This window comes from Pseudomonas sp. BS-2016, from assembly GCF_001806145.1.
Taxonomy (GTDB): Bacteria; Pseudomonadota; Gammaproteobacteria; order Pseudomonadales; family Pseudomonadaceae; genus Aquipseudomonas; species Aquipseudomonas lundensis.
In genome coordinates, this window is sequence record NZ_MLCT01000038.1 from 1 (window position 1) to 114661 (window position 114661).

The window sequence follows — 114661 nt, forward strand, 5'->3', positions numbered from 1 at the left end:
CCTCGCCTGGGAAAGCAGCCCCGCGCAGGCCGACGGCGCCAGTGGCAAAACCGTCCACTACCTCTACGAACCCGGCACTTTCGTCCCCGTAGCCCAAGCATTGCGCCACCAACCGAGTTACGAAGGTGGTTATGACATTGATGAAGACCCGCTGTGGACCCACACCCCGCAAGCGCTGCCGATTGACGTACTGGCGTACTGGCGTGGTACCAGTGCGACCAACTCGGCACGCCACAAGAACTGACCGACCACACCGGCCAAATCGCCTGGAGCGCGCAGTATAAAGCGTGGGGGAAAGTCAAAGAGCAACGCTCCGAATGGGCAAGGCCTGACCAACCCGATCAAGTGTTTCATGGTTGTAAGCGGTACTGGTATGGTTGTCACGGAGATTTTAACGTGTGCTTGTAAATACCAAAAATTAACAGTAGCAGGGAATATTAAAAGATTAAAGTTGCGAACGTTGCAGATAAAAATAAGTACAGTGCAAGCTTGGCTCGGACGGTGAGTAAACGGTATCTCGATAACCTGATGTGTGCCACATTCAATATGAATGATCTGGAATGGGTTCAGAAAAAATGTCGGTAGTTGATTGGTGTAAGCATGAGTTCCATTGCCAAGGGGGGGATTACATGCCTAGGGCATGTTGCGCGAATGCATGGAGTTATTGATAAAGAGATTATATTGGCAGTGCTGCATGATGTACTGAAAGAGGGAAGGCAGGCCGAACTAGCATGTCCGATGAGATTGAACAGTTTGTGAGAGGCTAATTTTTCACTGCGTACTGATGGTAATTCCTCCGTTCAACGTTCAATATGAAAGTTGAATGGTAAAACATGCGGTATGTGTGAGATCAAGTCGAGACTTCAATAATTTATGACGATACTTCTTCGAACCCCGGCAAACCATTGGCTGCACGCCATTCTTTAACCGTTTGGGTGATGCCTTCAGGTGAGTGATCAGCTCCTTCTTCAGGATAATAAATGAGATCAGAACCCGCTGGATGCTCTGTTAGCTGCTCAAGCGTGTCAAGCATAGGATCGAGCACCTCATCCGGAGCATTTTTGTTAGCAGTGAATATTTCCTGCAAGAAACTGATAAATTCGGCTTCCGTATATTCAGAAATACGCTTTTCCATGGCCTGACTCCTATGAATTTGTTGGCTTGTTAGGCGGACGAAACTTGACTAAGTTAAAAATCTCTCCCTGCCTAAATCAAGTCCACATGATAAATCGTCAAAGTAGTTTTTTCCTGGTTCGCACGGTAACTGAATCATAGTTTGCGAAGCACTGCCCGTTTTTTGATAGATCCCCAGGTCAAGAGATTCGTTATTCGTGAGCCGGTAGTGCTGGCTCGCCAGGTCGTGCCACATTCCGTATGACTGATCGTTCCACTTCTTTGTGTTCCAGCTTGATCCCGAATCGGCCAGACAGCTCCTTTTGCCCCTTGGGCGTTAACGCGAGTGCCCGACTATCAAGGTCTTGGGTCACCCATTTGCGGTTTAAGAGCGTCTGAAGAAACGCTGCTCCGAGGGCCCCGGCAAGGTGAGGACGCCGCATGCTCCAGTCCAGGCATGCGCACGCGAAACGACGTCGTTGGGCCTTTACTTTTTCGAGCTCGATACCGAGGCCGATCATTGCTTTTTCGCCGCTGTTCGTAAGCTGATAGAGGCTCTGCCCAGAGACCGGTGCGGTTAACCACCCGGCCGCCATGAAATGGTCGTGCAGATGGACCGCCAGTGTTCCTGCCATGTGGTCATAACAGGTACGCGCGAACTGCAATCGGGTTGGGGTCGTGGAAACATAGTGTGTGTCTGCGTTCTGGCCGATGACCATGAGGGCCTCGATAGCGTGGGCCACGTGGATGTCCGCCAAACTGTAGTAACGATGCCTGCCCTGCGTGTGCAACCTGACCAGCCCGTCCTCTTTCAATCTTGCCAAATGCGCGCTCGCAGTGGATGCACTCACGTCCGCGATGACGGCCATTTCGGTACTGGTGCGGGCGTGGCCGTCCATCAGCGAACACAGCATTTTCGTGCGCGCAGGTTCGGCAATAGCGCCAGCAACTCGGGATAACGCGCTGTCAGTGTGATGAGCATCCATATTTCGTTCCTGAGCGAATCATCGGCATGAAGGGTGTTCGATAGTAGCCGTTCTTAATCAACAGGACGCGCGCAATGACACCTTTTGAAGCCGTCACCCATGCCGACCCTTACCCTTACTACGCAGGCCTCAGGCGGCAAAGCGGGCTGTTTTTTGATGCAGATCTTCGTTTATGGATTGCAAGTGATGCCCAGTTTGTCGAAGCCACTTTGGGGCATCCTGACTGTCGGGTACGTCCGATAAGTGAGCCGGTGCCTGCCGCGATTGCGCAAGGGGCGGCAGGTATGATGTTCGGGCGTTTGATGCGTATGAACGAGGGCGCTGGGCACCTGTGCCCCAGAAGGGCTATCGAGCCTGCCTTGGCCGCTATCGAGACAAAAAACATCGCAGAGGTCGTGGCGCGCGTGGTCGGGACCCTCGATTACCCGGTCGACAACCTTGATGAGTTGATGTTCACGCTACCGGTTTGCGTTATGGCTGCCGTGACAGGCGTTCCATTTAGTCAGCTTAAGGAGGTCGCGAAGCGGACTCGGGATTTTGTTGGCTGTCTGTCGCCGCTAAGTGACGAAGTTCAACTCGGTGCAGCCCATCGCGGGGCGATCCGGCTAAGCGAAATATTCACCACGCTGTTTGGCAGTGGCGAGCTAAAAAGCCGCTTCTTGAGCGATATCTTGAGCCGGTGCGAAGCCGCTGCCTGGGGAGATCATGATGCGTTGATCGCCAACCTTATTGGCCTGTTGTCACAGACCTGCGAGGCCACCGCTGGCTTGATCGGCAATACCCTCATAGCGCTTCAGCGTGAACCTCACCTGATTGAAGGCGTGCAGCCTACGCCGATGATTGTTGCGGACTTGGTGGCCGAGGTAGCGCGCTACGACCCGCCCGTGCAAAACACTCGGCGATTCGTGGCTAAGCGTTGCACTGTCGGCGGCAGGGTGCTGGAAGAGGGGGATACCGTGCTGGTGCTGCTCGCTTCAGCCAACAGGGATCCTGACGTCAATCCGGACCCCGATAGCTTCTTGCTCAGACGGACGCAGCGACGCACCTTCAGCTTTGGGGCAGCAAGGCATGAATGTCCGGGTCGGGCACTTGCATTGACGATCGCCTGCGAGGCGATTTTGGTCTGGCTGCATAGTCATCCTGTCCCGTTTGCCCGTCAGCTGCGGTGGGACTATTTGCTCTCCCACAATGGCCGCATTCCCACGTTTTATCCTGATGAGGAAACCCGTTAATGATCGCTGTTATTTTTGAAGCATGGCCTCATGAGGTGCAATACCAGCGGTATCTTGACCTTGCCGCTGAACTCAAACCCGTGCTGGCAGAGCTGGATGGCTTTATCTCGGTAGAGCGTTTTCAAAGCCTGAGTGAGCCCGGCAAGGTGCTCTCACTGTCCTTTTGGCGTGACGAGGACGCTATCACACGGTGGCGCGGTCTTGAGCTGCACCGGGCGGCACAATTGGCGGGGCGCAGGCAGGTTTTCGATGACTATCACCTGCGCATTGCCCACGTGGTTCGCGACTATAGTCTTGAGGATCGCCTCCAGGCACCGAGCGATAGCAAACACGCTCATGAGTGAACGGTCGGCGGCAACTGAACGTCAGGCGCGTTCGACCGAAGAGAGTCGACGCGGCGTGGGTGAACGAGAAACGCTTCGGCGTATGAGCCAGGAACCAGCTACTTTCAACAATACCCAGAGGTGCTCCCTTATTTGAGAGGACGGTCATGTTCACATTACGTGTGTTGGCGGCTACGGCCATGTGTTGCTCCCTGGCCTTGACTTCGTTGCCTGTATCCAGCGATCCCGGTAACGGCAAAGGGCCTGATAAAGGTCATGCACAAGGAGGCAAAGGGCAGGGTAATAAGGCGGATCAGGGCCACAAAAATCAGGACTCTAAAGGGAATCAGGGTAATAAAGGCAAGGGCCACCAGGAGGGGGAGTGGGGCCGTTCGCCTCATATCGACAGGGACAGTGTTTTAGGGATTCTGGCAGGCCATCGCAATGACTGGCAGCCTGGCCCGTCACTTCCGCCCGGGATCCAAAAAAACCTCGCGCGGGGAAAACCGCTGCCTCCGGGGATTGCGAAAAAGCTGGACGGCAGGTTGCTAACTCAATTGCCCCACTACGAGGGGTATGAATGGCAACAAGCCGGAGCTGACTTGATCTTGGTTTCGATCGCCAGTGGTCTGATTTATGAAGTGCTTAATGGGGCATTCGATTGAGGTTTCAAGCGGTTTCGAAAATGGGCCACCGCGCGAGGGCTTGCCTGCGCAGCCGTCAGCTCACCTGACCCCCTGAGTCGAGGACGTCTACCCAGGTGTCAAGCGCTGTGATGATTGCCACACGCAACCCCTGGACCTGTGTTTCAAGGCTCATGGAAGCCACTGGCTGAGGCGCCAGCGCTACCTGCTGCGGGAGATACGGCACGTGGATGAATCCGCTGCGTATGCCAGTACCTGCCAGGGCGTGTTGCAGGCAATAGAACACCTGATTGCAGACGAAGGTTCCGGCCGTCTGGGACACTGACGCCGGAATGCCCTCAGCCCTTAACGCCCTCACCATGGCCTTGATCGGCAATGTACTGAAGTAGGCTGCCGGGCCTTCCATGACCACTGGGGTGTCGATGGGCTGGTCGCCCAGGTTGTCGGGAATGCGCGCATCGTTGAGATTGATTGCCACGCGCTCGATGGCAATATCGGTGCGTCCTGGCCCTAGTCCTACGGCAATGACCATGTCTGGCCGCACGGTCTCCAACAGCTCGCGCAAACGGGCCGGGGCTTGGGAAAACACGCACGGCAACTGCCGCGAGACAATCCGGGTGTCTTCCTTTATCAGGCGTTGATCGAGCGCTTTCACGGCTTCCCATGAGGGGTTGAGCGTGTCTTGATCGAACGGTTCGAAACCTGTCAGCAACACAGTACGCATGGGCACCTCACATCAGCAGATAAAGTAGGACAATATTGACCAGCAGCATCATCAGTGCCGTTGGCATTTGCGCTTTGATCACCGCGTATTTGTCCGGAATCTCCAACAGGGCCACCGGCACGATATTGAAGTTGGCCGCCATCGGCGTCATGAGTGTTCCGCAGTACCCCGAGAACATGCCAATGGCGGCCATGACGGCCGGGTTGGCATCGTAAATACCCACCAGCACTGGAACACCCACGCCACCGGTCATCACCGGGAACGCCGCAAACCCGTTGCCCATGATCACGGTAAATAACGCCATGCCCAGCACATACACCATCACCGCGATCAGGCGGTAGTCCATGTTGATGTAGGACGTTGCGACGTGCGCCACGGCTGTACCCACTCCCGCATCGTTAAACAGCAGGCCGAGCATGGCCAGCATTTGCGGCAGCACCATGGTCCAGCCCAGTGCCTCGGTCAGACGGCGTGATTCGCGCAGGCTTTGCAGGGGCGTATCGCGAGTCAGCAGGCAGGCCAGAATCAAGGCCACAATACAGCCCAGTCCCAAGGACACGAACGTGGTGTTTTTGGGGTCCAGCAGCGGCACGCCAGCAATTTGCGTGTGTTTGAGCAGCATAGAGCCGATAACCGTGACCAGAGGAATAGACAGGGCAGGGATGAACAGCTTGTGTCCCAGTCGCCCGGCGCTGGCGCGTGCTGCCTTGACGTGTAATTCGGCATGCGTTCCGCGGCCTACGCCGCCCAAACCTGCGATCACTGCCATGACCAGTACGCCTACGCCTACAGCGAACGGCGGCAAGCGGTCGCCTACCAGAAAAACGATGGCAAACAGTGCCCAGAACAGGCTGCTGCTCCAGCGTTTTGGATGGGTCTTGTCGCCGGCGATCATAGCGGCGGTGACCATTAACAACACGCCTGCCAGCCAGTAGAAGTACTCAATGGAGATGATCATTGTGCAGCCTCCCGCGAGCCAGGCGTGATGGACGATTGCGGCGAGGTCAGTTGGCGCGTCAGCTGCAAGTCGAAGCGATACAGGCGCAGGGCATGCACGATAAAGGCGCAGATAGCCGTGGGAATTCCCCAGAATGCGATGTGTAAAGGTTCTACATCGAGACCCGAGCCCAGTAAAAAGGTATGCATCAAGGCGATTGCGCCAAAGGCCACGAACACATCTTCGCCAAAGAACAAACCGACATTGTCGGTGGCCGCGCACATGGCCAGCACCTTATGACGCAGTGCTTCGGGCAACTTGCCGAACTTGTTTTCAGCCGCGCCCTCGGCCATGGGGGCCAACAAAGGGCGCACCATCTGCGGGTGGCCACCCAGGCTGGTCAAGCCCACCGCCGCGGTGGTCTCCCGCACGAACAGGTACATGATCAGCAGGCGACCGACCGTGGCCCGTTGAAACTTGGCGATCCAGTTCTGCGCGTGCAAACGCAAGCCATGGCGCTCCAGCAAACCGATCACTGCGAGCGGCAGCAGCAGGATCAGTTGCAAGGCGCGGGTTTGCAGAAACCCTTCGCCCATCAACGTGATGATGTGCTCCAGGGAGAAGCTGGCTGCAAGGCCGGTCACGATCGCGGCCAAACTCACGACCAGTAGAGGATTGAAGCGCAGCACGAAGCCCACGACGATGACGAATACGCCCAATAAGGGCCATAGGTTGACGACGGTTTGCATGGGGAGTGAATCCCTTGGCTGGATGCCGCAACGCCAGGGCAGGCTGGGGTGCGCGCAAGGCGAAAGCGGTCGGGCTCACTTTCGCAACATTGATTCGCTGCCGGACTCAGCGTGTTTTTTTATTGTTGGCGCCCGATGATAGAGCGTCATTGAGCGATATCTTTGGGCGCTTTATTCACTGCGTCCAGTCAAAAAAAGTTGTCACGGCCGAACAAAAAAGTTTGGTCAACGGCTTGCCTGGTCGGGGTGGCTTGGGATTGTTGCAAGGGTTTACAGTGGCAGCCTTGTTTGGTGTGGACGGGCAACCCTGCATGAATATGCGATTCCTTTTGACCTTTGTGTGGGTGGCACGGCTCGGCAGCTTTCGACTGACTGCCGAAAAGCTATCCAGTACACAAGCGGCCATCTCCAGCCGTATCTCGGTGCTGGAAGCTGAGCTCGGCGTGCAGTTGTTTCAACGTGACTCGCGGGGTGTCAGCCTGACCCGTGAGGGGCACAACGTGCTGAGCTATGCGCAAGAGATGCTGGCGACCCAGCAGCGCTTGCTCCAATCACTGGGCCAGGCCGACACGTTTTCAGGCCGCTTGCGCATTGGGGTCATGGACACAGTGATTCACAGCTGGTTAAGCGAGCTGATTAATGCCCTGAGCCGGGAATACCCGCAGGTTGAAGTCGAGCTGACTGCCGATACGGCCCTCAACCTGAATGAGCAGTTACTCAAGGGGCAGTTGGACCTGATTTTCCAGACAGACTTATTACGGGCCGACGGTGTGCGTAACAGACACCTGGCGTGCTATCCGTTGCGGTGGGTGGTGGCCAGTGGAACCCCGCTTGATCGCCCGTATGAAGGGCTTGCAGCGCTTTGCCAAGAGCGGATCCTGACCTTTTCGCGGCTGTCCCGGCCGCATCAGGACGTGCTCAATTACCTGCATCAGCAAGGCGTGAGCGCGCCACGCATCAGTTGCATCAATTCGGTGGCGGCCATTATCAAACTGGTGGCTGACGGGTTTGGCATTGGCGTCCTGCCGCCAGTGCTGGTCAGCCGCGAATTGAGTAATGGCAGTCTGGTTGAATTGCCGATGTGTGCTGGGCCCGGCTTTTCGGTCTATGCCAGTTGGCGCGTCGGGGCTGGCCTTGAACTCAATGAAGCGGTTGTCAGCCTTGCGCAAGAGGTGGTGGCCGACTACCAACGTGCCGTTGCTCCGGGCCATCTGGTATTGCCCAAGGCCCTCGATTAGTACAGCTCATCATCTGATCCGTATTTTTATGAATCAACTGCGCCTGTATTGCAGCTCACAATCGGCAGAAAATTGCAGCCAGTCAGATCGCTCAAGCAGGCATCGAACCTTAAACGGTGCAGGGATGCCGTCCGTTGATGCTCACGTTCTGGTTTTCGACATACTTACGGTAGGAACTGATATGGCTAAGATGGGTTGGTTTTTGGGCGGATTTCTGCTGTTGACCATTGGGATCGGTATCCTTGCCACCATTCCGCCGGGTTGATCCCTTTTACATTTAAAGGCCGCTGCGAAATCAGCGGCCTTTTCTGTTTGCGCAAAGGTATTCAGGCGTTGTACGTGAGGGCTTGTTCAACATCAGCCAGCAGATCTTCCACGTCTTCCAGGCCAATCGCCAAACGCACCAGCCCCTCACTAATGTCGTGTCGAGCACGCTCCTCCCGCGTGTAAGCCGAATGGGTCATGCTTGCAGGGTGTTGCGCCAAAGATTCTGCACCGCCCAGGCTGACAGCGCGGCTGATCAGTTGCAGAGCGTTCATGAAATGCCGACCGGCTTCCAGACCTCCCTTAAGCTCGAAAGCAATCATCCCGCCAGGTTGGCGCATTTGGGATTTAGCCAACTCATAGTGTGCGAAAGAGGGTAGTCCTGGATAAGACACTGACTTCACGGCCGGGTGATTCTCCAAATACTGGGCAATCACCTGAGCACTGCTGCAATGGCGATCCATGCGTAAAGCCAGGGTCTTGAGCCCGCGCATGAGCAGGTACGCATCGTGGGGCGACAGCACGGCCCCCGTGAGGTCCTTCAAGCCCTGCAAGCGAATGCGCGAGGCCAGCGCTTGTGAGGTGACAACAATGCCCGCCGTGATATCGCTGTGCCCACTCAGGTATTTAGTGGCCGAGTGCACGACCACATCGGCGCCTGACTCCAACGGTCGCTGCAAGTAAGGGGTGCAGTAGGTGTTGTCGATCACCACCGTGATGTCAGGATGGGCGTGGGCAACGCGCGCAACAGCTGCAATATCGACGAGTTGCATGTTGGGGTTGGCCGGGGTTTCAAAGTAGATCATGCGCGTGGCGGGGGAGATGGCGGCTTCAAGTGCTTGCATGTCGGTCATGTCGACATGTTTGACCTTGATGCCGAACTCCCCGATGCCGTGATGCAGCAGGGCAAAGGTGCAGCCATACAAGGTGCGGCTTACGATCAGTTCATCCCCCGGGCGCAGTAGCGTCCAGAAGGTCGTGGCAATAGCGCCCATGCCAGAACTGAAGGCAATACCGGCTTCGCCGTTTTCCAGTGTCGCCATGCGTGCTTCGAGCAGCGCGAGGGTGGGATTGGAAATGCGTGTATAAAAATGCCCGTCTTCTTCTCCGGCGAAACACGCTGCGCCGTATTCAGCAGTCGGAAAAGCAAACGTGGACGTCAAGTAAATGGGAGGAATCAGGGCACCCTGATTCTCTAGGGCGTTGTAGCCGTGATGGATCGCGCGGGTAGAAAAGCCGAACTCATTTTTTTTGTCGTTCATGCTGGACGCTCCGATATTTCCTACAATGCTATGCTCAAATTCGAAGCGATAAATACCAATTCCAAGGGTTAAATCGAGTGCTATTGGAATAAATACCCTCCACATCGAGATCAAGAGGCACAGTATGCTCAACGCTCTGGATAGAACCGATAAAGCCCTGCTGGCTGCATTGCAAAACAATGCGCGATTAACGGTGGCTGAACTCGCGGAGCAGGTGTCGTTGACCACCTCGCCTTGTTGGCGGCGGGTCAAAATCCTTGAGCAACAGGGCTTGATTACGGGCTATCAAGCGATCATCTCGCCCAAGCAACTGGGGTACGGCGTCACGGCCTTTGTCAGTGTCATGATGGCTTCGCATTCTCAGGAAACAGCCAGAAAGTTCGAGCAGTGCTTACTGGATATTCCTGAGATCGTGGCCTGTCATAACATTTCGGGTCGTTATGATTTCTTGCTTGAAGTGGTGGCTAAAGACCTTGAATCTTTTGGTGAGTTTGCGCGTGAAGTTCTGCAAGCTTTACCTGCGGTCAAGGAGATCTATTCAAGTTTTTCATTCAAGTCGGTAAAACCGCTTCGCAAGATGCCCCTGGGACTTTAACGACCGTTACCCGATAAAAAAGTCGACCGTGTAGCTGTAGGGCCTGGAGGGGTTATGGTGGGTGAGTTGTGAGCGGCAGGGGAAGTCCGGATACTCGGCACATGCACAGTGGTGTGTCCAATAGAATGTCACCTTGGGCGCGCGATGATTAAGTCTTTTCTCATAGGCATATAAGAAACTACTTTCAAAAGTAATGATCGTCTTGTCGAGCGTGTAAGCAGCGCGAGATTCAAAGATGGATTTTTTAACATCATAGTCAATCAGAATGTCACCCCGTAGTTTGGGTGTGGTCACGAACTGAATTTGGTCGACGCGCACGTCAAGATTGTTGTCCGATAGCTCCGGAGGGAAAGCGCCCTGTCTCGCCGTGTGGTGTGCAGAAAGCAAATCCAGTCGGTAGCCCGTTTTATTGATAAATCGCATATTGATATACATGTTGTCGCCAGGATGGCTGGTCATTCAATGAGTTCCTGTAAGGATGGTTCGGTCGTTAATCTGTGTGGTTAAGCCTAAGTATGGTGTGTGTTTTATAAGTAATGCGCAGGATTTACAGAAGGAAATACTTACATTGTTGTACGCCGTTACGGGTGGGGAGCCGCAGTGGGTTAAAAGGGTTGAAGCCGGGTGAATAATGTCGGTTAAAGTTAAATTGTAAGTAGGAAGTGTCTTTTTGCTTCTTGAACGGGTGCGCGCATACACAGAGAGTGCTTAGCTTTTATTTTTATTAATGGTAAGAGCACACGATGTTGACACGAGAGTTGATGATGGGGTTGTTCCCCAAAAGTTCACAGTTTATGAACGATTACTTGCCTTCCTTACAGCATGTGGCGCAGCAGCGGCAGATCACCATCCCGCGCCGGATAGCGGCGTTTTTGTCCCAAGTGGGGCATGAGTGTGGCGGCTTTACAGTGTTGGTCGAGAACCTTAATTACAGTGCGGGTGGTTTGGCCGCGACGTGGGGTTCACGGTTTGCCGAAAAAAATGCGGCTGGCGCCTACATAACCGTCATGGAGGGGGGGCGTTCACGACGAGTGCCCAACAGTGATGCGCAGAAGTTGCATCGCCAACCCGAGGCCATTGCCAATCGGGTGTACAGCAATCGTCTGGGTAACGGTGATGAAGCGTCAGGAGACGGTTGGCGTTACCGTGGCAGGGGGCTGATTCAGATGACGGGCAAGAGTAACTATCAACAATGCAGCCTGGGCCTGTTCGGGGATGAGCGTTTATTGACCACGCCTCAATTGCTTGAACAGTGGCGCTGGGCAGTCGAGTCGGCAGGCTGGTATTGGAGTACCCGTAACCTCAATGCGTTGGCAGATGGCGATGATTTTGAGCGTGTGACACGGGCTATCAATGGAGGACTTAACGGCCATGCCCAGCGCGTAGCGCTATATGAACAAGCCCTCAACCTGATGAGCCAGACATCTGCTGGTTGACTGGCGTTATTAATGGGAGTGAAACCTCAGCTCACTCGGTTTAGATGCCATAATGCGCGCCTGTTTTTTCCAGCCACGCAGGGGTATCTAAACCGTGATGTTTGAACTGAAGTCGATGAGTCCCGAGGCTTATCGTCAACAAACCCGGCGCAGCACGCTTTACATCGCCTTGCTGTTTGCCTTGCTGGCGCTGGTGATTTCTGGCTTGGCAGTGATGCTGGCAGGCGTGCCGGGCGGTGATAACTTCCGGTTGAATCTGGCCGGAGTGATCGTGGCACTGATCGTCACGGTCGGTCTGGTGCGCTACGTGTTCTGGTCCCAGCCCTGGATGGCGGCTGCGGTGTATGGGTGGCAACTCAAGCGCAGCCTGATGCGGGTCACAAATGTCATGCATCACGTGACGGCGGGTGTCATGGCCGGGGATGTCAGCGCGCTCAAGCTGTTGCGTTTTTATCACCTGGGCATCACCCAGATGTATCAGCTGGATGCTAACTCCAGCGCGTTGAGCCAGATGGTGCGCGAGATCGACCTGCACAAGGCGCGGCTTGAAGCGTTGGGCATCGACACTGAGCAAACGCGATTGGACCCTACGTGGATCGAGAAGGTTAAAACGTTCACACCGTTGAAATAAAACGTTAAGGCCAGCCAAGCCATGGGGGCGCCCAGTGCGCACCTGTAGCCCGGCCAGCCATGACGCTGCGTGGTTAGCTCACCACGCGATAGCAGGGCACATACGCTGCACCACCGGGGAGTTTCATGCGGTGTTGCTCGACGAAGGCCTGCAGCAATTTGTCCAACGGCTTCATCACAGCCGCATCGCCATGGATCTCGTAAGGACCATGTTGCTCAATCAGATGAATGCCTTTTTCTTTCACGTTACCGGCCACAATGCCAGAAAAAGCCTGTCGCAAATTGATAGCCAATTCATGGGGTGGCACGTCCTTGCGCAATTGCAGGCTGGCCATGTTGGCATGGGTCGGATCGAACGGGCGCTGAAAACCCTCATCAATCTTTAAAAGCCAGTTGAAGTGGAACGCGTCATTGCGTTCGCGACGGAACTGTTTGACCTCTTTAAGCCCGGCTGTCATCTGGCGCGCCACTTCGGCCGGGTTATCGATGATGATCTGGTAGTGCTTTTGCGCCGCGTCGCCCAGGGTCGCGCCCACGAACTCGTGGAGCTGTTGCAGGTAGGGTTCAGCTTCTTTAGGGCCGGTCAGAATGACCGGAAACGGCACATCGCTGTTGTCGGGATGCATCAAAATCCCGAGCAAATACAGGAACTCTTCTGCCGTGCCTGCACCGCCCGGGAAGATGATGATGCCGTGGCCTACGCGTACAAAAGCTTCAAGGCGCTTTTCGATGTCAGGCAAGATCACCAGTTCATTGACGATCGGGTTGGGCGCTTCGGCCGCAATGATCCCTGGTTCGGTCAGCCCCAGATAGCGTCCGCCCGACAAGCGTTGCTTGGCGTGGGAAATCGTGGCCCCTTTCATTGGGCCTTTCATGACGCCGGGACCACAGCCAGTGCAGATGTCCAGTAGCCGCAGGCCCAATTCATGGCCGACTTTCTTGGTGTATTTGTACTCTTCGGTGTTGATCGAATGACCGCCCCAGCACACCACGATTTTGGGTTCAACACCTGGGCGTAAAGTGCGCGCGTTGCGCAGCAGGTGGAACACGTAGTCGGTAATCCCGGCCGAGGTGCTCAGGTCCATGCGCGGGCTGTCGAGTCCGCTTTGGGTGTACACGATGTCGCGCAGGGCGCTGAACAGCATTTCACGCGTGCTGGCGATCATTTCGCCATCCACAAAGGCATCAGCAGGAGCGTTCAGCAGCTCAAGGCGAACCCCCCGGTCTTGCTGATGAATACGCACTTCGAAGTCTTTGTACGCTTCAAGGATGGTTTTGGCATTGTCGACATGGGCGCCGGTGTTGAGGATGGCCAGCACACATTGGCGGAACAGGGTGTAACTGGTGCCTGAGCCGACTTCACTCAGTTGCTGCACTTCACGTTGCGATAACGTCTCCAGGCTGCCTTTGGGGCTGACTGAAGCATTGATGACGTGTCTTTGGACCATTGAGAACTTCCTTGAGCGGGTCAAAAAATTGCCTGACGCAGTTTTACATGCATACCTGCCGAGTGTATCTACGCCACAAGAAGTCCCGATTGTCGTGGCGCTGGATGTCTGTTCATTGTTGATGCCGGCTGTTTCGCGGCTGGCCTCTACAGTAACACCGCCTGCTCATAAGACCAGCGCACCGCAGACGTTGATGATCAAGTCGGTCGAGCCTGCTTTGTCTGAGGTAACCTGTGCCTGAATAAGGGAAGGTGCAAGACCTCACCTCGCATAAGGAAGGGTTAATGATCATCACCACAACCAACAGCATCGAAGGGCGCCAGATCACGGAGTACCTGGGGGTCGTCAGTGCAGAGTCGGTACACGGTATCAACGTCGTGCGGGATTTCTTCACCGGCATGCGGGATTTTTTCGGTGGGCGTTCTCAGACGCTGGAGCGCGCGTTGAAAGAAGCGCGGGCAGAAGTTACGGATGAAATCCGAGAGCGTGCGGGCGTGCTGCGCGCCGATGCAATTGTGGGGCTGAATTTTGAAATCAGCATGCCGTCAGGTCGCGGTGGCATGCTGGTGGTATTCGCCACCGGCACGGCCGTGCGCTTGAGCTGAAACTGCGCTAAACCTGTGGCAGTTGTCAGACCGTCAGTTTTGGGAAATAGAAGGAGCGTTTCGATGACAGGATTTTTAAAGCGTGCGTTGATGGGGTGGGTCGTGGCGGGTGTCGCAACGGGAGTGGCTGCCGAAAGTCGGCTACCTGAGCTGACCACTCAAGCACCCTATAAACAAGCGTATGCGGCCATGCTGGCTTACCCGGATTGGGTGAAAACCGGTCAGGGCACTGCGGCTCCTGTTGAAAAAGTGGTCATGGACGGTAAAACCTGGACCGTCGGCCAGATGTGCAAACCCCACGATTGTGCAGCCAATCAGTTGAATGTGGTGTTTAGCCCCGATGGCAAACAGGCGTGGGGGCTACTGTCCGTTCGCGCCGAGAATGCCGAAACATTTGATCAGCAATTTTTGGGCATGCCGGATGACACCATTAAACAGCTGCTCAACAAATCGTTTGCGGACAATAACCCTACCGATTGAGATTGCCCTACACGTTCGACCGCCTTTGAGGCGGTCGAACGAGCGGCAACGGGTGGCTTTTACGCTTTCGTCAGGCTGGTTTGAGAGAGTGCCGCCTGAAGTTTTTCTTCTTGCTCGGGGGAAAGCGAGGTGCGCAACACTTTGCCCTTGAAGTTTGAATCTTCAAGTTCCTTCAACACTTTCTCGGGCTGGAACTTACGCAACAGCACGAACAGGGCCGAAGAGTTGTTGGGAATGGTTTCGCTCAGCGACTTGATGAAATCGTCATCGATGCCGTAATCGCTCAACGACCCCGAGAGCGCACCAGTGCCCGCACCGAGCGCGCCGCCGATGGCAAAACCTGCCAGCGGGTTGAGAAACAACAGCCCGACCAGAGCGCCCCACAGGCCGCCAGTGACCAAGCCGGAGGTCGCGCCAAGGGCGGTGAGGTTCACGCTCTGTTTGATGTGCACCTTGCCTTCATTGTTACGAACAACAATGACCGCATCTTCCAGCTCCACCAGATGCTCTTTGCTCAACGACACCATTTTGGTCAAGGCGCGGTCAGCTTTTTCAGTATCGTCAAATCCCACTACGATCAAATCAGACATGTCTTTCATTCCTTGACTGTGCAGTTCCAGCCCGCAACGGGCTGAATGAAGAAGTAGGCCTCAAAGTGTGATGACACCTTTAACACCTTGTTGCGCAGCACAGCAGCGGTTGAGAAGCGGCTGCGAGCAATGAGCGTGGTCGCAGACCTTGAAACCGTCAAGTCGATACCCGGTTCGGGTTGTCGCACCAGGGAGCAGAAGGGAAAACAGCACAGAGGGGAATAGAAAGGAAGAGGAGGGCTGGCTGAGCAGCCCTGACACTTACTCCAAGGGCTGATACCTCGGAGATTTATTGCTGATCGTTTTTGTCCGAAGCAGTCAGGCCAGCCTGGATGCGCTGGTAAATTTCTTCACGGTGTACGGCTACATCTTTGGGCGCGTTGATGCCAATTCTGACCTGTTGGCCGCTGACACCTAAAATAGTGATCGTAATATCGTCACCGATGTTTATGCTTTCACCAACTTTGCGGGTGAGTATCAGCATTTTTTTCTCCTTGATGGCTTTGTATGGCACGTCTCTGAGACGGTGCGGCTTCGGTCATGGCTACAGAATACTGCTAACTGCATATAAATGCGCCGCTCATTACAGACGTCATAGCCAGAGTGGCAATTCCCTGTACGAGGAAAGCTCTCGCCTATGTGTCTTAGATAAGGGCGTATCGGATTTGTTCAAGGAGAGCAAAGGCCGCTGCCCCAGTGATAAAATCGACCCACTCAAAAAGATAGGGGAAACGCAGTGCGTAAAGTCATCGTGATGACAGCAATATTGGCCCTGACGGCTTGCGGTCAGGAGTCTAACGATAAAATTCAACGGGCTAAAGCAGCTTCTGACACATCGACTGTTCAAACGCCGGTGGCTCGCTGGGCGGTAGAGGTCAAACTGGGCGAGACTCAAGCGCTCAGTGATTTGACGGCAAGGCTGCTGGAACATGGTTATAGCTCTTATATTTCGGAAATTGACGGTGTTCATCGCGTGCTGCTCGGCCCCTTCACTAGCCGCGACGAAGCGCAGGCGATGTTGACCCGCTTGATAACCCAACTCGACAACCTGCAAGCCCGGATCCTTGAGTTGCCTGTCGACAAGCCCGCCCACTAAGCAGTCACGGTGCCGTTTTGCTTCCTAAGCGTAGCGGCAACCGGCGCAGGCGCAGGCTTTGAGCCATAATTTTTTTGCACCCTGAGCGTGCCCCGGTGGCGTTGGTCACTGAGCACGCCAGCCACCACCCAATGACGTCAACAACGCCACACTCGCCTGCAACTGGCGGGTGCGCAGGGCCTGCACCTGACGTTGCGCCTGCAACGCGGCGGTTTGCGCAGTGACCACTTCCAGATAACTCACCGCTCCCGCTTCATAACTGCGGGTGGCCAGCGTCTGGGTGTTGTGCGCCGCATTGGCGGCGGCCTGTTCGTCCAGCCGCTGCTGGCGCAGGTCGCGCAACTGCGCAAGGTTGTCTTCAACTTCCCGCACAGCGTGCAGAACCGTGCTGCGGTACGACGCGCTGGCCTCTTCAAATTCGGCCTTGGCCTGACGCGCCTGCGCATTCAGTCGGCCGCCGTCAAAAATGGGCAAGTTGACCAGCGGCCCCAGTGCCCAGAATCGGTTGCCCGCCGCCAACAGGTTGCCTGCCCCCCCGGTTTGCCCGCCGATTAATCCGCTCAGGCTAAAGTCGGGATACCAGGCCGCTTTCGCCACCCCGATCTGTGCATTGGCAGCAAACACCCTGCGCTCCGCCGCTGCGATGTCGGGGCGGCGTTGCAACAGGGCGCCGGGCAGCGTGTCGGGTTGCTCCGGCGGGGACAGCGTTTGTTCGCGGGCGGCCAGTTCAAACGTGCTGGCGGGTTCGCCCACCAGTTCGCCAATGGCATGCTCAGTCAAGTTGCGCTGCCCGCGCACCTCATCCAGTTGCGCCTGGGCTTGGGCCAGTTGGGTCTGGGCGCGGGTGAGGTCGACTTCAGAGGCAATCTGGCCCAGATAACGGGCGCGGGTCAGTTGCAGGGCCTGGCTGTAATCCTGCAGCGAGCGGGACACAATGCGCTGCTGCGCATCCAGACCGTCGAGCTGCACGTACAAGCAGGTCAATTGCCGTTGCAAACTCAAGCGAGCGACCGCCAGATCATCGGCTGACGCCTGCGCCTGTGCATCACCGGCTGCCACCTGATTGCGAATTTTGCCCCACAGGTCGAGGTCGAGATTCAGCGCGAAGCCTGCTGTATTGCTGTTGTACACCGACGGTTGTGTCGTACCCCGTAACGGGCGGCTATCTGATTGACGTTCGCGCAGCGGCTGGGCGCTGGCTGTCAATTGCGGGAACAGACCGGCATGCAACTGGCTGGCATACGCTTGGGCTGCATCAACATGCGCCAGCGCCGCCGCCAGATCGGGGTTGGCGTCCAGTAATTGTTGTTGCAGAGCGTTGAGGCGTGCGTCCTGATACACCCACCACCAATGCGGCGAGTGTTGATCCGCGGGGTGCGCAGGATGCCAGGCACCAGCATCGGCCTGTTCACGATAATGCGTGGGCAATGCGAGCTGTGGCACGGTGTAGGCGGGGGCCAATGAACAGCCCTGCAACGCCAGGACCCACAGCCATAGCGCAGACTTAAGCCTTGGCAGCATGGGGCGCTCCCTGGTTCGCGAGCCGTACGGCATCACCGTCGCGCAAAGCGTCGGGCGGGTTGTCGATGACGGTATCAGCAGGCTTTAGCCCTTGATCGACCACCAGCCGATCACCCAGGTCCAGCCCGATATGGATGGTCTGCAAATGCACATGCTGCGATGCATCCAGCAGCGCCACTTGGGTACCTTGGGCGCGAAAAATCAGCGCGCTGGCGGGAATGCTGACCCCATGGGTGTCAGGCGCCACCGCCAACACGGCTTCGGCATAGTCGCCGGGCATTAGCGCATCGTTGGGATTGGGGACCACAAATTGGGCCATCAGCGTGCCCGAGCGCGGGTCAACCGAGGTTGAGTTGCCCATTAGGCGAGCGCTGAAGGTTTGCCCCGGATGCTCCGGCACCGAGAGTTGAGCTTGCATACCGGGGCGCACCACGCTGGCGTAGTTTTGGGGCACCGGCACATACAGGCGCAGCTGGTGGGTATCCGCGATGTCAAACAGCTCGGTGTCGCTGTCCGTATCGGCCTTGATCAACTGGCCAATGTCCGTATGGCGCGCAGTGATGGTCCCGGCGAAAGGCGCGCGAATGGTTTTGTAGGCTTCCAGTGAGCAAAGTCGTGCGAAATCAGCCTCGGCCGCCTGCGCATTGGCATGGGCGGCGGCCGCATTCGATTGCTTCTCGTCGGCTTCCTGACGTGACACCGAATGCGACGCCAGCAGGTGTTGCCAGCGCGAGGCCGTGGTCGCCGCCAGCTTTGCATTGGCCTGCGCTTGCAGCATCCGGGCGCGGGTTTGTGCCAGTTGCTGGTCCAGATCGGGACTGTCGATCAACGCCAGCACCTGACCCGCTTGCACCTTGCTGCCGATATCGCTTTGCCAGCTCTTGAGGTAGCCGTTCACCCGCGCCTGTATGGGCGCTTTGCTCCAGGCCTCAAGGTGGGCTGGCAAGCGCAAGGTGTCGGCCCCGGCGTTTTGCCGGGGCTGGAACACGCTCACCACCGGCAAGGCAGCCGCTTGCGTCCACTGGCTGACCGCCTGCTCATGCCGGCTGCGGCTCGCCAGTCCGTTGGCCACCAGCAGGGCGGCCAGCGTCAGGCCGCCGATGCCCAGGTACATCAAGCGCGTGTGCGAAGGTGTTTGATCAGACGACATGGGGCGTTTCTCCAGCAGCGCGAGTGTCTTTACGCCCGTGTACCAGGCTGAATACCACGGGCACGAATAACAGGGTGGCAACGGTGGCCAGCATCAGGCCGCCAATCACGGCGCGGCCCAGCGGGGCGTTTTGTTCTTGCGAGAGCGCCAGCGGCAGCATCCCGAACATCATGGCCAGCGCCGTCATGCAGACCGGTCTGAATCGGCTGTAGCCCGCTTCCAGCGCAGCCTTTAGCGCGTCGCCATGCTCAGCCAGGCGTTCGCGGCAAAAACTCACCACCAGAATCGAGTTGGCGGTCGCCACGCCCATGCACAAGATGGCGCCGGTCAGGGCTGGCACCGACAACGAGGTGCCGCTGAGGAACAGCATCCACACGATCCCGGCCAGGGCTGCGGGCAGGGCGGTGATGATGACGAACGGGTCCAGCCAGGACTGGAAGTTGACGACGATCAGCAGGTAAATCAGGACCACGGCCCCCAGCAAGCCCACGCCGAGGCCGCTAAAGGCTTCGTGCAAGGCGTCGATTTGCCCGTGCAGGCTGACGATCGCGCCGTTGGGCCGCAGGTCGGCGGCGCCATCAATCACCTGTTGCACGTCGGCGGCCACGGCGCCCAAATCGCGCCCCTGAATGTTGGCGTACAGGTCGAGGGTCGGCTGGATGTTGTAGTGCGTGACCACGGCCGGGCTGTGTACGCGGCGCAGGGTGGCGAGCCCGCCGAGGATGTGTGACTGGCCGTTACTGCCCGTCACCGGCAAGGCTTCCAGGGCGGGCAGGCTGTCCAGCCGGTATTGCGGTGTGGCAGCGACCACCCCGTACGACACGCCATTTTGCGGGTTGAGCCAGAAGGTCGGCGCCACCTGCGAACTGCCCGCCAGGGACGCCACCATGCTGTTGGTCACATCACGCTCGGTAATGCCCAGCCCGCTGGCACGCTGCCGGTCGACATCCACCTGCAATGACGGGTAACCCACCGACTGCTGAATGCGCAGGTCAGCAATGCCCGGCACCTGCTGTAAACGGCGCTGCAATTGCAGGGCATAGGCGCGATTGGCAGCGTCATCACGTCCGGAAATCTTCACGTCCAGCGGCGCGGGCGCACCGAAGTTGAGGATCTGGCTACTGATGTCGGCGGGCATGAACGCAAATTGGCTGCCGGGGAAGCTGTCGGGCAGTACTTCACGCAACTTTTTCACGTACGCGGCCGTCGGCCCATGATCGGCCGTGAGCGTGACCTGAATATCGCCGTCCTGGGGCCCGATAGTGCCGCTGCTGCTGTAGGCCATGTCGATCCCGCTTAATGGAATACCAATGTTGTCGACGATGCTGTCCACTTGATCGGCCGGGATCACCTCGCGGATGCGCGACTCAATACGGTCGAACGCTGCGGCACTTTCCTCAATGCGCGTGCCCAACGGCAGGCGCACGTGCAACGCCAGGGCGCCAGCATCGGTAGCCGGGAAGAAGTCTTGCCCAAGGCTGGGCAACAACGCGAACGAGGCCAGTACACACCCCATAAACACCAGCAGGAACCGCTTGCGCCACGCCAGCGCCAGTGTCAGCAATCCGTAGTAGCCGTCGCGCACGGTAGAAAAACGACGCTCAAACCCTTGCTGAAAGCGCAGCAGCGCCCGCACCGGCACCGAGTGTGGCTGTTTGGGCTGTACGCCTTCGTGGTGATTGAGGTCGCTGTTTTCCGGGTGATGGCCGACGCCTTGCTCAGGCACATGGGGCTTGAGCAAAAACATCGCCAGCGTCGGCACCAGCGTGCGCGACAGCAGAAAGGAACTGCCCATGGCGAACATCACGGCCAGCGCCATCGGGCGGAACAGGTAGCCGGCAATGCCTTGCAACATAAACATCGGCACGAACACGATGCAAATGCACAACAGCGAGACAAACGCCGGGCCGACGATCTGTCTGGCGCCATCCAGGATGGCCTCACGCACCGATTTGCCCTGTTCAAGGTGCCAGTTGATGTTCTCGATGGTCACCGTGGCGTCGTCCACCAGAATCCCCACCGCCAGGGCCAGTCCGCCGAGTGTCATCACATTCAGGGTTTGCCCCCTCAGCGCCAGCAACGCAATGGCCGCCAGCACCGCCAGCGGGATCGACACTGCAATGATCAGTGTCGAACGCCAACTGCCGAGAAACAGCAGAATCATGGCGCTGGTCAGCAAGGCGGCAATCACCCCTTCCTGCGCCACGCTGCCCACCGACTGTTTGACGAACACCGAGGCGTCGCCCAGCAACGAGGTTTTCAGTGACGGCGGCAGGGTTTCATTGATGCGCGGCAGCATCGCGCGAATGCCGTCGACGATGGAAAGGGTCGAAATGTTGCCGTTTTTCAACGCTGGCATCAGCACCGCGCGGTGGCCGTCCACCCGCACGATGTTGGTTTGCGGCGGCGATCCGTCACGCACGTGGGCCACTTGGCCAATGGTAATCAACGCGCCGTTCACGGTTTTGATCGGCAAGTCGTTGAGTTCGTCGATGGCCTTGGGGCTGTTATTAAGCATCACCGTGTACTCATAGGTGCCGAGCTTGGCCGTGCCCACGGGGATGATCTGGTTTTGGGCCGCCAGTGCAGTGCCCACGTCCTGCGCCGACAACCCCTTGGCGGCCAGCGCTTGCGGGTCGAGGTCCAGGGTAATCTGGCGCTGTTTGCCGCCCATGGGGGTGGGCATGGCCAGCCCGGGCAGGGCGCTGAGGGGCAAGCGAATGTTGTTCTGCACCAGGTCGCGGATGTGCGCTTCTGACAGCGTAGGGCTGGAGAACGCCAGTTGCAGAATCGGCACGGTGGAGGCGCTGTAGTTGAGGATCAGGGGCGGGGTAATGCCGGGCGGCATTTGTTTGAGCACGGTTTGCGACACCGCGGTGACTTGGGCGTTGGCCGTACGAATGTCGACGCCGGGCTGGAAGAAAATTTTCACGATGCCCATGCCCGGCAACGATTGTGACTCGATGTGTTCGATGTCATTCACGGTGGTGCTGAGCGAGCGCTCATAGGTGTAAATCACCCGTCCCGCCATGTCGGCGGGCGCCAGCCCGGTGTATTGCCATACCACGGCAACCACCGGAATGCCGATGTCCGGGAACACGTCCGTGGGCGTACGCACGGCGGCCAGGGGGCCAATGATGCAGATGAAAATCGCCAACACCATAAAGGTGTAGGGCTTGTGCAGTGCGGTCTTTACCAGCCCGAGCATGCCTGAACCTCCGGGGAGTGGAATTGCAAACCCCGGCAGTCTTGCCGCTGGAACCTAACGCGGCGCTTTCAGGCAGGTGAAGGATCCTTTAAGAAAGGGCTGAAAATCCCTTCATTTACCTTCATTTGGCGCTGTGCCCGAAGGCGGCCAAGCTGATGGCCTGTGTGACGGAGGCAGGTCAGCCCCGTCGTGTCCATGGTCTGTTTTCGAGGCGCGTTGCGATGATTGTCAAACCGTTGCTGTTGATTCCGGGCCTGAGCCTTGCACTTTTACTGTCGGCCTGCGCCGGTCCCATGCCCGCGCAGGACCCGAGCGAGGCCTGGATTGGCCTCAAGGAAGAGGGCACCGGCGACCTGATGGCCGAGCGTGTGGATGGCCAAAACACCCGTGACGGGCGTTTTTTTGAGGTGACACCGGGCGCCCACCGACTGGACGTCACGTTGTACGAAGGGGCCAGCGGTGATCAAAATCAGGTCGATTGCCAGGGTAACGTCAGCTACCAGGGCTTCAAGCCCGGCGGCCATTATCAACTGATCGAATCGAGCCTGGGCGCGCAGATCAGTGCCCGGCTGGTCGACGGGCAGGGCAAGGAAGTGGCCCACACGGCGGACTTTACCTGTCTGCCCGGTTAGCCTGAGGCCCCGGTGCCGGGCGCGCTAAAACGAGCGCACGATTTTGCCGAGGGTTTCCATGGCTTTTTCACAGGCTTCATCCCACGGGCTGCCGTAGTTGAGGCGGATGCAATTGCGAAATCGCTGGGTTGCCGAGAAGATCGGCCCCGGCGCGATGCTGATGCCTTGGGCCAGCGCCATCTGAAACAGCTTGAGCGAGTCCATCTGTTCGGGCAGCTCCAGCCACAGGAAGTACCCCCCCGTGGGCTGGCTGACACGGGTTTGCGCCGGGAAGTAACGGCCGATCGCGGCCAGCATGGCGCTTTGCTGTTCTTCCAGCGCGTACCGCAATTTACGCAGGTGACGGTCGTAACCGCCGTGTTGCAGGTAGTCAGCGATGGCCGCCTGCGCGGGCATTGACGCGCACAGCGAGGTCATCAGTTTCAGGCGTTCGACTTTTTGTGCGTAGCGACCCGCCGCCACCCAGCCGATCCGGTAGCCCGGCGCCAGGCTTTTGGCAAACGAGCCGCAATGCATCACCAGGCCTTCGGTATCGAAGGCTTTGGCCGGTTTAGGGGCGTGTTGGCCGTAATACAGTTCGGCGTACACGTCATCTTCGATCAACGGCACCTGATGGGTACGCAACAGGTCGACCAGTGCCTGCTTCTTGGCGTCGGGCATGCTCGCGCCAATCGGGTTCTGGAAGGTGGTCATGCACCACACCGCCTTGATCGGGTGACGCTCCAGGGTGTGTGCCAGCACCCCAAGGTCAATGCCGTCGCGCGGGTGCACGGGGATTTCCACGGCCTTGAGCTTGAGTCGCTCCAGCACTTGCAGGCAGGCGTAAAACGCTGGCGCTTCAATGGCCACCAGATCACCGGGTTCGGTCACCGCTTGCAGGCACAGGTTCAAGGCTTCCAGCGCCCCGTTGGTGATCAGCAACTCCTCCATGGGCAGCATCAGCCCGCCCACCATGTAACGCAGGGCAATCTGGCGCCTGAGTTGCGGGTTGCCGGGGGACATGTCGGTGACCACCATGCGCGGGTCCATTTCGCGGCTGGCGGTGGCCATGGAACGGGCCAGGCGCTGCAACGGAAATAATGTCGGGCTCGGGAAGGCCGAGCCAAAGGGCACGGTGTGCGGGTCCTTGATTGAATCCAGCACTGAAAACACCAGCCCGCTGACGTCCACTTCCGTGGATTCGGTGACGTGGCTGCTGAACGCCGGTTCACAAAACGGGCTGGGTGTATGGGCATTGACGAAATACCCGGAGCGCGGCTTGGCCCGGATCAAACCGCGGCGCTCCAGCAGGTAATAGGCCTGAAACACCGTGGACGGGCTGACGCCGTAAGTCTGGCTGGCATAGCGCACGGAAGGCACCCGTTGGCCAGGGCCGAGCACCCCGGAGCGGATCAGTTCGGCAATGTCGTCGGCAAATTTTTCGTAACGTTTCATGTGGGCAAGGCTCGGTCCGGCGTTATTCAAAAAGTTTCAGCACCGACACTCTACCTGTCGCCGCCGCGCATCGCAGCGGCAACCGGGCCGGTGTGTGCTCGGCGGGTACGCCTCAGCGGTTGAGCGGCGCTACGAAACGGCTGTCAGCCACACCGCGCACGCTGGGCTGATCGGTGTCCGTGACCACGAACGTGATGGTCTGCGAGCTGCTGGTCGGGCGATCGGCCAGCAGGGCAACCGAGACCGGCAGGTCGGTGATTTCGCCGGGTGCCAGGGTCAACTCGGTTTTACCTTGCAACTGGTAACCCTCGCCGTCCTTGAGCGACACACGATAGTGCTGGGTATCCTGGGTTTTGTTGATGATTTTCAGGCTGTAGATGTTTTCGATCTGGCCCTGGCTGTTCTCACGGAACAAGCCGCGGTCTTTGATCACATCCAGTGACACCATGCTGCGTTGGTTCAACGCCACCACCAGAGCACCGATCATGACCACCAGCACCACCGCATAGCCAATCAGGCGCGGGCGCAGCAGGTGGGTCTTGCCACCCTGCAATTCGTGTTCGGAGGTGTAGCGCACCAGCCCGCGGGCATAGCCCATTTTGTCCATCACCGAATCACAGGCATCGATACAGGCCGCACAGCCGATGCATTCCATCTGCAAGCCGTCGCGAATGTCGATACCGGTCGGACACACCTGCACACACATGTGGCAATCGATGCAATCGCCCAGCCCGGCCTGTTTAGGGTCGGTCCCGCGTTTGCGCGGTCCACGGGATTCGCCACGGGCCACGTCATAAGAAATGGCCAGCGTGTCCTTGTCGAACATCACACTCTGGAACCGCGCATACGGGCACATGTGCATGCACACGGCTTCACGCAGCCATCCCGCGTTGATGTACGTGGCGCCGGTGAAGAACAGCACCCAGAACAGACTGACGCCAGCCATTTCCAGGGTCAGCAGTTCTGTGGCCAGCGGCCGAATGGGTGTGAAATAGCCGACAAACGTCAATGCCGTCATCACGCTGATCGCCAGCCACAACGCATGCTTGGCGGTACGGCGCGCGATTTTCGGGAGGCTCCAGGGCGCGGCCTTGAGTTTGATGCGTTGGTTGCGGTCGCCTTCGGTGACCTTTTCGCACCACATGAACAACCAGGTCCAGGTGCTTTGCGGGCAGGTGTAGCCACACCACACGCGTCCAGCAAACACCGTAATAGTGAACAAACCGAACGCGGCTATGATCAATAGCCCGGACAGCAAGATGAAGTCCTGAGGCCAGAAGGTGGCGCCAAAGATGTGGAACTTGCTTTCGGACAGGTCCCACAGGACGGCTTGACGCCCGTCCCAACTGAGCCAGACAGTGCCGAAGAACAGCAGAAACAGAAACCCTGCACCGATTAATCGAAGGGTACGGAACAGACCAGAAAAACTGCGGGTATGAATCGCGTTATCGCTGGATGCGTTTTTGGGTTTTGCGGCTCTGGGTCGAGAAGCCTCAAATGATTCAATAATCTGGACGGGAATATGTTCGCTCATGGTCTTCGCTCATCAGCCTCCATCAGGCCGGAGCACTATGCCGAGCGGACTGTTTGCATAACAGACTCAGCTATCTGTTTTAAAAGCGGATCAGATGGTTTTTTCGAGGTGCCTGCGACAACCGGCTGCACCCCGCTGAAGAGCAGTATTTATGGGGTGTCAGCTTGTAACCGAATGCGTCTTGGATGATGCTGATCGAGATCAAGGAAAATGCGACTCACCTGACAACAGAGCTCCAGAATTGAGTAGGGTGAGCCAGCGCTTATGTGTGTGTTGAGGAGTAAATGAATGTCAGCCGGGGCGTGGTTTGAACCAGGTTCAGAGTCAGATGGAATAAAAAGCGGCCTGGAGCTGCCGCAGATCGTGATCGAAAACACCGAGCCGGTTGTTGATTTCGGCCAGCAACCGGCCAAGGCCGTGGTCGGCCAGTTATTAAAAATCACCAGTCATGCGTATTGCCTGACGTCCGGACCGCTGGCAGTGATTGTGCGCTGGCGGCATGTCGACAGCAGTGACGGCGACAGCCTGCACCTGCATACCTTGGGCAATCGCGTGTGGTACGGCCAGATCCTGATCGATCAACCGGGGCCCCATGTGTTTTGCATCGACGCGTGGATCGACAGATATGGCGGGTTTTGTCTGGCGCTGGAAAAAGCGGTGCAGTCAGGCGAGCCGCCGCAATCACTGATCGATACCGGGCTAGCGCATATCGTGCAGGCGCTCGAGCGGTGTGATGAGCAGCGACAACACCCGTTACAGGCGCTGCACCACCATGTGAGGCGTTTGTCGCCGCCTGAGCAAATTGCCTGTTTGATGAATGAACGCACCAAAGCCTTGATGCGTGATGCCCAGCCGCGTACCTGCTTGACCCTCAGCCCTGAATACCCGCTGTACGTGGTGCGTTGACCGTAGCGGTGAGCACCGGGGTAACGGTGCTCGCCGTGGGGGCAAAAGGACGGTTCAGATCGGTGAATCCGGGCTGGTGGCGTGCCGCATGTTCCGTTGATCCACCGCGCCTGCGCCGACCAGGGTTTCTGCCTCTTGCTCGGTAATGTTGATGAGTACGTGGCCAACCCGTGCTTCTGATAGGCCTGAAGGGTTGTTGTTCATGACGATGATCTTGGGTAACGGCACCTGTAACTCACCTTCACTGCGTGAAAAGACGCAGATGCCGCGATTTCGATCGATGACAAAACTCATGGTGGCTCTCCTTAATCTGCCTCTTAAGCGGCGGGGTTGCCCTTGATGGGCGGCATCTCGCTGGGTGGGTCGCCCACCGGCTTTGGATCGGCCAGCGGTGGGTCCTGTTCAGGAGCCGGTGGCGGGTCAGAGGGCGGGATCACCGGATCGTCAATGTTCGGGTCCGGCGTGTGCGCAGGAATCGGAATACTCATCAGTAGGCCTCATGGCTGTTTTCAGCGGCGGATAAACGTCAGGTCTTCCTAGGGGTTGACCGGTGACCTGCACAAAACACTCCCGCCACACGACCAACGGAGCCTTTTAAAACAGTCTGAACTTTTAAAGCGGATGCTCCCTCCCAAGCTAGGGTCTGTTCCCGTTTCAGGGCAAGCCGCGTCGTTGGCTACCCGTGACATGCGACCCGAAGGGACGAACGCCCACGTAACGCAGGGCGGCGTTGCTCCAAGCGGATTGGGAACAGACCCCTAGATGCCCGGTGTCAATGCCGGAAAGTGCTTTGAAACGACACACGTTAGCGTCCATGGGCGTGAGGAGTGATGCTCGATGACTGCTGATTTCCAGGATTCAGATTCAACCGCTGTATTGCCTCTGTCCCATGCGCTGCTGCTGCCGCGCATTGCCATCGAAAGCACCTCCCCGGTGCTGGAAAACGGCCAGTTTGCCGTCAAGGCAACCCAAGGGCGGACGGTGGACGTCACCACCAAGGTCTTCACCGATGGCCATGATCAACTGGCCGTGATGCTGCATTGGCGCCGTGCCGAGCATCAAGAATGGTCCACCGCGGCCATGACGTTCGTGGGCAATGATGGCTGGGCGGGGCAGTTCGAGGTGCCGTTGCAGGGACGCTATGAGTTCTGCATCGAAGCCTGGATCGATCGCTTTGCCAGTTTTTGCCATGAGCTGGAGAAAAAACACCAGGCCGGGGTGCCGGTGAGCCTTGAGCTGCAAGAAGGCCGCGTGCTGGTGCAACACGCCATTGAGCGCACCCAGGGTGAGCTTCAGGCGCAGTTGCAGACGCTGTTGATTCAACTGGCCGGTTTGCTCGAAACCGAACAGGTGGCGCTGTTTCTCCATGAAAGCAGTGCTCACCTCATGGCACAGGCGCAATATCACGCCTACGTCAGCCTCAGTCCTCACTACCCGGTCGAGGTGGAGCGCCCGCTCGCGGAGTTCGCCAGTTGGTACGAGCTGTTCCCGCGTTCGATGACCCACGATCCCGCAAGGCACGGCACCTTTAATGACGTGATTGAGCGGCTGCCGATGATTCACGACATGGGCTTTGACGTGCTGTATTTTCCGCCGATTCACCCCATCGGCCGCCGTCATCGCAAGGGGCCCAATAACACCCTGCAAGCCGGGCCGGACGATCCCGGCAGCCCGTATGCCATCGGCAGCGAAGAAGGCGGGCACGAGGCGATTCACCCGCAGTTGGGCACCCGCGACGATTTTCGCCGTCTGGTGCAGGCCGCCGCTTCCCACGGGCTGGAGATCGCGCTGGATTTCGCCATCCAGTGCTCCCAGGACCACCCCTGGCTGACCCAGCATCCCGGCTGGTTCAACTGGCGCCCGGACGGCACGATCCGCTATGCGGAAAACCCGCCGAAAAAATACCAGGACATCGTCAACGTCGATTTCTACGCGCCGGATGCGATTCCTTCGCTGTGGCTGGCCCTGCGCGACATCGTGCTGGGCTGGGTGCAAGAAGGGGTCAAGCTGTTCCGCGTGGACAACCCTCACACCAAACCACTGCCGTTCTGGCAATGGCTGATTGCCGAGGTGCGTAGCGCGCACCCCGAGGTGATCTTTCTGGCCGAAGCCTTCACCACCCCGGCGATGATGGCGCGACTGGGCAAAGTGGGGTACTCCCAGAGCTACACCTATTTCACCTGGCGCAACACCAAGGCCGAGCTGACCCAGTACTTCACCGAGCTCAACCAAAGCCCGTTGCGCGAGTGCTTTCGGCCCAACTTCTTCGTCAACACCCCGGACATCAACCCGCGCTTTCTTCAGGAGTCGGGGCGTGCGGGGTTCTTGATCCGCGCCGCGCTCGCCACCATGGGCTCGGGGTTATGGGGCATGTATTCGGGGTTTGAGCTGTGCGAGTCCGCCGCCTTGCCGGGACGGGAGGAATACCTGGATTCCGAGAAGTACCAGATCCGCCCCCGTGACTTCACCGCGCCCGACAACATCGTGGCCGAGATTGCCCAGCTCAATCGCATCCGCCGACAAAACCCGGCCTTGCACACGCATCTGGGCGTGACGTTCTACAACGCCTGGAACGACAACATTCTGTATTTCGGCAAGCGCAGCGCCGATGGCAGCAACTGGGTGCTGGTGGCCATCAATCTGGACCCGCATCACGTGCAAGAGGCCCATTTTGAATTGCCCTTGTGGGAAATGGGCTTGCCCGACGATGCCGCCACCCGCGGCGAAGACTTGATGAGCGGCCATCGCTGGACCTGGTATGGCAAAACCCAATGGACGCGGCTTGATCCAGCGGTCCAGCCCTTCGGCATCTGGCGCATCAAACCTCTTTAACCGAGCCTTGAGCCGCTGCCCGGGCGGCCTCGCGCGTGCGAATCAGCAGGTATTACCCATGGCAAAGAACGTCGCAACCGCAAGTTTTATCAACGACCCGCTCTGGTACAAGGACGCGGTGATTTATCAAGTGCACGTGAAATCGTTTTTCGACTCCAACAATGACGGAATCGGCGATTTTCCGGGCCTGATCAGCAAACTCGATTACATTGCGGAGCTGGGGGTCAACACCCTGTGGCTGCTGCCGTTCTACCCATCGCCACGGCGTGACGATGGCTACGACATCGCCGATTATCGCGGCGTCCACCCGGATTACGGCACCCTGGCCGATGTGAAGCGTTTCATCGCTGAAGCCCACAAGCGTGGGCTGCGGGTCATTACCGAGCTGGTGATCAACCACACCTCTGACCAACACCCCTGGTTTCAAAAGGCGCGGCACGCCAAACCCGGCTCCAAGGCCCGGGATTATTACGTGTGGTCCGACACCGACGAAAAGTACGACGGCACGCGCATCATCTTTCTCGACACCGAAAGCTCAAACTGGACGTGGGACCCGGTCGCGGGCCAATACTATTGGCACCGTTTCTACTCCCACCAACCCGACCTTAACTTCGACAACCCGCAGGTCATGAAAGAAGTGCTGGCGGTGATGCGCTACTGGCTGGACATGGGCATCGATGGCCTGCGCCTGGATGCCATTCCGTACTTGATCGAACGCGACGGCACCAACAATGAAAACCTGCCCGAAACCCATCAGATTCTGAAACAGATCCGCGCCGAAATTGATGCGCACTACCCGGATCGCATGCTGCTGGCCGAGGCCAACCAATGGCCCGAGGACACCCAGCAGTACTTCGGTGACACCGACGGCATCAATGGCGACGAATGCCACATGGCGTTCCATTTCCCCTTGATGCCGCGCATGTACATGGCGCTGGCGCAGGAAGACCGCTTTCCGATCACCGACATCCTGCGCCAGACCCCGGAAATCCCCGCCAATTGCCAGTGGGCGATCTTTTTGCGCAACCACGATGAGCTGACGCTCGAAATGGTCACCGACAAAGAACGCGATTACCTGTGGAATTACTACGCTGCGGACCGTCGTGCGCGGATCAACCTGGGCATCAGGCGGCGCCTGGCACCCTTGATGGAACGCGACCGTCGGCGCATTGAGCTGCTCAACAGCCTGTTGCTGTCCATGCCCGGCACGCCCACCTTGTATTACGGCGATGAAATCGGTATGGGCGACAACATCTATCTGGGCGACCGCGACGGCGTGCGCACCCCCATGCAGTGGTCGATTGACCGCAATGGCGGGTTTTCGCGCGCCAACCCGGCCAGCCTGGTGCTGCCGCCGATCATGGACCCGTTGTACGGCTATCAATCCGTCAACGTCGAGGCCCAGTCCGGCGACCCGCACTCGTTGCTCAACTGGACTCGCCGGTTGCTGGCCGTGCGCAAGCAACAGCAAGCCTTCGGCCGCGGCAGCCTGAAAATGCTGTCACCGAGCAACCGCAGGGTGCTGGCCTACATTCGCGAATACACCGACAGCCAGGGTAAGAACGAAACCATCCTCTGCGTGGCCAACGTGTCACGCAGCGCCCAGGCGGTTGAGCTGGACCTCAGCGAGTACGGCGGCCGGGTGCCGGTGGAAATGCTCGGTGGTAATGCGTTCCCGCCGATTGGCCAGTTGCACTTCATGCTGACGCTGGCGCCATATGGCTTCTATTGGTTCCTGCTGGCGCCGGAAAGCCAAATGCCGGGCTGGCACGCCGAGCCGGTACAAAGCCTGCCGGAGCTGGTCACGCTGGTGATCAAAAAACGCATTGAAGAAGTGCTCGAAGCGCCGACCCGCACCACCCTGGAGCGCGTCACCCTGCCTGCCTGGCTGCCCAAGCAGCGCTGGTACGGGCAAAAAGGCGCGCCTATCGAGCACGTGGAATGGGTGTACGGCACACGCCTGGGGCAGGCCGACACGCCGATGTTGCTGACCGAAGTGCGGGTGACCGCGGGCGGTCAGCCGCGTCGCTACCAACTGCCGCTCGGGGTCGTGGGTGAAGATCAGCCCGTCAGCGCCCTGGCTCAGCAATTGGTCCTGTGCCGCGCCCGACGGGTGCGTCAGGTCGGGTTCATTACCGATGCGTTCAGCCTTGAACCGTTTGTGCGCACGGTGTTGAGCCACCTACACGCCGGTACGGTGCTGGACAGTGACGCAGGTCAGATCCGGTTCACCCCGACCGCGCAGTGGGCTGAACAGGATCTGGATGAAAACAGCGAGATTCGTTACCTGTCGGCCGAGCAGTCCAACAGCTCGGTGGTGGTCGGCGGCACCCTGGTGCTCAAACTCATTCGTCAGCTCAGCACCGGCGTGCACCCGGAGCTGGAAATGGGCGCTTACCTCACGGCGGCGGGCTACCCGAATATTTCTCCGTTGCTCGGTGCCGTGGAGCGCCATGACGCCGACGGCGAAAGCACCTTGCTGATGATCGCCCAAGGCTATCTGAGCAATCAGGGCGATGCGTGGACCTGGACCCAAAACAATCTGGAGCGCGCCATACGTGACGAACTGGCGGATGCCATGTCCGAACACGATCAGCACTACAACGCCCTCGGCGAGCTGGCCGACTTTGCGGCCGTGCTGGGCCGCCGGCTGGGCGAAATGCATCAGGTGCTGGCCAGCGCGACCGACAACCCGGATTTCACGCCGCAGACCACCGGCGCGAAAGAGGCACGCCATTGGGCCACGGCCATCAGTCGGCAGGTCCACGCGGCGTTGCAGCAACTCGACGCTCACCTGTCGCAGTTGTCCGCCGAGGATCAGACGCAGGTCAAGCACTGGCTCAAACATGAGCGCGAGATCGGCGCTTACATCACCTCCTTGGCCGATCACACCCTCGGCGGTCCCCTGATTCGCGTGCATGGCGACTTGCACTTGGGGCAGGTGCTGGTGGTGCAGGGCGATGCGTATTTCATCGACTTTGAAGGTGAACCGGCGCGGCCCTTGCAAGAAAGACGCAGCCGTCACAGCCCGTACAAAGACCTCAGCGGGCTGCTGCGTTCGTTCGACTACGCCGCCGCCATGGCGGTGGCACAGGTGCAACAGGCGGACCATTCGCCCGAAGCCGACCTGGCCCGCCAGCGCGTGGTCGAGCGTTACCTTGAGCAAGCGCGCGGTGCCTTGACGCAGGCGTATTCCCACGCAACAGCTAATCTGGCTTCAGGCTGGAAGGTGGAGGGTGGCCCGCAGGCTGCACTGACCCTCTTCAGCCTGGAAAAGGCGGCCTATGAAGTGATCTATGAAGCGGCCAACCGGCCTGCCTGGCTACAGGTTCCACTGCGCGGGCTGAGCGCCTTGCTCAGTCAGGTGCCAGGCATGTCCAAGCCTTTGAACGGAGAGAAACAATGAGTGCTGGCAAGGATCTGGGTAAGGCACGTGGTGGTTTATTGCCCACTCGGCAAGACATTGAGGCGTTGATTAACGCCGAGCACCGCGATCCTTTTTCGGTGTTGGGCCCCCATGCGGACGGGCTAGGCGGGTATTACATTCGGGCGTTTTTACCGCAGGCGTTGAGCGTCAATGTGGTCGACCGCGAGACAGGCGACGTGCTGGGGCCGTTGTCGTGCCCTGACGTGCCGGGGTTGTTCGTCGGCCAGTTCGCCGAGCCGCGTGCGTACGCATTGCGTATCCAGTGGGCCGGGGGCGAGCAAACCAGCGAAGACCCCTACAGCTTCGGCCCGCTGTTGGGCGAGATGGACCTGTACCTGTTTGCCGAAGGCAATCACCGCGACCTCAGTCATTGCCTGGGCGCTCAGGTGATGAGCGTCGACGGCGTCCCCGGCGTGCGCTTTGCCGTGTGGGCGCCCAATGCCCGGCGCGTGTCGGTGGTGGGCGATTTCAATATCTGGGATGGCCGCCGCCACCCGATGCGCCTGCGCCATCCGAGCGGGGTGTGGGAAATTTTTATCCCGCGTTTACAGGCGGGTGAAGCCTACAAATACGAAATTCTGGGTGAACACGGGATTTTGCCGCTCAAGGCCGACCCCATGGCCCTTGCCACGCAACGGCCGCCGCAGACCGCGTCCAAAGTCGCCTCGCCGCTGGCGGTGGACTGGCAGGACCAGGACTGGATGCAGGCCCGTGGCCAGTTGCAACGCCCCGACGCGCCGTTGTCGATCTACGAACTGCACGTCGGGTCGTGGCAGTGCGAAGTGGACGAGGTGGGCGAAGTGGCCCGCCAATACACCTGGCACGAATTGGCGCAGCGGCTTATCCCTTACGTGCGTGAGATGGGCTTCACCCACATCGAGCTGATGCCGATCATGGAACACCCGTTCGGCGGCTCGTGGGGCTATCAGCCGCTGTCGCAATTCGCTCCGAGTGCGCGGTATGGCTCGCCGGATGACTTCGGCGCGTTTGTGAATGCCTGTCACGTGGCGGGTATCGGCGTGATTCTGGACTGGGTGCCGGCGCATTTCCCCAATGACGAGCACGGTCTGGCCCAGTTTGATGGCACGGCGCTGTACGAATACGCCAACCCGCTCGAAGGCTTCCACAAAGACTGGAACACCCTGATCTACAACCTGGGGCGCACCGAAGTTCACGGTTTTATGCTGGCGTCCGCGCTGCACTGGCTCAAAGACTTCCACATCGACGGGCTGCGGGTGGATGCAGTGGCCTCCATGCTGTACCGCGATTATTCGCGTCAACCCGGTGAGTGGATCCCGAACCGGCATGGCGGGCGGGAGAACCTGGAAGCCATCGACTTTTTGCGCCACCTCAACGACGTGGTGGCACTTGAAGCCCCCGGCGCGCTGATGATCGCTGAAGAGTCCACGGCCTGGCCGGGCGTCAGTCAGCGCACCGATGAAGGCGGGTTGGGGTTTTCCTACAAATGGAACATGGGCTGGATGCATGATTCGCTGCACTACATTCAGCAAGACCCGGTTTACCGCGCGCACCACCACAACGAGCTGAGCTTCGGGCTGGTGTATGCCTGGACCGAGCGCTTTATCCTGCCGATCTCCCACGACGAAGTGGTGCACGGCAAACACTCGTTGATCGACAAAATGCCCGGCGATCGCTGGCAGAAGTTTGCCAACTTACGGGCGTACCTGAGTTTCATGTGGACCCATCCGGGCAAAAAGCTGCTGTTCATGGGCTGTGAGTTTGGCCAGTGGCGCGAGTGGAACCACGATCAGCAACTGGACTGGTACTTGCTGCAATACCCCGAACACCAAGGCGTGCAGAAGCTGGTGGGTGACTTGAACCGCCTGTACCGCGATTGCCCGGCCCTGCACGATCAGGACGACGTGGCGCAGGGCTTTCAATGGCTGATCGGCGATGACGCCACCAACAGCGTGTATGCGTGGTTGCGCTGGAGCAAAGATGGCCAGCCGCTGTTGGTGGTGGCCAACTTCACCCCCGTGCCGCGTCAGGGATACCGGATTGGCGTGCCGTTCGCGGGCACTTGGCAAGAAGTGCTCAACAGCGACGCCGATACTTACGCGGGCTCCAACTATGGCAATGGCGGAGGCGTGGGCACTGAGGCGCTGCCCAGCCATGGGCAAACCCATTCACTGGCCCTGAACCTGCCACCGCTGGGGGTGTTGATCCTTAAACCGCACTGACCGGTCACTGCCGGGGCACGCCCCGGCAGTGACTAGCGGCAGTGACTACAAATGCACATCGACCGACAACGGCAAATGGTCCGATAGGTGAGTCCAGGGTTTGCCGTCGAGGATTTGCGGGTTGCGGCTGCGGGCGTTGCGCAGGTAAATGCGGTCCAGCCTCAGCAGGGGCCAGCGCGCCGGGTAGGTTTTCGCCAGTTTGCCGTGGTGGCGCTCGAAGGCCTCATGCAGGTCGTCTCGCTGCCTGAGGGCGGCGTTGCCTTGCTGTTTCCAGTCGTTGAAGTCCCCGGCGATGATGACCGGGTCTTCGGGCGGCAAGGATTTGAGCAGTTGGTTGAGCAACACAATCTGTAACTGGCGATGACTTTCCAGCAAGCTCAAGTGCACGCAAATCGCGTGCACTTGGTCATGGCCGGGTACATCCAGTACGCAGTGCAGCAGGCCGCGGCGTTCCGGGCCGGTGATGGAGACGTCCAGATTGCGCCACGATTTGATCGGGTATTTGGACAGCACGGCATTGCCGTGGTGGCCGTCCGGGTAAACCGCATTGCGACCGTAGGCAAAATCGTTCCACATGCTGTCGGCCAAAAACTCGTACTGCGACATGGCAGGCCATTGGTCGTAGCGCGAGGCGTGTTTCTCATGCTCGCCGAGCACTTCCTGCAAAAACACCAGATCGGCCCCGGTGCTGCGCACGGCGTCGCGCAGTTCCGGCAGGATGAAACGTCGATTGAAGGCGGTAAACCCTTTGTGGGTGTTGACGGTCAGCACCTTCATGCGGTGCACGGCAGGCGCTGTCAGCGGAGCAGGGGGTTCAAGGTTGTTACCGGCTATATCGAGGGTCATGGTCTCTCCTGTGCGTGGGGTCACCTGGGTTCGACGCAGGCCGAGACAGACCGTTCAGGTGCGGCACTGCCTTTTTATAGCGCGTCGGGTCGCGACCCCGCTTGATGTTGGTCATGTTCGGCCACGCTAAGCAGCGACCTTAAGTAATCACCAAAGCCGCCTGCGGCGCGGCAGTCGAGCCGGGCGCTGGTGATGACTTGCGGGCGGTGGCTCCAGGCGATGGACGCGCCGCACGCCTCCAGCTGCTTGACCAGGTGCACGTCTTCGTGACACGCCAGCGGCTGGAATCCCCCGGCGCGCCGGTAGGCGTTGGCACTGAAGCCCAGGTTGGCGCCATGGATATGCCGATGGCCGTCCCGTGCTTCATAGGCCGCCTGGTAGCGGGCGCGGGCGGCCTCATCGATGGCGCTGCCCCAGTCTTCGACGGTCACCGTGCCGCACACCGCGTCTTTGCCCAACGCCAACTGCGCCACCAGCCAATCTTCTGCCACGCGGCTGTCGGCATCGGTACACGAGATCCAGCGTGCGCCGCGTTCCAACAGCCATTGCGCACCGGCGCCACGGGCGGCGCCCACGTTACGGGCATTAATCGCCAGCACGTCGACGTCGTATTGCGCCGCAATGTCGGCCGACAGGTCGTCGCAACTGTCGAGCACCACCAGCACGCGCACCGGTTCTGCCTTGAGCTGCGGATGACGGCTGGCGCTGAGCACGGCATGCAGGCAATGGGCAATCAGTGCCTGTTCGTTATGCGCGGGAATCAGCACGCCGATCATCGCAATCCCTCCAGGCTGGCTACAGACATAGGGTCGCGGCCCCACACTTCAAGGATGAAATCGTCTTCAACGTGCTGCGCCAGTCGCGGCCAGCCCAACGCGTTGTGGAGCAGGGCGTGCACCTCGTCACCGGTCAGCGCGCAGCCTTCGATGGCCGGTCGCCAATGACAGGCCAGCAGTTGGCCGTCGGGGGCCAGGCTGAGCAGCGCCAGTTCGATCAACTCTTCCAGCGCTTTAGGGTCCAGGTAATACGCCACTTCGCTGATGACGATCAGGTCGAAGCGGCGCTCGGGCCACTGTTCAGGCACGCGGCTTTTGCGCACTTCAACGTTGGGGCAGTCGCTCAGACGCTGGCGCGCCAGTTCCACGGCCTTGGTCGAGGTGTCGCACGCCAGCAGCCAGTCGGTACGCTGCGCCAGCCCGGCGCTTAACTCGCCATTGGCGCAGCCCACCTCAAAAATCGCCGGGTAATGCTGGCGCGGCAGGCTGGCCAGGGTGATGGCGCGTTTGCGTTGTTCATACCAACGCTCGCGAAAGGCCCACGGGTCATTGTTGTGGGCGTAGAGCTGATCAAAAAAAGCAGTCGAGACACTCATGGTTCATCCCTGTACAAAAACAACTTCATAGGGTTGCAGCAACCGTTCCAGCGCCAGTGCGCCGAGTACCGGCCCGGCACCGGTGCTCGGGTCTTCGTGGATCTGGCTGGTGAAGGCCTGTGCGGCATAGCGTTTGCGCGCCACCGCGTGGGCGCTGAGGTCGAGGCGTCGAGCCCGTTCCCACGGCACGCGCGGGTCGTCGTCATGCGCCCAGTGCCAGGTCCAGATCGGCAGTTCATGCACGCAGGCGCCCACGTTGGCCGCCGCTTGGCGGCTGGCGCGGCCGACGGCGTCGTGATCGCAGTGGCCATCGCGGCACCACGTGCTGAACACCACATCGTCGGGTTTAAGGTGCTGTTCGATAAAGGCGGTGAGCAACGCTTCATCGGCCGCCACCTGGCTGTCAGCAAAACCGCCCCGGACCCAGTGCAGTTCAGTCACCGGCAGGCCCAGGCGGGTCAAGGCTTCTTCCGATTCGAGGGCGCGTTGGTACGCCAAATCGCACGCGGGCCATAAGCTGGAGCCGGGATGGCTGGCGGTGCCATCCGTGACCGAGATCAGCAACAGCGGGAGGTTGAGGGTGTTGATCAGTTGCAGCAGGCCGCCGGTGCCCAACACTTCGTCGTCCGGGTGCGGGGCGACGATGACCGCCCGCGAGCCTTGCGGCACCAGTTCGGTCACCTCCACCGACGGCAAATTGGCCAGCCGTTGAGAGTCGCGCCAGTGTTGCAGCGGTGTGCCGCTGCCCACAATCAGGTTTTCTTTCATAGGGGCCAGTGCCTCCGAGGCGTTTGCGCGGCCCATTCGCCCAAGGCTTCCAGGTCGCGTTCAGCATGACTTTGGCGCAGGTAAACCGGCAGGTCAGCGCTCAGGCGGGCAAAGTGCGGGTCTTTGCAAAACGGCCCGGCCCCCAGTGCGCGGCCGACGTGGCGAAGCACCTGTTCGGCAACGTCTTCGACCTGCGCCCGGGTTTGGCGGGCCAGTGCCTGACAGTCGGCGGTGGGCGCTTCGTCCAGCTGCCCTGCGCACACGATAAGGGTGTTGCGTGCCCCGAACAGCGCCGCCTGCACCGCGCCCAAATGCGCCAGTGCATGGGGTTCGGCGCGTTGGGCAGCGTGTTGTTGCAGGGACTCGCCCAGCCGGTACGCCGCGCCATACCAGCACGCGGCAATGCCGATGGCGCCCTGCCAAAAGCCGGGGCGACGCAAATAGTCGCCGGGTTGGCCCACGCGGGTGCAGGGCACCTGCTCAAACAGAATGTCGACACTGGCCGTCGCCGCCATGCCCACGGCTTCCCAGCCTTCACTGGAAACGCTGACCCCCGGCTGTTGCATGTCGACCGCCACCAGTTGCTGGCCGCCTTGTTCATCCCAGACCGTGAGCAACCCGTGGCTGACCACGCCCGCCCCCGAGCACCAGGCTTTACGCCCGCTGATCCGCCAGTGGCCGTTGACCTCGCGCAGGTGCACGCGGGCGTTGGGCGGCTCGGCGGCCCACAGGCCCCACGTGCTGCCGGGAGGCACCGGCCGGGCGCCCAGTTCACGCAGCGTGGCCAGTGCATCGGTGTGGCCTTCGTACACTTTGCACAGCCCCAGGTCATGCCCGGCCACCAGCGCCAGTTGCTGCCAGCGTTGCAGGGTCAATCCGCTGCCGGGCAGGGGCAATTGATCCAGCCCGGCCTCGACCATGTGCCGCAAGCACTGCCCCAGTGCCTGCGGGGTGTTCAGGGGCGAGGCACAATCTTCGAGAAAATCATGCAGATTCATGGTCAGCCCGCGTCCTTGAGATGCTCCAGTTCGAACAGCGCCACCGAACGGCCGTTAACGCCGTACGTGCTGCCGAACGCCAGGGTGTGCGGGCTCTTGAAGTCCGGGTCGAAGGTGTCGAACTTGCAGATCCAGCCTGTGCCTTCGGGCACGTGGGGCAAGATGAAGTCCACGCCGTCGTGCTGGGCGTTGAACGCGATCAGCAACGTGGCGTCGGCGCCTGAGCGCTGGACCCCGGACACCTGCGCCCGGCCGTCGAGCAGCATGCCGAAACTGCGGCTTTGCGGGTCTTCCCACTGTTCGATGGACATTTCATTGCCATCCGGGGCCAGCCACGTGACGTCCTTGACCCCCAGCTCCTCGTTGTAATGCCCCACCAGAAAGCGGCCACGGCGCAGGATCGGGTAGCTGTTGCGCAATTTGATCAGGCGCTTGACGAACTTGAGCAGCGACTTGCCGTCCTCGTCCAGGTCCCAGTTGATCCAGCCGATTTCGCTGTCCTGACAGTAGGCGTTGTTATTGCCGTGCTGGGTCCGGGCGAATTCATCCCCGGCGACGATCATCGGTGTGCCTTGGGCCAGCAGCAGGGTGGCAAAGAAGTTGCGCATCTGGCGCAGGCGCAGGGCATTGATTTCGGGGTCGTCGGTAGGCCCTTCGACGCCGTGGTTCCATGACAGGTTGTTGTTGCTGCCGTCCTGGTTGTTTTCGTCGTTGGCTTCATTGTGCTTGTCGTTGTAGGACACCAGGTCGTGCAACGTGAAGCCATCGTGGGCGGTGATGAAGTTGACCGAGGAATAAGGCCGCCGTCCGCGCTGGTTGTACAGCTCGCCGGAGGCGGTCATGCGTGCCGCGAAGTCGGCCAGTTGCCCGTCGTCGCCTTTCCAGAAGGCCCGCACAGTGTCGCGAAAGCGGTCGTTCCACTCGGCCCAGCCCGGCGGGAAGCCCCCGACCTGGTAGCCGCCGGGGCCGCAGTCCCAGGGTTCTGCGATCATTTTCACTTGCCGCAGCAATGGGTCCTGACGGCAGGCCACGAGGAAACTGTGCCGCTCGTTAAAACCGTCGTGGTAGCGGCCCAGAATCGTGGCCAGGTCAAAGCGGAACCCGTCGACATGCATCTCATGGGCCCAATAGCGCAGCGAGTCGGTGACCATTTGCAGCACGCACGGGTGGCTCAGGTCCAGCGTGTTGCCGGTGCCGGAATCGTTGATGTAGTAGCGCTTGTCGTCTGGCATCAGGCGGTAGTACGACGCGTTGTCGATGCCGCGCATGGACAGGGTCGGGCCTTGCTCGTTGCCCTCGGCGGTGTGGTTGTAGACCACGTCCAGAATCACCTCGAGCCCGGCCTCGTGCAGGTGCGCGACCATTTCCTTGAATTCGGCAATCTTGCCGCTGGCCAGGTAGCGCGGGTCGGGGGCGAAGAACGCCAGGCTGTTGTAGCCCCAGTAGTTGGTCATGCCCTTTTGCAGCAGGTGCTGGTCGTTGACGAACGCATGCACCGGCAGCAGCTCGACGCTGGTGACCCCGAGTTTGCGAATGTGCTCGATCACCTCGTCTACCATCAACCCGGCAAAGGTGCCGCGCACGGCGTCCGGCACGTCGGGGTGGCGCATGCTGATGCCGCGCACGTGGGTTTCATAAAAGATGGTTTTGTCCCACGGCACGATCAGGCGGTGGTCGTGGCCCCAGGTATGGGCCGGGTCGATGACCTTGCATTTGGGCACGAACGGCGCGCTGTCGCGTTCATCGAAGCTCAAATCGCCGTCCGGGTGGCCGATGGTGTAGCCGAACAGGGCTTCGGACCACTTGAGTTCGCCCACCAGTTGTTTGGCGTAGGGGTCGATCAGCAATTTGTTGTGGTTGAAGCGATGGCCGTTTTGCGGGTCATACGGGCCGTAGACCCGGTAGCCGTAGATTTGGCCGGGGTGCGCATCGGGCAAATACCCGTGGTAGGTCTCGTCGGTGTACTCCGGCAGTTCGATGCGTTCGAGTTCCACTTCACCGGTTTCATCAAACAGGCACAGCTCGACCTTGGTGGCGTTGGCCGAAAAAATCGCGAAGTTAACACCTAGCCCGTCCCATGTGGCGCCGAGCGGGAAGGGCAGGCCCTCCCTGAGGCGTGAGGGTTCAACGTCCGGTGTAACGGGTGGGGCTGACTTGCGCTTGGTCATAGTGACTCCTGGCTGTATCGAGGGCTTCACAAACGGCAGGCAAAGCGCGGCCGTCAGGCATTACGGTCCTGTTAAAAACGGGGTGCGGTGCGGTGCGTCAGGGCGTGACGCACCGGGCAGTCAAGACGCGGGCTTGCGCGGTGCGCGCGGTTTTTTCGCCGCGGGCTCTTTAGCGGCCGGTTTCACGCTGGCGGCCGGGGCTGCCTTGGGTTTGGCTTTGCTGGAGGCGGCTTTTTTAGGGGCCAGCGCTTCGGCCTGGGCCAGCGTGTGGGCCATTTCCCAGTGACGTGCTTCCTGACCTTCGGGTTTGCCTTCGGATTCCCAGATCTGGTAGGCAAATTCACGAATGCGTTTGTCGTCGTTATTCATCGCAAAGCTCCTGGAATCAAGTGGTGATCATGAGGTTGACGGGGAACGAACCGAGAGCGTCGCTGACCCTTATCGCCTTATTGTTAGTGACTACGGGGTGCGCAAAAAATCCATTTAATTTGTGCTCAGTTCCGTCGAACGGTAATTCGAGGCGGGTATCTGCCCATTCACGTGGATTAATCAACGGCAAAGGGTTGTTTTGCAGCAGTGGGGCACTCAAACGGGGGACCACCACCACGGCCCATTGACCTTGCCACTCACGCGCAAACGCCAGCACCCGATCGGCATGGGGGCCGGTCACGTGCAACGGCTGATAACGCCCGCGTGCGAACAACATCGGGTGTTCAGCGCGCATGGCCAGGGTGCGGGCGATTACGGCCTGTTTGATCGCACCGCTGCGCCAGTCATCGAGCAGCGCAGGCGCAGGCGCGTGGATGTCCAGCTGTTGCTGGCGCAGGGCGAAGTCCACGGGGCGGCGGTTGTCGGGGTCGACCAGGCTGAAGTCCCAGAACTCGGTGCCTTGATAGAGGTCCGGCACGCCCGGCGTGGTCAGTTTGAGCACGCATTGCGCCAGGCTGTTCAGGGCGCCAGCCGGAGCCAACTGTTCACTGAAGGCATGAATCTCGGCGCGCAGGGCGGCGCCTTGGGGATGTAATAGCAGCTGTTCAATGAAGGCCTGAACCGCTTGCTCGTAAGCCTCGTTGGGCGCGGCCCATTGGGTGTCGAGTTTGGCCTCGCGCAGGGCCTTGAGCTGCCATTGCCACACCCGTTCGTTGTAGTGCGCCAAGCCGTGCGGGTCATCGGGTGATAGCGTCAGTGGCCAGGTCGACAGCAGAATCTGGTAGAGCAGCAACTCATCGCCCGCCGATGGCCCTTCGCGGTGGCTGCGCAGGGCGCGGGCCATCGGGCGCCAGCGTGCAATGCACCGCGCGTAGTCGGCGCTCTTTTCGCTGATCACCGCCAGCCGTGCGCGGCAGTCTTCGCCGCGCTTGTGGTCGTGGGTGGCCGTGGCCAACAGAGTGTCGGGAAAATGCAACAGGCGCTCGGCACAGGTCTGGTGAAAGACCTGCGCCGGGGCGCTGAAGCGTTCGGCATCAAAGCCCACATCGTTACGCGAGAGCAGCGCCCCATAGCGGTAGAACGCGGTGTCTTCCACCGCCTTGGCAGCGGTGGGTGAGGTGAGTTGTTGAAAACGCACGCAGGCGCGCTTGAGCAATTTGCGCGAGCGCCCGTAAGGCCGGGTGCGCCAGTTATCGCCCCCCAACCAGCGTTGCAAGGACTCCAGCACCGGCCAGTCGGCTTCGCTCAGGTCATTGCGGGCGCCCTCCATGGCGCGGCGAAACACCTCGTCATCGGCCGCACTGCGCCCGGCGGCGTTGATGTAGGTGCGGTACACGCTGAAATGCACCACCAGCGCTTGCAACGCACGGGTAATGGCGCCCAGCGTCAGGTCGCGGGTCATCAGGTCGTCACGGGCCACATCACGCAGGGCCAGGGCGACGCGGTCGCAATCGCCCGCCAGCGAACCGTTGAGGATCTGTTGTCGGGCCAGCAGCGCCTGCTCGCGGAAGTCGCCGGGGCGTTCGCTGTGCTCGGCCCAAAGGCTGGCCAGCGGCGCGGCGCCTGCGGGGTCGTGTTGTAACAGCGAGACCTGGTCCATGAACTCGTAGCCGGTGGTGCCGTCAACCTGCCAGTCATCGGGCAGGGATTCTTCGGCCCCCAGGATTTTTTCGACATAGATCGGCACGTGGCGGTCGGGTGCGAGGGCATCCACGCGGCGTCTTAACTTGCGGCAGTAGCCACGGGGATCGGCCAGACCGTCCACGTGGTCGATGCGCAAACCGTCCACCAGCCCGTCGCGGATCAGGTCGAAGATCTTCTGATGGGTGGCTTCAAACACGCGGGGCCGCTCGACCCGCAGCCCGGCCAGTTCGTTGACATCGAAAAACCGCCGCCAGTTGATGTCGTCGGCAGCCGTGCGCCAACTGGCCAGCCGATAAGACTGACGTTCGAGCAGGGCATGCAGGCGTTCCAGGCCGCTGGGGTGGCGCGCATCGAAACACGTCAGTTGCTGTTCAATGGCGGCCAGCACCTCAGGTCGGGCACTGAGCGCGGCCAGCTCCGCATGCAGCGGCGCCGAGTGCTCCCGTGGGTGGGGCAGCGGATGCAGCGCGGTAAATCGTTCGCCAAGAAATTGCAGGTCGGGCTGGCCGCTGATGTGCAGCAAGAAGCCATAATCCAGCGGGCAAATCGGGAAGTGGTGATGACCGTGCTCGGTGTAGAAGCGGCCCAACTGCGCGTCGTAACGCAAGGGCAGTTCCCCGGCATTTAACGTGGCGCCGTAGTCGTTACCCAAAAAGGGCAGCAGCAATTGCCCTTCGAGCAAGGGGTCGGGGGAATGCCACTGGATGTCGAAAAACTCCGCGTAGGGGCTGGCGCGGCCCCAGGCCAGCAGGTCCAGCCACCACGGGTTGTCAGCACCGCCCACCGCCATGTGGTTGGACACCACATCGAGGATCAGCCCCATGTCATGGGCGCGCAGCTCGGCCACCAGGCGCCGCAGCGCAGCTTCACCACCGAGCGCGGGGCTTACGCGGGTCGGATCGACCACGTCGTAGCCGTGCATCGACCCGTCCCGCGCCGTCAGCAACGGCGAAGCGTAGAGGTGGCTGATGCCCATGCGCGCAAAGTACGGCACCTGCAGGCGCGCATCGTCCAGGGTGAAACCTGTGTGAAATTGCAGACGCTGGGTGGCGCGCAGAATCGGTGTGCTCAGTGTGTGCATTCATCACGCTCCTGCGCCTGCAGGCGCGCACAGGCCAGCAGCTCAAGGCGGCGGGCGACCTGGGGAAGGTCGAGCAAGGCAGCACACTCGACCGGCAGGCGTCGTCGCCAGTTGGGGTGAGTGCCCACGGTGCCCGGCAGGTTGGCTTGCTCCAGCACGCCCAGCGCATCCTCGACAGGCAGCAACACCAGAGGCGCATGGGTGTGGCCCAAAAAGCGCGCGCTGGCGTTGAGCACCTGATCGGCGCCGGTGGCTTCTTCCTGAAAATTCTGCGGATCGAGGCTCAGCGCGTGATGCAGACCGTTGCGCTCGTGGGCACGGTTGTCGCGCCAATGGTCTTCGGTGTCGGCGTCCACCAGCCCCAGTTGTGCGTTCCAGTCGATGTCCCGTTCATGCCACCAGCCATTGAGGGTCGGCAGATCATGGGTGCTGGTGGTGGCCAGTGCCGTGTCCGGCCATTCCAGCACTGGCCTGAAGCGGGCGCCGTAATCTTGTTCAAACAACAGGATGCGCATGCCGAGGATGGCGCGTTCGCTGAGCTTGTCGCGCAAGCCTTCAGGCACCGTGCCCAAGTCTTCACCGAGGACAATCGCGCGATGGCGCAATGACTCCAGGGCCAGCAGGCGCAGCAGGTCTTCAACCGGGTAATACAAATAGGCACCGTCAGCCGGGGTTGCTCCCAGGGGAATCACCCACAGCCGTTGCAAGCCCATGACGTGGTCGATGCGCAGGCCACCCGCGTGGGCAAAGTTGGCCCGCAGCATTTCGATGAACGCACGAAAGCCGTTGCGCTTGAGGCCGTCCGGTGAGAATGCCGAAATGCCCCAGCCCTGACCTTGGCGGTTAAGCAGGTCGGGCGGTGCGCCCACGGTGAGTTGCGACAGCAGTTCGTCCTGTCGGCACCAGGCCTGACTGCCGGCGCCATCTGCCCCGACGGCCAGGTCAGCGATCAGGCCCACGGCCATGCCGCTGTCGCGCGCCGCTTTGTGGGCCTTGGCCAGGCAGCGTGCGACCAGCCATTGGCAAAACGCGTAAAAGCCGATGTCATGGCGGTGTTCTTCAGCAAACAGCAACAGGGCAGGGCTGTTGGGGTCGCGCCACTGTTCGGGCCACTCGCGCCAGTCCTGGCTCAGTTGCTCGCTGCGCCGCTGAACCTGCAAGGCTTCGAAGCGGCAGTGGTTTTCCAGTGATTCGCCGCCGCTGTCGCAAAAGGCGTTGAAATCCTCTCGCAGCGGCTGCTCGCCCACCACGAAGTCTTCGTAGAGTGCGCGCAGCAAGGTTTGCCGGGCACGGGTGGCGGCGGGCCAGTCGATCAGCGGCAGGTGTTCCAGGCGCTGCCATTCTTCGCGCAGGCCGCTGTCATCAATGGCCTGCTGTACCACGCTGTCGCCCAGCACGCTGGCCGGGGCGGCATAGAGATAGTTGAGGAACAAACGGCTGGAGGGTGAATACGGGCTGTAGCGGTCGGGGTCGCAACTGAACATGGCGTGCATCGGGCTGATGGCCAGTGCATCGGCCCCCCGTTCTCCGGCGGCCTTGGCGAAGGTTTCCAGCGCCTGGGTGTCGCCCAGTCCACCGTCGCCCGGTCTTACAAGGCTGTATAGCTGCGTGCTTAAGCCCCAAGTGCGCGGCGTATCGCTGTCCGTCGCATCTGCGATGCTGTAACAGCGTGCGGGGGCGACGGCCAGCGTGAAGTGTTGTTCCCCGATTTGCGCCCGGTGATAGCCCACCGGGATCATGCCCGGCAGGTAGGCGTCGGCGTCCAGCTCAATGTCCAGCGAGCCGCCGGTTTCGAGGTGAACCACGCATTGGCTGTGCGGGTGAAAGTAGCGGGTCAGGTCCAGGCTGCGGCCCACGTCGGCGGTCAGCAGGGGCGGCAGGCGCTTGTTTTGCTGTTCCAGTTGCAGGTTGAGCAGGCTTGTTTCGATGGCTTCGTCGCTGTCGGCGGGCAAGCCCAACCCGGCGAGCACCGCCCGCAGCACAGGGGGTGAAACCCGCTGCGGGGTGCCGTTGGCATCTACCCAGTCCACGGCCAGTCCGGCACGGCTCGCCAGTATTTCCAGTTGCGCGTCACTCATGGGCGCTCTCCATCAAGGGCGAAAGGGTCGGTGGCGGCACCAGGCTGACTAGCGCGCTGTAAGGCACCAGCCGCTGATGCTGTTGCACGTCGAGGGTCATATCGGGTGGGGTCTGGAACAGGACCGGTTGGGCAAGTGGCGCCACAAAAGGCACGCTCTGCCCGCTCAGGTTCACGGTGATGTGCAGCACACTGGCATCGCCCAGACGCCAACTGGCGGTGACGGCGCCTTCGGCCAGCACTTTGCTGCCCAAGGCCTGCGAACCTTCAAGGCGCGGCACGATCTGTTGCTGGCGCAGTGCTAGCAGGTGCTGGTACAGCGTGAGCATCTCGCGGCGCGGACCACGCTCCGGCACCCGAAAATCCGGGCGCGAGCGGGCAAAGGTTTCAGGGGCGTTCGGGTCGGCCACGGTCGAATGCGCGTCAGGCGAGGCGAAGGTGCTGAACTCGGCAAATTCCTTGCGTCGGCCTTCACGCACAGCGTCGGCCAGTTCGCCGGTGTAATCGGTGAAAAACAGAAACGGTTCGGGCGCCGCGCTTTCATCCCCCATAAAGAACAAGGGGATCATCGGCGACAACAGCAGCAAGGCGGTGGCAGCCCGCAAGGCCTGGGGTGCACACAAATGGTGCAAACGCTCGCCCGCTGCACGATTACCGATCTGATCGTGGTTCTGCAAGAACAGCACAAACGCGCTGGGCGGCAGATGACCGCTGGGTTCACCGCGCGCCACCCCGTGTCGGTTGTCTTCGCCCTGGAACACAAAACCCTGGCTCAGGCAGCGCGCCAGTTTTTGCGTGGGGTTGTCGGCGAACTCCGCGTAATAGGCGTCTGTTTCGCCGGTCAGCAACACATGCAAGGTGTTATGGCCGTCATCATTCCATTGCGCGTCAAAGGATTTTTCCAGCAGGCCCGCCTGATTGAACTCGTTTTCCAGGGTCAGCCACACATGGCGGTCCGGCGCGGTGTGGCGCCGTACCTGATGGGCTAACTGATGCAAGAACGCCGGGTCGTCAATGGCGTGTACGGCATCCAGGCGCAAACCGTCGAAGCGGTACTCCAACAACCACATCAAGGCATTGTCGATGAAGAAGTCGCGCACCGGCGGGCGTTGGTAATCGATCGCGGCGCCCCACGGGGTGTGGCTGTCTTTACGAAAAAAGGGGCTGGCATAGCGCGACAGGTAATTACCTTCCGGCCCGAAGTGGTTGTAGACCACGTCCAGCATCACCATCAACCCCAGGCCATGGGCGTCGTCAATCAATTGCTTGAGGGCTTGCGGCGAGCCGTGGCTGTCGTGGGGCGCATACAGCAGGGCACCGTCATAGCCCCAGTTGCGTTGGCCCTGACATTGGGCCAGCGGCATCAACTCGATGGCGGTCACCCCCATCTCAGCCAGCCGGGGCAGGTGCCGGGCCACATTGGCATAGCCGCCCATGGCGCCGACGTGAACCTCATAAATCACCGCTTCCTGCCATGGGCGGCCTTTCCAGTGAGGATGGCGCCAGTGATAGTCCCGGGGGTCGACCACCACGCTCCAGCCTGCCAGCCCGCCGTCCTGCGCCCGTGACGCCGGATCGGGCACCTCGAGTTCGCCATCAATATTGAAGCGATAACGGGCGCCGGCCGGGCACGGGATTTCCAGTGCAAACCAGCCATCGGCTTGCGGAATGAGGGGCAGGGAGCGTCCGTCGCGCAGCTCCAGGCTCACGTAAAAGGCATCGGGCGCCCACAAAGTGAAGCGCGTGTGATGCGCGTCCAGTCGCTGAGCACCATGGGAGCCGTGTTCCACGGTTTTTAAAGGCATCGGTACACGCCTCGGGTCAGGGTTTGCCGGCTCTGCTCAGGGATTTGACCACCAGTTGTTCATAAAGATGGGCGTAGGGTTCCACGGCCTGACACCAGTTGAAGGGGGCCGACATGGCGCGGCAGCGCATGGCGTTCAGCAGGTCGGGGAAGGCGAAAACCTTGAAAGCGCGGCTCAATGCCTGCTCGTAGCTGTCTACGGTGGATTCGTTAAACAGAAAGCCGGTGATGCCATCTTCAATGGTGTCGGCCAGCCCGCCGGTGTTGCGCGCCACGGGCAATGAGCCATAGCGTTGCGCGTACATTTGACTCAGGCCGCAGGGTTCATAGCGCGAAGGCATCAACAGGAAGTCACTGCCAGCGAACATGCGTCGGGCGTCGGTTTCATTGAAGCCGATGCGCACGCCGATCTGGCCGGGGAAGCGCAAGGCCAGCTCGCGCATGGCTTGCTCTTCTTCAGGCTCGCCACGGCCAATGATTGCGATTTGCCCACCGTTGGCCACGATGTAGGCGGCCACGCCTTGCGTGAGGTCCAGGCCTTTTTGGTACACCAGTCGCGAGACCACGGCAAACAGCGGGCCTTTGGACGGGGCCAGGCCAAACAGGCTGCGCACGTGATCGGCGTTGGTGGCCTTGCCTTGCCATTCACCGAGGGAGAACGGTGCTATCAGGTGCGGGTCGCTGGACGCTTCCCAGCTTTCATCGATGCCATTCGGGATGCCACTGAGCAGGCCTTGCTGGGTCTTGCTGTGCAAAAAGCCGTCCAGCCCGCAGCCAAAGGCCGGTGTGGTGATCTCTTGCGCGTAGGTGGCGCTGACGGTGGTGATGTGGCTTGAATAGGCCATACCCGCCTTGAGAAACGACAACTTGCCGTAGAACTCCATGCCTTCCTGTTGCAGGGCGTGGGACGGGATGCCCAGTTCCGGGCAGCAAGCAAGGCTGACCACGCCCTGATAGGCGAGGTTGTGAATGGTGAACAGCGTCGGCGTGCGCTGGCCGCGCCAGTGCATGTACGCCGGGGCCAGACCTGCGGGCCAGTCGTGGGCGTGCACCAGGTCGGGCTGCCAGTGAATTTGCGCCAGGTTGGCGGCGATATCGGCCGCCGCCAGCCCTAACCGGGCAAAGCGGATGTGGTTGTCGGGCCAGTCGCGGCCATTGTTGGCGCCATAGGGCGTGCCTTCGCGCTCATACAGCTCGGGGCAGATCAATACGTAGATCACCAGCCCGTCCTTGAGGTCCATGCGCCCGATCTTGCACGGTGGCAGCGCGGCATGGCCGCCCAGTTCGCCAATCACGTGGATCGGGTTGTCGCTGTTCATCACCTGCGGATAGCCCGGAATCAACACACGGACATCGTGCAAGTGGCGCATGGCGCGTGGCAACGCCGCTGAAACATCCCCCAAGCCGCCGGTTTTTACCAGATCAGCCAGCTCGGAGGTCACAAACAGGACTTTCTTTTTATTCGGGTTGATCGGGAGCGCTTCTGCGATCGGTACGGCTACTTTGCCAGCCGGTGTCCGGGTGGCACCGGCTATCACCTCATTGACCAGCGTATTCAGGCAATTCTGTGGGTTTGTCGCAGCAGCACTGATCATGGTGTTCTCCCGTTATCTTTATTGATCTGCCCCGACCCCTGGTCGGGTTCTTACTCACTTCCTGTGGGCAGGCACAACACTGCTTGGTGTATCGCGTGGTAATGCGCAAAGGGTGAGGAGGGCGTTGCAAGGATTGAACCAAGAATCGACGACCCTACTGTTAAGCTGACCCGGTGCAATTGCAGAAGGTTCGTTTTTTTTAGCGTTAAACATCCGAAGGATTTACGAAGCCATGAGTGTAGGAGAGAAGCCGGATTACGGACGTCTAAGTCATGGATAATGCGTAGGAAATTTATCTCCAATTGCGTCAGATCAATCTTCATTGATGGCGCGCGTGCCATCGGGCAAACCGGTAGGCGCCAGGCAGCCGGATTAGAAGCAGTGTGCTCGTGGTTTTTTCACGTAGATGGCAATAGATCGATGCAGAACTCAATCGTATCGTGCGATATGGGCTTATCGACTGCCGATAGGTGTAGTTCTACCAAGGAACGCGGGGGAGGGCCAACCGGGGGTTAGAACGATTTGGAATGAGCCAGAACCGGGTGTTTTAACGCCGACGGTTCGCCAGCCCGCCGTGACTGGCTTGATGCCTTGAAGCGCACGCGGGCTGGCTTTTCGGGGTCAGTTACCGGGGTACTCGGCAACGACCACATCTCGACCTTCTTGGGTCAGGCCGATCACCTGGTAGGCGTCTTTGCGATCGCCCATCTCCATACCGGGAGAGCCGATCGGCATGCCGGGAACGGCAATCCCTTTCAAGTCGTCGCGCCGGGTCAAGGCAACCACCTGGTCGGCGGGCACGTGGCCTTCGACGAATTTGCCGTTAATCACGCCGGTGTGGCACGAGGCCAGTCGGGGCTGAACGCCGAGGCGCTGCTTGACGCTGCTCATGTCGGCTTCGACATGGTCATTGACCTTGAAGCCGTTCGCCTGCAGATGTGAAATCCAGGTTTTGCAGCAGCCACAATTGGCATCGCGGTGAACATCAATGGTCAGGGGTTCGGCGGCGTGGGCCATGCCGCTCAGTAACAGGGCCGAGAGTGCGGCAACGCGCAGTGGGGTTTTCATTGAGGTCCTCTTCAGCTTAAAAGGCGCAGATGCAGCCTTGAGAAAATGTCAGCCTGACCGACACCTGCTGTCAGTCAACTGATGGCTGGATGACAGTTTTGTCAGGTTGGGGAGGGTTGCCAGGGATTCAAGGTGCCAGGCGCCGTTTATTGACTGAACCGCAGGCTGCCGCGAATCCCTTGCACTTGTGGTTCGGTGGCTTTATAGCCGTCGGCGGGGCCTGCGTAAGACAACGCGTAGGCGTGCGCCTCGCGGGTCGCGGCCACCAGCGTCTGAGTGATGACGTGGTTGCCGTTCTGGGTGATTTTGCAGGTGGTTTCGAGTGCCTTGAGGCCGCCCAGCGTGCTCGGGTGGATCTTGTTGCAGGCGCTTTGATAGCCGCCCTTGGCGAAGTTTTGCTGCAGGGTTTTACGCATTTGCAGCAAAACGGCCTCCATGTTGACCTGGTGCTCGGGCGCCAAGGTGGTCTGGGTCAGTTCCATCACCATCAGCGGGTCGCCGTTGGCGTCGTTCTTCACGGCGCGCTGGCGCTGGCCGTTGTCGTCCGGGGCGGGCGGCACGTCTTGAACCTCCCAGCCGGCGGGCCAGGTGATGAGCGTTGCGTCGGCCAGGGCGGCAGGCACAGTGAGGGCGCAGATGAGTCCGATCAGTGCTGTGCAGCGGTGCGAGACAGTCATGGGAGGACAGGCCTTATGGGCGTAGGTTGAGTCAGCGGAGTGTATCAATAGGTGTCTGTAGATGGCTTTGGCCTAGCAAATGTTTTTTACCTTTGCTCAGCTAAACCTTTGCTTCTTATGTCTAATCCCGGACAATCGCGCCCTTCTTATGGCTGGGGCGTTGTCTGTAAGGTGTGTTTTGTCCGCCCCGGCCGCGTGGTAACGACCGGCTAGCGGAGATTCGACCGGATGAATGACCAGGCTAATAGCGTCGACGATTGTTTCGACGAGACACCCGCGACGCTCACTCGCTGGAACCGCCAAGACACCACCTGGATGCTGGGCCTGTTCGGCACAGCGATTGGCGCAGGCACACTGTTTTTACCGATCAACGCCGGGCTGGGCGGTTTCTGGCCGTTGTTGATTCTGGCGTTGCTCGCGTTCCCGATGACCTTTTACGCCCACCGGGGCCTGACCCGTTTTGTCCTCTCCGGGCGCGAAGGTTCTGACATCACGGACGTGGTCGAGGAACACTTCGGTCTCAAGGCCGGTGCAGTGATTACGCTGCTGTACTTCCTGGCCATCTTCCCGATTTTGCTCATCTACAGCGTGGCGCTGACCAACACGGTCGGCAGTTTCATGCTCAACCAACTGTCGATCACGCCGCCTCCCCGGGCGATTCTGTCGCTGGTGCTGATCCTCGGGCTGCTGGTGGTGGTACGTTGCGGCGAGCAAGTGATCGTCAAGGCCATGAGCATGATGGTTTACCCGTTCATCGTGGCGCTGCTGTTTTTGGCGGTGTTCCTGATCCCGCACTGGAACGGCGGCATTCTCACCACGGCCAGCACACTGCCGCAGCCTTCGGCGTTTCTGCATACGCTGTGGCTGGCGATTCCGGTGATGGTGTTTTCGTTTAACCATTCCCCGATCATCTCGGCCTTTGCCGTCGACCAGAAGCGCCGCTACGGCGACAACGCCGATGAGCGCAGCTCGCAGATCCTGTCCCGTGCGCACCTGCTGATGGTGGTCATGGTGCTGTTCTTTGTCTTTAGCTGCGTGCTGACCCTGACCCCGGCGCAACTGGCCGAAGCCAAGGCGCAAAACCTGTCGATCCTGTCGTACCTGGCCAACCACTTCAGCAACCCGACCATCGCGTTCGCTGCGCCGCTGATTGCCTTCGTGGCCATTGCCAAGTCGTTCCTCGGGCACTACATCGGGGCCAGCGAAGGCTTGAAAGGCCTGGTGCTGAAAACCGGCAAGCGCCCGGCAGCCAAAACCCTGGACCGCATGACCGCCGCCTTCATGCTGATCGTGTGCTGGGCCGTGGCGACCCTTAACCCGAGCATCCTGGGCATGATCGAAACCATGGGCGGCCCGGTGATCGCGGCCATCCTGTTCCTGATGCCGATGTATGCCATCCGCCGCGTGCCAGCCATGCGTCAATACTCGGGCACGATCTCCAACGTGTTCGTCACCGTGATCGGGCTGGTGGCCATCTCCTCGCTGGTCTATTCCCTGGCGCAAACCTTTCTCGCCTGAGTGGCGCTGTTGTCACTGCGTACGCGCGCAGTGACACCCCTTGAGCACCGCGACGGCGCCTTCAGTGCGCCGTCGATCCCTTTGGGTCTGCGCGCTTGAAAAAGCCTTGACCCGCCTCAATGTCGGACCTGCAAACACGCCTAGGCTGAAACCTTTCATGCATCGGCAGGAGGTCCTGGATGAGCATCATCGTGACCGGGGCTGCGGGTTTTATCGGCAGCAACCTGGTGAAGGCGCTGAACAGTCGCGGCGAGCGCGACATCATAGCGGTGGACGACCTGACTGACGGCGATAAATGCCGCAATCTGGCCGACTGTGATATTGCGGATTACTTCGACAAACGTGACTTCGTGCAGCGGTTTGCGGATCGCCAGTTGGGCGATATCCGTGCCGTTTTGCATCAGGGCGCTTGTTCCAGCACCGTGGAGCGTGACGGTCGTTTCATGATGGAGAACAACTACCGCTACAGCTGTGCGTTATTGCAGGCCTGTCAGGACCAGTCGATCCCGCTGATTTACGCCTCGTCGGCGGCGGTCTATGGCGCCCATCGAGATTTTCGCGAGGTGCGCGAGTGCGAGCGGCCGCTCAACGTGTATGCCTGGTCCAAAAGCCTGTTTGATCAGAAGGTGCGCCAGCTACTGCCCAAGGCGCGCAGTCAGGTGGTGGGATTGCGGTACTTCAATGTGTACGGCCTGCGCGAACAGCACAAAGGGCGCATGGCGTCGATGGTCTGGCATTGCTTTAACCAGTACCGCGAGCGGAGCTACGTCGAGTTGTTTGGCGAATATGGCGACTACCCGGCGGGCGGGCATCTGCGCGACTTTGTGTCGGTCGAGGATGTGGTCAACGTCAATCTTCACTGGCTGGACAACCCCCACGTCAGCGGTATTTTCAACGTCGGCAGCGGGCGGCCGAGGGCGTTTAATGCGTTGGCGCTGGCCACCATCAATGAAGTGCGGGCGGCAGAAGGCCGTCCACCGCTGACCTTGGAGACCGCGTTACTGGAAGGGGTGATTCATTACGTTGAGTTCCCGGACAGCTTGAAGGGCAAATATCAGGTGTATACCTGTGCCGATCTGACTCAGCTGCGTGAGGCGGGCTACCGCGCGCCGATGCTGGGGCTGGAGGAGGGCGTGAGCCGGTACGTCAGGGGGTTGCTGGAGCGCTGTTGAGTCGTTGAGCGCGCAGCGTGGCAGCGACTGCCTGATCGGGTCGTCGCTGCCGCCGGATGGGATTGATGTCGGCGGGTTATTTGACCGACAACAGGGCTTCCAGTTTTTCCTGATCGCGGGCGAACTGACGAATGCCCTCGGCCAGTTTCTCGGTGGCCATGGCGTCTTCGTTGGAGGCCCAGCGGAACTGCGCTTCGTTGAGGATCAGGCGCGGCTCGCCCGCATTGCCCGGGCTCAGTTTGCGTTCCAGCGGGCCGTCTTCCTGCGCGAGTTTTTCGATCAGGTCGGGGCTGATGGTCAGACGGTCGCAGCCCGCCAATTGCTCGATCTGGTTGAGGTTGCGGAAGCTCGCGCCCATGACCACGGTCTTGTAGTCATTGGCTTTGTAGTAGTTGTAGATGCGGGTTACCGATTGCACGCCCGGATCTTCGGCGCCGGTGTAGTCGATGCCGGTGGACTTTTTGTACCAGTCGTAGATGCGGCCCACGAACGGAGAGATCAGAAACACCCCTGCGTCGGCACAGGCGGCTGCCTGGGCAAACGAGAACAGCAGGGTCAGGTTGGTTTGAATGCCTGCCTTCTCCAGTTTCTCGGCGGCGCGGATCCCTTCCCAGGTCGATGCCAGCTTGATCAGCACGCGGTCACGGCCCACGCCTGCTTTGTCATACAGCTCGATCAACTGGTTGGCTTTTTGCAGCAAGGCCGGTTCGTCAAACGACAGGCGGGCATCGACTTCTGTCGAGATGCGCCCCGGAATCACTTTCAAGATACCGCTACCCACAGACACCGCGAAGTGATCGCAGGCCAGGCCGACATCGCCCTTGGCGTGGCTGATGGCGTTTTGCAAAAGTTCGGCATAGCCCGGCATCGCGGCCGCTTTGAGCAGCAGCGACGGGTTGGTGGTGGCGTCGACGGGTTTAAGGCGGGTAATCGCGTCGAGGTCGCCGGTGTCTGCGACCACGGTGGTGAACTGCTTGAGTTGTTCCAGCTTGGAAGTCATGGGCGTGCTCTGTCCGAAAAAGTGTAATGGCTGTACAGATTGAGTGCGTCGTCGATCAAAAGTTCGCAAAACATCAGGTCTGGCAGAATGCCGCCGATGACCCGGGTTATGCAACCAATGTCTGCGCTCAAGCGCCTTTACAGGTGTTCGCAACCCGCGTTTTAGAGCTTCAGGGTGCCCCAGCCCGGCGGGCGCACGGCTTCGTCGCTGACCTGTACCGCCTCAATGGTCTTGCCCGTGGCTTGTTCGACCCGGCGCGCCACCTCGGGGTCGTCCGCGAACGGGATCAGGCTGGCGTCATCGATATCGCGCTCGGTCTGATGCTTGAGGCACCAGCTGATTGAGAAGTAGAGGCTGGTCACAGCCAGCATGTTCAGGGCTATTTCTATCATGGTCACGGCTCCGTGCCCGTGGCGGCGCACACCCGCAGGTGTGCGCCGCGTAGGTCAGGCGATTTGCGCCGAGAGTTCGGCTTTTTTGAAGTCAGGGACGCGAACGGTGCGCCACACGTTGTAAGCCATTAGCAACATGCCCGTCAGGAAGAATATTCCGCCCACCAGGCGCACCACGAAGCCTGGGTGGGTGGCTTGCAGCGACTCCACAAACGAGTAGGTCAAGGTGCCGTCATCGTTGATCGCCCGCCACATCAGGCCCTGGGTAATGCCGTTGACCCACATCGAGGCGATGTACAGCACGGTGCCGATCGTGGCCAGCCAGAAGTGCAGGTTGATCAGCGCCACGCTGTGCATCTGCTCACGGCCATAGAGTTTGGGGATCATGTGATAGACCGCGCCAAAGGTGATCATCGCCACCCAGCCCAGCGCCCCGGCGTGTACGTGGCCGATGGTCCAGTCAGTGTAGTGAGACAGGGCGTTGACAGTCTTGATCGCCATCATCGGACCTTCAAAGGTCGACATGCCGTAGAACGCCAGTGACAGCACCAGAAAGCGCAGGATCGGGTCGGTGCGTAACTTATGCCAGGCGCCCGACAGGGTCATCATGCCGTTGATCATGCCGCCCCAGCTCGGCGCCAGCAGAATGATCGACATGGCCATGCCCAGCGACTGGGCCCAGTCGGGCAGGGCGGTGTAGTGCAAGTGGTGCGGGCCGGCCCAGATGTACAGCGTAATCAGTGCCCAGAAATGCACGATAGACAGGCGATACGAGTAGATCGGACGTCCGACTTGTTTCGGAACGAAGTAGTACATCATTCCGAGGAACCCGGTGGTCAGGAAGAAGCCCACGGCGTTATGCCCGTACCACCACTGCACCATGGCGTCTGTGGCGCCGGAGTACACGGGGTAGGACTTGAACCAGTCCACGGGAATGGCCAGGTGGTTGACCACGTGCAACATGGCAATCACCAGAATGAAGGCGCCAAAGAACCAGTTGCCGACATAAATGTGCTTGGTCTTGCGCTGCACCACCGTGGTGAAGAACACGATGGCGTAGGCCACCCACACCACCGTCATCCACACCGCACCGGTGAACTCGATCTCGGCGTATTCCTTGGTCGTGGTGTAACCCAGCGGCAGGGTGACCAGCATGATGACGATCACTGACTGCCAGCCCCAGAACGTGAAGGCCGCGAGTTTGTCGCTGAACAGCCGCACCTGACAGGTGCGCTGCACGGCGTAGTAACTGGCGGCAAACTGCGCGCTGCCGGCAAAGCCGAAAATCACCAGGCTGGTGTGCAGCGGTCGCAAGCGGCCGAAGGTGGTCCAGGGCAGGTCGAGGTTCATGGCGGGCCAGGCCAGTTGAGACGCGATCCATACGCCCATGGCCATGCCGATGACGCCCCACACCACGGTCATGATGGTGAACTGGCGGACGACCTTATAGTTATAGGCCTGCCCGTTTAGTGCTGTGCTCATGCTCAAGTCTTCCACGGTTCAAAGTCCTGCCAGACCACGTGGTCTGGCGCAGGGTGAACTGTAGGAACCCACTGCAGAACAAAACAGATCCAGAAAAAGTTAAATACTACGGATCAGATTAAAAGGCGTTTTATTGGGCTTCGGTGTGTATCTGATCTGCTTTTCAGGCGTCATAACCTGTTCGTGCTGCCTCTGCGCCGTATTGACGCAGGCCGCGCGTAACGAATTTCGAAGGCAGATTCCCCTTCGGCATTAAAAGCGTGCAAATGAACGACGCTTTTCCATGGCTTGGCTATACCTAAAACACCGTACGCATGCGGTGGCGCTTTCTACAGGAGTTTGACAATGAAGTTTGGCTTAATGATCGGTACGCTGTGCCTGGCCTCGATCGGGCTGGTCGGTTGTTCAAGCAATGTCACGCAGCCGGATGAGTATTCCGGTTTTTTGAAAGACTACAGCCGGCTCAAGGAAGCCAAATCGCCTTCGGGTGCGGACGTGATGCGTTGGGTTGATCCCCAGTTGAAGGCTGGCCAGTACACCGCCGTGTACATCGAGCCGAGCCAGTTCTACCCGGCCCCCAAGCCCACCGCCAAAATCCCGCAAAGCACACTCACGGCCATCACCCATTACTACGATCAGGCCCTCAAGCGTGAATTGGGCAAATCGTTGCCTCTGGCCAGCGCGCCCGGTCCGGGTGTGATCGTGGTACGCCCGGCGATCACGGCGGTCAGCAGCCAGACGCAAAGCCTCAAGCCGTATGAGTACATTCCGGTGGCGTTGGTGGCTGCGGCAGTGAGCACGGCTTCGGGTATTCGCGATCAGGAAACCGACTTGGCCACCGAAGCCGTGTTCATCGACGGCGGTTCGCAAAAAGTCGTGGCGCAGGTGGTGCGCAAAGGCACCGGCAAACCGCTGGAAAACGACAGTCAGGTGATGAAGGCCGATGACGTGAAAAACGTTATTGATGGCTGGGCCTCGGACTTGCACCAGTCATATTTGAAACTCAAGAAGTAAGGCGGCGTAAGGGGGGCGGCGTCCCCCCCTTACGTTGTACGCGGGCTATCGAGGTCACGGCACCCGCGTAATGTCATCGAGCTTCCAGCTTTTATCGAAATACGCTTCAGTCGGGGCATACAAACGGAAGTAACTGAACCAGTGCTTGCCCGGCACGGTTTGCACCCAGTTGCTTTCCAGGCCCGCAGGCGCGGTGGGGCCGAAATACAGGTCCACCGAACCGTCCGGGTTCTGTTTGAGCTGCTGGCGCGTTCGCCGCCGTCGAGCCAATCGCCGTGGTTGTCCGTGTCAGCCCCCAAATAGGTTTGGCCCAGCCCGGGGGTTTGGACACCCTGCCTTTGGTGTTGAGCACCGTGTCCCAGCGCCGATCCGGCCCGTACTGCGCCTGCGGGAAACGTTTGGCGAAGGCATTCAAGCAGTGTCCCAAGACGCTAGCAGCAGATCGCCACTTAGCCAGTGGGCTTAGCGGATTTGTAGGGGATTTGCGCGACCGTTCTCAGTCTGTGCGCTATGCCCCTGACCTGTAGGGATTGGTCAACGATTTATCAGGAATCGTCTTTTTGTGATGGGCCGCATGAGATTTTGCAAGTGGGGCATAGGTCGATGGAATGTTTCGTGTTTAACTTCGGCCTCTTCAAAAACCGTCAAGAAGGACATCGTTCATGGCTCAAGTGACGCTTAAAGGCAATCCTGTTCAAGTTAACGGCCAGCTGCCAGCTGTAGGCTCCAAGGCACCTGCGTTCTCGCTGGTGGCGGGTGATTTGTCCGATGTAACGCTGGCAAGCTTTGCCGGCAAGCGCAAAGTGCTGAACATCTTCCCAAGCGTTGACACTCCGACCTGCGCCACGTCGGTGCGCACGTTCAACACCAAGGCCAATGAGATCGCCAACACGGTCGTGCTGTGCATCTCCGCCGACCTGCCATTTGCGCAGGCGCGTTTCTGCGGTGCAGAAGGCCTGGAAAACGTTAAAAACCTGTCGACCCTGCGTGGCGCAGAGTTCATTCAGAACTACGGTGTGGCCATTGCTGACGGCCCGCTCAAAGGCCTGACGGCCCGTGCCGTTGTGGTGCTGGACGAAAACGACAATGTGTTGCACAGCGAGCTGGTCAACGAAATCGCTAATGAGCCGGACTACGAAGCAGCGCTGGCTGTTCTGAAGTAAGGTCACACCTGCAACGCAAAACGGCCTGGCAGTCACTGTCAGGCCGTTTTTATTTCAGTGCCTGCGCGTCGCTTTGGCCTGCACAGCGCTAAATCGCTGCCCTGAACCCGCCCCAGACACCCCGCTTACGTAAATACCCGGTAAAGAACCTTTTCTTAACGGTCCACACTGCTTATCGTTCAGCCTTCCTGAATATAAGCCCACGCGCCCAATGGTTGATCACTCCATGCAATCCACTGTTTCACACAAATCCCGTCGCTGGCTGGTTGGCCTTTTGCTCGTGTTGGTCGTCGTCGGCCTGTGCTGGTGGCTGTGGCCGTCTTCGTCGAAAAAACAGCAGGGCGCCCAGCCTGAAGGGCACACCGGCAAGTCGGGCATGATGCGCCCCGGCTTTGGCGGCTCAACCCTGGCGGTGCCGGTAAGGGTGTCTGAAGTGAAGCGCGGGGATTTCCCGGTGTTCTACAAGGCGCTGGGCACCGTGACGGCGCTCAACACCATCAATGTGCGCAGCCGCGTGGCAGGGGAGTTGGTCAAGGTTTACTTCAAGGAAGGGCAGATGGTCAAAGCGGGCGACCTGCTGGCTGAAATCGATCCGCGCAGCTACCAAAATGCCTTGCTCCAGGCCGAAGGCACGCTGTTGCAGAACCAGGCCCAACTCAAGAATGCTCAAGTCGATGTGCAGCGCTATCGCGGCCTGTATGCCGAAGACAGTATCGCCAAGCAGACACTGGACACGGCCGAAGCGTTGGTCAGCCAGTACCAGGGCACCGTGAAAACCAATCAGGCAGCGGTCAACGACGCCAAGCTCAACCTCGAATTCACCAAGATCCGCGCCCCCATCAGCGGCCGCGTAGGCCTGCGCCAACTGGACGTCGGCAATCTGGTCGCGGCCAACGACACCACTGCGCTGGTGGTCATTACCCAGACCGAGCCGATTGTGGTCAGCTTCACCTTGCCCGAGAACGATCTGGCGCTGGTGATCGCGCGTTATCGTTCGGGTGCCAAATTGCCGGTTCAGGCGTGGGACCGCGGGGACCGCAAAGAGTTGGCCGTGGGTGTGTTGAGCAGCATCGACAACCAAATTGATATCACCACCGGCACCCTGAAATTCAAGGCACTGTTCGAAAACCGTGACCAGGCGCTGTTCCCCAATCAGTTTGTGAACGTGCGCTTGCTGGCCGACACCCTCAAAGATGTGATTCTCGCCCCTTCGGCTGCCATTCAGTTCGGCACCAACGGTTCGTTCGTGTACGCCCTGGACGGCGACAACAAGGTCAAGATTCGCAGCATCAAAGTGGGCGCCACTGACGGCGACGTCACCGTGATTGAAGAAGGGCTGGCGCCGGGTGACCGCGTAGTGCTTGAAGGCACGGACCGCCTGCGTGATGGCGGCGCGGTCGAAGTGGTCAATGACAGCGCCGAGGTGCCGGCGACCCCGGCATCGCACCTGCAAGGCGGGCCCGCGGCGGGTGACGCTACGGCCCCGGCCACCGACGCTGCCAAGTCCAAGGCCCACGAATGAATCTGTCGCGGCTGTTTATCCTGCGCCCGGTCGCAACCACGCTGTGCATGCTGGCCATCGTGTTGTCCGGGATCATCGCCTACCGCCTGTTGCCGGTATCGGCCTTGCCCCAGGTGGATTACCCGACCATCCGTGTCATGACGCTGTACCCCGGCGCCAGCCCGGATGTGATGACCAGTGCCGTGACGGCGCCCCTGGAGCGCCAGTTCGGGCAGATGCCGGGGCTGACGCAAATGGCGTCCACCAGCTCTGGCGGCGCTTCGGTGCTGACCTTGCGCTTCAACCTCGACATCAACATGGACGTGGCCGAGCAGCAGGTGCAGGCCGCAATCAATGCCGCGAGCAACCTGTTGCCGAGCGATTTGCCAGCACCGCCGGTGTACAACAAGGTCAACCCGGCCGATACGCCGGTACTGACCTTGGCCATTACCTCCAAAACCATGCTGCTGCCCAAGCTCAATGACCTGGTCGATACGCGCATGGCGCAAAAAATCGCCCAGATCAGCGGCGTGGGCATGGTCAGCATCGCGGGCGGTCAGCGTCAGGCAGTGCGGATCAAGGTCAACCCTGAAGCCTTGGCGGCCAATGGCCTGAACCTGGCCGATGTGCGCGCGTTGATCGGTGCGTCCAACGTCAACCAGCCCAAAGGCAACTTTGACGGCCCGACCCGGGTGTCGATGCTCGACGCCAACGACCAGCTCAAAACCCCGCAGGAATACGCCGAGCTGATCCTCGCCTACAACAACGGCGCGCCTTTGCGCCTCAAGGACGTGGCCGAGATTGTCGACGGCGCCGAAAACGAGCGCCTCGCGGCCTGGGCCAACGAGAACCAGGCGGTCCTGCTCAATATCCAGCGCCAGCCGGGCGCCAACGTGATCGAAGTTGTCGATCGCATCAAGGCGTTGCTGCCCAGCATCACCGACAACTTGCCCGCAGGGATCGACGTCACGGTGCTGACCGACCGCACGCAAACCATTCGCGCTTCGGTGCGTGATGTGCAGCATGAACTGCTGATCGCCATCGCCCTGGTGGTGATGGTCACGTTCCTGTTTCTGCGCCGTGCCAGCGCCACCCTCATTCCCTCGATTGCCGTGCCGCTGTCATTGATCGGCACTTTCGGCGTGATGTACCTGGCGGGTTTTTCCATCAATAACCTGACCTTGATGGCGCTCACCATCGCCACCGGCTTTGTGGTGGACGATGCCATCGTGATGCTGGAAAACATCTCGCGTTACATCGAGGAAGGCGACAGCCCGATGCAGGCGGCGCTCAAAGGCGCCAAACAGATTGGCTTTACCCTGATTTCCCTGACGCTGTCGCTGATCGCCGTGTTGATTCCGTTGCTGTTCATGGCGGACGTGGTGGGGCGGTTGTTCCGCGAGTTTGCCATCACCCTGGCGGTGGCGATCCTGATCTCGCTGGTGGTGTCGCTGACCCTCACGCCGATGATGTGCGCGCGTTTGCTCAAGCCTGAACCCAAAGAAGAAGAGCAGGGCCGCTTTTACCGGGCCAGCGGTGCGTTCATCGACTGGATGATCGGGCAGTATGGCCGCCTGTTGCAGTGGGTACTCAAGCACCAGCCACTGACGTTGCTGGTGGCCATCGGCACGCTGGCGCTGACGGTGTTTCTGTACCTGATCGTGCCCAAGGGCTTCTTCCCGGTGCAGGACACCGGGGTGATACAAGGCATTTCCGAAGCGCCGCAGTCGATTTCGTTTGGCGCCATGAGCCAGCGTCAGCAGGAGCTGGGTGCAATCATCCTGCAAGACCCGGACGTTGAAAGCCTGTCGTCGTACATCGGTGTCGACGGCGATAACGCCACGCTCAACAGCGGCCGCATGCTGATCAACCTCAAGCCCCACAGCGAACGCAGCGACAGCGCCGCGCAGGTGATTGCGCGCCTGCAGCCGCAGCTCGACACATTGGTGGGCATCCGTCTGTTCATGCAGCCGGTGCAAGACTTGACCATTGAAGACCGGGTGAGCCGTACGCAGTATCAATTCAGCCTGTCATCCCCGGATGCCGACTTGCTGAGCACCTGGAGCCAAAAACTGGTCACCGCGTTGTCCAACCAGCCTGAGCTGACGGATGTCGCCAGCGACCTGCAGGACAAAGGTTTGCAGGTGTACTTGGTGATTGACCGCGATGCCGCTTCGCGCCTCGGGGTGTCGGTGGCCAATATCACCGATGCGCTGTACGACGCCTTCGGTCAGCGGCAGATTTCCACCATCTACACCCAGGCCAGCCAATACCGCGTGGTCTTGCAGGCGCAAGACGGCGAGAAAATCGGCCCGCAAGCGCTGGACCAAATCCATGTCAAAACCACCGACGGCGGGCAGGTGCGCTTGTCCAGCCTGGCCAAGGTCGAAGAGCGTCAGGCGCAACTGGCGGTGTCGCATATCGGCCAGTTCCCGTCCGTCATGGTGTCGTTCAATCTGGCCCCCGGCGTGGCGCTGGGGCAAGCCGTTGAGCTGATTGATCAGGTGCAAAAAGACATCGGCATGCCGGTGGGCGTGCAGACCCAATTCCAGGGCGCGGCGCAAGCGTTTCAGGCCTCGTTGTCGAGCACCTTACTGCTGATTCTGGCGGCGGTGGTGACCATGTACATCGTGCTCGGTGTGCTTTACGAAAGTTACATTCACCCGATCACCATCCTGTCGACCTTGCCGTCGGCAGCGGTCGGGGCGTTGCTGGCGCTGATCCTCAGCGGAAATGATCTGGGGATGATCGCCATCATCGGCATCATCCTGTTGATCGGCATCGTGAAAAAGAACGCGATCATGATGATCGACTTTGCCCTCGACGCAGAGCGCAATCAGGGCATGGCCCCGGAGCAGGCCATTTACCAGGCCGCCTTGCTGCGTTTCAGGCCGATCCTGATGACCACGCTGGCTGCCCTGTTCGGGGCCGTGCCGTTGATGCTGGCCACCGGCTCTGGCGCGGAACTGCGTCAGCCATTGGGTCTGGTCATGGTCGGCGGTTTGCTGGTGAGTCAGGTATTGACGCTGTTCACCACGCCGGTGATTTACCTGTACTTCGACCGCTTGGGCCGCCGCTGGCGCGGTGACGCGGGCGAACCTGAGCAGGCGCCGCTATGAACCTGTCCGGCCCTTTCATCCGGCGGCCCGTTGCCACCCTGCTGCTGAGCTTCGCGATCATGCTGCTGGGCGGGGTCAGTTTCGGTTTGTTGCCGGTTTCGCCCCTGCCACAGATGGACTTCCCGGTGATCGTGGTCTCGGCCAGCTTGCCGGGCGCCAGCCCCGAGGTCATGGCCTCCACGGTGGCCACCCCGCTGGAGCGCTCATTCGGCGCGATTGCCGGGGTCAACACCATGAGCAGCCGTTCGAGTCAGGGCTCGACGCGGGTGATTCTGCAATTCGATCAGGACCGCGACATCAACGGCGCCGCCCGCGAAGTGCAGGCGGCGATCAACGCGTCGCGCAACCTGTTGCCCAGCGGCATGCGCAGCATGCCGACCTACAAAAAGGTCAACCCGTCGCAAGCGCCCATCATGGTGCTTTCGCTGACCTCGGATGTGCTGTCCAAGGGCGAGCTGTACGACCTGGCCTCCACCATCCTGTCGCAAAGCCTGTCGCAAGTACCGGGGGTGGGCGAAGTGCAGATCGGCGGCAGTTCGCTGCCCGCCGTGCGCATCGAACTGGAGCCGCAATTGCTCAACCAGTACGGCGTGTCGCTGGACGAGGTGCGCAACACCATTGCCAACGCCAACGTGCGCCGACCCAAGGGTGCGGTATCCGATGGCGAGCGTAATTGGCAGATTCAGGCCAACGATCAACTGGAGAAGGCCAAGGATTACGAGCCGCTGATCATCCGCTATCAGGATGGCGCGGCGCTGCGTCTGAGCCATGTGGCCAAGGTTCAGGACAGTGTCGAGGACCGCTACAACAGTGGTTTTTTTAACAATGACGCGGCCGTATTGCTGGTGGTCAACCGGCAGGCGGGTGCCAACATTATCGAGACCGTGAACGCGATCAAGGCCCAGTTGCCTGCGCTGCAAGCGGTGTTGCCGGCCAGCGTGAAACTCAACCTGGCCATGGACCGCTCGCCGGTGATCAAGGCCACCTTGCATGAAGCGGAGATGACCTTGCTGATCGCCGTGGCGCTGGTGATTCTGGTGGTGTTCCTGTTTCTCGGCAATTTCCGCGCTTCGCTGATACCGACGCTGGCCGTACCCGTTTCGCTGGTGGGCACCTTTGCCATCATGTACCTCTACGGTTTTTCGCTGAACAACCTGTCGCTGATGGCGCTGATCCTGGCCACGGGGCTGGTGGTGGACGATGCGATTGTGGTGCTGGAGAACATCTCGCGTCACATCGATGCCGGGATCGCGCCGATGAAGGCGGCTTACCTGGGGGCGAAGGAAGTCGGGTTTACCCTGTTGTCGATGAACGTGTCGCTGGTGGCGGTGTTCCTGTCGATCCTGTTCATGGGCGGCATCATTGAAAGCCTGTTCCGCGAGTTCTCCATCACCCTGGCCGCGTCCATCGTGGTGTCGCTGGTGGTGTCGCTGACCTTGACCCCGATGCTCTGCGCCCGCTGGCTCAAGCCCCATGTGCCGGGCACTGAAAACGCCATGCAGCGCTGGAGCAACAGGCTCAACGAGCGCATGGTCAACGGTTATGCCCGCAGCCTGGACTGGGTGCTGCGGTACAAGCGGCTGACCCTGTTCAGTTTGCTGGTCACCATTGGGGTCAACGTGGCGCTGTACGTCGTGGTGCCCAAAACCTTCATGCCGCAGCAGGACACCGGGCAATTGATCGGGTTCGTGCGCGGGGATGACGGCCTGTCGTTCAGCGTGATGCAACCCAAGATGGAGATATTCCGCAAAGCCGTGCTGGCTGACCCGGCGGTTGAGAGCGTGGCGGGCTTCATTGGCGGCAACGGTGGCACCAACAACGCCCTCATGATCGTGCGCCTCAAGCCGATTTCCGAGCGCAAGATTTCGGCGCAAAAGGTCATTGAGCGCCTGCGCGCAACCCTGCCTAAGGTCCCGGGCGGGCGCCTGATGTTGATGGCCGATCAGGATTTGCAGTTTGGCGGCGGTCGCGAGCAAACCAGTTCGCAATATTCGTACATCTTGCAAAGCGGCGACCTCAGCGAGCTGCGCACCTGGTACCCAAAAGTGGTCGAAGCCCTCAAGGCGCTGCCAGAGTTGACCGCCATTGACGCCCGTGAGGGGCGCGGCGCGCAGCAAGTCACGCTGATGGTCGACCGCGATCAGGCCAAGCGCCTCGGGGTGGACATGAACATGGTCACCGCCGTGCTCAACAACGCCTACAGCCAGCGTCAGATTTCGACCATTTACGACAGCCTGAACCAATACCGGGTGGTCATGGAGGTCAACCCCCAATACGCCCGAGACCCGGAAACCCTGAATCAGGTGCAAGTCATCACGGCGGACGGGCAGCGCATCCCGCTGTCCACCATCGCCCATTATGAAAACAGCCTGCAAGACGACCGGGTCGAACACGAAGGGCAGTTTGCCTCGGAAACCATTGCTTTCGACCTGGCCAACGGCGTGTCGCTGGAGCAGGGCACGGCGGCCATCGAGCGGGCCATTGCCAAACTCGGTTTGCCTGAAGACGTGATCGCCAAAATGGCCGGCACCGGCGATGCCTTTGCTGCCACGCAAAAAAGCCAGCCGTTTATGATCCTGGGCGCGCTGGTGGCGGTGTACCTGGTGCTGGGGATTCTGTACGAAAGCTACATTCACCCGCTGACCATTCTCTCGACCTTGCCTTCGGCCGGGGTGGGCGCGCTGTTGAGCATTTACCTCACTGGCGGGGAGTTCAGCCTGATCTCGCTGCTGGGGCTGTTCCTGTTGATCGGCGTGGTCAAGAAAAACGCCATTCTGATGATCGACCTGGCCTTGCAGCTGGAGCGCCACGCGGGCATGAGCCCGCAGGAGTCGATTCGCAGTGCCTGCTTGCAACGTTTACGGCCGATCCTGATGACCACGCTCGCCGCCTTGCTGGGCGCCTTGCCGCTGATGCTCAGCCATGCCGAAGGCGCAGAAATGCGTCAGCCACTGGGTCTAACCATTATCGGCGGCCTGATTTTCAGCCAGATTTTGACCCTGTACACCACCCCGGTGGTTTACCTCTATCTCGACCGTGTGCGCCATCGCTTCAACCAATGGCGCGGCGTGCGCACTGATGCAGCCCTGGAAACTCCGCTATGACGTCTCGTTTGCTTGACCTTGCCCCGGCCCTGTCGCCTCAACGTTGGGCGTTGGCCCGTGGCTCGCGCCTGCTGGGGCTGGTGTTGTCCGGGCTGTTGCTCAGTGCCTGCGCCGTTGGCCCGGATTATCAGCGCCCCGAAGCGGCCACGCCCGTGGCCTTCAAGGAAGCCGCGGGCTGGCGCCAGGCCACCCCCGGCGATGCGCTGGAAAGAGGCGCGTGGTGGGAGTTGTACGGTGATCCCCAGCTCAACGGGCTGGTGGAATCCCTCAACCGCTCCAACCAGACCGTGGCGCAGTCCGAAGCCCAGTTCCGTCAGGCCCAAGCCCTGGTGCGCAGCGCGCGCGGTGCGTTCTTTCCCAGTGCCGACCTGAGCGTGGGCAAGACCCGTTCGAGTCAGGGCACGGGCAGTTCCAATTCCAGCCTGACCAGTTCCAGCAGCGGCATTCGCGACACCCTCAATGCTCAGGTCGGCGTGAGCTGGGAGGCTGACGTGTGGGGCAAATTGCGCCGCGGGCTGGAGGCCAACACCGCCAGCGCCGAAGCCAGCCTGGCCGACCTGGCCGCCATGCGCCTGAGCCAGCAGTCCGAGCTGGTGCAGAACTACTTGCAATTGCGGGTGATCGACCAGCAAAAGCGCTTGCTGGAGGCCACCGTACAGGCCTATGAGCGTTCGCTGAAAATGAGCGAAAACCAGTACCGGGCCGGGATCTCGGGCAAAGATGCCGTGGCGCAGGCGCAAACCCAGTTGCGTAACACTCAAGCCAACCTGATCGACCTGATCTGGCAACGCGCGCAGTTTGAAAACGCAATCGCAGTGCTGACCGGTCAACCGCCCGCCGGTTTCAAACTGGCTGAAAGCCAGAGCGTGCCCGCGTTGCCTTCCATTCCCCTGAGCGTGCCCTCGCAATGGCTGGAGCGGCGTCCGGACATCGCGTCGGCAGAGCGCGCGATCATCGCCGCCAACGCCAATATCGGCGTGGCCAAGGCGGCCTACTACCCGGATTTCAGCCTGAGCTTGCAGGGCGGGTACAGCAGCAGTACCTACGAAGACTGGATCAGTGTGCCGAACCGCTTCTGGTCGGTGGGGCCGAAACTGTCGTTGCCGTTGTTCGACGGGGGCCAGCGCTCGGCTGAAGTGGATCGCAATGAAGCGGTCTATGACCAGACGGTCGCCAAATACCGCCAGACCGTGCTGGATGGTTTTCGCGAGGTGGAAAATTACCTGGCGCAGTTGAAAGTGCTGGAGGACGAGGCCGTGGTGCAACGTCAGGCGCTGGAGTCGGCCCGTGAGTCACTGCGTTTGACCCGCAATCAGTACAAGGCCGGGTTGATTGCCTATCTGGACGTGGTGGTGGTGCAAGCCACGGCCCTGAATGCGGAGCGCACCATGCTCACGCTGGAGCAAAATCGTTTGCTTGCCAGCGTGAAACTGATTGCCGCGCTGGGCGGTGGCTGGGACGGCAACACCGATCTGAGCGCCCGTGAAAAGGCTGAAAAGCCGTAACGCCGTGGGGGGTTAACGATGAAACGTAAACCGGTCTTTGCCAGCGTTTTTTGACGCGTACAGCGCTTTGTCGGCCTTGGCCAGCGCCTGGTTCAGGGTGTCCTGATCCTCAACCCTGACCAGGCCGATGCTGACGGTCACCGGATGGGCCGCCGGGTCATTGCGCACCCGGCTGCACAGCGCCGTCATCAGTGCCTCGACATCTTCGCGCCGCACACCGGACAGGTACACCGCGAATTCTTCACCCCCCAATCGTGCATATTCATACCCGCGCATGACGGCTTTTATGCTGGCGGCTGTGCGCTTGAGCACTTCATCGCCGATGTCATGGCCGTACAGGTCATTCACTTTTTTAAAATTGTCGATGTCGATCATCGCCAGATAGTGGTCGTGTTCGCGCGGAAGCTGGGTCAGCAAATCGGTGGCGCGGGCCATGAAAGAACGTCGGTTGGGGATCTCGGTCAGGGTGTCGATGTACGCCTGAGTCAGCAACAGCTTGGACATGGTGTAGTTGTAGAGTTTGATTTGCCGCAGCTTGAAAAAACTGTAAATGGTCAGGCCGCTGAGAAACACGAAGTAACACAGGATCAACGTGCCGCGCAGGTCGAAGAACTCGACATCGGTCATCAAAAACGGGTTGAGCACCACCCAGGTCGCCCCGACCACCGACAGAAAGCCCCAGCGGCTCAGGGGCAGCACCGAGGCGTTGTACAGCAGGCTGGACGTGGCAAGGATCAACCAGATGGGCTGTGCGTTGTCGGGCAAGCCAAACACGATCAGGCGAATGCCCGACGTAATCACCAGCACATAAATCAGATTGAGCACGTTGAAGTGACGGGCCTTGCGGATAAACCCGAGCACGATGGTCAGCACCACCATGGCCCCGAAATAGAGCATTGAGAGGGCGGTAAAGCCTTGCTGGCCCTTGAAGCTGACAATCAGGTCGAACAGCAGCCAGATCACGATGCTGGCGATGTACGTCAGCCTGCAGAAGGTGCGCAGCTTTTCAAAATCGTGTTGGGCAAATTCAGCTTGCAAAGCAGGAGGCGCGGCGTGCTTTGAGATTTCATTTTCGATGGTCTTGAGCATTGCAAGCCTTGATCACGGTCGTTGAAGAGGGCGTCCAGCGGTCGCGGATCCGCCTCATCAAGGGCATCAAGATAAAGCCCCCCGGACCACGCACCGATAACCCTAGCAGGACTTTGAGGGGTAATCGTGAGGATCGTTCAGGGGCCTTGGCAATACGCAGCACGCGCTCAGTCGGCGTGGGAAAGCACCTCGCCCACGCTGCGGCGGCGGGCGTAGTGTTCACTGGTGCGGATCAGCTCTTCGAGATCCTGGGGGGTGACATCAATGAACGCGTCCATCTTGGCCAGCGCCTGTTGCAAGTCCTCGGCAGTAATGCCGGGATCCCCTTCGTCCGGGGGCGTTATCACGCTGGGGGCGGGTTCGGCGGCCTTTTTCGGATAGCGCACACGGGTCAGGTTGTTGTAGGCCAGTGCCGCGAGGAGCATGCACACGGCACTGAGCATGACCGGGGCCAGCAGCTCCCAGCCCAGGCCGGCGCTGTCCGGGTCCGCCAGGACCACCAGCAGGGCCAGCGCTCCGGCCGGCGGGTGCAGGCAGCGCAGCAGGCACATCACCAACAGCGCAATGCCAACGGCCAGGCAGGCGCTGGCTAAGTCCCGGCCGAAAAAATGCACGACGATCAGCGACACGACAGTGGCGCACAAGTAGCCGCCGAGGATCGACCACGGCTGCGCCAGTGCCCCGGAGGAGACGGCAAATAACAGAATTGCGGAAGCGCCCAGCGGGCCGATCAGGTGCATGGCGATGGGCAGGCCAAAAAACAGGCTGCACAGCCACACGCTAAACAGGGTGCCCAGGGACACGCCAAGGGCGGCGCGGCTCCATTCAAGGGGGCGGGTATGTGTAGCCGCAGGCAAAAGGCGGCTGATCCAGCGGGTTTGCATGGTGGGAAGCGTCCGGGAGGGTCAGTCAGCAGGTCAAAAAAGGGCCTGGCGGGAGACCCGGCAAGCCCTTGAACCGTTCCTTCATGGGGGAAGGGACCGGCGTAGTCTGACCACTGCCGATACAATCCGCAAATTCATAATAATGAGGGTTGAGTGCATTAATTTTGATGGCGAATGCTAGCTGACCAAACCTGCCCCTGAATCGGCCAATTTGCCCAGCACCCGGTCATGCACGTCATTGCTCAACAGTTGGCGTTCAAGGAGCTGATGCAGGTCGGCACTGGGGCTCATGGAACCTTTGAGCACAAGCAAGGCATCGCGAAGTTTTACCAGCCTGCTCAGTTCAGGCTTGTGCATCATGTCTCGCCTGTCGGCCATTGGCCGGGTGACGTCACGCGGGGTTGAAGGGGCATGGGTGGATTGCTCGGGCAGGTAACGGTCGTTGGCCAAAAAAACTTCACTCGTCATGTTGTACTCCATTTATCCAGGGACTTTGGGCGCGCTTCCTTGATGACAATTCAAAGGGACGCACACAGGTGTGCAATCCCTTGAAACAACAGTTCTGGGGGGGTGAGCTCAGCAAATCGGTTTAAGGGTGGGAACACATCGCGTGCAGCAACTGGCGGCAGATCCGGTTGCGATACAACGGGTGACACAAACGGCGTTTACACGGCCCGAGATCTTAGATCCAAAGGGGCGATTGTAAGGCCGTGTGCAAGGGACATGTTGTCAGGCAGTGAGTAGCTGGCGATAAGATTTACGGAGAAAGTCGTAGGAGCTTTCAAATTTCGGGGACGGAGTTTTTGTTTTCCCATTCCTGACGCTCTTTAGGCGCAAGGTGTACACACGCTGATGCAAAAGCCTTACAGCGATTGTCGACCACCCTCGCTGGATCAGGTTGCACGCGTTTGCATCGACGTGGCGTTAATCGTCAAACCCGACCTGTTCGTGAATCTCGTCGACTTTCAGTTCGAGGCGGTAGGCCACGGCAATGAACAATGCCTGACACAGGCACAGCGTCGCGCTCAGTGAGCGGAACGCAAACGAGCTGCCTTCATTGACCAGCAATACGCTGTTGGCGCGCTTGGCCAGCGGCGACAGGTTGCTGTCCGTGATGATCAGGGTCTTGGCCTGATGCAGCTGGGCAATGCGCAGGCAATGCTGGGTTTCCTTGCCATACGGCGTGAAGCTGATGGCAATCACCAGGTCGTTGGCGCGCACGCTGCGCATTTGCTCGCGGTAGCTGCCGCCCAGCCCGGACACCAGATGAATGCGTTTGTTGGTGTGTTGCAGGTTGTAGACCAGGTAATCGGCCACGGCGAAGGAGCGTCGCACGCCGACCACGTAAATGTTGTCAGCGTTGACCACCAGGTCCACGGCCTTGTCGAAGGCCTGATCGTCGAGTTCCAGCCCAAGGCGTTCTATGCCCGACAGCGTGGCGTTGATGCACTCGCGCGCCAGATCGCCGCCGCTGGCCTTTTGCGACTTGTTGGCAATCATGTTGCGGATGCGCTGCTGGTAGTTCTGCACCGGGGTTGTCTTGTGGGTGTACGCCTCGCGGAACAGGGCCTGCATTTCGCTGAAACCGCTGAACCCGAACCGCTGGGAAAACCGCACGATGGCCGACGGATGCACGTCGCACTCGCGCGCAATGTCACTGATGCGGTCCACCATGATCCGGTCGCTTTGCTGGCTCATGTAGCTGGCAATGCGCTTGAGCTGGCGCGGCAAGCTCTCGTATTCCTCGGTAATGAGTTGCAACAGACGCTCGGCACTCACCGGCGGGCTGGTCAATGCGCGCTCTGGCGTTTGCTCGACGGATGCCGGCTGATCGGTGGATGACATAGTGGAGTCCTTATCAATGGCGCGGGTTGTCACGGAGCAGGTTTTTTAGCTGCGCAGTCTACAGGGTAGGTGCAAATAAAATCCTGACCAGCCGTTCAATCCGCTGCTGGCTGAAACGATGCACCCTGGAAAAACCTCCCGGCACGTCGAATATGGAACAAAAATTCTACATTAAAAAATAATGGAATAAATATTGTTTATTGCGCCGGGACGTTTTAGTCTTCATCCCACATTGAGTGCTCGGGCCCTGAGGGTGATGAGCACAGGCTGATAAAAATAACAGGAGCCACCATGGGACAGACTCGTTTTGCCACAGGCCGCGATTTGGATGTCATTTGCCTGGGCCGCATGGGTGTCGACCTTTACGCGCAGCAAGTCGGGGCGCGGCTGGAAGACGTCAGTAGCTTTGCCAAATACCTGGGTGGCTCCTCAGCCAATATTGCGTTCGGCACGGCGCGCCTCGGTGTGCGTTCGGCCATGCTCAGCCGGGTGGGTGACGATCACATGGGGCGCTTCCTGCTGGAGTCGCTGGCGCGTGAAGGCTGTGACGTCAGCGCCGTGAAGGTCGACCCGCAGCGTTTGACGGCGCTGGTGCTGCTGGGCCTCAAAGACCGCGAAACCTTTCCTCTGGTGTTCTACCGCGAAAACTGCGCCGACATGGCGCTGCGTGCCGAAGACATCGACCCGGCCTTTATTGCGTCGAGCAAGGCGCTGCTGATTACCGGGACGCACTTTTCCACCGAAGGCGTGTACCAGGCCAGTCTTCAGGCCCTGGATTACGCCGAGCAGCACAACGTCAGACGGGTGTTGGACATCGACTATCGTCCGGTGCTGTGGGGCCTGGCAGGCAAAGCGGACGGCGAGACGCGCTTTGTCGCTGACGAGACAGTCAGCGCCCACGTGCAATCGATCCTGCCGCGTTTTGACCTGATCGTCGGCACCGAAGAAGAATTTTTGATCGCGGGTGGCGGCACGGATTTACTGGCAGCACTGCGCACAGTGCGCTCGCTGACCGACGCCACCCTGGTGGTCAAACTGGGCCCGCTGGGCTGCACCGTGATCCATGGCGACATTCCGGCCCGCCTGCAAGACGGCGCCATTTACCCCGGTGTGCGTGTGCAAGTGCTTAACGTGCTGGGGGCGGGGGATGCCTTTATGTCGGGCTTTCTCAGTGGCTGGCTCGAAGACGCCAGCGACGAGCGTTGCTGCCAGTTGGCCAACGCGTGCGGTGCGCTGGTGGTCTCACGGCATGCCTGCGCCCCGGCCATGCCCACTCGGGCAGAACTCGACTACCTGTTCAACAGCCCGGTGCCTGTTACCCGACCGGATCAGGACGTCGCGCTGCAACGCCTGCACCACGTCAGCGTGCCGCGCAAACAGTGGAAACAGCTGTTTGTGTTTGCTTTCGATCATCGCTGGCAACTGCTGGAAATCGCGCAGCAGCATGGCCGCGACCCGAGCCGTATTTGCACCTTGAAACAGCTGTTCATCCAGGCGGTCGAGCGCGTTGAAACCGATTTGCAGCGTCAGGGCATCGACGCCGATGTGGGCCTGCTGGCCGATCAGCGTTTCGGCCAGGACGCGCTGAATGCCGCCACCGGTCGCGGCTGGTGGATCGCCCGCCCGGTGGAAGTGCAGGGTTCGCGGCCGCTGGCGTTTGAGCACGGTCGTTCGGTGGGCAGCAACCTGATTGTCTGGCCGCACGAACACATCATCAAATGCCTGGTGCAATTTCATCCCGACGATGAGCCGTTGCTGCGTCTGGAACAGGAAGCGCAAATCAAGGGGTTGTACCAGGCGTCGCTGGCCAGCGGCCATGAACTGCTGCTGGAAATCATCCCGCCCAAGGATCACCCCTCGACCCACCCGGATGTGCTCTATCGCGCCATCAAACGTTTGTACAACCTGGGCATTTACCCGGCGTGGTGGAAGATCGAAGCGCAACCGGCCGAGGTCTGGCAGCAACTGGATGCCTTGATCGAAGAACGTGACCCGTACTGCCGCGGTGTTGTCCTGCTGGGCTTGAACGCGCCTGCCAGTGCGCTGGCCGACGGTTTTCGCCAGGCGGCGCGCAGCACCACGTGCCGCGGTTTTGCGGTGGGGCGCACGATTTTCCAGGAACCGGCCCGTGCCTGGCTGGCCGGTGAAATCGACGACGCGACGCTGATCGAGCGGGTGCAAGGCACCTTTGTGCAATTGATCGACGCCTGGCTAACGGCCCGTCCCTGATTCGCCGGTCACACCGCGCAACCCATTCAAAACAATAATAGGTGCAGCCATGCCCGCTATCCGTATTGGCATCAATCCGATTTCATGGAGCAACGACGATTTGCCCTCGCTGGGTGGTGAGACGCCGCTCAGCACCGCGCTGAGTGAAGGCAAGCAGATCGGTTATGAAGGGTTTGAACTCAACGGCAAATTCCCCAAGGACGCCAAGGGCGTGGGCGATGTCCTGCGCCCTTACACGCTGGCGCTGGTCTCGGGCTGGTACTCCGGCCGCCTGGCGCACCGCTCGGCGGCCGAGGAGATCGACGCCATTGCCAGCCACGTGCAGCTGCTGGCGCAAAATGGCGCCAAGGTGCTGGTGTATGGCGAGGTCGCTGACTCGATTCAGGGCCAGCGCATCCCCTTGATTGAGCGCCCGCGTTTTCACAGTGAGCGCGCCTGGCAGCAATACGCCGAGAAGCTCGATGAACTGGCGCGCTTCACCCTGTCGCAGGGTATTCGCCTGGCGTACCACCACCACATGGGCGCGTACGTTGAGTCGCCTTCGGACATCGACACCCTGATGCGCCTGACCGGGCCTGAAGTCGGCCTGCTGTTCGATGCCGGGCATTGCTACATGGGCGGCGGTGAACCGGTCCAGGTGCTGCGCAAACACATTGATCGCGTCTGCCACGTGCATTTCAAGGACGTGCGCAAGTCCGTGGTGCAACTGGCCCGCAACCACCTCTGGAGCTTTCCCGATTGCATCATCAACGGCACTTTCACCGTGCCGGGGGACGGCGACATTGATTTTGGCGAGTTGCTGGACGTCCTGCTGGCCGCCGACTACCACGGCTGGTTGGTGGTAGAAGCCGAACAAGACCCGGCCGTGGCGCCGAGTTTTGCCTACGCGCAAAAAGGCTATCAAACCTTGCGCGCGCTGCTCGATGAGAGGGCGCGGGCATGAATTTACTGATTAAGCGCCAGCACACGGGCCAGCCCCTTGTGCAATTGCCCACGGGCGCGCTGGAGTACGTGGGGTTCAGCGCCTATCGGCTGCAAGCGGGCGAGACCTTGCCGGTGCAGGCCGGGCAGCAAGAGCTGTGCCTGGTGTTGCTCAGCGGGCTGGCCAATGTTTCAGGCGAAGCGCCAGGGCACGGCGCTTTCAATTGGGAGGCTATCGGCGATCGTCAGTCGGTGTTCGAGGACAAATCGCCCTTTGCCGTGTATTTACCGCCCGCCAGTCAGGCGCAGGTGCAGGCGCTGAACGACGTGCATATCGCCGTCTGCGCCGCCCCCGGTGCCAGCGAGGCCGGGCTCGGTCCGCGACTGATTGCCCCGCAGGGCATGAAACGCAGCGTACGCGGCAAGGGCGCCAACACCCGCTACGTGTGCGACATCCTGCCGGACACCGAACCTGCCCATTCGCTGCTGGTGGTGGAGGTGCGCACGCCGTCCGGGCATTCCTCCAGCTACCCGCCGCACAAGCACGACACCGACGACTTGCCGCACCAGAGCTTTCTCGAAGAAACCTATTACCACCAGGTCAACCCGCCGCAGGGCTTCGTGTTCCAGCGGGTCTACACCGACGATCGCAGCCTCGATCAGGCCATGGCGGTGGAAAACGGCGACCTGGTGGTGGTGCCCAAGGGCTATCACCCGGTCAGCGTGCCCTATGGCTACGAGTCGTATTACCTAAACGTAATGGCAGGGCCCAAGCGGGTCTGGCACTTCCACAACGACCCGCAGCACAGCTGGCTGATGGACCTTTAACTTTTTGGAGAACAAACCGCATGAGCACGACCCCGGTGATTGGCCACTACCTTGACGGCCACGTTCAGGACTCAGGTAGCGAACATTTCAGTGATGTCTTTAACCCGGCGACAGGCAGCGTGCAGGCCCGCGTCGCCCTCGCCAGCCAGCGTACCGTCGATGACGCTGTCGCCTCAGCCCTCAAGGCGTTCCCGGCGTGGTCGGAACAGTCGTCTCTGCGCCGCGCCCGGGTCATGTTCAAGTTCAAGCAATTGCTGGATGAGCACCACGACGAACTGGCGCACATCATTTGCCGCGAACACGGCAAAGTGTTCGCCGATGCCAAGGGTGAAGTCACGCGCGGGATCGAAATCGTCGAGTACGCCTGCGGGGCGCCAACGCTGCTGAAAACCGATTTCAGCGACAACATTGGCGGCGGCATCGACAACTGGAACCTGCGCCAGCCATTGGGGGTTTGTGCGGGCGTCACGCCGTTCAACTTCCCGGTGATGGTGCCGCTGTGGATGATTCCGCTGGCGTTGGTGACCGGCAACTGCTTCATCCTCAAACCCTCGGAGCGTGATCCGTCCGCCAGCCTGTTGATGGCGCGGCTGCTGACCGAAGCGGGCCTGCCCGACGGTGTTTTCAACGTGGTGCAAGGCGACAAGCGCGCAGTGGATGCGCTGTTGCAACACCCGGACGTTGAAGCCATCTCCTTTGTCGGCTCCACCCCCATTGCCGAGTACATCTACCAGCAGGGCACTGCGCGGGGCAAACGGGTACAGGCGCTGGGCGGGGCTAAAAATCACATGATCGTGATGCCGGACGCCGACCTCGATCAGGCGGCGGACGCCCTGATGGGCGCGGCATACGGCTCGGCCGGAGAGCGCTGCATGGCGATTTCAATTGCCGTGGCGGTGGGGGAGGTGGCCGATCAGTTGATTGAAAAACTGCTGCCGCGCATCGACCGCCTCAAAGTCGGCAACGGCGCGCAGCCCGATAGCGAAATGGGGCCGCTGGTGACGGCGGAGCACCGGGCCAAGGTGATCGGGTTTATCGATCAGGGCGTGGCCCAGGGCGCACAGCTGATCGTCGATGGTCGTGCGCTTAAGGTGCCGGGGGCCGAGCAGGGCTTCTTTGTCGGCGCCACGCTGTTCGACCGGGTCACGCCCGAGATGAGCATTTACCAGCAGGAAATCTTTGGCCCGGTACTGGGGATTGTCCGCGTGCCGGATTTCGCCAGTGCGGTGGCGTTGATCAATGCGCATGAGTTTGGCAACGGCGTGTCCTGCTTTACCAGCGATGGCGGCGTGGCGCGGGCGTTTGCGCGCACGATCAAGGTCGGCATGGTGGGGATCAATGTGCCGATTCCAGTGCCCATGGCCTGGCACTCCTTCGGTGGCTGGAAGCGCTCGCTGTTTGGCGATCACCATGCCTACGGCGAAGAAGGCATCCGCTTCTACAGCCGCTACAAAAGCGTGATGCAGCGCTGGCCGGACAGCATCGCCAAAGGCCCCGAATTCAGCATGCCAACCGCCAAATAATCATCGGTCACAGCCCTGCGGTTGCCGCAGCGGCTGTGCAAGTTCAAGGGTGCAGACATGACGACGACACGACTGACCATGGCCCAGGCGCTGGTGAAGTTTCTCGATAACCAATACGTCGAGGTGGACGGGGTCCAGAGCAAATTTGTGGCCGGGGTGTTCACGATTTTTGGCCACGGCAATGTGCTGGGGCTCGGGCAGGCGCTGGAACAGGACAGCGGCAGCTTGCTGGTGCATCAAGGTCGCAACGAACAGGGCATGGCCCACGCCGCCATCGGTTTTGCCAAGCAACACCGGCGGCGCAAGATCTACGCCTGCACCGCCTCGGTGGGCCCCGGCGCGGCCAACATGCTGACCGCTGCCGCGACGGCCACCGCCAACCGTATCCCGCTGTTACTGCTGCCGGGGGATGTGTACGCCAGTCGTCAGCCCGACCCGGTCTTGCAACAGATCGAGCAGTTCCATGACTTGAGCATCAGCACCAACGATGCCTTTAAAGCCGTGAGTAAATACTGGGACCGCATCAACCGCCCGGAACAATTGATGAGCGCCGCCATTCACGCGATGCGTGTGCTCACTGATCCTGCCGAAACCGGGGCCGTGACCCTGGCCCTGCCGCAGGATGTTCAGGCCGAGGCCTACGATTACCCGGATTACTTTCTGCAAAAACGTGTGCACCGCATTGACCGACGCCTGCCGACCGCAGCGATGCTGGCCGATGCGCAGGCGATCCTGCTGCGCAAGCGCACGCCGCTGATCATCTGCGGCGGGGGCGTCAAGTACGCGGGGGCCAGTGCCGCGTTGCAAGCGTTTGCCGAGCGCTTCGGGATACCGTTCGCAGAAACCCAGGCAGGCAAAAGCGCCATCGTGTCGGCGCACCCGCTGAACATGGGCGGCATCGGCGAAACCGGGTGCCTGGCCGCCAACCTGCTGGCGCCGCAGGCTGACCTGATTATCGGCATCGGCACCCGCTATACCGATTTCACCACGTCTTCCAAATCGTTGTTTCAGCACCCGGAGGTCGAATTTCTCAACCTCAACGTTAGCCCGTGCGATGCGCTCAAGCTCGATGGCGTGCAATTGATTGCCGATGCCCTCGCGGGGCTGGAAGGGCTGAGTGAGTGCCTGGCGGCAAGCGGCTACCACGCGCAATGGGGCGAGGCGCCGCATCAGGCCAAGGCGCAGTTGGAGGCCGAGGTGGACCGTGTGTTTGAGGCCAATTATCAACAACCGGATTTCACCCCCGAAATCAGCGACCACATGGACCCGGCGGTGCTGCGCGAGTTTATCGAGCTGACAGGGTCGTGCCTGACCCAAAGCCAGGTGCTGGGTGTACTCAATCACACCCTTGCTGACACGGCCGTGATCGTCGCGGCCGCTGGCAGCCTGCCCGGCGATCTGCAACGGGCCTGGCGCAGCAAGGGCGAGAACACCTATCACGTGGAGTACGGCTATTCGTGCATGGGCTATGAAGTGAACGCAGCGTTGGGGGTCAAGCTGGCCGAACCGGCGCGCGAGGTCTACGCGTTGGTGGGCGATGGTTCCTACATGATGCTGCACTCCGAATTGGCCACCTCGATTCAGGAGCGCCAGAAAATCAACGTGGTGCTGCTCGACAATATGGCGTTCGGCTGCATTAACAACTTGCAGATGGGCAACGGCATGGACAGCTTCGGCACCGAGTTCCGCTTCCGCAACCCTGACACGGGCAAGCTGGACGGTGGCCTGGTGCCGGTGGACTTCGCCATGAGTGCAGCGGCTTATGGCTGCAAGACCTACCGGGTGACCACCGTTGAGCAACTCCACGCCGCGCTGGCCGATGCGCGTCGGCAGACCGTGTCCACCCTCATTGATATCAAAGTGCTCCCTAAAACCATGATCCACGGCTACCTGTCGTGGTGGCGCGTGGGCGTGGCGCAAGTGTCCACCAGCGCCCGCACGGCCGATGCCGCGAAACACCTCAACCGTCAGCTCGCCCGCGTGCGGCAGTACTGATTGCAACGCTCTCTTATTACATTGACCAGGAGTCTGCACATGTCGTTGAACACTCAAGCCTTGAAGTTGGGCGTGATCGGGACGGGCGCGATTGGCCGTGATCATATTCGTCGTTGCAGCCAGACCCTGCTTGGCAGTCAGGTGGTGGCGGTCACGGACATCAATCAGCAACAGGCGGCGCAGGTGGTTGCCGAGCTGGGCTTAAGTGCCGAGGTGTACCCGGACGCGCACGCGCTGATTCAGGCGGCTGATGTCGAGGCCGTGCTGGTCACGTCCTGGGGGCCGAGCCACGAAGAGTACGTGCTGGCGGCCATCCACGCCGGCAAACCGGTGTTTTGCGAAAAGCCGCTGGCGGTCACGGCTGCCGGTTGCCGCAACATCGTCGACGCGGAAATTGCCCATGGCCATCGGTTGGTGCAGGTCGGCTTCATGCGCCCGTACGACGCCGGTTATCAGGCGCTCAAGGCCGTCATCGACAGCGGGCAGATCGGCGAACCGCTGATGCTTCACTGCGCTCACCGCAACCCGCGGGTGGGTGAGCACTACACAACCGACATGGCCATCACCGACACCTTGATCCACGAACTGGACGTGCTGCGCTGGTTGCTCGACGACGATTATGTGTCGGTGCAAGTGGTCTTCCCGCGCAAAACCAGCAAAGCGCTGGCGCACCTGCGGGACCCGCAAGTGGTGCTGCTCGAAACCGCCAAGGGCACGCGCATCGATGTGGAAGTGTTTGTGAACTGCCAGTACGGCTACGACATTCAGTGCGAAGTGGTGGGCGAAACCGGTATCGCCAAACTGCCCGAGCCGTCGCAAGTGCAATTGCGCAGCGAGGCCAAACTGTCGAACGCGATTCTGATGGATTGGAAAGACCGCTTCATCGCCGCTTACGACGTGGAGCTGCAAGCCTTCATTGACGGCGTGCGCGCCGGGCAGGTGGGCGGCCCTTCGGCATGGGACGGCTTTGCCGCAGCGGTGGCAGCCGATGCCTGCATCCAGGCGCAACAGAGCGGGGTGATTGTCAACGTTGAACTGCCGCCACGTCCGGCCTTTTACGGCTGATCTCAACGCCGTGGTCGCCCTCGGGCAGCGTGAGGCTGCGAGCTGTTCAACAGACGCCACCTCACGCGCCTGGACCTCGACCACAGGCCTGTCTAGGAGGGTTCCCATGCGCATCGGACTGGTTGGATTTGGCCACGCAGGTCGTTTTTTTCATGCGCCGTTGATCACCAGCCTGCCGGGGGTGACGTTGGTCGGCGTGGTCACGCGTTCGGCTGAGCGTCGCCAGCACCTGGCCAGCGCGTACCCCGGCGTGCCGGCCTATGACAGCCTGGGGCAGTTGGCTGAGACCGGGGTTGACCTGTTGGTGATTGCCACGCCGCTGGGCGGTCGGCCTGAGCAGGTGATGCAAGCCATCGAGCTGGGGCTTGCCGTGGTGAGTGAAAAACCCTTCGCCGCTGACGCGCAGCAAGCGCAACACCTGGTGGCAGCGGCGCAGCGTCACAACGTGTTGCTGAGTGTGTATCAGAATCGGCGCTGGGATTCGGACTTCCTGACCGTGCGCAAGCTGATCGAGGCCGGTGCGTTAGGAGCGGTCACGCGGTTTGAATCGTTCATTGAGCGGTTTTCGCCTGCGTCAGTGGGCAATGCCAGCGGCGGCGGTCTGCTGCGCGATCTGGGCAGTCATCAAGTGGATCAGGCGCTGCAATTGTTCGGCCCGGTGGTGTCGGTGTACGCCGAGCGGGCGTGCAGCCCCCAAGCCCCGCACCTGGACCACACCTTCTTCATGGCGTTGACTCACCGCAACGGCGTGCTGTCCCACCTGGGTGCCAGCGTGCTGCAAAACAGCCCGCGCCCGCGCTTTCGGGTCAGCGGCACCTCTGGTTGCTACAGCGTTGAGGGGCTGGACGGGCAGGAAGCGGCGCTGCTCGCAGGCCGCTCCCCCACAACCTGTGGCGAGGATTGGGGGGCCGAAGAGCATCGGCGCTGGGGCTGGTTTGAACAGGGCGAAGAACGCGAGCGGGTGCCGAGCGAGCATGGCGGCTGGGACCAGTTTTACCGGCAAATGATCGCGGCCGTTGAGGGGCGAGGGCCTGTGCCGGTGTTGCCGCAGGCGGCTGTGCAGGCGCTTGAGGTACTGGATGCGGCGCGGCTGAGTGCGCAGCGGGGCGAGGTCGTGACGTTGGCCCATGATGAAAATAGAAAATAGAACGCAATAAATTCTAAAATCGATTGATATGGAAATTATTTTCCAATAGAGTCGTTTTCAGCACAGTGTCACCAAGTACCGCATCTATAAAACCAACAAGAATGTGGAGACTGCCCCAAATGAAACCCAGCTTACGAATCGCTTCCCTTGCGCTCTCGATCCTGTTCGCCAGCGGCGCGGCCCTGGCCGATGTCAACATTGGCGTGAGCATGTCCCAGTTCGATGACACCTACCTGACGTACCTGCGCGAGTCGATGAACGACAAAGCCAAGACCTACCCCGAAGGCGTCAAATTGCAGTTTGAAGACGCCCGCGCCGACGTGGTCAAGCAACTGAGCCAGGTCGAAAACTTTATCAGCCAAAAGGTCGACGCGATCATCGTCAACCCGGTGGATACCGCTTCCACCGACCGTATTACCAAAGCTGCGGTCGCCGCGGGCATCCCGTTGATCTACGTCAACCGCCGCCCGGACAACACCGACCTGCCGCAGGGCGTGGCCACAGTGGCCTCCGATGACCTGGAGGCCGGGCGCATGCAGATGCAGTACCTGGCCGACAAAATGGGCGGCAAGGGGAATATCGTGATCCTGCTCGGCGATCTGGCCAACAACTCCACCACCAACCGCACCAAGGGCGTGAAAGCAGTACTGGCCCAGTACCCCGGCATCAAAGTCGATCAGGAGCAAACCGGCATCTGGCTGCGGGACAAGGCCATGACCCTGACCAATGACTGGATCACCCAGGGCCGTGAGTTCGATGCCGTGGTGTCCAACAACGACGAAATGGCCATTGGCGCCGCGATGGCGCTCAAGCAGGCTGGCATCGCAAAAGGCAAGGTGTTGATTGCCGGTGTCGACGGTACTGAAGACGGTGTGCGGGCGGTCGAGAAGGGCGATTTAACCCTTTCGGTGTTCCAGGACGCCGCCGGGCAGGCCAACGGCTCGGTCGAGACGGCGCTGAAAATGATCAACAAAGCGCCTTATGAGCAGGCGGTCTGGGTGCCGTTCCAACTGATTACTCTGGACAACGTCAGCACGTATAAAAAGTAGTCGTCCACTCACCCCCACAACAACAATAAGCGGCGAGGCTCAACCTTGCCCGCAGTCCCGGTCCACACCGGGGCACCTGAGGAGTACTGGCTATGCTCGCGTCAGCGACTGTTTCAAGGACCCCGGCCGTGGCGACTGCCGCCCCGGCCACCTCGGCGGAGGCGCCCTACCTGTTGGAAGTGGTGAATGTCAGCAAGGGCTTCCCTGGAGTGATTGCCCTGGATGACGTGCAGTTGCGCGTGCGAGCGGGCACCGTGCTGGCGCTGATGGGGGAGAACGGCGCGGGCAAGTCCACGCTGATGAAAATCATCGCCGGTATCTACCAGCCCGACGCGGGGCAGTTGCGGTTGCGTGGCCAACCCGTCGCCTTTAATGGGCCGCTGGCGGCCTTGCAGGCCGGGATCGCGATGATTCATCAGGAACTCAACCTGATGCCGCACATGAGCATTGCCGAGAATATCTGGATTGGCCGCGAACAGCTCAACAGCCTGCGCATGATCGATCACCGCGAAATGTACCGCTGCACCGCGCAACTGCTGGAGCGCTTGCGCATCAATCTTGATCCGCAGGAGCTGGTCGGCCACCTGAGCATTGCCGAGCGCCAGATGGTGGAAATCGCCAAGGCGGTCTCCTATGACTCGGACATCCTGATCATGGATGAGCCGACCTCGGCCATTACCGACAAAGAAGTCGACCACCTGTTTTCGATCATTGCCGACCTCAAGGCGCAGGGCAAAGGCATCATTTACATCACCCACAAAATGAATGAAGTGTTTGCCATCGCGGATGAAGTGGCGGTGTTCCGTGACGGTGCGTACATCGGCCTGCAACGCGCCGACAGCATGGACAGCGACAGCCTGATTTCAATGATGGTGGGCCGTGAACTGACGCAGTTGTTCCCGGTGCGGGAAAACCCGCTCGGGCAATTGCTGCTCTCGGTTCGTGACTTGCGCCTGGACGGCGTGTTTCACGGTGTGTCGTTCGACCTGCATGCCGGGGAAATCCTTGGCATTGCCGGTCTCATGGGGTCGGGCCGCACCAACATCGCTGAAACCCTGTTTGGCATCACCCCGTGTGATGGCGGCGAGGTTCAGCTCGACGGTCAGGCGGTGCGCATCACCAGCCCCAATCTGGCGATTGAGAAGGGCTTCGCGTTGTTGACCGAAGACCGCAAGTTGACGGGGCTGTTTCCTTGCCTGTCGGTGCTGGAAAACATGGAAATGGCGATCCTGCCGCAATACGCCGACAACGGTTTTATCCAGCAAAAAGCCTTGCGTGCATTGTGCGAAGACATGTGTAAAAAACTGCGGGTCAAAACCCCGTCGCTGGAGCAATGCATCGACACCCTGTCGGGGGGGAACCAGCAAAAAGCCCTGCTGGCACGCTGGTTGATGACCAACCCGCGGCTGTTGATCCTCGATGAACCGACCCGCGGCATTGATGTGGGGGCCAAAGTCGAGATTTACCGGCTGATTTCATTCCTCGCCAGTGAGGGCATGGCGGTGATCATGATTTCTTCGGAGCTGCCTGAAGTGCTGGGCATGAGCGACCGGGTCATGGTCATGCATGAAGGCGAGCTGATGGGCACCCTCGATCGCGCCGACGCCACCCAGGAGCGGGTCATGCAACTGGCCTCGGGCATCACGGCGATTCATTAACCATTTCAGTGCGCCGGCGGCGACTGCGCCGGTAGCTCCGCAGAGTGAGAGGGCACATGTCCATGAACGCAATAACGGATAACAAACCCGCCATGGCACCCAGCAAATCCCGGCGTCGCTTTCCGACCGAACTGAGCATCTTTCTGGTGCTGATCGGCATCGGGCTGGTGTTCGAACTGTTCGGCTGGATCGTGCGTGACCAGAGCTTTTTGATGAACTCCCAGCGCCTGGTGCTGATGATTCTGCAAGTGTCGGTGATCGGTTTGCTGGCGATAGGCGTCACCCAGGTGATCATCACCACAGGGATCGACCTGTCTTCGGGGTCGGTGCTGGCCTTGTCGGCCATGGTGGCCGCGAGCCTGGCGCAAACCTCGGATTTCAGCCGGGCCGTGTTCCCGTCACTGACCGACTTGCCGGTCTGGATTCCGGTGGTCGCGGGGCTTGGGGTCGGGCTGCTGGCCGGTGCCATCAACGGCAGCATCATCGCCATCACGGGCATACCGCCCTTTATCGCAACGCTGGGCATGATGGTGTCCGCCCGTGGGCTGGCGCGTTATTACACCGAAGGCCAACCGGTCAGCATGCTGTCTGATTCCTACACGGCCATCGGCCATGGCGCCATGCCGGTGATCATCTTTCTGGTGGTGGCGCTGATCTTCCACATTGCCCTGCGTTACACCAAATACGGCAAATACACCTATGCCATCGGTGGCAACATGCAGGCGGCGCGGACCTCGGGGATCAACGTCAAGCGTCACTTGATTATCGTCTACAGCATTGCCGGGTTGCTGGCAGGCCTGGCCGGGGTCGTAGCATCGGCACGGGCGGCTACGGGGCAGGCGGGCATGGGCATGTCTTACGAGCTGGACGCCATTGCCGCGGCGGTGATTGGCGGCACCAGCCTGGCCGGGGGCGTGGGGCGGATTACCGGTACGGTGATTGGCGCGCTGATCCTGGGCGTCATGGCCAGCGGCTTCACCTTTGTGGGGGTCGATGCCTACATTCAGGACATCATCAAGGGCCTGATCATCGTGGTGGCGGTGGTGATCGACCAGTACCGCAACAAGCGCAAACTCAAACGCTGACAGGGCGGTGTAGCTTTTTCCGATCACATCGGCCTAAAAAAACCTGAGCATCGGTGGCGATAACGCCCCTGATGCTCAGGTTTTTCATGCATTAAAAGGGGGCGATTTCAGTGTTTGCATGGAATTTCCTGCCATCCGCGTACTCCATTAGGCCCTGCGGGACAGGTTTTTCGTCTTTTTCCAGGTTTTGCTGGACAAATAGCTGTCATTTCAGTTGCTGAGTCGATAACTCGGCCGTAGACTGCCGCCCCTCGTAAATTGAGTGCCGGGTGGCGCTTGAAATAGATAGCACCTAACTGGTTGGGATGAAGATCGGTCAGGACGCTCCCTAATTCGCCTTAATGCACGTATTTTTTATAGAGAAATCAATGACAAAGGATAAGTTGCTGGCCATGCCGGCGGATGACTACATGAATGCCGAGCAACATGCTTTTTTCACTGAGCTGTTGCAAAACATGAAGGTCGAAACCCACGAGCGGATTGAGCAGAATCGCATCGCGATCGAGAGCCTGGACACCCCGGCCGACCCTGCAGACGCCGCTTCGGTTGAAGAAGAGCGTACCTGGCTGGTCAACGCGATTGACCGTGACCAGCGCATGCTGCCTCAGCTGGAACAAGCGCTGGAGCGCATCAAGGACGACAGCTTTGGCTGGTGTGACGACAGCGGTGACGCCATTGGCCTCAAGCGCCTGTTGATCAGCCCGACCACCAAATACTGCATCGAAGCTCAAGAGCGTCACGAGCAAATCGACAAGCATCAGCGTCAGGCCTGATCCTGACGTTGCCGGGCCGCGCAAAGCGGCCCCGGTAGCGCTCTTGGCCAAGCCGCCGTTCTGGCTGGCATTCGGCATCTTCTTGTGACACCTGCGTACACACCCGGCCAACATTGAGCTGGCTGGCGACTTTTTGCACCCTTATATTGGCTCGCGCACTGTGCGTGAGGACGACTTATAAGAGGGGCAAAGGCGTGATGAGCAATTCCAGCAACACAGGAGGCGTGTTGCGGGTCGGTGTCTTTTTTGATGGAACGGCCAATAACCAGTACAACAGCGAATCGGGGCAGGCGCGTCTGGCGCAAGGCTTGACGATAGACGCCGCCAGCAGCTACGGCAGTGTGCCCACCAATATCGCCCTTCTTCATCAGCACTACCCCGTGCAGCCCGCCTTTGAGGCGGATGGGCACAGGGTCACGTCGCTCTATATCAGCGGAATCGGAACCACGACCGGTCAGGCCGATACGCGCTTTCCGGCGCAGACGTACGGCCGCGGCAGTACCGGGGTGGTGGGCAAGGCGCAAGAGGCCCACGCGCTATTGCTGCACTGCCTGCTGGAGGCCGTGAAGGCTTTACCGTCCCGTGCTTTGCAGCGCCTGGAGCTGGATATTTTCGGTTTCAGTCGCGGTGCGGCGGCTGCGCGGCATTTTGCCAATGAGGTGCAGGCCACCCGGTTCGACACCCTGTTGGCGCTGGCGCCGGGGTTTAACTGCGAAATCAATTTTATCGGGCTGTTTGACACGGTCGCGGCGATGGGCGGCCTGGTGGATTTGGGCGATATCAGTGATGACGTGAATCCTGGTCTTAATCTTTATCTGGGCCCGGACAGTGCGCGTCAGGTGGTGCAAATGAGCGCACGGGATGAGCTGCGGCGCAACTTTGCCCTCACTCGAATTGCGCCGCAGTGGCCGATGGACGTCGCCGTTCCGGGCGCGCATGCGGATGTGGGCGGCGGCTATGCGCCGTACATGCTGGAGCAAGTGTTTCTCACCCGCTGGGAGACAAACCTGGTGAGCCCGGGGACTGCGCCCAGGCTGACCCGCTCGTGGAAGACCACGGCGGCACAGTTGCCGTTTTGGCAGGCCAAAGACTTGCTGGACGAGCGTGACCCGGCGGCTTTGCTGGAAATCCGCACGGCATCGCATCAGCAAGGCACGCGCCGAGATCCGCTGCAGCGCGTGCAGGCAGCCATTTACATGCAGCGGCGTGTGGATGGGCATTTGTCACGGGTGTATTTACGGGTCATGCACGCTCTGGCCATGGAGCACGGTGTGCCTTTTATCCCGCTTTCAGACAGACCCGAGATCCGTTTGCCGGAAGAGTTGCTGCCCATTGCGGACAAAATTCAGGAGCAATGGTCCAGCGGGCGTATTGCGCTGACAAGCGAGGAAGAACGGCTACTGCGACAGCGTTACATTCATCAGTCCGCGAACTGGAATGCCGCGATTGGCGAGGGGCTTGGTGCGCTGGATAACGCGTTTTTCAACCTCCCGCAGGAGGGCGGTCGGCTGGTTTACGATCAACGCCTCCCGTCCTTGGCCTGACAACACGCCGGTATTGTTACCGTTCATGCAATTGAGCTATGCGTGGCATAGCTTTTTCCTGCGTCCTTTTGTCACTAAGATGGCCCACATCGTTAGGAGACTAACTAACTGGGTGGAGTGGCCATCATGCGTAATCAAGTTGATATCGCCGTAATGATTGGAAGCGGTGTTCCCAAGGGCATGCGCGAAGCGGGACAAAAGGCCTGCTGGGTGGTGCTGGTCAATGGAGAACAGCGCGGGACCGCGTTTTCAACGCGCGCAGAAGCGCAAGAGTGCCAAAGCGCCTGGTTGGCGCAGTTGAGCGCCAACCCCGTGGCAATGCGCCTTCAGGCGTGAGGCGATTCGTGCAGGCGGACATTCAGTTCGTCTACCACGAGTGCCCAAGGACCATCTTCAAGCAGCTTTTCTTTCAGAAAACTCGCTTGCCCCGTGGACCAGAAGGGGGCCTCAACCAGCTTCACGTCTTCAGCCAGAAAATGGTCTGCAATGAATTGCTCGATGGCGGCTTCATCTGAATCCAGGCCAAGTTGGTTGAAGAGGTTTTCCAGCGTGACAGGTGTCTCGTCCATGTTCATCTCCAGAAGCGTCTAAGTGAGTACAGGGTATCTGAGGTCGTAGAACCCTCAGAGTTCGACTCAATGTGCGTGTAGCACTGTAGACCATGGTGTCAGATGGAGAGGTTAACGCTGCCAATCAAGGCTTTTTCGGCCTCGAAAAGTGAACTGAGGGCGACAGAGACCGCACTGTTGAGCGAGACCACCTGGCTTTTCGCCTTCATGATGGCGGCCGTGCGAGCTTCATCATTGCGATAGCGCCCGGCTGTGACGGCGGCCATCCGCGCATTGGCCTGGCGCAGGTGCTGCTGAAGCTGTTCAAGGCGTTTTTTCAGCAGTTTGATGCGTTTTTGCAGGGCTTCTACCGGCGTGTCGCCAGCGGCTTGCGCGGCATCGGTGTCTGCCCGCAACACGTGCTCAAACCGCCCAGGTTTCTCGGCAGGTGTCACGGCGTCGTTCAGGGGCGCTGCCCGCGGGGCCGCAAGGTGAGTGGGGATAGTGACGTTAATCATCAGTGATGCCCTTGACAGAGACTCACCCGGCTATCGGCCTGGCGCCGCGTTTCTTGAGCGAAAGGCCAGGATTCAGGCGTTCAGGGCACCCGCATCCACGGCTTCTTTCAGGGCTTTGGCGGCTTCTTTGCCAGCGACTTCAGCCACATCGGCCGTTTTGAACCAGCGGTCTTTCTCGACCTGATGATAGGTGATGGTTTTGAGAGGGGGTTTGGCACGCATCACAATCACCGCCTGAAACTCGCCATCGACTTCTCTGGCTTCACCGCGGATAAAAAATTCGCCAATATCAAATTCCGTCACGTGTCACTTTCCCTTGGAGGTAATGGAGCCGGTCAACCCGGCGGCATGGGCCGGGTCGATTGTTGCGCGAGTATGGCAGTTGTTGGCGGGCAGTGGCGCAGTTAAGTCATCCAACTGACGAAAGCGCTGCCGTCACAGAGGGGCGGGCGGGTTGAAATCGGGCTGTATTTTCTCTAACTGGCTTGCCAGCGCACAGGCTTCGTAATGCGAGCACCGAAAGCCCCTGATCTGGCCTGTATGGGCTTCTCGCACATGAAAAAAGCCGTGGCTGATCGGTATCACTTGATAGTGGCGGGATTGTGTATACCCAAAGTCGGTGTTGAGCCGGTAGAATGGCGCCCCGTCAACGGGATCAGCCACGTGCTGGAGCGCATTGGCGGATGACGGATGAAAATCTGATCTGTCCATGGAACGACTTCCTTTGATTGAATGGTTTTAGCAAAAAGTTGTTCGGATCGAGGCTGGGCACGTACGCAAACCTCAGCCGTTGGCGTTTGTCTATTTGTAAGGTTTTTTTTTAAAACGCTGCGTCAGACATTACGTCTTTAAAAGCAGGTTTCCCCCCTAAGTGCACTAGTCCGTTTCATCGTTCGAGTGCGTACCGACGCTGCATAAGCGCCGATACCGCTGGTTCGTGGTGTCAGGGCGGGAATCCATCACGTTGATTGCTTGCAGTCACTTCTGAGCCACGGCTTCAGAAGGTTTTGTCGAACGCAGATTTCACAACCGGCAAGTCAAGGCTTGCTATCGGCTGCCTGTTTTTGTGTTGGCAGTCTTACTTCATTTTTCGAGGGTTTTTCGTTGGCAGTCAGCAATCTGGAGATGCACGCGTTATTTGTGTTGGGTGACCTGCGAGCGCGTCTGGTCAAATTGTTTCAATCCCGTTTTGTGTATGTCACCGAGCAGACGGCTGAAGACACCTACATGGCCGAAATCGATACCGACGCGGCATTGGTCGTCGATGACAAGCCTGGCTTGAAGTTAAAGGTGGGGGATCATTTCAGTGCGGCGGTACTTGCCAGCCGTGAAGGCGGGAAGTTCGAACTCAAGTTCCGCGAGATCAAAATGACGATTTATGGCATTGGCGACTATGCCTATGTCACCACGGCGCAAGGCGAAGGGATTGTGTTCAAGGAAGGTCAGCGGGTGATGCTGGTGTTCGCCGCCCATGAACAACTGGCCACCGGCCTGAGCAAAACCCTGAAGGCGGTCACTGCCAAAGCGGCCAAGTGGCGCAAAGGTGAATTGACCTTCAAGGCCAGTAAAGAGTGACAGGCTCACGCGGCGAGTTTCATCGCCAGCATCAGGAACAGGCGACCGCCAAGGCGGTCGAGCTGTTGGCCTGTCAGCCCCAGATGGGCAAGGGGTGGCTTACGTGGGTCGCCGGGCAGTTGTACACGTTGCGCCCGGCAGCCTACGCAAGCATGGTGCGTCGAGAGCTGGCCCGGTTGCAGGACGCGGCCTGACGATCAGGTTCAGCGCCGCTCCCTGGGCATCCCGAGGGCGCGCTCGGCAATGATATTGCGCTGAATCTCGTTGCTGCCGCCGTAGATCGTGTCGGCGCGGGTGAACAAAAACAGCGATTGCAGGCGTGTCAGTTCATAAGGCGCGCCCGCCAGCAGCTCGGCCTGTGGCCCCAGCACGTCCATGGCCAGCTTGCCCAGTTCGAGGTGCCAGGTGGACCACGCCAGTTTGTAGATCGTCGCCTCGGGCCGCAGGCTCCCGTCCTGTGGGCCGGACAACATGCGCAACGAGTTGTAGCGCAACACACGCAAGCCGCTCCAGGCGTGTGCAATGCGCTGGCGCAGCACCGGGTCTTGCGCCGCGCCATTGGCTTTGGCAATGCGCACCACCTCGTCCAGTTCGTTCTGAAACTGCATCTGCTGGCCCAGGGTGGAGACGCCACGTTCGAACCCCAGCAGCGCCATGGCGATTTTCCAGCCTTCGCCGGGCTGCCCTATCAGGTTGCTTGCACAGGTGCGCGCCTGGTCGAAAAACACCTCATTGAACTCACTGGTGCCGGTCAATTGCTTGATGGGCTGCACCGTGATCCCGGACTGGGCCATGGGCACCAACAAAAAGGACAGCCCGTGATGGCCCTTGCTGGCGGGTTCGGTTCGCGCCAGCACAAAACACCAGTCGGCTTCATGGGCCAGTGAGGTCCAGACCTTTTGCCCGCTGATCAACCATTCATTGCGTTGCGTGTCGAAGCTGGCGCGGGTGGTGATGTTGGCCAGATCAGAACCCGCGCCGGGTTCGGAATACCCCTGACACCAAAACTGTTGACCGGCCAGAATCGGCGGTAAAAACCGCTGTAGTTGGTGCGCCGTGCCGAAGGCCGCCAACGTCGGGCCCACCAGGCCTTCGCCGATATGCCCCATGCGTCCCGGGCCACCGGCGCGTGCGTACTCTTCGTAAAAAATCACCTGCTGATTGATGCTCAACCCCTGGCCGCCGTGTTCGGTGGCCCAACCGGCGCCTATCCAGTTGCCTTTGGCCAGCTCTTGTTCCCAGCGTTTACGTAACAGCGGGGCAAAATCTTCATCGCCTGGGCCGCCGCGAAAACGCAGGGTGCTGAATTCACCGCTCAGGTGCTGTTGCATCCACTGCGCCACGTGTTGACGAAACTGTTCGTCTTTCGCGCTGAAGCCAATATTCATGCCTGCTCCCCGAAGATCTGTCTGGCCAATTGCTCGCGATGAAACGCGGGCGCGCCCCACAGTTGTTCACTGGCGCGCGCACGCTTGAAGTACAAATGCGGGTCGTACTCCCAGGTAAACCCCACACCGCCATGCAATTGAATCGACTCGCTGGCGCACTGGAAGAAACCTTCGCTGGCGTGGATTTTGGCCGTGGCGGCGGCTTCAGCCAGTTGCCCGCGCACGTGGGGATCTGCATCAATGTTCAGGCAAGCATCGGCGATACACGCGGCGTAGTAACTGGCCGAACGTGCGCATTCCACCGCGAGCATCAGGTCGGCGCAGCGGTGTTTGATGGCTTGGAAGCTGGCAATGCTACGCCCGAATTGCTGGCGCCCGGTGATGTAGGCCAGGGTCATGTCCAGCGATTGTTGGGCGCCGCCCGTTTGTTCGGCCGCCAGCCCCACGCACGCAAACTGCAGGGTTTGACGCAGCAAGGCCCAGCCCTGGCCCGGCTCACTGAGTAACTGGTCGTCGCTGAGTACGACGTTATCCAGGGTGATGTTCGCCAGGCGCCGGGTTTGATCCAGTGTGGGCAATGCTTGCCTGATCAGGCCCGGCGTGTCGGCAGGCAGGGCAAACAGGCGGATTCCGGCTTCCCCGACGCTGCCCGGCGTGCGTGCCGCAACAATCAACAGATCGCAGTCGGCGCCGTCGATTACATTCAGGTATTGGCCGCAGAGTTGGTAGCCATCTTTATGAGGGGTGGCATAGACCACAATGCTGCTGTCATCCCAGTGCTGCGTATTGGTGTAGCTCAAGCTGGCAGTGACCTCGCCGCCTGCGATCAACGGCAGCCAACGGGATTTGAGCGCTTCGTTTCGGCTCAGCAGCAAAGCCGGCAGAGCGAGGCAGCACGTGGCGTAGAACGCCGAGGGCAGCAGGCAGCGGCCCAATTGTTCCTGCAGCAGACAGACTTCGGCAAAGCCCAGCCCCAATCCGCCGTACCTTTCAGGAATCGCCAGTGCGGGCCAATACAGTTCCCGGGCGATGCGCGCCCAGGTCTGCGGGTCGTGCCCGCGCTCACTGGCCATGGCGCTGCGCACGGCTGCGGAGCTGGCGACTTGCGCCAGAAAGCGCTCGGCAGATTGTTGGATCATCCGCTGCTCATCTGTCAGGGCAAGCTGCATACCGGCTCCTCATCCTATGCTTGAGATCAAGGCGCTAGCATGAAGTGGCCTCAGAGCAGCGAACACCCTGACCCGGACTAGTCCGTTTGAAGCCTGTAACCCAATGCCATCAAGGGGCTGCGGTATCGAAGATCAATTGCACACTGCCGTAATAGTCCCCCGGCTCAAACCCCTCGGCGGGGGGCAGGGCGTCGATGCGTACCGGTACCCGTATGCCGTTATAGGCGTCGGCGGCAGACACCACGACGCTGTCGAATAACGTCAACACCTGCTCGTTGAACGTGACCCGAAGAGCAAAGGTGGTGTTGCCATTCGACAAGACGGGTTCATACCCCAGTCGGGCGGTCATGGCGCCCGCAGAACTGATCATATCGAACTGCGTACGCAGGGGCTCAAGGGTTGAACTGACCAAGTTCCAGCGCATTGGTTGTTCGCGCAGAACAAACTCGGGGTCCGCGGGGATGGCATAAAACTCGAAGGTCGGGATGGTTACGCTGACATCAAACTGGTGTTCTTCGCGGGCCGCATGAGTCACGGATGTACACAGGGACAGGGCTGCCGCGGTGAGCAGCACTGCCCGCAAGCGCGTCTGGAACATCAGGCTTTGACCTCGATAACTTTCTGCGCACGGCCTTCCACCAGCGTGAACCGGTAATGACGGCCTGGCTGCTTGTCGAACCGCAACGTCCGCCCCGGCAAGACGTGGGTTTTGGTCGTGGGCTTGCAGTGCAGCCGGTCGCTGGACGCGCAGTCCTTGAACTCGTCGACCACGACCACGCTGTTGCCTTGATTACGCAGCTGGTAGTGGTTCGGCGTGTTTTCAATCTGCGTATCAAAGCGGGTTTCTTTGGGCCTGACAAAGAACACCGTGCCGTAGCCGGCCAATACATTCACGCCTGCCGACAAGGTTTTTTTATAGTCACTGGCCTCTTCAGATGACAGCGCAAACGCGTCTTCTTTTTCGGGCACCACGGGGATGAAACGCACGCGGAAGTAGCGCTCCTGCTCTCGATCCCCCATGAATAACAGCCGCGCACCTTGAGTACCGTTGGGCGGCACGATCAGGCGCGCGGGGCTGGACATCAAGCCGTCGCGCACGCGTTTGTCTGTTTGGGTTTTGACCTCCACTTCCTCGGAGGAACCGTCGGCTTTGTAGAGGATTTCCTTGATCGACACCCTGACAAAAGCGGTGCTGTCGCCGCCGTTGAAGACGCGCTTCAAATACGTACTTTTACCCCCGTCCAGATAGTCATACACCATCCCGACATTGATAGTTGGCCCGGCCATACAGTTCAAGGAGATGAGCCACGCGCCCATAATGCCTGTCATTATTTTTTTCATGTTCTTATTCTCAAAAAAGTGTGCGGTGTGAGTGTTTAAACTTCGGAATCCCAGATGACGGTGACACTGCCTTTATAAGTGCCTTCTTGGAATAACATCTCGGCGGTGTATTGTTTGTCTATTTCGAAGTGCAGAGTGCCCGGTTTTCGATCCACGTGTTGCGTGGGCTCAAATAACTCGGTGCCGGCACCACTCAACAACAACGGTTGGCGATTAACCGACGCGCCATTGGCATGTCGCAATCCGCTGGGCAATGTCACCGATACATTGATAGGTACTTCATGCTGACGGCTGTTACTCAAGCCGCAGGTATCGCCAATAATGCGCTCGCAGGCCAATTGCATTTTGAAACGTGAACTTGCATGGATCAGGAAGGTTTGATCGCGCATCAGTTTTTCCGGGCGACGCCCCACACTCCAGAGTTGCCATCCGCCTTTAGGTTCAAGGGCAATGCTCTTGCCGCCCGGTGGTATTTCAATTTTAAGAACATGGTCAACGTTTAATATGAAATTCAATGTCAATGCTGGGTCGTCGGGCAGGAAGTTATCGCCCATGTCAAAGTCCTGATGAGGGCCCATCGTGTACGTGATCGTGCCGGTGTATTGACCTGCTGACATATTTAAGGGGTTGGGGGTGATCAACTGATATGAAATTTCAATGTAATTAAGGCGTGATGTAGGAATAGTGAATTTCGCATGTTTTGCACACTCGCTACTGGTTGGTAAAGCCCAGAAAAAGTCAAACGCTACTTTATTAAAACTCCAGCTAGGGCCCAACCCCTTGCAGGGTGAAGGCGCATAAGACAGGTTCGTTCCGAACAACAACGCATGGGCTTCGGAGATAGAAACATTACCGCCCACTAAATCGACCACAGGGTCGGTCACAAGCGAAGCCCCTAAACCATTGATGCGTATCCTCACGGTTTCTTGGCGGCCAGTGGCACTATGGGTAACGTTTACTTCACGCCATTCTGCTGGTGCTTTTAACATAACGCCTTGGCGTGGGTTTTCATGATTGGCAGGTATGGGTTGCGTTGCATAAATAGTGGGTGCGGCTCGCAAACTGAACAAACTTCCATTTCTGCAAAAATTTGGATAGTTAAGACAGAATCCGGTATTCGGTGTCGTATTTTCAAACATGTTGTGATTGGGTTTGGATGGGTCGGGTTTAAAAGCGGCAGTGATAGTGAGTGTGGCGGCTGCCACAGGGAGCGCGCTCATGACTGACATCACGCCAAAGAGTAAAACGGATAAAAGCAGGTTCACGGGGTGTTCCTCATGCCATTAACAATTAGCGGAAGCATTACCCGGCACGCTTTATCGGCAGCGCGGTATGGGCCAATGTTTCGGGAGTGCAGATCAAATCACCCATCATCATCACGCTGTGTTCAAGGGGTGTTTGGGTCATGTCCACTCGGAATGTGCATAGCAACTGTTCACCACGGCGCACTTCCAGGGTCGGTGCTTTGACGTTCAACTCCATGGAAAAGAAGCCGTCCACTTCACTGACCCCACGGCTGGCGTGATTAATGATGTGATGACCCTTGAGCGGATTGCCCGCTTGATCGATCAGGCGGCCCAGTACCGTCACGGTTTGCATGACCTGCAGGGTTTGATAGTCCACGCCCCCTTTATTCAAGTGATAACGCTTACGCGCGGGTTCAATGGTGGCCGCCGGGGCGTGGTTGCCTTCAAAGTCGAAACTTAATGAACTGCTTTTATAGGCGGTGATGGGGACGAAGTTACGTCCGGGACGCAACGTTGTACTGCCGCCACTGAGGTCGTCAGCGCGTAACAGGATGTCTTCCACATCGCTCACCACGTCGACAATCATCCCTGAGCCTTGCCCCTGATGCTGGCTGGTCATGACCGCTTGGCCTGCGCCGACCGCGAAGGTGCTCTCCAGGTTAAGGCCGCCGGTCAGGTTGCCGTTATAGGACGAGCGCTGCACAAACCCGTCCCCGTTAAACGTGTCGGTCTGCACGCTGGCACGACCGGCAAGGCCCAGCCCATAGCTGTCAGTGGAAACGGTGGCCGAGACACTCTGCAACACGTGACCGGTCACGTCCTTGCTGTAGGTGAGCGATGCATTGTTGTCGCGTCCGCCATCTCGGTCGGTGCGGCTGCCCACGCTGGCCGACCAACGCTCGCCCGGCGCGCCGAGTGCCAGGCTGAAGGTCAAGTCAAAGCCACGATTGCGGGCCGCCCCTGAGCTGACGCTGGCGGGGCGGTCAAATAGCGAAAGTCGCCAGTTGCCGTCGCTGCCAAACCAGTGGGTGACCTGCGTCCAGCCCAGATCCAGCCCCATGCCGTCGGTGTAACCCTGGCTATGGGACAACCGGGCATTCACGCTGCTTTTGGGGGTAAGGCGATGATTCAGGGCAAGGGATGAGTTGCTGGTCTGGCCAATGAACACCGAGCGCTGCCGAATGCGTGTGCCGTCGGGCAAGGTTTCATAGGTTTGGCGGGTGTCCAGCCAGCTGCGGGTGTGGCTGAACACCAGACTCCCGCTGCCGTAGTTATAGAGACCGTTGAGGTCAATGCCGGTGCCATAGTTGTCGGTCTCATAGACATTGGCGTACAGGTTGGCGTTGTTGGAGATGGACCAGTCCACCGAGGTGCCCAGTTGCAGGTTCTGCTTGACCTGACGGCCGGACACGCCGATCACCACCCGGGGATGCAGCAAGTAATTGAGCGAGGCCCCTGCGGTCATCTCGCCGCTGGCTTGCTCCTCCCAATTACTCAGCAGTGTGCTTTCGCGTCCGGCGAAGACGTTGTACCGCCAGCGCTGGTCATGGTTGCGCCAGTTATTGGGCTTGTAGATGAGTTCCGGGGTGGTGCTGGTTATTTGCCCATCCTCGATCAGCCGCACCTGCACTTCATAGATGCCGCCCGGGAGTGGGCGGGTGTCGAGGCTTTGCAAGCCGGCGTTGACCATCTGGGTGTTGATCAGCAGGCCATTGCGGTAGATCTCCACGGTGGCCTGACGATTGGCCGTGACGTACACGGGATAAATACTGGGTTTGGGCTGTGTGATTGCCAGGCTGTCGGAGCTGCCGAACATCACCCCCAGTGCGGTGTCGGGGTTGGCGCCGAAAGTGCGGATCTGCCGGGTCAAACCCTCGGCGGTCGGGGTGAAATAGCCCAAGCGTAAAAAACTGCCTTCCAGCTCGCGTTGCGTAAACGCTTCATAAACAGCGTGGTAGAGCGTGCTGTCGTCAGGCCCGCCTTGGCGGGAGAGTTGCAGGTTCAAGCCCTGGGTCCAATGGCCCAGGCTGCTGCTGGCTTGCAGCGCGAAACGCCCGCCGAGGTCTTCTTCCTGGCCACCACTGAGGTTGAGCTGGTTCCGCAGGATCAGCCCCCGGCTACCCTGCGCAGGGAGTTCGTAGTACTGGCTGATCTGGTTTTCGCGTTCCGCGTTTTCAGTCAGCAGGGAGAGCCGTGAGTTCTCCAGGTCGTAATGCACGGCCAGTAATTGCGCCGGGCACTCGCCTGTGCAAGTGCCCAATGGCACACCTTGTTTAAGGAAAGTGGCCCAGGTATCACGCTCGTCGAGCGACAGTTGACTGCCTTCGTGGTCGGTGAATTCAAGCAGGGTCAGTCGATCATCGCGGGTCAGGACGATCATCGCTTCACCCACCCGCTGTTGATCGCGCTCCACCTGAACGGCCAATGGCACATCAAACAGGTGTTCTTCGAAATCGGCAGGCAAGCCTTTGGCCTGTGCCAGCAGGCTACGTGGCGTGGTGCCGGATGCCGCGGGAGCAGCAAACGCGCAGTTGCCAACAATCAAGGCAAGCGCTGCCGCGATGGGAGTCATCGGTAACATTCACGAACTTCTCTGAGTGCAGGCCGTTTAAGCGCCCCGCAGCGCCCGGCAAGGTTCCGGGCGCAGGGCATGACTGCAGTGGCCATGCTCGACGGGGAGTGTGTTAGTGCATGGTGACGCGGGGTACGTTGTCGAAGATCACGGTGTACGACGCGGTGTAGTCACCCACGTGCTCGGCTTCGAGCGCGGCGGGGGTGATGACCAGATCAGCCCGCGTCCCTGGCGTTGAAGCCGCATCGCTCACCACTTCCTGAGGGGTCGCTGTCAGCATCACGCCGTTGAAAGTGGTGGTCAGCGCGATGTTCTGGAGCGGGTTGCCGTTAAACAGGCTGGCCGGGCCTCCTTCGATGTAGGCGTGAATTGATCCGTCGGTGTTTTTGACATTGAACGGTTGTTTCAAGCTGCTCAGGCTGCTGTTGACCGGGTTGTAGTGCAGGGTTTCATCCTTGCCGAATTCAGGGTCGTGGGGCAGGACGTAGAACGTTTTGGTGGGGACGGTCGCTTTGATGTTGATCAGGCTGCTGGCCTCGCCGGCAGCGTGGGCCGCTGTTGAGCCGACGGAAAAAGCGAACAGGGAAGCAGTCACAAGTGTTTTAAACATGTTTGAAGTCCAGTAATGAGTAGAAGTGAAGTGCAATAAGTCACCGCGTGTTTAAACACGACTGCGTCAACCGAAGAGGCCAAAAAGAACAGAGCGTTCAGGCCGGGTTGTTGGGAAGGCAATCAGGTGTCGGCAAACTTTTAGAGCGGCCAAAGTATTAACTAAGTTATTTAAATTGCCCATATAACTTTGCGTAATATCTTTCTTTTCATTAGGTAGTACAACTCCGTTGACGGCCGTATGAATTTTCTCTGATGCGTGACTAGAAACGTTATTTGTTTAATAAAAGTCTTATATTTCAGTCGGGTGGCATTTTGCCTTTAATTTGACAGCTCCCCGTAGTGGCATTCTTCCGCTTGTGTAGGGCGGGAAGGGCGTTTTTGAAGCGGTATGTGGCGTTATATCGTGCGCGAAAGTAGGCGTAATAGTTGAGGTGCGTAACTAAGCTATATCGCGCGCGAGTCAGTAGGTTATATCTTTGTATTGGGCTGAAATAGTGGCTTGAGTTGTGTTTTAAGTTGTGTTTTAAGTTGTTTTTTTTTAAAGCGAGGAGAGAGGGGTTATGGTCAGTCAATATACAGTTCGGCAGGGGCTGGAACATCCGGATGGACTTGAAAGACGCGGGGTACGTGAACGCAGCATTCGAAGCCCACGGGTGTTTGCGCCGGGTGATTTAAAACTGTTGTTACTGGCACTCATCGCTGAGCAGCCCTGTCACGGGTATGACCTGATCTTGCAGATTGAAGCGTTGTTTGACGGCGCTTACAGCCCCAGCCCCGGCGTCATCTACCCCACCCTGGCTCATCTGGAAGCAGGGCAGTTCGTGGAAGTCAGCGTCCATGGCGACAAGAAGCAGTATCGGATTACCGATACCGGACGCGGGTCTTTAAGCCAGCAGACCGTGGCGCTCAATGGCGTCTGGATGCGGATTGACGTCAGCCGCCGCTCATTGCGTGGCCAGGACCGGCCCGCGGAAATTCATCAGGCGATTCACAATTTGCGCCATGCCTTGCAGCTCCATCAGGGCCACTGGAGCCCCCAGGAAATCCAGCGGGTACACAACCTGCTCAACGACACGGCCAAAGCCATCGTAGACGGCGAATAACCGCAGGCTGTCGCAGGGCAAGTGGCCACGTGCGGCTGGCCTGCGGCAGTGCCCCGCACGCTGGTTCGGGCGGGCGGGTTTAGTCTCAACGGACGATGATCCTGACCGCACGCGTTCGCATACTGCTCCCATGCCTTCGCCACCTCAGGAGCACATGTGAACAGCGCAATTTCAACCGCATTTCACACCAGTATCGACGCGGGCGTCGCTGAACTGGTGATCGACCGGCCGCCGGTCAACGCGCTCAACAGTCGCGAGTGGCGGGAACTGGCCAACACCCTGGATGCCCTTGGGCAAAACCCCGAGGTGCGGGTCATCGTGATTCGCGCCGAAGGACGGGGGTTTTGCGCGGGTGTCGACATCAAGGAACTGGACGCGCACCCGGAGCTGATCGTTGACGTCAACGCAGGCAACTACGCCACGTTTAAAGCCGTACACCGCAACCCGGTGCCGGTCATCGTGGCGGTGCATGGTTTTGTCCTGGGCGGCGGGATCGGCATAACCGGCGCGGCCGACATCGTGCTGGCGTCTGAATGTGCCACGTTCGCCTTGCCTGAAGTCGACCGCGGCGCCATGGGCGGCGGGGCGCATTTGCAGCGTCTGTTTCCGGTGCAAAAGGTCCGCTACCTGTTTTTCACGGGCGACAAGATCGGCGCCGTCGAAGCGCAACAGTACGGTTTCATCGAGCGCGTGGTGCCCCGCGAGCAGCTGCGTGAAACCGCCTTGCAGATCGCCCGCACCATCGCGAGCAAAAGCCCCGCCATGATCCGTATCGCCAAAGAGGCGCTCAACGGCATCGAAGACGGCAATCTGGAAGATAAATACCGCTGGGAGCAGGGGTTCACGCTGCAGGCCTACACCTGTGCGGATTCCGCTGAAACCCGCCGCGCGTTTGTCGAAAAACGCGACGCCACGTTTTGAGGTGCTGACGATGGATCTGACGTACTCCCCGCAACAAAAAGCCTTTCGCCAGGAAGTGCGGGACTGGCTCGCCGCCCATGCGCCCAAGGCGCCGCTGGCCAGCTATGACACCCGCGAAGGTTTCGAACAGCATCGGCAATGGGAAGCCACGTTGTTTGAAAACCGCCTGTCGATGGTCATGTGGCCCACGGAGCTGGGCGGGCGTGGCTGTGACCTGATCGAGTGGCTGATTTTCGAAGAAGAGTATTACGGCGCCGGAGCGCCCATGCGCGTCAACCAGAACGGCCAGTTGCTGTTGGGCCCTACCCTGATGGAGTTCGGCACCGAGGCCCAGAAAAAACGCTTTCTGCCTCGCATGGCGGCCAGTGTCGACATGTGGGCGCAAGGCTGGTCGGAGCCGAACGCCGGTTCCGACATGGCCGCGATTACCAGCAAAGCCACCCGCGACGGCGAAGGGTATGTGCTGAACGGCCAAAAAACCTGGTCCACGCGCGCCATTTTTGCCGACTGGCTGTTCGGCCTGTTTCGCAGCGACCCGGCTTCGAGCCGTCACCATGGGCTGTCATTTGTCATGGTCCCGCTCAATGCACCGGGGGTGACGGTGCGCCCGATCAAGGCACTCAACGGCAAAGACGCGTTTGCGGAAGTGTTCTTTGATGACGTGCGCATCCCGCTGGAAAACCGCATCGGCGAGGAAGGGCAGGGCTGGCATGTGGCAATGGCCACTGCCGGGTTCGAACGCGGCTTGTTGTTGCGTTCCCCGGCGCGCTTTCAATACACCGCGCGAAAACTGGTGGAGCTGTACCAGGCCAACCGCGCAAGCGCCGACCGCGATCCGGGCCTGGGCGAGGCCGTGTGCAAAGCCTGGATGGACGCGCAAGCCTATGCCTTATCGGCCTATCACACGGTCGGGCGCCTGAGCCGTGGCGCGCAGATCGGCGCCGAATCGAGCACCAACAAAATCATCTGGTCGGAACTGGACCTGCGCATGCATGAAACCGCGCTGCGCATTCTGGGGGCCCAGGGTGAGCTGACGGGGCCCGCCAACGATGGCCATGACTGGCTCGAAGGCTTCCTGTTCGCCCAGGCCGGGCCGATCTACGCCGGAACCAACGAGATCCAGCGCAATATCATTGCCGAGCGCATGCTCGGCCTGCCGAAGTGAGGCCGGGTATGGACTTTACCTTTAGCGACGACCAACTCACCTTCCGTGAAGCCATCAGCCGGTTTCTGATGACCGAAGCCGCACCCGAAATGCTGCGCGAAATTTGGGAAACCGACGTCGGCCGTTCACCGGACCTGCGCAACAAAATTGCCGAGCAGGGCCTGACCGCGCTGTCGGTGCCAGAAGCCGCAGGCGGTTTGGGCATGGACGATGTGGCGTGGTCCCTGATGACCCAGGAACTGGGTTACTACGCTATCCCCGACTCACTGGCCGACACGGCCTACGTGGCCTGCGCGCTGATTGCCGGGTTGCCGGCCAGCGTGTTCAAGCGCGGCGAATGGCTGGCGGGCATTGCCGACGGCAGCTTGCGGGTTGCCGTCGGCCACCCGGTCAACCCGTGGGTGGCCGACGCCGGGCATGCGGACCTGTTGCTCCTGGCCCACGACGATGAAGTGCATGCGGTGCCGCGCTCGCAGGTCGATGTGCACCACCTGACCAGCCTCGATGCCTCACGGCGTCTGGCACAGGTCAGTTGGCAACCGAGCGCCGCCACGTTGGTGGCCGAAGGCCAATTGGGCCGCACGTTATGGGCGCACACACTCAGTCGCGGCGCGTTGTCGGTGGCGGGTCAGTTGCTGGGGCTGGCCCAGCGCATGCTGGACCTGTCGGTGGATTACACCGCCCAGCGCAAGCAATTCGGCAAACCCATCGGCAGTTTTCAGGCGGTCAAACATCACCTGGCCGATGTGGCCACGCAACTGGAGTTTGCCAAACCGGTGCTCTACCGCGCCGCCTATGCATTGGCGCAGGGCCAGAGCACGGCCCACGTGTGGGTCTCGCAGGCGCGTCTGGCCTGTTGCGAAGCCGCTTGGCTGGCCGCGCGTCACGGCATTCAGGTGCACGGCGCCATGGGCTACACATGGGAAGTCGACCTGCAAATGTTCATGAAGCGCGCCTGGGCGCTCGACAACGCGTGGGGCGACCGCGCCCTGCATAAAGCCCGGGTGGCCGCCCATGTCCTGAGCGGCGCCCCCCTGGGCCCCGGCCATACCTTCGAGGAATAAACCATGCCCCAAGCCTACATTGTGGACGCGTTGCGCACCCCGACCGGCAAGCGTAAAGGCGCGCTGGCCCATGTGCATGCCATCGACCTCGGCGCCCATGTGCTCAAGGCGCTGGTGGCGCGCAACGCGATCCCCGCCGACGAATACGATGATGTGATCTTCGGCTGTGTCGACACCATTGGATCGCAAGCCGGTGACATCGCCCGCACCAGTTGGCTGGCGGCGGGCCTTGCGATGAATGTACCGGGCACCACCATTGACCGTCAGTGCGGTTCATCGCAACAGGCCCTGCACTTTGCGGCGCAGGCGGTCATGAGTGGCACCCAGGATGTGATCGCCGTGGGCGGCGTGCAAACCATGACCCAGATTCCGATTTCGTCAGCGATGCTGGCGGGCCAGCCGCTGGGTTTCAGCGACCCGTTTTCCGGCAGCAAGGGTTGGCAGGCCCGGTTTGGCAATCAGCCGGTGAACCAGTTTTATGCCGCGCAGCGGATTGCCGATCATTGGCAGCTCAGCCGCCAGCAGATGGAAGCCTATGCGCTGGAAAGTCATCGTCGTGCGTTGCAGGCGCAGGCCGACGGTCGTTTTACCGCTCAAATCGTGCCGTGCGAAGGGTTGGTGGACGACGAAACGCCCCGGCACACCAGCCTGGCCAAAATGGCCGAGCTGGAACCGGTGTCTGCCGAGTTTCCGTCCATTACCGCGGCGGTTTCCAGCCAGACCTGTGATGCGTCGGCCGCCCTGTTGGTGGTCTCCGAAGCCGCGCTCAAACGCTACAACCTCACCCCGCGCGCGCGTATTCATCATGTATCGGTGCTGGGCGATGACCCGATCTGGCACCTCACCGCGCCGATTGCCGCCACCCGCGCCGCACTGAAGAAAACCGGGCTGCGCATGGATGAGATCGACGTGGTGGAAATCAACGAAGCCTTCGCCTCGGTGGTGATGGCATGGGCCCGCGAACTCGATTACGACCCCGCACGCACCAATCCCAATGGCGGCGCCATTGCCCTCGGTCACCCGTTGGGTGCCAGTGGTGCGCGGCTGATGACCAGCCTGCTTCATCAACTGGAACACAGTGGCGGCCGCTATGGCTTGCAGACCATGTGCGAAGGCGGCGGGCAGGCCAACGTGACAATTATTGAGCGTCTTTAGGAGCAGCGAGATGGCGATTTGTGAAGGACGGACCGTGATCATCACGGGGGCGGGCGGTGGTTTGGGGCGCGCCTATGCGCTGGCGTTCGCGCAAGAAGGCGCGAATGTGGTGGTCAATGACATTCGCCACGATGCCGCCGAACAGGTGGCCGGAGAAATCCGTGAGGGCGGCGGGCAGGCCATCGCCAACGCTGACGACATCACCACTGTGGCCACGGCGCAGCGCATCGTCGACGCCGCGCTGGCCGCGTTTGGCGAGGTCCACGTGCTGGTAAACAACGCCGGGATTTTGCGTGACCGCATGTTTATCAGCCTCAGTGAAGAGGATTGGGACGCCGTAATGCGGGTCCACCTGAAGGGGCATTTTTGCCTGGCCACGATTTTGGGCAAGCGCTGGCGCGATCAGGCCAAGGCCGGTCAGCCAGTGGCGGCGCGCATCATCAACACCAGCTCGGGTGCCGGTTTGCAGGGCTCGGTGGGGCAATCCAATTACAGCGCGGCCAAGGGCGGGATCGCCGCATTGACCCTGGTGCAGGCGGCGGAACTGGCGCGCTACGGCGTGACGGCCAACGCCTTGGCGCCCGCGGCCCGGACTTCGATGACCGAAAGTGCGATGCCCGAGGTGGTGAAAAAGCCCGAGGACGGAGGGTTCGATGCCTGGGCACCGGAAAACGTGGCGCCGTTGGTGGTGTGGTTGGGCAGCGCGTTGTCGGGCCATGTCACCGGGCAAATCATCGAAAGTCAGGGCGGACGCCTGTCGTTGGGCGACGGTTGGCGTACCGGGGTAACGCGCGACAAAGGGGCGCAATGGCGGCCTGAAGAAGTCGGGCACGCGCTGGATCAGATCCTTGCTGAAGCGCCCACAGCGCAACGGGTGTGGGGAAGCTGAACGATTGAAACCTGACACAAGAGAGTCACAACCATGAAACAGGCGCCTCCCTATGTTCCCGGCCATCAACTGTTGGCCGGTAAGTCCATTCTGGTTACCGCCGCCGCTGGCGCAGGCATCGGTTATGCCGCCGCCAAACGCTGCGCCGAAGAAGGCTGTCGCGCCTTGATGATTTCCGACATTCATCCGCGCCGCCTCGAAGAAGCCGTTGAACGCCTTAAGGCCGAAACCGGGTTGCAGGCCGTGTTCGGGCAGCTGTGCAACGTCACCGTGGAGGCCGAGGTGCAAGCCCTGGTCGCCGCCGCCGAAGACGCGCTGGGCGGTGTCGATGTGCTGATTAACAACGCCGGGCTCGGCGGTCAGGTGCGCCTGACGGACATGACCGATCAACAGTGGTCATCGGTGCTGGATATCACCCTGACCGGCACCATGCGCATGACCCGCGCCATGCTGCCGCACATGGAGAAACGCGGCGCCGGGGCCATTGTCAACAACGCTTCGGTACTGGGCTGGCGAGCGCAAAAAGAACAGGCGCATTACGCCGCCGCCAAAGCCGGGGTCATGGCCCTGACCCGTTGCAGCGCGCTGGAAGCGGCCGAAAGCGGGGTGCGCATCAACGCCGTGGCGCCGTCGATTGCCTTGCATGAGTTTTTAAAGAAAGCCTCCAGCAATGACTTACTGGAACAACTGGCCAGCCGCGAAGCCTTCGGCCGTGCCGCTGAAGTCTGGGAAGTGGCCAATGTCATGGTGTTTCTGGCCAGTGACTACGCCTCGTACATGGTCGGTGAAGTGTTGCCGGTCAGTTCGCAGCAAGCCTGAGGAGTCGCGCATGAGTACGTTGTTTACCAATGCGCAGCAGTTGCTGGCGGCGCAGGGGCAGGATTTGGGCCGCACCGACTGGCTGCTGCTGACCCAGGCGCGCATTAACCTGTTTGCCGAAGCCACGGGCGATCACCAGTGGATTCACGTCGACCCCGAGCGCGCGGCCACGGGGCCGTTCGGGGCGTGTATCGCCCACGGTTACTTGACCCTGGCGCTGGCCAATCTGTTTATGCCGCAGCTCATGCAGTTCGCCAACCTGGCCATGGGAGTGAACTACGGCAGCGACCGCTTGCGCTTCCCGGCCCCCGTCAGGGTCGGCTCGCGGGTGCGCGGGCACGGTGAAATCCTGCGCGTGGAAACCCTGGGCCAAACGCTGCAAGCGGTGGTGCGCATCAGCGTCGAAATCGAGGGCAGCGATCGCCCCGGCTGCGTGGTGGACACCATCAGCCGTTACACCTTCAACCCTCTTGAACAGTGAGCCTGTGCATGAATGCCAATGATGTCGTGATCGTTTCCACTGCCCGGACGGCGTTGAGCAAGTCGTTTCGCGGTTCCTTCAATGACACCGAGGCGCCTGTGCTCGGCGGCCATGTGGTGCGCGCGGTGGTCGAGCGGGCCGGGATCGAGCCGGGCGCCGTCGGGGACGTGATCATGGGCGCGGCGGCGCAGCAGGGCACCCAGGGCTACAACATCGGTCGCCTGTGTGCCTACGCCGGCGGCTTGCCCGACACGGTGCCTGGCATGGCCATTGATCGCATGTGCGCGTCGGGGCTGATGAGCATCGGCATCGCTGCGAGTGGCATCCTGGCGGGCGATCTTTCGATTGCTGTGGCCGGGGGCGTCGAGTCGCTGTCCCTGACGCAAAATAAATACAAAAACACCTATCGCGCGCAGTCCCAAGCGGTCATTGAGTGCATGCCGACGGCGTATATCCCGATGCTGGAAACCGCCGAGCTCGTGTCGCGCCGTTACGGCATCAGCCGCGAGGTGCAGGATGCGTATTCGCTGCAAAGCCAGCAACGCACGGCCGCCGCCCAAGCGGCAGGTCTGTTTGCTGACGAAATCGTGCCGTTGGCGGCGCGCAAGCTGCTGTTTGATAAAGAAGGCCAGCCGGCCGGGCATCAGGACGTCGTGGCCGACCGCGACGAATGCAATCGCCCGTCCACCACGCTGGCCGATCTGGCCGCGCTCAAACCGGTGTGGAAAGACGGCCACTGGGTGCAGCAGGGCGAGTTCGTGACGGCGGGCAACGCGTCGCAATTTTCTGACGGCGCCTCGGCAGTTCTGTTAATGAGCCGCGCCGAAGCCCGGCAGCGTGGGATTGAAGCGCTGGGCGTGTACCGCGGAATAGCCGTGAGCGGCTGTGCCCCGGAAGAAATGGGCATCGGGCCGGTCTACGCCATCCCCAAATTGCTCAAGCGCTTCGGGCTGACGGTCTCGGACATCGATCTGTGGGAAATCAACGAGGCCTTCGCCTGTCAGGTGGTGCATTGCCGGGACGCGCTGCACATTCCCAACGAGCGCTTGAACGTCAACGGCGGTGCCATTTCCATCGGGCATCCGTTTGGCATGTCGGGGGCGCGCATGGTGGGGCACGCGCTGTTGGAAGGCCGACGCCGCGGCGCCCGGTTTGCCGTGGTGGCCATGTGCATTGGCGGCGGCATGGGGGCGGCGGGTTTGTTTGAACTCACCTGAAACAGCCTCACGTGCGGGGCGGGCTGATCCACGCGGCGTAACGCCTGCGCCCGCCGCGATGGCCCGCAACCCGCCCTTTGCGCGCCATTTACGGTATAACCCCTCATTGCTTTATTTTGAGGTCAACCGGTTATGCGCTCCCCGTCACAACGGCCGCTGTGGCAGATCTACCTGATTTTTCTGGCACCGATGGTGCTGTCCAACTTCCTGCAAAGTTTCTCCGGCACGCTCAATGGCATTTACATCGGGCAGATGCTGGGGACTCAGGCGCTGGCCGCTGTGTCGGGCATGTTTCCGATCGTGTTCTTCTTTATTGCCCTGGTGATTGGCCTGGGCGCCGGGGCCTCTGTGTTGATCGGGCAGGCGTGGGGCGCCAGCGAGACGACGATGGTGAAGAAAATCACCGGCGCCACGCTGACCCTGGGTTTAGTCATCGGTTTGATTGCGGCGGTGTTGGGCGGTCTGTTCGCGCGACCCGCGCTGCAAGGCCTGGGCACGCCGCCGGATGTGCTGGACGATGCCGTGGCCTATGCGCGCATCATGATGTTGATCATGCCGCTGCTGTTGGTGTTTATCCTGTTTACCCAACTGTTGCGCGGCGTCAGCGACACCGTGTCGCCGTTGCTGGCGCTGATGGTGTCCACCGCCGTGGGGCTGTTGCTGACCCCGGCGCTGATTCTCGGCTGGGCCGGGTTGCCCCGCATGGGCATTCAAAGTGCCGCCTACGCCGGGCTGGCTGGCAACGTGCTGGCCATGCTGTTCCTCGGGCTGCGCCTGCGTCACAAAAACAGCGTGATGGCGCCAGACCGTGAGTTGTGGGCCGCGCTGCGTCTTGATCGCGCCATTTTGGGCAAGGTGTTGCGCATCGGTTTACCGACCGGGGTGCAGATGGTGGTGTTGTCGTTGTCGGAGCTGGTGATTCTGGCCCTGGTCAACAGCCACGGCTCGCAGGCCACGGCGGCCTACGGCGCGGTGACGCAAATCGTCAATTACGTGCAGTTCCCGGCGTTGTCGATTGCGATTACGGCCTCGATCCTCGGGGCGCAGGCGATTGGCGCGGGCAAACTCGAACGCATCGGGCCGATCCTGCGCACCGGGCTGACCATCAACCTGTGGTTGACCGGTGCGCTGGTGCTGCTGGGCTATGTGCTCTCGCACTGGCTGCTCGGCTTGTTCATCACCGATGCCGAGGCGCGGGTCAGGGCCGAACACCTGCTGCACATCATGCTCTGGAGCCTTCTGTTTTTTGGTTTTCAGGCCGTGGTGGGCGGCATCATGCGCGCCAGTGGCGTGGTGCTGGTGCCCATGGGGATCACGATTTTCTGCGTGCTGGGCGTGGAACTACCGGTGGCGTACCTGCTCGATGCGCACTATGGGCTGCAAGGTGTGTGGATGGCTTTTCCAATCACCTACCTCACCATGCTGGCCCTGCAAACCGCCTACTACCGTCTGGTGTGGCGTCATAAACAGATCCAACGCCTGATCTGATCTGCCCCGTGAGCGGTGGCCGTTACCGACCGTAACGGCCACCCGCGCTGTTTCAAACCCTTGCTAGGCCATTTGGACGATGTGCCCGTGACTGACCAGTCCGATGATCGGGGCCAGGTTCCAGCGACCTCGCCGCTGAGTTCGCCAGAGCATCCACGACTATAAAAAGAAGAGGACTGGCCGCATGCAATTCGCCCTGCTACTGCCTCGTGTGACGAGGTCTCGACCATGCGCTCGATGATCGGTTATCTGGTGTGCCTGATCGTCGCGGCCACCATCGGCTTTACCTTCGCCCCCCGCAAAGCCCTGGACGTCACCGCCGAGCCGCTGCGCCCGGATCGCCTGCAAATCAACGGCATGCTCTACCTCGACCAGCGCGTGGTGGCGGTGGGCGAGCGCGGGACGATTTTGCTCAGCGATGATCAGGGTGTGTCCTGGCAGCCCGCGACGGTTCAGCCGCAGCGCGACCTGACCCTCACGGCCGTGGTGGCACTGGCGGATGACAACTTATTGGCCGTTGGCCATGACGGCTGGATTCTACGCTCGGCCGATCGGGGCGCTCAGTGGCAGGAGGTGCGCCACGACAGCGAGCTGGGTGAGCCGCTACTCGGGATCTGGAGCGCTGGCGGCACGCACGTGCTGGCATTTGGCAGCTTCGGCAAGTTTTATCAGTCCGACGACGAAGGCCGCACCTGGCAAACCGCCGAATTGAGCGTGGACAGTGCCCACCTCAATGGCATGGACGGCGGGCCGGACGGTCGGCGCATGCTGGTGGGCGAACAGGGGTTGGTGATGCGCACCGACGATGCGGGTCAGCATTGGCAAACCCTGGCACCGTTCTACAACGGTTCGCTGTTTGGCGTGGTGCGCTTGAGCGCGCAACGTTGGGTGGCCTACGGCATGCGCGGGCATGTTTTTGTCACCGGGGATTTCGGCCATTCCTGGCAACAGGTCGCGGTGGGCAACAGCCTGCCGCTTTATGGGCATGCGCTATTGCCCAATGGCGAGGGTGTGCTGATCGTCGGTGCAGGCAGTTCGATGGTGCGCCTTGATGGCCAGGGCCAATTGGTCAGCGCCACACGTCTGTCGGGGCTGGGGACATTGACCTCGGCCGTGCTGGTGGGGGCCAACCGCCTGTTGGTGGGCGGCGAACGCGGAGTATTCCAGGGCACGGACAGCAGCGTTGCTGCGCGAGCTCAATGAGAGGCGCTAAATGAACGTTGCCAAGTCCACTGTCACGCGCATGGTCGAGCGCACCGCCGACCTGCTGATCCACTGGCGCAAAGCCCTGTTGGCGCTGTTTGTATTGCTGACGCTGGCGTTGGGGTACAGCGCCACGCACACCCGGCTCGATCCGGGGTTTAACAAGCAAATCCCGGTGCGCAATGAATACATGGTCAATTTCCTCAATTTCAGCCAGTACTTCACCGGCGCCAACCGCTTTTTGGTCAGCGTGCGCTGGAAGGGTGAGGGCGACATTTACAACCGCGAGTTTCTTGAAACCCTGAACAAAGTCACCGATGACGTGTTCTTCATCAATGGCGTCAGCCGCGCCAGTGTCACGTCGCTGTTCACCGCCAACGTGCGTTACATCGAAATCACCGAAGACGGTTTTTTCGGTGACGTGGTGGTGCCGCCGCGCTTTACCGGGTCGGACGATGACCTGAGCCAGGTGCGCAGCAATGTGGCGCGTTCGGGGCAAATCGGCAGGTTGGTGGCCAATGACCTCAGGTCGTCGATGGTCCGCGCCGACTTGCAAGACCTCGACCCCAAGACGGGCCAGTCGGTGTCGTATGCCGAGGTCGCTCAACGCCTGGAGGACATTCGCGGCAAATACAGCAATGACAACATTGAGATCAATATCGTCGGTTTCGCCAAGCTGGTGGGGGACGTGGTCGAGGGCCTGAACACGGTGATCGGCTTCTTTGTGATTGCCTTTGTCATCACCGGCCTGTTGCTGTGGCTGTATTCGCGCTCGTGGCGCCTGACGCTGGTGGCGCTGGTGGTGGCTCTGTTGCCGGTGGTCTGGCTGCTGGGCTTGCTGCCGCTGTTGGGGCTGGGCATCGACCCGATGTCGATTCTGGTGCCGTTCCTGATTTTCTCCATTGGCGTGTCCCACGCCGTGCAGATGACCAACGCCTGGAAACAGGACGTGCTGGCCGGAAGTTCGGCGGTTCAGGCGGCCCACAGCGCGTTTTGCAAGATTTTCATCCCCGGCTCCCTGGCATTGCTGATGAATGCCTTGGGCTTTGGCGTGATCATGCTGATCGATATTCCCATCGTCCACGAGCTGGGGGTGACGGCCTGTATCGGCGTGATGCTGATGATCATCACCAACAAACTGATGCTGCCGATCATCCTGTCGTACCTGAGCCTTGAGCGCAGTGCGCTGCGCCAGGGCCAGCAAGCCCGTGGCAAGCATGCGCTGTGGTGGCGGCTGTCGGCCCTGGCCGAGCCGCGCCCGGCGATGGCGGTGTTTGCGGTGAGCCTGATGCTATTGGGTATCGGCGCCTATAAAGCCCGGGACCTGGCGGTGGGCGATATTGGCCTCGGCGCGCCGGAACTGCGGGCGGATTCGCGCTACAACCAGGACAACCAGAAGATCATCAGCAGTTATTCCATCGGTCTGGACGTGATGTCGGTGTTCGTGCAGGTCAAGGGCATTGACGAAGGGTGCCTGGCGCCCGAAGTGATGCGCGCTGTGGAGTCGTTTGACTTCCAGGTTCGCAGCGTGCCGGGCGTGCAGTCGGTGCAGAGCGTGGCAGGCATGAGTAAAAACGTGATTGCCGGTAATAACGAAGGCAACCCGCGCTGGTCAGCGATCCCCGGTTCCGAGCGCGGCCTGAGCCAGGGCGCCCGCGCGTACATGCCGGACGACGGTCTGGTGACCGAAGGCTGCCAGCGCATGCAGATCCTGGTGTTTCTGACCGACCACGAGGGCGCCACCGTCAGCCATGTGGTCGACGAAACCAAACGCATCATCGCCAGCGTGCAAGGCCCACACGTCGAGTTCTTGCTGGCGGGGGGCAATGTCGGGGTGATGGCGGCCTCCAACGACGCGGTCAAGCAGGCCGAAGTGGTGATGCTGGCGGCGCTGTTTGGCTCGGTGGCGCTGTTTTGCTGGCTGACGTTCGGCTCGTTCCGCGCGGTGCTGTGCATTCTGGTGCCGCTGGCGATTGTCGCGATCCTGTGTAATGCGCTGATGGCCACGCTGGGCATCGGCCTGAAAGTCGCCACCTTGCCGGTGATGGCACTCGGGGTCGGGGTCGGGGTCGATTACGGCATTTACCTGTATGAGCGCATCCAGCATGAAATGGCCGACGGCAAGGACCTGCGCACCGCCTTTTATGAAGCCATGTGCCAGCGCGGAACGGCGGCGGTGTTCACGGCGCTGACCATGTCCATCGGCGTGTGTACCTGGGCGTTTGCCCCCTTGAAGTTCCAGGCCGACATGGGCGTGCTGTTGTCGTTCATGTTTCTGGTCAACGTGCTGGGCGCGATCTTCCTGCTCCCGGCGCTGGCGGCCTGGTTCAACCTCGGACGGCCACTGGTGAAGGTCAAACAGCGTGCCAAAGAAGGCGCGTGCGGGCATTACCCGCTCAAACCCAGCGTCGCTGCCAAAGACATCACAAATCGATGAAACAAAGCCTATGGCGTGATTGCACAGTGTTCGGCGTTGACCCCACACTGAGCCGGCTTTGCAAGGTGTTACGGATTACCTGACAGGCGCTCGCGCGCGTGTCGACTGGCAACAATAACAATAAAAAAGGGCAGGTCTCGAACCGCGCCCATTGCGAGGAAACGTCCATGGATACAGTGACCCTGAACCCGCAGACCCTGGCCGACCTGGGGCTCGAATTGAACGATTACGATCATATGGTCGGCAGCTTTTATGACGGCGCCCTGGACCCCAAAGTCATGGGCCGCACCTTGTGCGCCGTGCGCATGATGTTCAAGGCCAACTACGCCACGCTGATCCTGCGCGTGCCGGACCAGCCTGACCTCGGCCTGATGATCGTGGCGGGGGACATTGAAGGCGAAGGCGAACTCACGTATCAGACCTACCCGCAAACCAACACACCGTTTACCGGTCAGGCGCTGGATCAGGTGTTCACGGTCGAAGACTTGATGAGCGAGGCCGACTGGGTGGCGTCGGCGTATTTCAAGGCGTATTGCGGGCCGCAGAACGTGTACCACGTGATGGGGGCCGATATCTCGACGCCCGATGGCGGCAAGCTGCGTTTTCGCATCACCCGGCCTAAATCTTCCCCCGCGTTTTCAGCCTCTGAACGCGCGTTGTGCAGCATGTTTTTGCCGCATTTGCGCCGCGCCCTGCACATGCACAACTTGCTGGACCGCAGCGAGTCCATCAGCGAGCTGTATTCCCAGGCCATCAGCCGCTTGTCCGTGGCCACCATCGTGCTGGATGAGACCGGCAAAGTGCTGCGCCTGAACCCGGTTGCCGAAGAAATCCTCAGCAGCGCTGATGGCCTGAAGCTGGTGGGCGGGCGTCTGGAGGCCACCTACCCGAGTGACAACCGCGAGTTGCAGCGGCTCGTCAAACACGCGTTCAGCGCTGAAGTGCGCGAGGGCGGGGTCACCGCGGACGCCATGTCCGTCACCCGGCCATCGGGTCAGGTCAGCCTTGGGGTGGTGGTCGAGGCGATCCCGTCGCTGGAATGGGCCGAGGGCAAAAGCAAGCCCGCCGCTGTGGTGTACATCCGCGACGCGGTGGGCAAGTCGCTGGCCAGCGAAGTGGTGACCAAGCAACTGTTCAACCTGACCAAGGCCGAAACGGCACTGGCGATGGAGTTGGCCAATGGGTTGTCGCTGGAAGAAGCCGCCGAAAACCTCAACATCCGGCGCAACACTGCCCGGGCTCACCTGCGCTCGATCTTTTCCAAGACCGGCGTGCGACGTCAGACCGAGCTGGTGAGGATTCTGCTGAACAGCGTGGTCGCGCTGGGAAAGCCCAAGTGCGCCTTGCGAACGCCTGAAAAGGTGGTGGTGCCCGCCCCGCAATTGGCCCCGAAACCGCCCCGACCCCTTCGCCAGACGGC

At 60.3% G+C, this 114661-nt stretch carries 99 protein-coding genes and 2 pseudogenes (1 of these 101 cut by a window edge); 53 read left to right on the forward strand and 48 right to left on the reverse strand.

Annotated features, from left to right (window positions below):
* Positions 1-327, forward strand: a pseudogene (locus BKD70_RS24495) (RHS domain-containing protein); the annotation flags it as partial.
* A gap of 544 nt (positions 328-871) precedes the next feature.
* On the opposite strand, the gene BKD70_RS21345 reads toward BKD70_RS24495, so the two are convergent.
* Complete coding sequence (locus tag BKD70_RS21345) at positions 872-1135, reverse strand: bacteriocin immunity protein (RefSeq protein ID WP_047274954.1); 264 nt, start codon at positions 1133-1135, stop codon at positions 872-874.
* Between the two features lie 190 nt (positions 1136-1325).
* The gene (locus tag BKD70_RS21350) at positions 1326-2099 is read right to left on the reverse strand and encodes a helix-turn-helix transcriptional regulator (RefSeq protein WP_047274952.1); all 774 of its coding nucleotides are present in this window, start codon (positions 2097-2099) and stop codon (positions 1326-1328) included.
* Between the two features lie 74 nt (positions 2100-2173).
* Between BKD70_RS21350 and BKD70_RS21355 the strand changes: the two genes are divergently transcribed.
* The 3 genes from BKD70_RS21355 (at position 2174) to BKD70_RS21365 (ending at position 4319) form a co-directional block, all read left to right on the forward strand.
* Positions 2174-3331: a cytochrome P450 gene (locus BKD70_RS21355; protein ID WP_047274950.1), complete on the forward strand. Its 1158-nt coding sequence runs from the start codon at positions 2174-2176 to the stop codon at positions 3329-3331.
* The gene (locus tag BKD70_RS21360) at positions 3331-3675 is read left to right on the forward strand and encodes an antibiotic biosynthesis monooxygenase (RefSeq protein ID WP_047274948.1); all 345 of its coding nucleotides are present in this window, start codon (positions 3331-3333) and stop codon (positions 3673-3675) included. The genes BKD70_RS21355 and BKD70_RS21360 overlap by 1 nt, the downstream gene beginning before the upstream one ends.
* 146 nt (positions 3676-3821) lie before the next feature.
* Positions 3822-4319 carry an anti-virulence regulator CigR family protein gene (locus BKD70_RS21365; protein WP_047274947.1) on the forward strand — a complete coding sequence of 166 codons (498 nt, stop codon included), beginning with the start codon at positions 3822-3824 and terminating at the stop codon, positions 4317-4319.
* 55 nt (positions 4320-4374) lie between these two features.
* On the opposite strand, the gene pcp is transcribed toward BKD70_RS21365, so the two are convergent.
* From pcp to BKD70_RS21380, 3 genes are read right to left on the reverse strand one after another with little or no spacing between them, the layout of a single operon-like run.
* Positions 4375-5022 carry a pyroglutamyl-peptidase I gene (gene pcp, locus BKD70_RS21370; RefSeq protein WP_047274944.1) on the reverse strand — a complete coding sequence of 216 codons (648 nt, stop codon included), beginning with the start codon at positions 5020-5022 and terminating at the stop codon, positions 4375-4377.
* A gap of 7 nt (positions 5023-5029) precedes the next feature.
* Entirely contained in the window at positions 5030-5980 is a 951-nt protein-coding gene (locus BKD70_RS21375; protein ID WP_047274942.1) for a DUF979 domain-containing protein, read from the reverse strand.
* Positions 5977-6708, reverse strand: coding sequence for a DUF969 domain-containing protein (locus tag BKD70_RS21380; RefSeq protein ID WP_047274939.1), 732 nt, complete (start codon positions 6706-6708; stop codon positions 5977-5979). The genes BKD70_RS21375 and BKD70_RS21380 overlap by 4 nt, the downstream gene beginning before the upstream one ends.
* Positions 6709-7019: 311 nt before the next feature.
* Between BKD70_RS21380 and BKD70_RS21385 the strand changes: the two genes are divergently transcribed.
* On the forward strand, positions 7020-7946 hold the full coding sequence (locus tag BKD70_RS21385) for a LysR family transcriptional regulator (RefSeq protein ID WP_047274985.1): 927 nt from the start codon (positions 7020-7022) through the stop codon (positions 7944-7946).
* Between the two features lie 326 nt (positions 7947-8272).
* Here the strand turns inward: BKD70_RS21385 and BKD70_RS21390 are convergent, their stop codons facing one another.
* Positions 8273-9472 (reverse strand): methionine gamma-lyase, encoded by a 1200-nt coding sequence (locus BKD70_RS21390; RefSeq protein ID WP_047274937.1) that lies wholly within the window; start codon positions 9470-9472, stop codon positions 8273-8275.
* A 124-nt stretch (positions 9473-9596) separates the two neighbouring features.
* On the opposite strand from BKD70_RS21390, the gene BKD70_RS21395 reads away from it, so the two are divergent.
* The gene (locus tag BKD70_RS21395) at positions 9597-10067 is read left to right on the forward strand and encodes an Lrp/AsnC family transcriptional regulator (RefSeq protein WP_047274935.1); all 471 of its coding nucleotides are present in this window, start codon (positions 9597-9599) and stop codon (positions 10065-10067) included.
* A 6-nt stretch (positions 10068-10073) separates the two neighbouring features.
* On the opposite strand, the gene BKD70_RS21400 is transcribed toward BKD70_RS21395, so the two are convergent.
* Positions 10074-10526 (reverse strand): hypothetical protein, encoded by a 453-nt coding sequence (locus BKD70_RS21400; RefSeq protein WP_052892169.1) that lies wholly within the window; start codon positions 10524-10526, stop codon positions 10074-10076.
* A gap of 284 nt (positions 10527-10810) precedes the next feature.
* Between BKD70_RS21400 and BKD70_RS21405 the strand changes: the two genes are divergently transcribed.
* On the forward strand, positions 10811-11503 hold the full coding sequence (locus tag BKD70_RS21405) for a glycoside hydrolase family 19 protein (RefSeq protein WP_047274933.1): 693 nt from the start codon (positions 10811-10813) through the stop codon (positions 11501-11503).
* A gap of 97 nt (positions 11504-11600) precedes the next feature.
* On the forward strand, positions 11601-12134 hold the full coding sequence (locus tag BKD70_RS21410; RefSeq protein ID WP_047274930.1) for a DUF3087 family protein: 534 nt from the start codon (positions 11601-11603) through the stop codon (positions 12132-12134).
* Positions 12135-12207: 73 nt separating this feature from the next.
* On the opposite strand, the gene ppnN is transcribed toward BKD70_RS21410, so the two are convergent.
* Positions 12208-13581 carry a nucleotide 5'-monophosphate nucleosidase PpnN gene (ppnN, locus tag BKD70_RS21415; RefSeq protein WP_047274928.1) on the reverse strand — a complete coding sequence of 458 codons (1374 nt, stop codon included), beginning with the start codon at positions 13579-13581 and terminating at the stop codon, positions 12208-12210.
* 284 nt (positions 13582-13865) lie between these two features.
* Here ppnN and BKD70_RS21420 point away from each other — a divergent pair, with 284 nt between their 5' ends.
* Both BKD70_RS21420 and BKD70_RS21425 read left to right on the forward strand, forming a co-directional pair.
* On the forward strand, positions 13866-14186 hold the full coding sequence (locus tag BKD70_RS21420; protein WP_047274926.1) for a YbjQ family protein: 321 nt from the start codon (positions 13866-13868) through the stop codon (positions 14184-14186).
* 63 nt (positions 14187-14249) lie between these two features.
* Positions 14250-14666, forward strand: coding sequence for an Ivy family c-type lysozyme inhibitor (locus BKD70_RS21425; RefSeq protein WP_052892168.1), 417 nt, complete (start codon positions 14250-14252; stop codon positions 14664-14666).
* A gap of 59 nt (positions 14667-14725) precedes the next feature.
* Here the strand turns inward: BKD70_RS21425 and BKD70_RS21430 are convergent, their stop codons facing one another.
* Both BKD70_RS21430 and csrA read right to left on the reverse strand, forming a co-directional pair.
* Positions 14726-15256 (reverse strand): DUF1269 domain-containing protein, encoded by a 531-nt coding sequence (locus BKD70_RS21430; RefSeq protein ID WP_047274924.1) that lies wholly within the window; start codon positions 15254-15256, stop codon positions 14726-14728.
* 289 nt (positions 15257-15545) lie between these two features.
* Positions 15546-15740 (reverse strand): carbon storage regulator CsrA, encoded by a 195-nt coding sequence (gene csrA, locus BKD70_RS21435; protein ID WP_047274922.1) that lies wholly within the window; start codon positions 15738-15740, stop codon positions 15546-15548.
* Between the two features lie 252 nt (positions 15741-15992).
* Here csrA and BKD70_RS21440 point away from each other — a divergent pair, with 252 nt between their 5' ends.
* On the forward strand, positions 15993-16352 hold the full coding sequence (locus BKD70_RS21440) for an SPOR domain-containing protein (RefSeq protein WP_047274920.1): 360 nt from the start codon (positions 15993-15995) through the stop codon (positions 16350-16352).
* 105 nt (positions 16353-16457) lie between these two features.
* Here the strand turns inward: BKD70_RS21440 and BKD70_RS21445 are convergent, their stop codons facing one another.
* Genes BKD70_RS21445 through BKD70_RS21455 form a run of 3 tightly spaced genes read right to left on the reverse strand, consistent with a single transcriptional unit; the run spans position 16458 to position 22231 of the window.
* Positions 16458-17873, reverse strand: a complete 1416-nt coding sequence (locus BKD70_RS21445; RefSeq protein WP_047274918.1) for an efflux transporter outer membrane subunit — start codon at positions 17871-17873, stop codon at positions 16458-16460.
* Positions 17857-19023 (reverse strand): efflux RND transporter periplasmic adaptor subunit, encoded by a 1167-nt coding sequence (locus BKD70_RS21450; RefSeq protein WP_047274916.1) that lies wholly within the window; start codon positions 19021-19023, stop codon positions 17857-17859. The genes BKD70_RS21445 and BKD70_RS21450 overlap by 17 nt, the downstream gene beginning before the upstream one ends.
* Entirely contained in the window at positions 19013-22231 is a 3219-nt protein-coding gene (locus BKD70_RS21455; protein ID WP_047274914.1) for an efflux RND transporter permease subunit, read from the reverse strand. Before BKD70_RS21455 ends, BKD70_RS21450 begins: the two co-directional genes overlap by 11 nt.
* 221 nt (positions 22232-22452) lie before the next feature.
* Between BKD70_RS21455 and BKD70_RS21460 the strand changes: the two genes are divergently transcribed.
* Positions 22453-22863: a hypothetical protein gene (locus tag BKD70_RS21460; protein WP_047274912.1), complete on the forward strand. Its 411-nt coding sequence runs from the start codon at positions 22453-22455 to the stop codon at positions 22861-22863.
* 24 nt (positions 22864-22887) lie between these two features.
* Here BKD70_RS21460 and mapR read toward each other — a convergent pair whose 3' ends face one another.
* The gene (gene mapR / locus BKD70_RS21465; RefSeq protein WP_047274910.1) at positions 22888-24297 is read right to left on the reverse strand and encodes a GntR family transcriptional regulator MpaR; all 1410 of its coding nucleotides are present in this window, start codon (positions 24295-24297) and stop codon (positions 22888-22890) included.
* 112 nt (positions 24298-24409) lie between these two features.
* Entirely contained in the window at positions 24410-25831 is a 1422-nt protein-coding gene (ccoG, locus tag BKD70_RS21470; protein ID WP_047274907.1) for a cytochrome c oxidase accessory protein CcoG, read from the reverse strand.
* Between the two features lie 288 nt (positions 25832-26119).
* On the opposite strand from ccoG, the gene BKD70_RS21475 reads away from it, so the two are divergent.
* Positions 26120-26737, forward strand: a complete 618-nt coding sequence (locus BKD70_RS21475) for a maltotransferase domain-containing protein (protein WP_047274905.1) — start codon at positions 26120-26122, stop codon at positions 26735-26737.
* 54 nt (positions 26738-26791) lie between these two features.
* On the opposite strand, the gene BKD70_RS21480 is transcribed toward BKD70_RS21475, so the two are convergent.
* On the reverse strand, positions 26792-27031 hold the full coding sequence (locus tag BKD70_RS21480) for a DUF3203 family protein (protein WP_047274902.1): 240 nt from the start codon (positions 27029-27031) through the stop codon (positions 26792-26794).
* 23 nt (positions 27032-27054) lie between these two features.
* Positions 27055-27225 carry a hypothetical protein gene (locus BKD70_RS25120; RefSeq protein ID WP_162841628.1) on the reverse strand — a complete coding sequence of 57 codons (171 nt, stop codon included), beginning with the start codon at positions 27223-27225 and terminating at the stop codon, positions 27055-27057.
* 349 nt (positions 27226-27574) lie between these two features.
* Here BKD70_RS25120 and BKD70_RS21485 point away from each other — a divergent pair, with 349 nt between their 5' ends.
* The 3 genes from BKD70_RS21485 to glgB are packed head-to-tail and all read left to right on the forward strand — an operon-like array spanning position 27575 to position 35197.
* On the forward strand, positions 27575-29569 hold the full coding sequence (locus BKD70_RS21485; RefSeq protein ID WP_047274900.1) for an alpha-1,4-glucan--maltose-1-phosphate maltosyltransferase: 1995 nt from the start codon (positions 27575-27577) through the stop codon (positions 29567-29569).
* 58 nt (positions 29570-29627) lie between these two features.
* Positions 29628-32975: a maltose alpha-D-glucosyltransferase gene (gene treS / locus BKD70_RS21490; protein WP_047274898.1), complete on the forward strand. Its 3348-nt coding sequence runs from the start codon at positions 29628-29630 to the stop codon at positions 32973-32975.
* Complete coding sequence (gene glgB, locus BKD70_RS21495) at positions 32972-35197, forward strand: 1,4-alpha-glucan branching protein GlgB (RefSeq protein WP_047274896.1); 2226 nt, start codon at positions 32972-32974, stop codon at positions 35195-35197. Before treS ends, glgB begins: the two co-directional genes overlap by 4 nt.
* Positions 35198-35242: 45 nt before the next feature.
* Here the strand turns inward: glgB and BKD70_RS21500 are convergent, their stop codons facing one another.
* The 13 genes from BKD70_RS21500 to BKD70_RS21560 form a co-directional block, all read right to left on the reverse strand.
* A complete protein-coding gene (locus BKD70_RS21500; RefSeq protein WP_047274894.1) occupies positions 35243-36043 on the reverse strand; it encodes an endonuclease/exonuclease/phosphatase family protein in 801 nt (266 codons plus the stop codon).
* 74 nt (positions 36044-36117) lie between these two features.
* The gene (locus tag BKD70_RS21505) at positions 36118-36819 is read right to left on the reverse strand and encodes a glycosyltransferase family 2 protein (RefSeq protein WP_047274892.1); all 702 of its coding nucleotides are present in this window, start codon (positions 36817-36819) and stop codon (positions 36118-36120) included.
* A complete protein-coding gene (locus BKD70_RS21510; RefSeq protein ID WP_047274890.1) occupies positions 36816-37415 on the reverse strand; it encodes a class I SAM-dependent methyltransferase in 600 nt (199 codons plus the stop codon). Before BKD70_RS21510 ends, BKD70_RS21505 begins: the two co-directional genes overlap by 4 nt.
* Before the next feature lie 3 nt (positions 37416-37418).
* Entirely contained in the window at positions 37419-38183 is a 765-nt protein-coding gene (locus BKD70_RS21515; protein ID WP_047274979.1) for a PIG-L deacetylase family protein, read from the reverse strand.
* Positions 38180-39181, reverse strand: a complete 1002-nt coding sequence (locus tag BKD70_RS21520) for an acyl-CoA dehydrogenase family protein (protein WP_047274888.1) — start codon at positions 39179-39181, stop codon at positions 38180-38182. Before BKD70_RS21520 ends, BKD70_RS21515 begins: the two co-directional genes overlap by 4 nt.
* A 2-nt stretch (positions 39182-39183) precedes the next feature.
* Complete coding sequence (gene glgX / locus BKD70_RS21525; RefSeq protein WP_047274886.1) at positions 39184-41349, reverse strand: glycogen debranching protein GlgX; 2166 nt, start codon at positions 41347-41349, stop codon at positions 39184-39186.
* Between the two features lie 120 nt (positions 41350-41469).
* The gene (locus BKD70_RS21530; protein WP_047274883.1) at positions 41470-41718 is read right to left on the reverse strand and encodes a DUF2934 domain-containing protein; all 249 of its coding nucleotides are present in this window, start codon (positions 41716-41718) and stop codon (positions 41470-41472) included.
* 16 nt (positions 41719-41734) lie between these two features.
* The gene (locus BKD70_RS21535) at positions 41735-44503 is read right to left on the reverse strand and encodes a malto-oligosyltrehalose synthase (RefSeq protein WP_047274882.1); all 2769 of its coding nucleotides are present in this window, start codon (positions 44501-44503) and stop codon (positions 41735-41737) included.
* A complete protein-coding gene (gene malQ / locus BKD70_RS21540) occupies positions 44491-46581 on the reverse strand; it encodes a 4-alpha-glucanotransferase (RefSeq protein ID WP_047274881.1) in 2091 nt (696 codons plus the stop codon). Before malQ ends, BKD70_RS21535 begins: the two co-directional genes overlap by 13 nt.
* Complete coding sequence (gene treZ, locus BKD70_RS21545; protein WP_047274880.1) at positions 46574-48385, reverse strand: malto-oligosyltrehalose trehalohydrolase; 1812 nt, start codon at positions 48383-48385, stop codon at positions 46574-46576. The genes malQ and treZ overlap by 8 nt, the downstream gene beginning before the upstream one ends.
* A 16-nt stretch (positions 48386-48401) precedes the next feature.
* Complete coding sequence (glgA, locus tag BKD70_RS21550; RefSeq protein WP_047274879.1) at positions 48402-49979, reverse strand: glycogen synthase GlgA; 1578 nt, start codon at positions 49977-49979, stop codon at positions 48402-48404.
* A gap of 621 nt (positions 49980-50600) precedes the next feature.
* Entirely contained in the window at positions 50601-51047 is a 447-nt protein-coding gene (locus BKD70_RS21555; protein WP_047274876.1) for a DUF411 domain-containing protein, read from the reverse strand.
* 146 nt (positions 51048-51193) lie between these two features.
* Entirely contained in the window at positions 51194-51724 is a 531-nt protein-coding gene (locus tag BKD70_RS21560) for a DUF4946 domain-containing protein (RefSeq protein WP_047274873.1), read from the reverse strand.
* Positions 51725-51952: 228 nt separating this feature from the next.
* Between BKD70_RS21560 and BKD70_RS21565 the strand changes: the two genes are divergently transcribed.
* Together BKD70_RS21565 and rfaD are read left to right on the forward strand one after the other, a co-directional pair.
* Positions 51953-53242: a serine/threonine transporter gene (locus BKD70_RS21565; protein ID WP_047274871.1), complete on the forward strand. Its 1290-nt coding sequence runs from the start codon at positions 51953-51955 to the stop codon at positions 53240-53242.
* A gap of 179 nt (positions 53243-53421) precedes the next feature.
* Positions 53422-54414: an ADP-glyceromanno-heptose 6-epimerase gene (rfaD, locus tag BKD70_RS21570; protein WP_047274869.1), complete on the forward strand. Its 993-nt coding sequence runs from the start codon at positions 53422-53424 to the stop codon at positions 54412-54414.
* A gap of 76 nt (positions 54415-54490) precedes the next feature.
* On the opposite strand, the gene tal is transcribed toward rfaD, so the two are convergent.
* The 3 genes from tal to ccoN form a co-directional block, all read right to left on the reverse strand.
* Positions 54491-55414 (reverse strand): transaldolase, encoded by a 924-nt coding sequence (gene tal / locus BKD70_RS21575; protein ID WP_047274866.1) that lies wholly within the window; start codon positions 55412-55414, stop codon positions 54491-54493.
* A 161-nt stretch (positions 55415-55575) separates the two neighbouring features.
* The gene (locus BKD70_RS21580; protein WP_047274864.1) at positions 55576-55806 is read right to left on the reverse strand and encodes a hypothetical protein; all 231 of its coding nucleotides are present in this window, start codon (positions 55804-55806) and stop codon (positions 55576-55578) included.
* Positions 55807-55860: 54 nt separating this feature from the next.
* Complete coding sequence (ccoN, locus tag BKD70_RS21585) at positions 55861-57288, reverse strand: cytochrome-c oxidase, cbb3-type subunit I (RefSeq protein ID WP_047274977.1); 1428 nt, start codon at positions 57286-57288, stop codon at positions 55861-55863.
* Positions 57289-57633: 345 nt separating this feature from the next.
* On the opposite strand from ccoN, the gene BKD70_RS21590 reads away from it, so the two are divergent.
* Positions 57634-58302: a DUF3313 domain-containing protein gene (locus BKD70_RS21590; protein WP_047274862.1), complete on the forward strand. Its 669-nt coding sequence runs from the start codon at positions 57634-57636 to the stop codon at positions 58300-58302.
* 54 nt (positions 58303-58356) lie between these two features.
* On the opposite strand, the pseudogene BKD70_RS25770 reads toward BKD70_RS21590, so the two are convergent.
* Positions 58357-58714: pseudogene (locus tag BKD70_RS25770) on the reverse strand (DUF1214 domain-containing protein); the annotation flags it as partial.
* A gap of 250 nt (positions 58715-58964) precedes the next feature.
* Here BKD70_RS25770 and tpx point away from each other — a divergent pair.
* The 5 genes from tpx (at position 58965) to BKD70_RS21615 (ending at position 68694) form a co-directional block, all read left to right on the forward strand.
* Complete coding sequence (gene tpx / locus BKD70_RS21595) at positions 58965-59465, forward strand: thiol peroxidase (RefSeq protein WP_047274860.1); 501 nt, start codon at positions 58965-58967, stop codon at positions 59463-59465.
* 211 nt (positions 59466-59676) lie between these two features.
* Positions 59677-60987 carry an MdtA/MuxA family multidrug efflux RND transporter periplasmic adaptor subunit gene (locus tag BKD70_RS21600; protein WP_047274857.1) on the forward strand — a complete coding sequence of 437 codons (1311 nt, stop codon included), beginning with the start codon at positions 59677-59679 and terminating at the stop codon, positions 60985-60987.
* Entirely contained in the window at positions 60984-64085 is a 3102-nt protein-coding gene (locus BKD70_RS21605) for an MdtB/MuxB family multidrug efflux RND transporter permease subunit (protein WP_047274856.1), read from the forward strand. Before BKD70_RS21600 ends, BKD70_RS21605 begins: the two co-directional genes overlap by 4 nt.
* On the forward strand, positions 64082-67189 hold the full coding sequence (locus BKD70_RS21610) for an efflux RND transporter permease subunit (protein WP_047274855.1): 3108 nt from the start codon (positions 64082-64084) through the stop codon (positions 67187-67189). The genes BKD70_RS21605 and BKD70_RS21610 overlap by 4 nt, the downstream gene beginning before the upstream one ends.
* Positions 67186-68694, forward strand: coding sequence for an efflux transporter outer membrane subunit (locus tag BKD70_RS21615; RefSeq protein ID WP_080960335.1), 1509 nt, complete (start codon positions 67186-67188; stop codon positions 68692-68694). Before BKD70_RS21610 ends, BKD70_RS21615 begins: the two co-directional genes overlap by 4 nt.
* A gap of 12 nt (positions 68695-68706) precedes the next feature.
* Here BKD70_RS21615 and BKD70_RS21620 read toward each other — a convergent pair whose 3' ends face one another.
* The 4 genes from BKD70_RS21620 to BKD70_RS21640 form a co-directional block, all read right to left on the reverse strand.
* Positions 68707-69783 carry a GGDEF domain-containing protein gene (locus BKD70_RS21620; protein ID WP_047274854.1) on the reverse strand — a complete coding sequence of 359 codons (1077 nt, stop codon included), beginning with the start codon at positions 69781-69783 and terminating at the stop codon, positions 68707-68709.
* Positions 69784-69950: 167 nt separating this feature from the next.
* On the reverse strand, positions 69951-70667 hold the full coding sequence (locus tag BKD70_RS21625) for an HPP family protein (protein WP_047274852.1): 717 nt from the start codon (positions 70665-70667) through the stop codon (positions 69951-69953).
* A gap of 177 nt (positions 70668-70844) precedes the next feature.
* A complete protein-coding gene (locus BKD70_RS21635; protein ID WP_139047509.1) occupies positions 70845-71135 on the reverse strand; it encodes a hypothetical protein in 291 nt (96 codons plus the stop codon).
* Between the two features lie 456 nt (positions 71136-71591).
* The gene (locus tag BKD70_RS21640) at positions 71592-72512 is read right to left on the reverse strand and encodes a MurR/RpiR family transcriptional regulator (protein WP_047274848.1); all 921 of its coding nucleotides are present in this window, start codon (positions 72510-72512) and stop codon (positions 71592-71594) included.
* Positions 72513-72803: 291 nt separating this feature from the next.
* Here BKD70_RS21640 and iolC point away from each other — a divergent pair, with 291 nt between their 5' ends.
* From iolC to BKD70_RS21705, 13 genes are all read left to right on the forward strand, one after another.
* Positions 72804-74741 carry a 5-dehydro-2-deoxygluconokinase gene (gene iolC / locus BKD70_RS21645; protein ID WP_047274847.1) on the forward strand — a complete coding sequence of 646 codons (1938 nt, stop codon included), beginning with the start codon at positions 72804-72806 and terminating at the stop codon, positions 74739-74741.
* 49 nt (positions 74742-74790) lie between these two features.
* On the forward strand, positions 74791-75684 hold the full coding sequence (gene iolE, locus BKD70_RS21650) for a myo-inosose-2 dehydratase (RefSeq protein WP_047274845.1): 894 nt from the start codon (positions 74791-74793) through the stop codon (positions 75682-75684).
* A complete protein-coding gene (gene iolB, locus BKD70_RS21655) occupies positions 75681-76490 on the forward strand; it encodes a 5-deoxy-glucuronate isomerase (protein WP_047274843.1) in 810 nt (269 codons plus the stop codon). Before iolE ends, iolB begins: the two co-directional genes overlap by 4 nt.
* Before the next feature lie 20 nt (positions 76491-76510).
* Complete coding sequence (locus BKD70_RS21660; RefSeq protein ID WP_047274842.1) at positions 76511-78013, forward strand: CoA-acylating methylmalonate-semialdehyde dehydrogenase; 1503 nt, start codon at positions 76511-76513, stop codon at positions 78011-78013.
* Between the two features lie 57 nt (positions 78014-78070).
* Positions 78071-80008, forward strand: coding sequence for a 3D-(3,5/4)-trihydroxycyclohexane-1,2-dione acylhydrolase (decyclizing) (gene iolD / locus BKD70_RS21665; RefSeq protein WP_047274840.1), 1938 nt, complete (start codon positions 78071-78073; stop codon positions 80006-80008).
* Positions 80009-80047: 39 nt separating this feature from the next.
* Positions 80048-81073 (forward strand): Gfo/Idh/MocA family protein, encoded by a 1026-nt coding sequence (locus BKD70_RS21670; protein WP_047274838.1) that lies wholly within the window; start codon positions 80048-80050, stop codon positions 81071-81073.
* A 106-nt stretch (positions 81074-81179) separates the two neighbouring features.
* Positions 81180-82220, forward strand: coding sequence for a Gfo/Idh/MocA family oxidoreductase (locus BKD70_RS21675; protein WP_047274837.1), 1041 nt, complete (start codon positions 81180-81182; stop codon positions 82218-82220).
* Between the two features lie 119 nt (positions 82221-82339).
* Complete coding sequence (locus tag BKD70_RS21680; RefSeq protein ID WP_047274836.1) at positions 82340-83269, forward strand: sugar ABC transporter substrate-binding protein; 930 nt, start codon at positions 82340-82342, stop codon at positions 83267-83269.
* 92 nt (positions 83270-83361) lie between these two features.
* Entirely contained in the window at positions 83362-84927 is a 1566-nt protein-coding gene (locus tag BKD70_RS21685; protein WP_047274835.1) for a sugar ABC transporter ATP-binding protein, read from the forward strand.
* A gap of 62 nt (positions 84928-84989) precedes the next feature.
* Entirely contained in the window at positions 84990-86012 is a 1023-nt protein-coding gene (locus BKD70_RS21690; protein ID WP_047274971.1) for an ABC transporter permease, read from the forward strand.
* Positions 86013-86380: 368 nt separating this feature from the next.
* The gene (locus tag BKD70_RS21695) at positions 86381-86785 is read left to right on the forward strand and encodes a TraR/DksA family transcriptional regulator (RefSeq protein WP_047274833.1); all 405 of its coding nucleotides are present in this window, start codon (positions 86381-86383) and stop codon (positions 86783-86785) included.
* 197 nt (positions 86786-86982) lie between these two features.
* Positions 86983-88329: a phospholipase effector Tle1 domain-containing protein gene (locus BKD70_RS21700; protein ID WP_047274832.1), complete on the forward strand. Its 1347-nt coding sequence runs from the start codon at positions 86983-86985 to the stop codon at positions 88327-88329.
* 126 nt (positions 88330-88455) lie between these two features.
* Positions 88456-88665: a hypothetical protein gene (locus BKD70_RS21705; RefSeq protein WP_047274830.1), complete on the forward strand. Its 210-nt coding sequence runs from the start codon at positions 88456-88458 to the stop codon at positions 88663-88665.
* Here the strand turns inward: BKD70_RS21705 and BKD70_RS21710 are convergent.
* The 3 genes from BKD70_RS21710 to BKD70_RS21720 all read right to left on the reverse strand — a co-directional run bounded on the left by BKD70_RS21710 (position 88656) and on the right by BKD70_RS21720 (position 89698).
* Positions 88656-88898 (reverse strand): DUF2789 domain-containing protein, encoded by a 243-nt coding sequence (locus BKD70_RS21710; protein ID WP_047274828.1) that lies wholly within the window; start codon positions 88896-88898, stop codon positions 88656-88658. The genes BKD70_RS21705 and BKD70_RS21710 overlap by 10 nt on opposite strands.
* 98 nt (positions 88899-88996) lie before the next feature.
* Positions 88997-89395, reverse strand: a complete 399-nt coding sequence (locus tag BKD70_RS21715) for a hypothetical protein (RefSeq protein WP_047274827.1) — start codon at positions 89393-89395, stop codon at positions 88997-88999.
* Positions 89396-89467: 72 nt separating this feature from the next.
* Entirely contained in the window at positions 89468-89698 is a 231-nt protein-coding gene (locus BKD70_RS21720; RefSeq protein ID WP_047274826.1) for a hypothetical protein, read from the reverse strand.
* A gap of 204 nt (positions 89699-89902) precedes the next feature.
* Between BKD70_RS21720 and BKD70_RS25125 the strand changes: the two genes are divergently transcribed.
* The 3 genes from BKD70_RS25125 to BKD70_RS21735 all read left to right on the forward strand — a co-directional run bounded on the left by BKD70_RS25125 (position 89903) and on the right by BKD70_RS21735 (position 91164).
* Positions 89903-90082, forward strand: coding sequence for a hypothetical protein (locus BKD70_RS25125; RefSeq protein WP_157774089.1), 180 nt, complete (start codon positions 89903-89905; stop codon positions 90080-90082).
* A gap of 417 nt (positions 90083-90499) precedes the next feature.
* Positions 90500-90970: a hypothetical protein gene (locus BKD70_RS21730; protein ID WP_047282509.1), complete on the forward strand. Its 471-nt coding sequence runs from the start codon at positions 90500-90502 to the stop codon at positions 90968-90970.
* On the forward strand, positions 90967-91164 hold the full coding sequence (locus BKD70_RS21735; protein ID WP_047274824.1) for a hypothetical protein: 198 nt from the start codon (positions 90967-90969) through the stop codon (positions 91162-91164). The genes BKD70_RS21730 and BKD70_RS21735 overlap by 4 nt, the downstream gene beginning before the upstream one ends.
* A 9-nt stretch (positions 91165-91173) precedes the next feature.
* Here BKD70_RS21735 and BKD70_RS21740 read toward each other — a convergent pair whose 3' ends face one another.
* The 7 genes from BKD70_RS21740 to BKD70_RS21770 all read right to left on the reverse strand — a co-directional run bounded on the left by BKD70_RS21740 (position 91174) and on the right by BKD70_RS21770 (position 99297).
* On the reverse strand, positions 91174-92358 hold the full coding sequence (locus tag BKD70_RS21740; RefSeq protein WP_047274821.1) for an acyl-CoA dehydrogenase family protein: 1185 nt from the start codon (positions 92356-92358) through the stop codon (positions 91174-91176).
* Positions 92355-93527, reverse strand: coding sequence for an acyl-CoA dehydrogenase family protein (locus BKD70_RS21745; RefSeq protein ID WP_047274819.1), 1173 nt, complete (start codon positions 93525-93527; stop codon positions 92355-92357). Before BKD70_RS21745 ends, BKD70_RS21740 begins: the two co-directional genes overlap by 4 nt.
* 109 nt (positions 93528-93636) lie before the next feature.
* Positions 93637-94125 (reverse strand): hypothetical protein, encoded by a 489-nt coding sequence (locus BKD70_RS21750; RefSeq protein ID WP_047274817.1) that lies wholly within the window; start codon positions 94123-94125, stop codon positions 93637-93639.
* Positions 94125-94868, reverse strand: coding sequence for a pilus assembly protein (locus tag BKD70_RS21755; RefSeq protein WP_047274815.1), 744 nt, complete (start codon positions 94866-94868; stop codon positions 94125-94127). The genes BKD70_RS21750 and BKD70_RS21755 overlap by 1 nt, the downstream gene beginning before the upstream one ends.
* A 35-nt stretch (positions 94869-94903) precedes the next feature.
* A complete protein-coding gene (locus tag BKD70_RS21760) occupies positions 94904-96133 on the reverse strand; it encodes a hypothetical protein (protein ID WP_240478019.1) in 1230 nt (409 codons plus the stop codon).
* 37 nt (positions 96134-96170) lie between these two features.
* The gene (locus BKD70_RS21765; RefSeq protein WP_047274813.1) at positions 96171-98696 is read right to left on the reverse strand and encodes a TcfC E-set like domain-containing protein; all 2526 of its coding nucleotides are present in this window, start codon (positions 98694-98696) and stop codon (positions 96171-96173) included.
* A gap of 103 nt (positions 98697-98799) precedes the next feature.
* On the reverse strand, positions 98800-99297 hold the full coding sequence (locus BKD70_RS21770; protein ID WP_047274811.1) for a CS1 type fimbrial major subunit: 498 nt from the start codon (positions 99295-99297) through the stop codon (positions 98800-98802).
* A 562-nt stretch (positions 99298-99859) separates the two neighbouring features.
* Between BKD70_RS21770 and BKD70_RS21775 the strand changes: the two genes are divergently transcribed.
* The 13 genes from BKD70_RS21775 to BKD70_RS21835 all read left to right on the forward strand — a co-directional run.
* The gene (locus BKD70_RS21775) at positions 99860-100402 is read left to right on the forward strand and encodes a PadR family transcriptional regulator (RefSeq protein WP_047274809.1); all 543 of its coding nucleotides are present in this window, start codon (positions 99860-99862) and stop codon (positions 100400-100402) included.
* A gap of 168 nt (positions 100403-100570) precedes the next feature.
* The gene (locus BKD70_RS21780) at positions 100571-101323 is read left to right on the forward strand and encodes an enoyl-CoA hydratase family protein (RefSeq protein ID WP_047274965.1); all 753 of its coding nucleotides are present in this window, start codon (positions 100571-100573) and stop codon (positions 101321-101323) included.
* 10 nt (positions 101324-101333) lie between these two features.
* Positions 101334-102488 carry an acyl-CoA dehydrogenase family protein gene (locus tag BKD70_RS21785; protein ID WP_047274807.1) on the forward strand — a complete coding sequence of 385 codons (1155 nt, stop codon included), beginning with the start codon at positions 101334-101336 and terminating at the stop codon, positions 102486-102488.
* Positions 102489-102496: 8 nt separating this feature from the next.
* Positions 102497-103552, forward strand: coding sequence for an acyl-CoA dehydrogenase family protein (locus BKD70_RS21790; RefSeq protein WP_047274805.1), 1056 nt, complete (start codon positions 102497-102499; stop codon positions 103550-103552).
* Between the two features lie 3 nt (positions 103553-103555).
* Entirely contained in the window at positions 103556-104707 is a 1152-nt protein-coding gene (locus BKD70_RS21795) for an acetyl-CoA C-acetyltransferase (protein ID WP_047274804.1), read from the forward strand.
* Positions 104708-104717: 10 nt separating this feature from the next.
* The gene (locus tag BKD70_RS21800) at positions 104718-105596 is read left to right on the forward strand and encodes an SDR family oxidoreductase (RefSeq protein WP_047274802.1); all 879 of its coding nucleotides are present in this window, start codon (positions 104718-104720) and stop codon (positions 105594-105596) included.
* A gap of 33 nt (positions 105597-105629) precedes the next feature.
* The gene (locus BKD70_RS21805) at positions 105630-106415 is read left to right on the forward strand and encodes an SDR family oxidoreductase (protein ID WP_047274800.1); all 786 of its coding nucleotides are present in this window, start codon (positions 105630-105632) and stop codon (positions 106413-106415) included.
* A gap of 10 nt (positions 106416-106425) precedes the next feature.
* Complete coding sequence (locus BKD70_RS21810) at positions 106426-106896, forward strand: MaoC family dehydratase (RefSeq protein WP_047274798.1); 471 nt, start codon at positions 106426-106428, stop codon at positions 106894-106896.
* 8 nt (positions 106897-106904) lie between these two features.
* Positions 106905-108113, forward strand: coding sequence for an acetyl-CoA C-acyltransferase (locus BKD70_RS21815; RefSeq protein ID WP_047274796.1), 1209 nt, complete (start codon positions 106905-106907; stop codon positions 108111-108113).
* A 132-nt stretch (positions 108114-108245) separates the two neighbouring features.
* Positions 108246-109601: an MATE family efflux transporter gene (locus BKD70_RS21820; protein WP_047274794.1), complete on the forward strand. Its 1356-nt coding sequence runs from the start codon at positions 108246-108248 to the stop codon at positions 109599-109601.
* A gap of 228 nt (positions 109602-109829) precedes the next feature.
* Positions 109830-110804, forward strand: coding sequence for a YCF48-related protein (locus tag BKD70_RS21825; RefSeq protein WP_047274792.1), 975 nt, complete (start codon positions 109830-109832; stop codon positions 110802-110804).
* Between the two features lie 10 nt (positions 110805-110814).
* The gene (locus BKD70_RS21830; RefSeq protein ID WP_047274790.1) at positions 110815-113241 is read left to right on the forward strand and encodes an RND family transporter; all 2427 of its coding nucleotides are present in this window, start codon (positions 110815-110817) and stop codon (positions 113239-113241) included.
* A 167-nt stretch (positions 113242-113408) separates the two neighbouring features.
* Positions 113409-114661 carry the 5' portion of a helix-turn-helix transcriptional regulator gene (locus BKD70_RS21835; RefSeq protein ID WP_047274788.1) on the forward strand. The gene runs 4 nt beyond the window's last position, so only the first 1253 of its 1257 coding nucleotides appear in the window; the start codon lies at positions 113409-113411; its stop codon lies off the right edge, out of view.

Excerpts from the sequence above, each read along its gene's own strand:
- BKD70_RS21345 (WP_047274954.1), bottom strand. The coding sequence starts at position 1,135 with ATGGAAAAGCGTATTTCTGAATATACGGAAGCCGAATTTATCAGTTTC.
- BKD70_RS21350 (WP_047274952.1), bottom strand. The coding sequence starts at position 2,099 with ATGGATGCTCATCACACTGACAGCGCGTTATCCCGAGTTGCTGGCGCT.
- BKD70_RS21355 (WP_047274950.1), top strand. The coding sequence starts at position 2,174 with ATGACACCTTTTGAAGCCGTCACCCATGCCGACCCTTACCCTTACTAC.
- BKD70_RS21360 (WP_047274948.1), top strand. The coding sequence starts at position 3,331 with ATGATCGCTGTTATTTTTGAAGCATGGCCTCATGAGGTGCAATACCAG.
- BKD70_RS21365 (WP_047274947.1), top strand. The coding sequence starts at position 3,822 with ATGTTCACATTACGTGTGTTGGCGGCTACGGCCATGTGTTGCTCCCTG.
- pcp (WP_047274944.1), bottom strand. The coding sequence starts at position 5,022 with ATGCGTACTGTGTTGCTGACAGGTTTCGAACCGTTCGATCAAGACACG.
- BKD70_RS21375 (WP_047274942.1), bottom strand. The coding sequence starts at position 5,980 with ATGATCATCTCCATTGAGTACTTCTACTGGCTGGCAGGCGTGTTGTTA.
- BKD70_RS21380 (WP_047274939.1), bottom strand. The coding sequence starts at position 6,708 with ATGCAAACCGTCGTCAACCTATGGCCCTTATTGGGCGTATTCGTCATC.
- BKD70_RS21385 (WP_047274985.1), top strand. The coding sequence starts at position 7,020 with ATGAATATGCGATTCCTTTTGACCTTTGTGTGGGTGGCACGGCTCGGC.
- BKD70_RS21390 (WP_047274937.1), bottom strand. The coding sequence starts at position 9,472 with ATGAACGACAAAAAAAATGAGTTCGGCTTTTCTACCCGCGCGATCCAT.
- BKD70_RS21395 (WP_047274935.1), top strand. The coding sequence starts at position 9,597 with ATGCTCAACGCTCTGGATAGAACCGATAAAGCCCTGCTGGCTGCATTG.
- BKD70_RS21400 (WP_052892169.1), bottom strand. The coding sequence starts at position 10,526 with ATGACCAGCCATCCTGGCGACAACATGTATATCAATATGCGATTTATC.
- BKD70_RS21405 (WP_047274933.1), top strand. The coding sequence starts at position 10,811 with ATGTTGACACGAGAGTTGATGATGGGGTTGTTCCCCAAAAGTTCACAG.
- BKD70_RS21410 (WP_047274930.1), top strand. The coding sequence starts at position 11,601 with ATGTTTGAACTGAAGTCGATGAGTCCCGAGGCTTATCGTCAACAAACC.
- ppnN (WP_047274928.1), bottom strand. The coding sequence starts at position 13,581 with ATGGTCCAAAGACACGTCATCAATGCTTCAGTCAGCCCCAAAGGCAGC.
- BKD70_RS21420 (WP_047274926.1), top strand. The coding sequence starts at position 13,866 with ATGATCATCACCACAACCAACAGCATCGAAGGGCGCCAGATCACGGAG.
- BKD70_RS21425 (WP_052892168.1), top strand. The coding sequence starts at position 14,250 with ATGACAGGATTTTTAAAGCGTGCGTTGATGGGGTGGGTCGTGGCGGGT.
- BKD70_RS21430 (WP_047274924.1), bottom strand. The coding sequence starts at position 15,256 with ATGTCTGATTTGATCGTAGTGGGATTTGACGATACTGAAAAAGCTGAC.
- csrA (WP_047274922.1), bottom strand. The coding sequence starts at position 15,740 with ATGCTGATACTCACCCGCAAAGTTGGTGAAAGCATAAACATCGGTGAC.
- BKD70_RS21445 (WP_047274918.1), bottom strand. The coding sequence starts at position 17,873 with ATGCTGCCAAGGCTTAAGTCTGCGCTATGGCTGTGGGTCCTGGCGTTG.
- BKD70_RS21450 (WP_047274916.1), bottom strand. The coding sequence starts at position 19,023 with ATGTCGTCTGATCAAACACCTTCGCACACGCGCTTGATGTACCTGGGC.
- BKD70_RS21455 (WP_047274914.1), bottom strand. The coding sequence starts at position 22,231 with ATGCTCGGGCTGGTAAAGACCGCACTGCACAAGCCCTACACCTTTATG.
- BKD70_RS21460 (WP_047274912.1), top strand. The coding sequence starts at position 22,453 with ATGATTGTCAAACCGTTGCTGTTGATTCCGGGCCTGAGCCTTGCACTT.
- mapR (WP_047274910.1), bottom strand. The coding sequence starts at position 24,297 with ATGAAACGTTACGAAAAATTTGCCGACGACATTGCCGAACTGATCCGC.
- ccoG (WP_047274907.1), bottom strand. The coding sequence starts at position 25,831 with ATGAGCGAACATATTCCCGTCCAGATTATTGAATCATTTGAGGCTTCT.
- BKD70_RS21475 (WP_047274905.1), top strand. The coding sequence starts at position 26,120 with ATGTCAGCCGGGGCGTGGTTTGAACCAGGTTCAGAGTCAGATGGAATA.
- BKD70_RS21480 (WP_047274902.1), bottom strand. The coding sequence starts at position 27,031 with ATGAGTTTTGTCATCGATCGAAATCGCGGCATCTGCGTCTTTTCACGC.
- BKD70_RS25120 (WP_162841628.1), bottom strand. The coding sequence starts at position 27,225 with ATGAGTATTCCGATTCCTGCGCACACGCCGGACCCGAACATTGACGAT.
- BKD70_RS21485 (WP_047274900.1), top strand. The coding sequence starts at position 27,575 with ATGACTGCTGATTTCCAGGATTCAGATTCAACCGCTGTATTGCCTCTG.
- treS (WP_047274898.1), top strand. The coding sequence starts at position 29,628 with ATGGCAAAGAACGTCGCAACCGCAAGTTTTATCAACGACCCGCTCTGG.
- glgB (WP_047274896.1), top strand. The coding sequence starts at position 32,972 with ATGAGTGCTGGCAAGGATCTGGGTAAGGCACGTGGTGGTTTATTGCCC.
- BKD70_RS21500 (WP_047274894.1), bottom strand. The coding sequence starts at position 36,043 with ATGACCCTCGATATAGCCGGTAACAACCTTGAACCCCCTGCTCCGCTG.
- BKD70_RS21505 (WP_047274892.1), bottom strand. The coding sequence starts at position 36,819 with ATGATCGGCGTGCTGATTCCCGCGCATAACGAACAGGCACTGATTGCC.
- BKD70_RS21510 (WP_047274890.1), bottom strand. The coding sequence starts at position 37,415 with ATGAGTGTCTCGACTGCTTTTTTTGATCAGCTCTACGCCCACAACAAT.
- BKD70_RS21515 (WP_047274979.1), bottom strand. The coding sequence starts at position 38,183 with ATGAAAGAAAACCTGATTGTGGGCAGCGGCACACCGCTGCAACACTGG.
- BKD70_RS21520 (WP_047274888.1), bottom strand. The coding sequence starts at position 39,181 with ATGAATCTGCATGATTTTCTCGAAGATTGTGCCTCGCCCCTGAACACC.
- glgX (WP_047274886.1), bottom strand. The coding sequence starts at position 41,349 with ATGACCAAGCGCAAGTCAGCCCCACCCGTTACACCGGACGTTGAACCC.
- BKD70_RS21530 (WP_047274883.1), bottom strand. The coding sequence starts at position 41,718 with ATGAATAACGACGACAAACGCATTCGTGAATTTGCCTACCAGATCTGG.
- BKD70_RS21535 (WP_047274882.1), bottom strand. The coding sequence starts at position 44,503 with ATGCACACACTGAGCACACCGATTCTGCGCGCCACCCAGCGTCTGCAA.
- malQ (WP_047274881.1), bottom strand. The coding sequence starts at position 46,581 with ATGAGTGACGCGCAACTGGAAATACTGGCGAGCCGTGCCGGACTGGCC.
- treZ (WP_047274880.1), bottom strand. The coding sequence starts at position 48,385 with ATGCCTTTAAAAACCGTGGAACACGGCTCCCATGGTGCTCAGCGACTG.
- glgA (WP_047274879.1), bottom strand. The coding sequence starts at position 49,979 with ATGATCAGTGCTGCTGCGACAAACCCACAGAATTGCCTGAATACGCTG.
- BKD70_RS21555 (WP_047274876.1), bottom strand. The coding sequence starts at position 51,047 with ATGAAAACCCCACTGCGCGTTGCCGCACTCTCGGCCCTGTTACTGAGC.
- BKD70_RS21560 (WP_047274873.1), bottom strand. The coding sequence starts at position 51,724 with ATGACTGTCTCGCACCGCTGCACAGCACTGATCGGACTCATCTGCGCC.
- BKD70_RS21565 (WP_047274871.1), top strand. The coding sequence starts at position 51,953 with ATGAATGACCAGGCTAATAGCGTCGACGATTGTTTCGACGAGACACCC.
- rfaD (WP_047274869.1), top strand. The coding sequence starts at position 53,422 with ATGAGCATCATCGTGACCGGGGCTGCGGGTTTTATCGGCAGCAACCTG.
- tal (WP_047274866.1), bottom strand. The coding sequence starts at position 55,414 with ATGACTTCCAAGCTGGAACAACTCAAGCAGTTCACCACCGTGGTCGCA.
- BKD70_RS21580 (WP_047274864.1), bottom strand. The coding sequence starts at position 55,806 with ATGATAGAAATAGCCCTGAACATGCTGGCTGTGACCAGCCTCTACTTC.
- ccoN (WP_047274977.1), bottom strand. The coding sequence starts at position 57,288 with ATGAGCACAGCACTAAACGGGCAGGCCTATAACTATAAGGTCGTCCGC.
- BKD70_RS21590 (WP_047274862.1), top strand. The coding sequence starts at position 57,634 with ATGAAGTTTGGCTTAATGATCGGTACGCTGTGCCTGGCCTCGATCGGG.
- tpx (WP_047274860.1), top strand. The coding sequence starts at position 58,965 with ATGGCTCAAGTGACGCTTAAAGGCAATCCTGTTCAAGTTAACGGCCAG.
- BKD70_RS21600 (WP_047274857.1), top strand. The coding sequence starts at position 59,677 with ATGGTTGATCACTCCATGCAATCCACTGTTTCACACAAATCCCGTCGC.
- BKD70_RS21605 (WP_047274856.1), top strand. The coding sequence starts at position 60,984 with ATGAATCTGTCGCGGCTGTTTATCCTGCGCCCGGTCGCAACCACGCTG.
- BKD70_RS21610 (WP_047274855.1), top strand. The coding sequence starts at position 64,082 with ATGAACCTGTCCGGCCCTTTCATCCGGCGGCCCGTTGCCACCCTGCTG.
- BKD70_RS21615 (WP_080960335.1), top strand. The coding sequence starts at position 67,186 with ATGACGTCTCGTTTGCTTGACCTTGCCCCGGCCCTGTCGCCTCAACGT.
- BKD70_RS21620 (WP_047274854.1), bottom strand. The coding sequence starts at position 69,783 with ATGCTCAAGACCATCGAAAATGAAATCTCAAAGCACGCCGCGCCTCCT.
- BKD70_RS21625 (WP_047274852.1), bottom strand. The coding sequence starts at position 70,667 with ATGCAAACCCGCTGGATCAGCCGCCTTTTGCCTGCGGCTACACATACC.
- BKD70_RS21635 (WP_139047509.1), bottom strand. The coding sequence starts at position 71,135 with ATGACGAGTGAAGTTTTTTTGGCCAACGACCGTTACCTGCCCGAGCAA.
- BKD70_RS21640 (WP_047274848.1), bottom strand. The coding sequence starts at position 72,512 with ATGTCATCCACCGATCAGCCGGCATCCGTCGAGCAAACGCCAGAGCGC.
- iolC (WP_047274847.1), top strand. The coding sequence starts at position 72,804 with ATGGGACAGACTCGTTTTGCCACAGGCCGCGATTTGGATGTCATTTGC.
- iolE (WP_047274845.1), top strand. The coding sequence starts at position 74,791 with ATGCCCGCTATCCGTATTGGCATCAATCCGATTTCATGGAGCAACGAC.
- iolB (WP_047274843.1), top strand. The coding sequence starts at position 75,681 with ATGAATTTACTGATTAAGCGCCAGCACACGGGCCAGCCCCTTGTGCAA.
- BKD70_RS21660 (WP_047274842.1), top strand. The coding sequence starts at position 76,511 with ATGAGCACGACCCCGGTGATTGGCCACTACCTTGACGGCCACGTTCAG.
- iolD (WP_047274840.1), top strand. The coding sequence starts at position 78,071 with ATGACGACGACACGACTGACCATGGCCCAGGCGCTGGTGAAGTTTCTC.
- BKD70_RS21670 (WP_047274838.1), top strand. The coding sequence starts at position 80,048 with ATGTCGTTGAACACTCAAGCCTTGAAGTTGGGCGTGATCGGGACGGGC.
- BKD70_RS21675 (WP_047274837.1), top strand. The coding sequence starts at position 81,180 with ATGCGCATCGGACTGGTTGGATTTGGCCACGCAGGTCGTTTTTTTCAT.
- BKD70_RS21680 (WP_047274836.1), top strand. The coding sequence starts at position 82,340 with ATGAAACCCAGCTTACGAATCGCTTCCCTTGCGCTCTCGATCCTGTTC.
- BKD70_RS21685 (WP_047274835.1), top strand. The coding sequence starts at position 83,362 with ATGCTCGCGTCAGCGACTGTTTCAAGGACCCCGGCCGTGGCGACTGCC.
- BKD70_RS21690 (WP_047274971.1), top strand. The coding sequence starts at position 84,990 with ATGAACGCAATAACGGATAACAAACCCGCCATGGCACCCAGCAAATCC.
- BKD70_RS21695 (WP_047274833.1), top strand. The coding sequence starts at position 86,381 with ATGACAAAGGATAAGTTGCTGGCCATGCCGGCGGATGACTACATGAAT.
- BKD70_RS21700 (WP_047274832.1), top strand. The coding sequence starts at position 86,983 with ATGAGCAATTCCAGCAACACAGGAGGCGTGTTGCGGGTCGGTGTCTTT.
- BKD70_RS21705 (WP_047274830.1), top strand. The coding sequence starts at position 88,456 with ATGCGTAATCAAGTTGATATCGCCGTAATGATTGGAAGCGGTGTTCCC.
- BKD70_RS21710 (WP_047274828.1), bottom strand. The coding sequence starts at position 88,898 with ATGGACGAGACACCTGTCACGCTGGAAAACCTCTTCAACCAACTTGGC.
- BKD70_RS21715 (WP_047274827.1), bottom strand. The coding sequence starts at position 89,395 with ATGATTAACGTCACTATCCCCACTCACCTTGCGGCCCCGCGGGCAGCG.
- BKD70_RS25125 (WP_157774089.1), top strand. The coding sequence starts at position 89,903 with ATGCGAGCACCGAAAGCCCCTGATCTGGCCTGTATGGGCTTCTCGCAC.
- BKD70_RS21740 (WP_047274821.1), bottom strand. The coding sequence starts at position 92,358 with ATGAATATTGGCTTCAGCGCGAAAGACGAACAGTTTCGTCAACACGTG.
- BKD70_RS21745 (WP_047274819.1), bottom strand. The coding sequence starts at position 93,527 with ATGCAGCTTGCCCTGACAGATGAGCAGCGGATGATCCAACAATCTGCC.
- BKD70_RS21750 (WP_047274817.1), bottom strand. The coding sequence starts at position 94,125 with ATGTTCCAGACGCGCTTGCGGGCAGTGCTGCTCACCGCGGCAGCCCTG.
- BKD70_RS21755 (WP_047274815.1), bottom strand. The coding sequence starts at position 94,868 with ATGAAAAAAATAATGACAGGCATTATGGGCGCGTGGCTCATCTCCTTG.
- BKD70_RS21765 (WP_047274813.1), bottom strand. The coding sequence starts at position 98,696 with ATGTTACCGATGACTCCCATCGCGGCAGCGCTTGCCTTGATTGTTGGC.
- BKD70_RS21770 (WP_047274811.1), bottom strand. The coding sequence starts at position 99,297 with ATGTTTAAAACACTTGTGACTGCTTCCCTGTTCGCTTTTTCCGTCGGC.
- BKD70_RS21775 (WP_047274809.1), top strand. The coding sequence starts at position 99,860 with ATGGTCAGTCAATATACAGTTCGGCAGGGGCTGGAACATCCGGATGGA.
- BKD70_RS21785 (WP_047274807.1), top strand. The coding sequence starts at position 101,334 with ATGGATCTGACGTACTCCCCGCAACAAAAAGCCTTTCGCCAGGAAGTG.
- BKD70_RS21790 (WP_047274805.1), top strand. The coding sequence starts at position 102,497 with ATGGACTTTACCTTTAGCGACGACCAACTCACCTTCCGTGAAGCCATC.
- BKD70_RS21795 (WP_047274804.1), top strand. The coding sequence starts at position 103,556 with ATGCCCCAAGCCTACATTGTGGACGCGTTGCGCACCCCGACCGGCAAG.
- BKD70_RS21800 (WP_047274802.1), top strand. The coding sequence starts at position 104,718 with ATGGCGATTTGTGAAGGACGGACCGTGATCATCACGGGGGCGGGCGGT.
- BKD70_RS21805 (WP_047274800.1), top strand. The coding sequence starts at position 105,630 with ATGAAACAGGCGCCTCCCTATGTTCCCGGCCATCAACTGTTGGCCGGT.
- BKD70_RS21810 (WP_047274798.1), top strand. The coding sequence starts at position 106,426 with ATGAGTACGTTGTTTACCAATGCGCAGCAGTTGCTGGCGGCGCAGGGG.
- BKD70_RS21815 (WP_047274796.1), top strand. The coding sequence starts at position 106,905 with ATGAATGCCAATGATGTCGTGATCGTTTCCACTGCCCGGACGGCGTTG.
- BKD70_RS21820 (WP_047274794.1), top strand. The coding sequence starts at position 108,246 with ATGCGCTCCCCGTCACAACGGCCGCTGTGGCAGATCTACCTGATTTTT.
- BKD70_RS21825 (WP_047274792.1), top strand. The coding sequence starts at position 109,830 with ATGCGCTCGATGATCGGTTATCTGGTGTGCCTGATCGTCGCGGCCACC.
- BKD70_RS21830 (WP_047274790.1), top strand. The coding sequence starts at position 110,815 with ATGAACGTTGCCAAGTCCACTGTCACGCGCATGGTCGAGCGCACCGCC.